This is a genomic window from Microbacterium hominis NBRC 15708 (assembly GCF_001592125.1).
GTDB lineage: Bacteria > Actinomycetota > Actinomycetes > Actinomycetales > Microbacteriaceae > Microbacterium > Microbacterium hominis.
The window spans coordinates 1-85355 of the sequence record NZ_BCWI01000015.1 but is presented as its reverse complement, the minus strand read 5'-3'; the positions used below and the strand labels follow the sequence as shown (position 1 = coordinate 85355).

General features: G+C 69.3%; 78 protein-coding genes, 2 tRNA genes and 1 pseudogene. 42 read left to right on the top strand and 39 right to left on the bottom strand.

Features of this window, described 5'->3' with window-relative positions; genetic code table 11:
* Positions 1-51 precede the first annotated feature (51 nt).
* Complete coding sequence (ilvD, locus tag MHO01S_RS12220) at positions 52-1950, bottom strand: dihydroxy-acid dehydratase (protein WP_060960840.1); 1899 nt, start codon at positions 1948-1950, stop codon at positions 52-54.
* A 76-nt stretch (positions 1951-2026) separates the two neighbouring features.
* Here ilvD and MHO01S_RS12215 point away from each other — a divergent pair, with 76 nt between their 5' ends.
* Entirely contained in the window at positions 2027-2881 is an 855-nt protein-coding gene (locus MHO01S_RS12215; RefSeq protein WP_060960839.1) for a helix-turn-helix transcriptional regulator, read from the top strand.
* A gap of 15 nt (positions 2882-2896) precedes the next feature.
* On the opposite strand, the gene MHO01S_RS12210 is transcribed toward MHO01S_RS12215, so the two are convergent.
* From MHO01S_RS12210 to dnaA, 14 genes are all read right to left on the bottom strand, one after another.
* Positions 2897-4195, bottom strand: coding sequence for an ABC transporter permease (locus tag MHO01S_RS12210; protein WP_082734278.1), 1299 nt, complete (start codon positions 4193-4195; stop codon positions 2897-2899).
* A 1-nt stretch (position 4196) separates the two neighbouring features.
* Complete coding sequence (locus MHO01S_RS12205; protein WP_060960838.1) at positions 4197-4889, bottom strand: ABC transporter ATP-binding protein; 693 nt, start codon at positions 4887-4889, stop codon at positions 4197-4199.
* Entirely contained in the window at positions 4886-6502 is a 1617-nt protein-coding gene (locus MHO01S_RS12200) for an efflux RND transporter periplasmic adaptor subunit (RefSeq protein WP_255266092.1), read from the bottom strand. Before MHO01S_RS12200 ends, MHO01S_RS12205 begins: the two co-directional genes overlap by 4 nt.
* Positions 6503-7483 (bottom strand): hypothetical protein, encoded by a 981-nt coding sequence (locus tag MHO01S_RS12195; protein WP_060960837.1) that lies wholly within the window; start codon positions 7481-7483, stop codon positions 6503-6505.
* Between the two features lie 142 nt (positions 7484-7625).
* Positions 7626-8054 carry a YdeI/OmpD-associated family protein gene (locus MHO01S_RS12190; RefSeq protein ID WP_061782371.1) on the bottom strand — a complete coding sequence of 143 codons (429 nt, stop codon included), beginning with the start codon at positions 8052-8054 and terminating at the stop codon, positions 7626-7628.
* A gap of 53 nt (positions 8055-8107) precedes the next feature.
* Positions 8108-8180: transfer RNA gene (locus MHO01S_RS12185), tRNA-Ala, on the bottom strand.
* A gap of 10 nt (positions 8181-8190) precedes the next feature.
* A tRNA-Ile gene (locus MHO01S_RS12180) sits at positions 8191-8267 on the bottom strand.
* A 69-nt stretch (positions 8268-8336) separates the two neighbouring features.
* Positions 8337-8738 carry a DUF3566 domain-containing protein gene (locus MHO01S_RS12175; RefSeq protein WP_060960835.1) on the bottom strand — a complete coding sequence of 134 codons (402 nt, stop codon included), beginning with the start codon at positions 8736-8738 and terminating at the stop codon, positions 8337-8339.
* The gene (gene gyrA / locus MHO01S_RS12170) at positions 8735-11311 is read right to left on the bottom strand and encodes a DNA gyrase subunit A (RefSeq protein ID WP_060960834.1); all 2577 of its coding nucleotides are present in this window, start codon (positions 11309-11311) and stop codon (positions 8735-8737) included. Before gyrA ends, MHO01S_RS12175 begins: the two co-directional genes overlap by 4 nt.
* Before the next feature lie 123 nt (positions 11312-11434).
* Positions 11435-13474, bottom strand: coding sequence for a DNA topoisomerase (ATP-hydrolyzing) subunit B (gene gyrB / locus MHO01S_RS12165; protein ID WP_060960833.1), 2040 nt, complete (start codon positions 13472-13474; stop codon positions 11435-11437).
* Between the two features lie 123 nt (positions 13475-13597).
* Positions 13598-14095, bottom strand: coding sequence for a DciA family protein (locus tag MHO01S_RS12160; RefSeq protein ID WP_060960832.1), 498 nt, complete (start codon positions 14093-14095; stop codon positions 13598-13600).
* The gene (gene recF / locus MHO01S_RS12155; protein ID WP_060960831.1) at positions 14088-15284 is read right to left on the bottom strand and encodes a DNA replication/repair protein RecF; all 1197 of its coding nucleotides are present in this window, start codon (positions 15282-15284) and stop codon (positions 14088-14090) included. Before recF ends, MHO01S_RS12160 begins: the two co-directional genes overlap by 8 nt.
* A gap of 49 nt (positions 15285-15333) precedes the next feature.
* Positions 15334-16476, bottom strand: coding sequence for a DNA polymerase III subunit beta (gene dnaN / locus MHO01S_RS12150; protein ID WP_060960830.1), 1143 nt, complete (start codon positions 16474-16476; stop codon positions 15334-15336).
* A gap of 472 nt (positions 16477-16948) precedes the next feature.
* Entirely contained in the window at positions 16949-18367 is a 1419-nt protein-coding gene (gene dnaA, locus MHO01S_RS12145; RefSeq protein WP_060960829.1) for a chromosomal replication initiator protein DnaA, read from the bottom strand.
* A 327-nt stretch (positions 18368-18694) separates the two neighbouring features.
* Here dnaA and rpmH point away from each other — a divergent pair, with 327 nt between their 5' ends.
* The 9 genes from rpmH to MHO01S_RS12100 all read left to right on the top strand — a co-directional run bounded on the left by rpmH (position 18695) and on the right by MHO01S_RS12100 (position 24798).
* Entirely contained in the window at positions 18695-18832 is a 138-nt protein-coding gene (rpmH, locus tag MHO01S_RS12140) for a 50S ribosomal protein L34 (protein ID WP_005054680.1), read from the top strand.
* 10 nt (positions 18833-18842) lie between these two features.
* Positions 18843-19181, top strand: coding sequence for a ribonuclease P protein component (gene rnpA, locus MHO01S_RS12135; protein WP_060960828.1), 339 nt, complete (start codon positions 18843-18845; stop codon positions 19179-19181).
* Complete coding sequence (gene yidD / locus MHO01S_RS12130) at positions 19178-19564, top strand: membrane protein insertion efficiency factor YidD (RefSeq protein ID WP_060960827.1); 387 nt, start codon at positions 19178-19180, stop codon at positions 19562-19564. Before rnpA ends, yidD begins: the two co-directional genes overlap by 4 nt.
* A 3-nt stretch (positions 19565-19567) precedes the next feature.
* Complete coding sequence (gene yidC / locus MHO01S_RS12125; protein WP_082734276.1) at positions 19568-20689, top strand: membrane protein insertase YidC; 1122 nt, start codon at positions 19568-19570, stop codon at positions 20687-20689.
* Between the two features lie 28 nt (positions 20690-20717).
* The gene (locus tag MHO01S_RS12120) at positions 20718-21224 is read left to right on the top strand and encodes a Jag family protein (protein WP_060960826.1); all 507 of its coding nucleotides are present in this window, start codon (positions 20718-20720) and stop codon (positions 21222-21224) included.
* Positions 21225-21228: 4 nt separating this feature from the next.
* Positions 21229-21882 carry a 16S rRNA (guanine(527)-N(7))-methyltransferase RsmG gene (gene rsmG, locus MHO01S_RS12115; RefSeq protein WP_060960825.1) on the top strand — a complete coding sequence of 218 codons (654 nt, stop codon included), beginning with the start codon at positions 21229-21231 and terminating at the stop codon, positions 21880-21882.
* Positions 21883-22486: 604 nt separating this feature from the next.
* Entirely contained in the window at positions 22487-23422 is a 936-nt protein-coding gene (locus tag MHO01S_RS12110; protein WP_061782372.1) for a ParA family protein, read from the top strand.
* Entirely contained in the window at positions 23422-24447 is a 1026-nt protein-coding gene (locus MHO01S_RS12105; protein ID WP_060960824.1) for a ParB/RepB/Spo0J family partition protein, read from the top strand. Before MHO01S_RS12110 ends, MHO01S_RS12105 begins: the two co-directional genes overlap by 1 nt.
* A gap of 9 nt (positions 24448-24456) precedes the next feature.
* Entirely contained in the window at positions 24457-24798 is a 342-nt protein-coding gene (locus MHO01S_RS12100; RefSeq protein WP_060960823.1) for a hypothetical protein, read from the top strand.
* Positions 24799-24870: 72 nt separating this feature from the next.
* Here MHO01S_RS12100 and trxA read toward each other — a convergent pair whose 3' ends face one another.
* The 4 genes from trxA to MHO01S_RS12080 all read right to left on the bottom strand — a co-directional run bounded on the left by trxA (position 24871) and on the right by MHO01S_RS12080 (position 30179).
* On the bottom strand, positions 24871-25194 hold the full coding sequence (trxA, locus tag MHO01S_RS12095; RefSeq protein ID WP_060960822.1) for a thioredoxin: 324 nt from the start codon (positions 25192-25194) through the stop codon (positions 24871-24873).
* Positions 25195-25284: 90 nt separating this feature from the next.
* Positions 25285-26265: a thioredoxin-disulfide reductase gene (gene trxB, locus MHO01S_RS12090; protein ID WP_060960821.1), complete on the bottom strand. Its 981-nt coding sequence runs from the start codon at positions 26263-26265 to the stop codon at positions 25285-25287.
* Positions 26266-26368: 103 nt separating this feature from the next.
* Positions 26369-27979, bottom strand: a complete 1611-nt coding sequence (murJ, locus tag MHO01S_RS12085; RefSeq protein ID WP_060960820.1) for a murein biosynthesis integral membrane protein MurJ — start codon at positions 27977-27979, stop codon at positions 26369-26371.
* On the bottom strand, positions 27972-30179 hold the full coding sequence (locus tag MHO01S_RS12080; protein ID WP_174524678.1) for a DUF6049 family protein: 2208 nt from the start codon (positions 30177-30179) through the stop codon (positions 27972-27974). The genes murJ and MHO01S_RS12080 overlap by 8 nt, the downstream gene beginning before the upstream one ends.
* Before the next feature lie 169 nt (positions 30180-30348).
* On the opposite strand from MHO01S_RS12080, the gene MHO01S_RS12075 reads away from it, so the two are divergent.
* The 4 genes from MHO01S_RS12075 (at position 30349) to malQ (ending at position 37183) form a co-directional block, all read left to right on the top strand.
* Positions 30349-31914, top strand: coding sequence for a DUF7059 domain-containing protein (locus tag MHO01S_RS12075; RefSeq protein ID WP_061782370.1), 1566 nt, complete (start codon positions 30349-30351; stop codon positions 31912-31914).
* A gap of 59 nt (positions 31915-31973) precedes the next feature.
* Positions 31974-33413 carry a CCA tRNA nucleotidyltransferase gene (locus tag MHO01S_RS12070; RefSeq protein WP_060960818.1) on the top strand — a complete coding sequence of 480 codons (1440 nt, stop codon included), beginning with the start codon at positions 31974-31976 and terminating at the stop codon, positions 33411-33413.
* Positions 33414-33563: 150 nt separating this feature from the next.
* Entirely contained in the window at positions 33564-34895 is a 1332-nt protein-coding gene (locus MHO01S_RS12065) for a GAF domain-containing protein (RefSeq protein WP_060960847.1), read from the top strand.
* A gap of 152 nt (positions 34896-35047) precedes the next feature.
* Complete coding sequence (malQ, locus tag MHO01S_RS12060; RefSeq protein ID WP_060960817.1) at positions 35048-37183, top strand: 4-alpha-glucanotransferase; 2136 nt, start codon at positions 35048-35050, stop codon at positions 37181-37183.
* On the opposite strand, the gene MHO01S_RS12055 is transcribed toward malQ, so the two are convergent.
* A complete protein-coding gene (locus MHO01S_RS12055; protein ID WP_082808083.1) occupies positions 37155-38093 on the bottom strand; it encodes a DMT family transporter in 939 nt (312 codons plus the stop codon). The genes malQ and MHO01S_RS12055 overlap by 29 nt on opposite strands.
* Before the next feature lie 55 nt (positions 38094-38148).
* Here MHO01S_RS12055 and MHO01S_RS12050 point away from each other — a divergent pair, with 55 nt between their 5' ends.
* From MHO01S_RS12050 to MHO01S_RS12040, 3 genes are all read left to right on the top strand, one after another.
* Positions 38149-38640 carry a MarR family winged helix-turn-helix transcriptional regulator gene (locus MHO01S_RS12050; protein WP_061782369.1) on the top strand — a complete coding sequence of 164 codons (492 nt, stop codon included), beginning with the start codon at positions 38149-38151 and terminating at the stop codon, positions 38638-38640.
* Positions 38641-38884: 244 nt separating this feature from the next.
* Positions 38885-40432, top strand: a complete 1548-nt coding sequence (exaC, locus tag MHO01S_RS12045) for an acetaldehyde dehydrogenase ExaC (protein WP_060960815.1) — start codon at positions 38885-38887, stop codon at positions 40430-40432.
* Between the two features lie 83 nt (positions 40433-40515).
* A complete protein-coding gene (locus MHO01S_RS12040; protein ID WP_060960814.1) occupies positions 40516-40899 on the top strand; it encodes a DUF779 domain-containing protein in 384 nt (127 codons plus the stop codon).
* A gap of 26 nt (positions 40900-40925) precedes the next feature.
* On the opposite strand, the pseudogene MHO01S_RS12035 reads toward MHO01S_RS12040, so the two are convergent.
* Positions 40926-41294 (bottom strand): annotated as a pseudogene (locus tag MHO01S_RS12035) (VOC family protein).
* A 58-nt stretch (positions 41295-41352) separates the two neighbouring features.
* On the opposite strand from MHO01S_RS12035, the gene MHO01S_RS12030 reads away from it, so the two are divergent.
* Entirely contained in the window at positions 41353-41796 is a 444-nt protein-coding gene (locus MHO01S_RS12030) for a MarR family winged helix-turn-helix transcriptional regulator (RefSeq protein WP_060960813.1), read from the top strand.
* On the opposite strand, the gene MHO01S_RS12025 is transcribed toward MHO01S_RS12030, so the two are convergent.
* The 4 genes from MHO01S_RS12025 to MHO01S_RS12010 are packed head-to-tail and all read right to left on the bottom strand — an operon-like array spanning position 41793 to position 45318.
* Positions 41793-42398: a response regulator transcription factor gene (locus tag MHO01S_RS12025; RefSeq protein ID WP_060960812.1), complete on the bottom strand. Its 606-nt coding sequence runs from the start codon at positions 42396-42398 to the stop codon at positions 41793-41795. The genes MHO01S_RS12030 and MHO01S_RS12025 overlap by 4 nt on opposite strands.
* The gene (locus MHO01S_RS12020; protein ID WP_255266091.1) at positions 42395-43558 is read right to left on the bottom strand and encodes a sensor histidine kinase; all 1164 of its coding nucleotides are present in this window, start codon (positions 43556-43558) and stop codon (positions 42395-42397) included. Before MHO01S_RS12020 ends, MHO01S_RS12025 begins: the two co-directional genes overlap by 4 nt.
* Positions 43559-43582: 24 nt before the next feature.
* Complete coding sequence (locus tag MHO01S_RS12015; RefSeq protein ID WP_060960810.1) at positions 43583-44416, bottom strand: ABC transporter permease; 834 nt, start codon at positions 44414-44416, stop codon at positions 43583-43585.
* Positions 44413-45318 carry an ABC transporter ATP-binding protein gene (locus tag MHO01S_RS12010; RefSeq protein WP_060960809.1) on the bottom strand — a complete coding sequence of 302 codons (906 nt, stop codon included), beginning with the start codon at positions 45316-45318 and terminating at the stop codon, positions 44413-44415. The genes MHO01S_RS12015 and MHO01S_RS12010 overlap by 4 nt, the downstream gene beginning before the upstream one ends.
* Before the next feature lie 146 nt (positions 45319-45464).
* On the opposite strand from MHO01S_RS12010, the gene MHO01S_RS12005 reads away from it, so the two are divergent.
* The 6 genes from MHO01S_RS12005 (at position 45465) to MHO01S_RS11980 (ending at position 52399) form a co-directional block, all read left to right on the top strand.
* Entirely contained in the window at positions 45465-46151 is a 687-nt protein-coding gene (locus tag MHO01S_RS12005; RefSeq protein ID WP_060960808.1) for a helix-turn-helix transcriptional regulator, read from the top strand.
* 151 nt (positions 46152-46302) lie between these two features.
* Positions 46303-47946 carry an ABC transporter substrate-binding protein gene (locus MHO01S_RS12000; protein ID WP_060960807.1) on the top strand — a complete coding sequence of 548 codons (1644 nt, stop codon included), beginning with the start codon at positions 46303-46305 and terminating at the stop codon, positions 47944-47946.
* A 119-nt stretch (positions 47947-48065) separates the two neighbouring features.
* A complete protein-coding gene (locus MHO01S_RS11995; protein ID WP_060960806.1) occupies positions 48066-49157 on the top strand; it encodes an ABC transporter permease in 1092 nt (363 codons plus the stop codon).
* Positions 49158-49171: 14 nt separating this feature from the next.
* Positions 49172-50164, top strand: a complete 993-nt coding sequence (locus MHO01S_RS11990; protein WP_060960805.1) for an ABC transporter permease — start codon at positions 49172-49174, stop codon at positions 50162-50164.
* Positions 50164-51825, top strand: coding sequence for a dipeptide ABC transporter ATP-binding protein (locus MHO01S_RS11985; protein WP_060960804.1), 1662 nt, complete (start codon positions 50164-50166; stop codon positions 51823-51825). The genes MHO01S_RS11990 and MHO01S_RS11985 overlap by 1 nt, the downstream gene beginning before the upstream one ends.
* A 175-nt stretch (positions 51826-52000) precedes the next feature.
* Complete coding sequence (locus MHO01S_RS11980; protein ID WP_061782367.1) at positions 52001-52399, top strand: VOC family protein; 399 nt, start codon at positions 52001-52003, stop codon at positions 52397-52399.
* A 52-nt stretch (positions 52400-52451) separates the two neighbouring features.
* Here the strand turns inward: MHO01S_RS11980 and MHO01S_RS11975 are convergent, their stop codons facing one another.
* The gene (locus MHO01S_RS11975) at positions 52452-53669 is read right to left on the bottom strand and encodes a hypothetical protein (protein ID WP_061782366.1); all 1218 of its coding nucleotides are present in this window, start codon (positions 53667-53669) and stop codon (positions 52452-52454) included.
* 25 nt (positions 53670-53694) lie between these two features.
* On the bottom strand, positions 53695-55260 hold the full coding sequence (locus MHO01S_RS11970) for an MFS transporter (RefSeq protein WP_060960801.1): 1566 nt from the start codon (positions 55258-55260) through the stop codon (positions 53695-53697).
* 196 nt (positions 55261-55456) lie between these two features.
* Here MHO01S_RS11970 and rpsF point away from each other — a divergent pair, with 196 nt between their 5' ends.
* The 4 genes from rpsF (at position 55457) to rplI (ending at position 57176) form a co-directional block, all read left to right on the top strand.
* Positions 55457-55795: a 30S ribosomal protein S6 gene (rpsF, locus tag MHO01S_RS11965; protein WP_060960846.1), complete on the top strand. Its 339-nt coding sequence runs from the start codon at positions 55457-55459 to the stop codon at positions 55793-55795.
* Between the two features lie 5 nt (positions 55796-55800).
* Positions 55801-56307 (top strand): single-stranded DNA-binding protein, encoded by a 507-nt coding sequence (locus tag MHO01S_RS11960; RefSeq protein WP_060960800.1) that lies wholly within the window; start codon positions 55801-55803, stop codon positions 56305-56307.
* 149 nt (positions 56308-56456) lie between these two features.
* The gene (gene rpsR / locus MHO01S_RS11955) at positions 56457-56711 is read left to right on the top strand and encodes a 30S ribosomal protein S18 (RefSeq protein ID WP_005054609.1); all 255 of its coding nucleotides are present in this window, start codon (positions 56457-56459) and stop codon (positions 56709-56711) included.
* 12 nt (positions 56712-56723) lie between these two features.
* A complete protein-coding gene (rplI, locus tag MHO01S_RS11950; protein ID WP_036288929.1) occupies positions 56724-57176 on the top strand; it encodes a 50S ribosomal protein L9 in 453 nt (150 codons plus the stop codon).
* A 211-nt stretch (positions 57177-57387) separates the two neighbouring features.
* Here the strand turns inward: rplI and MHO01S_RS11945 are convergent, their stop codons facing one another.
* Together MHO01S_RS11945 and MHO01S_RS11940 are read right to left on the bottom strand one after the other, a co-directional pair.
* Entirely contained in the window at positions 57388-58689 is a 1302-nt protein-coding gene (locus MHO01S_RS11945; protein WP_060960799.1) for a hypothetical protein, read from the bottom strand.
* Between the two features lie 83 nt (positions 58690-58772).
* Positions 58773-59726: a hypothetical protein gene (locus MHO01S_RS11940; RefSeq protein WP_060960845.1), complete on the bottom strand. Its 954-nt coding sequence runs from the start codon at positions 59724-59726 to the stop codon at positions 58773-58775.
* Between the two features lie 480 nt (positions 59727-60206).
* Here MHO01S_RS11940 and dnaB point away from each other — a divergent pair, with 480 nt between their 5' ends.
* Together dnaB and MHO01S_RS11930 are read left to right on the top strand one after the other, a co-directional pair.
* Positions 60207-61589, top strand: a complete 1383-nt coding sequence (gene dnaB, locus MHO01S_RS11935; RefSeq protein ID WP_060960798.1) for a replicative DNA helicase — start codon at positions 60207-60209, stop codon at positions 61587-61589.
* A gap of 93 nt (positions 61590-61682) precedes the next feature.
* Complete coding sequence (locus tag MHO01S_RS11930) at positions 61683-65267, top strand: YobI family P-loop NTPase (protein ID WP_060960797.1); 3585 nt, start codon at positions 61683-61685, stop codon at positions 65265-65267.
* A gap of 1 nt (position 65268) precedes the next feature.
* On the opposite strand, the gene MHO01S_RS11925 is transcribed toward MHO01S_RS11930, so the two are convergent.
* Positions 65269-65586, bottom strand: a complete 318-nt coding sequence (locus tag MHO01S_RS11925; protein WP_061782365.1) for an Rrf2 family transcriptional regulator — start codon at positions 65584-65586, stop codon at positions 65269-65271.
* Positions 65587-65799: 213 nt separating this feature from the next.
* Here MHO01S_RS11925 and MHO01S_RS11920 point away from each other — a divergent pair, with 213 nt between their 5' ends.
* The 6 genes from MHO01S_RS11920 to MHO01S_RS16495 all read left to right on the top strand — a co-directional run bounded on the left by MHO01S_RS11920 (position 65800) and on the right by MHO01S_RS16495 (position 73032).
* Complete coding sequence (locus MHO01S_RS11920; protein WP_218016053.1) at positions 65800-66609, top strand: TnsA-like heteromeric transposase endonuclease subunit; 810 nt, start codon at positions 65800-65802, stop codon at positions 66607-66609.
* 310 nt (positions 66610-66919) lie between these two features.
* Positions 66920-68794, top strand: coding sequence for a TnsB C-terminal domain-containing protein (locus tag MHO01S_RS11915; RefSeq protein ID WP_167626533.1), 1875 nt, complete (start codon positions 66920-66922; stop codon positions 68792-68794).
* A complete protein-coding gene (locus MHO01S_RS11910) occupies positions 68791-69969 on the top strand; it encodes an AAA family ATPase (protein ID WP_060960794.1) in 1179 nt (392 codons plus the stop codon). The genes MHO01S_RS11915 and MHO01S_RS11910 overlap by 4 nt, the downstream gene beginning before the upstream one ends.
* On the top strand, positions 69969-72389 hold the full coding sequence (locus tag MHO01S_RS11905; RefSeq protein ID WP_060960793.1) for a TniQ family protein: 2421 nt from the start codon (positions 69969-69971) through the stop codon (positions 72387-72389). The genes MHO01S_RS11910 and MHO01S_RS11905 overlap by 1 nt, the downstream gene beginning before the upstream one ends.
* A complete protein-coding gene (locus MHO01S_RS11900) occupies positions 72386-72580 on the top strand; it encodes a hypothetical protein (protein WP_060960792.1) in 195 nt (64 codons plus the stop codon). Before MHO01S_RS11905 ends, MHO01S_RS11900 begins: the two co-directional genes overlap by 4 nt.
* Positions 72577-73032 carry a hypothetical protein gene (locus MHO01S_RS16495; protein ID WP_157553786.1) on the top strand — a complete coding sequence of 152 codons (456 nt, stop codon included), beginning with the start codon at positions 72577-72579 and terminating at the stop codon, positions 73030-73032. The genes MHO01S_RS11900 and MHO01S_RS16495 overlap by 4 nt, the downstream gene beginning before the upstream one ends.
* Here the strand turns inward: MHO01S_RS16495 and MHO01S_RS11895 are convergent.
* The 3 genes from MHO01S_RS11895 to MHO01S_RS16355 all read right to left on the bottom strand — a co-directional run bounded on the left by MHO01S_RS11895 (position 72977) and on the right by MHO01S_RS16355 (position 74689).
* Positions 72977-73654, bottom strand: coding sequence for a hypothetical protein (locus MHO01S_RS11895; RefSeq protein ID WP_157553785.1), 678 nt, complete (start codon positions 73652-73654; stop codon positions 72977-72979). The two genes, MHO01S_RS16495 and MHO01S_RS11895, sit on opposite strands and share 56 nt — an antisense overlap.
* Before the next feature lie 141 nt (positions 73655-73795).
* Positions 73796-74179 carry a hypothetical protein gene (locus tag MHO01S_RS11890; protein ID WP_060960790.1) on the bottom strand — a complete coding sequence of 128 codons (384 nt, stop codon included), beginning with the start codon at positions 74177-74179 and terminating at the stop codon, positions 73796-73798.
* Between the two features lie 105 nt (positions 74180-74284).
* On the bottom strand, positions 74285-74689 hold the full coding sequence (locus MHO01S_RS16355; RefSeq protein ID WP_051498749.1) for a response regulator transcription factor: 405 nt from the start codon (positions 74687-74689) through the stop codon (positions 74285-74287).
* Between the two features lie 65 nt (positions 74690-74754).
* Between MHO01S_RS16355 and MHO01S_RS16695 the strand changes: the two genes are divergently transcribed.
* The 3 genes from MHO01S_RS16695 (at position 74755) to MHO01S_RS11870 (ending at position 77329) form a co-directional block, all read left to right on the top strand.
* A complete protein-coding gene (locus MHO01S_RS16695; RefSeq protein WP_051498748.1) occupies positions 74755-75042 on the top strand; it encodes a tyrosine-type recombinase/integrase in 288 nt (95 codons plus the stop codon).
* Positions 75032-75367 carry a helix-turn-helix domain-containing protein gene (locus MHO01S_RS11875; RefSeq protein WP_060960789.1) on the top strand — a complete coding sequence of 112 codons (336 nt, stop codon included), beginning with the start codon at positions 75032-75034 and terminating at the stop codon, positions 75365-75367. The genes MHO01S_RS16695 and MHO01S_RS11875 overlap by 11 nt, the downstream gene beginning before the upstream one ends.
* Positions 75368-75757: 390 nt before the next feature.
* Positions 75758-77329, top strand: coding sequence for a hypothetical protein (locus MHO01S_RS11870; protein WP_234057897.1), 1572 nt, complete (start codon positions 75758-75760; stop codon positions 77327-77329).
* A 74-nt stretch (positions 77330-77403) separates the two neighbouring features.
* On the opposite strand, the gene MHO01S_RS11865 is transcribed toward MHO01S_RS11870, so the two are convergent.
* On the bottom strand, positions 77404-77793 hold the full coding sequence (locus MHO01S_RS11865) for a heavy metal-responsive transcriptional regulator (RefSeq protein ID WP_017828519.1): 390 nt from the start codon (positions 77791-77793) through the stop codon (positions 77404-77406).
* A 115-nt stretch (positions 77794-77908) separates the two neighbouring features.
* On the opposite strand from MHO01S_RS11865, the gene merA reads away from it, so the two are divergent.
* Genes merA through MHO01S_RS17055 form a run of 3 tightly spaced genes read left to right on the top strand, consistent with a single transcriptional unit; the run spans position 77909 to position 80089 of the window.
* Positions 77909-79333, top strand: coding sequence for a mercury(II) reductase (gene merA, locus MHO01S_RS11860; RefSeq protein ID WP_036286088.1), 1425 nt, complete (start codon positions 77909-77911; stop codon positions 79331-79333).
* On the top strand, positions 79243-79740 hold the full coding sequence (gene merB / locus MHO01S_RS11855; protein ID WP_025104814.1) for an organomercurial lyase: 498 nt from the start codon (positions 79243-79245) through the stop codon (positions 79738-79740). Before merA ends, merB begins: the two co-directional genes overlap by 91 nt.
* Positions 79741-79768: 28 nt before the next feature.
* Positions 79769-80089: a MerC domain-containing protein gene (locus MHO01S_RS17055; protein WP_081603833.1), complete on the top strand. Its 321-nt coding sequence runs from the start codon at positions 79769-79771 to the stop codon at positions 80087-80089.
* Positions 80090-80243: 154 nt separating this feature from the next.
* Here the strand turns inward: MHO01S_RS17055 and MHO01S_RS11850 are convergent, their stop codons facing one another.
* From MHO01S_RS11850 to MHO01S_RS11830, 5 genes are all read right to left on the bottom strand, one after another.
* Entirely contained in the window at positions 80244-82157 is a 1914-nt protein-coding gene (locus tag MHO01S_RS11850) for a heavy metal translocating P-type ATPase (protein ID WP_174524677.1), read from the bottom strand.
* Positions 82154-82513, bottom strand: coding sequence for a Cd(II)/Pb(II)-sensing metalloregulatory transcriptional regulator CmtR (cmtR, locus tag MHO01S_RS11845; RefSeq protein WP_060960787.1), 360 nt, complete (start codon positions 82511-82513; stop codon positions 82154-82156). The genes MHO01S_RS11850 and cmtR overlap by 4 nt, the downstream gene beginning before the upstream one ends.
* Before the next feature lie 7 nt (positions 82514-82520).
* Complete coding sequence (locus MHO01S_RS11840) at positions 82521-83081, bottom strand: type II glyceraldehyde-3-phosphate dehydrogenase (protein ID WP_060960786.1); 561 nt, start codon at positions 83079-83081, stop codon at positions 82521-82523.
* 39 nt (positions 83082-83120) lie between these two features.
* A complete protein-coding gene (locus MHO01S_RS11835) occupies positions 83121-84776 on the bottom strand; it encodes an ABC1 kinase family protein (protein WP_036286080.1) in 1656 nt (551 codons plus the stop codon).
* On the bottom strand, positions 84776-85355 hold a 580-nt coding region (locus MHO01S_RS11830; RefSeq protein ID WP_218016052.1), incomplete at its 5' end, for an AAA family ATPase. The genes MHO01S_RS11835 and MHO01S_RS11830, both read right to left, overlap by 1 nt.

The following is an 85355-nucleotide window of genomic DNA, read 5'->3' as shown; positions in this document are numbered from 1 at the left end:
CGGGCGCGGCTATGACGCCGGGAGGCGTCTTTTCCCCGTCGTGCACGCGGGTCAGACGGCCGCGGTCCGCAACTCCCGGTCGCGCAGGGCGCGCTCGACCGCCTCGACGTCGCGCACGGCGCCCCGGTCGGCCGACGTCGCCATCGCGGCGTAGGCGCGCAAGGCGAGCGACACGGGACGGTTGCGGTCGCGGGGCGCGTAGCCGCCGTCCGCCAACAGCCGGGCGCGCCGACGCTCGAGCTCGTCGTCGTCCACGCGCAGGCTCATGCCGCGCGAGGGGATGTCGATGTCGATGATGTCGCCGTCCTCGACGAGCGCGATGATCCCGCCGCTGGCCGCCTCGGGGGAGACGTGTCCGATCGACAGACCCGACGTGCCGCCGGAGAACCGACCGTCGGTGACGAGGGCGCAGACCTTGCCCAGACCGCGGCCCTTGAGGAACGAGGTCGGGTGCAGCATCTCCTGCATCCCCGGCCCGCCCTTCGGTCCTTCGTACCGGATGACGACGACATCGCCCGGCTGCACCTGCTTGCCGAGGATCTTGGCGACCGCCTCCTCCTGCGACTCGCACACGACCGCCGGTCCCGAGAAGACGAGGATCGACGGATCGACGCCCGCCGTCTTGACGACCGCCCCGTCGACGGCCAGGTTGCCGCGCAGCACCGCGAGCCCGCCGTCGGCCGAGTACGCGTGCGCGGCGGACCGGATGCAGCCGTTCTCCGCATCCTCATCCAGCGCCGCCCAGCGCTCGGACTGCGAGAACGCGCTCGAGGACCGCACGCCGCCGGGGGCCGCATGCCACAGGTCGCGGGCGGTGTCGGACGCGGTGCCTCCGCGCACGTCCCACTCCGCCAGCCACGAGGCGAGGGAGTCGGAGTGGATGGACGACACGTCCTCGTTGAGCAGACCCGCGCGGTGCAGCTCGCCGAGGATCGTGGGGATGCCGCCCGCGCGGTGCACGTCCTCCATGTAGTACATGCGGCCGTACGCCGGGTTGGGGGCGATCTTGGCGAGGCAGGGCACGCGGCGGGAGATGGCGTCGATCTCGTCGAGCCCGAACTCGATGCCGGCCTCGTGTGCCGCGGCCAGCAGATGCAGGATCGTGTTGGTCGATCCGCCCATGGCGATGTCGAGCGCCATGGCGTTGGCGAAAGCGGCGGGACTCGCGACCGCCCGGGGGAGCACCGAGGCGTCGTCCTCGTCGTAGAAGGCGCGGGTGATCTGCACGGCGACCTCGCCGGCTTTCTCGTACAGGGCGCGGCGGGCCGTGTGCGTCGCGAGCACCGATCCGTTGCCGGGGAGGGCCAGGCCGAGGGCCTCGACGAGGCAGTTCATCGAGTTCGCGGTGAACATCCCCGAACACGAACCGCAGGTCGGGCAGGCGTTCTCCTCGATGCGCTGGATGTCGGCATCCGACACGGTGTCGTTGGCCGCCTCGGAGATCGCGTCGACGAGGTCGAGGGTGCGGACGGTCCCGTCGACAAGGGTGGCGCGGCCCGACTCCATCGGCCCGCCCGAGACGAAGACCGTCGGGATGTTCAGGCGCAGCGCCGCCATGAGCATGCCGGGGGTGATCTTGTCGCAGTTGGAGATGCACACGAGCGCGTCGGCCTGATGGGCGTTGACCATGTACTCGACCGAGTCGGCGATGAGGTCGCGCGAGGGCAGCGAGTACAGCATGCCGCCGTGGCCCATCGCGATGCCGTCGTCGACGGCGATCGTGTTGAACTCGCGCGGGATGCCGCCGGCGGCGGAGATCGCCTCGGACACGATGCGACCGACCGGCTGCAGGTGGGTGTGGCCGGGGACGAACTCGGTGAAGCTGTTCGCGACCGCGATCATCGGCTTGCCGAAGTCGGCCGCGTTGACACCGGCGGCGCGGAAGAGGGCACGGGCGCCGGCGGCGTTGCGGCCGTGGGTGACGGTGCGGGAGCGCAGAGGGGTGGGCATGGTTCCACCCTGGGGGCCGTCAGCGGTCGGCGGAAGTGGCTGCTGATACTAGTAGTGGGAGCACTAGGTTTGTGGAGTGACCGATGAGCACCCCCATGACGTCCGTGACGACGGCCGTCAGCAACGGCGGGAGCTCGGATCGTTCCTGCGCCGGCAGCGCGAGCGCCTCGACCGCTCGGCGTACGGTCTCCCGCCCGCCGGACGCGGACGCACGACGGGCCTGCGCCGCGAGGAGGTGTCGTACCTCTCCGGCGTGAGCGTGACCTGGTACACGTGGCTCGAGCAGGGCCGCGACATCCATCCCTCGCGCCAGGTGCTCGACGCCGTGGCGACGGCACTGCGCCTCACCGATACGGAGCACGACTACGTCCTCAGCCTCGTGGGACTCGCTCCGAGGCCCGCGGTGCGCGCGGGAGCGGTGGACGTCGCCCCCGCGCACGTCCAGCGCTTCCTCGATGCGCTCGACGAGCACCCCGCCTACGCGCTCGCGCCCGACTGGGGCATCGCGGGGTGGAACCGCGCCTACGAGCGGCTCTATCCGGGGGTCGCGACGACGACGGCCGAGGATCGCAACCTGCTCTGGCTGGTCTTCACCGATCCGTCGGTGCGCTCGCTCCTGGACGACTGGGATGACACGAGCCGCCGTTTCCTCGCCGAGTTCCGCGCCGAAGCGGGCCCTCGACTCGGCGACCCGCGGTATCGCGACCTGGTGGCCCGCCTGTCCGCCGCGAGTGATGACTTCCGTGCGCGCTGGAACGAGCACGGCGTGAGCGGGTTCCGCTCCCGCGAGCGCGTGTTCCGGCATCCGGCGCTCGGACGCCTCGTGTTCGAGCACCACCAGCTGCGCCCCTCCGACGAGACCGATCTGCAGCTCGTCGTCTACGTGGCGGATGCCGAGACGCGAACGCGCTTCCACGGCTCGGCATCCTGAGCGGACGCCTCTCGGTCAGCTGCGCAGGGCCACCACCGGCTCGATCCGCGCCGCGCGGCGCGCCGGGATCCATCCCGCGACGAGTCCGACCACTCCGCCGAGGACGGCGCCGGCGGCGGCGAGCAGCGGGTCGAGGACGGGGACCCAGCCCGCGACGAGCGAGACCGCGAGCACACCGAGCACCGCGAGCGCGGCCCCCATGATGCCGCCGAGCAGCCCGATGACGACCGACTCCACGACGAACTGCCCGGCGATCTGCCGCGAGGTCGCCCCCAGCGCGCGGCGCAGGCCGATCTCCGGTGTGCGCTCCATCACGGAGAGCATCGTCACGTTGGCGATGCCGAGGCCGCCCGCGAGGAGCACGATGACCCCGAGCGCCACGAAGACGATGTTCACATCCGATTGCACGCCGCGGCTGAGGTCGCTTCCGGCGCGGGGCGCGGCGACCTCGACGGCATCCGGATCGGCGGGGTTGAGGGTGAGCGGCGCCTGGTCCTTCACCTGCGGCCCGGCGCCGACGACGATCCGCGCCTGCACGCTGCCCGGTCCGCCGAGGCCGAAGTCGGCACGGGCCGCGCCGGTCGGGACGATCACGGCGTCGAGCAGGTCGGCGCGACGTTCGAACCCGTCCACGATGCCGATGACGGCGTACGCGATCCCCCCGATGAAGATCGACGGCTGACTGTCGATGCGGTTGATCGAGAGGCGTTCCGCCACGCGGGCGCCCACCACGGCGACGCGGTCGCCGCGCCGATCGTGACCGAGGTCGAACATGCGCCCCGCCTGGACGGTGCCGCCGATCGTGTCGAGCAGCTCCGCGGATGCCGCCACGATCGGCGGGGCCGCGGGCAGAGCGATCGAGGGGTCGTTGACCGGCACCGCGGTGACGGTCGCGCCGTCGGGAAGCGCCACGTCGGACAGGAGCACGGCGGACTCGACGCCCGCGAGGCGCTCGACGCGCTCAACGGCATCCCACGGGAGTCGCGCGGTGGCGACCTGTCCGCCGCCCCGCGTGCTCGCCGTCGACGGGGTGATCTCGATACCCGTCGCCGCGGCGGCGTCGAACTGTCGCGCGATCTGTCCCGCGGCCGTCTGCGCGAAGCCGAGTGTCGCGACGAGGGCGCCGACGCCGAGGACCGTGCCCGCGAGGGTCATCACGAGTCGCGCCGGTCGTGCGCCGATGTCCACCGTAGCCTCGGCGACGAGGTCGGCCGCGGAGAACCGATCCGCGCGGGCGACGGGCGGGACGAGCCCGTCGACGCCCGCTTCCTCGGCGGGACGACGGCGGTCGCGGCGACGCGGGATCCATCGCACGTCAGGCCACCTCTTCCAGTCGTCCGTCGGAGATGCGCACGCGCCGCCGCGCCCGTGCGGCCACCGTGCTGTCGTGCGTGATGACCACCAGCGTCTGACCCTCGCCGTGCAGCTCGTCGAACAGCTCGAGCACCTCGTCGGAGGTGCTCCGGTCCAGGTTGCCGGTGGGCTCGTCGGCGAGCAGAAGGCTCGGCCGGCCCACCACCGCACGGGCGACGGCCACCCGCTGCCGTTCGCCGCCCGACAGGAGCGTGGGCAGGAAGTCGACGCGGTGACCGAGACCGACGCGGTCGAGCGCCGCGCGCGCCCGTGACTCGCGCTCGCCCCGCGGCACACCGCTGTAGAGCATGGGGACCAGGACGTTCTCGAGGACGGTCCGACGGGGCATGAGGTGGAACGCCTGGAAGACGAAGCCGATGCGCCGGGCTCGCACCGCCGCACGCCGATCCTCGTCGAGGGCGCCGGTGAGAACGCCGTCGAAGCGGTACTCGCCGACACTCGGGCGGTCGAGCAGGCCGAGGATGCTCAACATGGTCGACTTGCCCGACCCGCTCGGCCCCACGATCGACACGTAGTCCCCGGTGTCGACGCGCAGATTGATCCCCTTGAGGGCCTGCACCTCCGGCGGTCCGGGAAACGACCGGGTCACGTCGCGCAGTTCGACCAGGGGTGCGACGGCATCCGCCGCACTCACTTCCCGACCACCACGAGGTCGCCCTCCGTGAGCTCGCCGCCGGACGGCGTCACCTCGACGACACCCTCCGCCGACAGTCCCGTCTGCACGGTGACGAGCCGCGTCTGCGCGCGAGGGTCGCGAGGATCACCGACGACGACCTCGACGCGGGCCTCCCCGCCGGTGCCCGCCGACAGTGCCGCGAGGGGGACGGAGAGCACCTTGCCGTCGGTCGCACCGACCGGGATCGACACGCGGACGTTGCTGCCCTGGATCTGCTGGATCTGCTCGGTCGAGAGGGGGTCGGGGGTGAGCGTCAGCGACCAGCGGCCGTTCGCGTCTTTACCGCTTGCGGGGGTGATCGCGGCGATCGTCGCCGTGTGCGCCGCGCCGTCCGGCAGCGCGAAGCTCGCTTTCCCGCCGACCGTCAGAAGCCGCGCGTCGGCCGAGGCCACCGAGCCGGTGAGCTGCACGGTGGCGCCCGAGACGGTCATCGCCTTCCCCTGCAGCACGCTCCCGCGCTTGGCCGTCACCTCATCCACACGTCGCGGAAGACTGCTGAGATACAGCACCTCCGAGGAGGGCAGTGCGGTGAGTGCGGCTTCACGGGCCCGCGCCAGGTCGGCCTCGGCCTGGGCGACCTGCTCGCGCGCGGCATCCCTCGCGGCGCGCTGCGCCGAGGTGTCGGGAGCGGCGGACAGCTGCTCGCGCCGCAACTGGGCCAGCGCGAGGTCGTCCTGGAGATTGGCGATACGCGAGGGTGCCTCACCCGCGGCCTGGGCGTCGGCGACCGCGCGCTGCGCGGCGGCGACCTCGTTGTCCGCCTGACGGATCTCGACCGCCGAGGCGCCGGAGGCGGCCTTCCCGAGATCGGCGGATGCCGCGCCCAACGACTGCCGCGCCGACTGCAGCCCTTGCTCCGCCGCCCGGACGGTCGCGGCCGCGGAGGCATCCCCGCCCGGGGCGGGATAGCCGGCGGCCGTGTACAGCGCGTCGACGCCGGCCGCGGTGGTCTCGTCGAAGCGGTCGGATGCCGGATCGCCGCCGTCGATGCCGACCGCGCGCAGCGCGTTCTTCAACTGCACGACGTCGGGGCCGGAGACGCCGAAGCGGAGCGTGCGGTACGCGGGCAGCTCGCCCGGCAGGACGATCACCGGCCTGCCGGCCACTTCGAGCGCGATCGACAGGGGGTTCAGCTCCGCGCCCGTGGCGGGCACCTGGCCGGTCACGACGGCGGGACCCTCGACGCTCGCGGTGTCGATCGTCACCTCCGTGGCGTCGGCGTAGCCGACGTCGGCCCGGACGGTGACATCGTTGCTCAACTCACCGAACTCGACGGGCACGGTGACGAGCCCCGCCGCGGGCGCGGCGGCGTTGGCCCCACCCGCCGGCGCGACGACGAAAGTCCCCACGAGGAGTCCGGCGACGAGGGCCCCGGTCGCGACGAGCGCGGTGATCCACAGCGCTCGATTGGCCCGCAGCATCCCTCGCCAGCCGGAGCGGCGCCCGGCATCCGGCGCATCGGATGCCGGCGCATCACCGGCGGGCACGACATCGTCGGTAGGTGCGAGATCGCCGAGCAGGTCGACCTCGGAGGAGCGGTCGGGGTCGCCGGCGGCGCGGTCGCTCGTCATCTATCGTCCCGCCTGCTCGGCGGCCGCCTTGAGCGCCTCGAGCTCGGCCTCGTGGTCGGCGATGAACTGTCGCTCCAGCTCGAACTGCACCTTCTGCTGCTCCGCGGTGTATCCGGTCTTCGTCCGGCAGTCGAGGTCGGCGAGGGCGACGGCGACCTCCTCCTCGGCGAGCGTGGCGAGTTCGGGGTCATTGTCCTGCGCACCCGAGGAGCCGCTCATCTTCTCGTAGTACGACGACAGCTTGTTCGAGATCGACATCTGCGCGTCGGTCTGCGCCGAGAAGCCCGTGTGTCCGGCGTCGCTCATGCAGGACGACCACTTCTGGTTGATCTCCGCGAAAGCCGTGTTGGTGGCCATGTCCGTGTAGAACGTGTTGATCGCTTCGTTCAGCGAGGCGAACTGCTCGTCCTGCATCGGATCGCTGTTGGTCTCGTGCTGCGCCGCGCCCTGGCATCCCGCCGTCTTCCAGTCGTACTCGTACGACCCGTCCTCGCCGAGCTGGTCCTCGGTGGGCTGCGGTCCGTAGAGCGCCTCCCAGTACGCGGTCTGCTCCGTCTGGGAGAGGCTGTCGAGGTAGCCCTGGTTCGGGTCGGTGTACGGGGTCTCCTGCGCGGGCTGGTCGGACATCGGGTTCTTCACCATGCCGTAGCCGTACTGCGAGACCCAGTCCCGGTCGTCGGGCTTCCACATGTCCGCGTCACCGGCCGAGAACGAGACGTTCTGGGTGTTCGGCGTGTACTCGAAGCCCTGGTCCTTCATGCACTGGGCGACGAGCTCCTCGGACTTCTTCTGCGATTCGGCGTATCGCTGCTCCTGCTCCGAGGCCGACAGGTTGGTGCCGTAGACGGCGCCGAGGTACTCCATCAGCGGCGAGTCGGCCTTCCCACCATTGCCGTCGGAGGCGGCCGTGCAGCCGGATGCCGAGATCGCGAGGGCGACCGCGGCCAGCGTGGTGGTGGCGATACGGGTGAGGGTCTTCATTGCGGGGGTCCCATCGTGTCGTCGGAGCGAAACGGCTCCGATGAACACGCTATGAGAGGCCCATGGACCCTCGCGTCCCCCTAGAGGATGATCCGCTCCGCGGCCCGGGCGTGTCTCGCCGCCGCGTGGCGGATGTCGGTGCTCAGGCGAGCTTCGCGACGATCGCCGCGATGCGACGCGCCCGCGTCTCCTCCGCCTTCGCCGACAGCACGTTCGTGACGTGGGCCTTCCGCGCGCTCGGCGCGAGCGCGTCGAATGCGGCGCGAACTCCGGCATCCGCCAGCGCGCCGGCCAGGTCGTCGGGGAGCTCGACGGTGCGCGGTGCCGTGTCGAGCTCGAGGACGACCTCGATGGCGTCACCGCCGGCCAGGCCCGTCGCCGCCCGTTTGTCGGACGAGAAGGGGATCAGATGCCGCCCGCCCATCACCGCGAGGGTGCTCGGGTAGGTGAAGCCGTTGACGGTCACGGAAACGGCGGCACGACTGCCCCCACCCAGTCCGTCGACGATCTCGGGCGGCACCACGATCCCGGTGTTGTTGCCCTGCTGGAACAGCGTCGTCTCAAAGCGCATGCAGTGAGTATCCCAGTGCACGACCAGCGGCGGAAGACGGGGCGAGATGTCTGTGGAGCCTAGGAGATTCGAACTCCTGACATCCTGCTTGCAAAGCAGGCGCTCTACCAACTGAGCTAAGGCCCCGGACGGGAAGTGGTGGGGCTACCAGGACTTGAACCTGGGACCTCTTCATTATCAGTGAAGCGCTCTAACCGCCTGAGCTATAGCCCCGTCCGGAGGCGGCGTCTCCGCCGTCAACCTCCAAGACTTTACCCGACGAGCGGGCAAACCAAAAATCGGTCAGTTGGAGGTGAACCCGACGAGCAGGCCGCCGGTCACCTTGACCATCAGGTTGTAGATGCCCGCGATGACGGCGCCCAGCACGGTGAGCACGATGAGGTTCAGGATCGCGACGACCGCGGAGAACGCCATCACCTGCGGGAGGTTGATGACGTCGCTCAGCTTGAAGTTGTCGTCGAACGCCGTGAACAGCTCGTCGAGCTTGCCGATCAGACCCGTGGTGCTCAGCACCATGTACACGAGGAAGCTCGCCACCACCGTGACGATCGCCAGGGCGACCGCCGCGAGGAACGACAGCTTCACGGCGGACCAGAAGTCGACGTAAACGAGGCGCAGGCGCACCTGCTTGGCGCTGGTCTTGCTCGATGACTTCTTGGCGAGCTTGTCGGCTACCGTGCTCATGCGTCAGTGTCACTTCCTTCGGGGCGTGAAGCGGGGGGTTCTTCGGCGTCTGCCGTCTCGGCCGAGTCATGCTCCTGACGGAGAGCTCGCTCCGAATTACGGGCGATCGCGAGGATGCGGTCGTCGTCATCGGGACGGGCGAAAACCACTCCCATGGTGTCGCGACCCTTCGCAGGCACCTCGGCCACGGCAGAGCGTACCACCTTGCCGCTGGCAAGAACCACCAAGACCTCGTCGTCCTCACCCACGATCAGACCGCCCGCGAGAACGCCCCGATCCTCGTTCAGTTTGGCCACCTTGATGCCCAATCCGCCGCGACCCTGGAGCCGGTACTGGTCGACCGCGGTGCGTTTGGCGTAGCCGCCTTCGGTCACGACGAACACGTACGCGTCGTCCTTCGCGACGGATGCCGACAGCAGCATGTCGTCCTCGCGGAAGGACATTCCCTTCACGCCTTCGGTCGAGCGCCCCATCGGCCGCAGCGACTCGTCGGTGGCCGTGAAGCGCAACGACATGCCCTGGCGGGAGATGAGGAGGATGTCGTCGGTGTCGTCGACCAGCAGTGCGCTGACGACCTCGTCGCCGTCCTCCTCGTCCTGACCGCGCAGGCGGATCGCGATGATGCCGCCCTGACGGTTGGTGTCGTACTCGCTGAGGAAGGTCTTCTTCACCTTGCCGTCGCGGGTCGCGAGCACGAGGTACTGCGCGACCTTGTAGTCGCGGATGTCGAGGATCTGCGCGATCTCCTCGCCCGGCTGCAGCGCGAGCAGGTTCGCGACGTGCTGACCCTTCGCATCGCGGCCGGCCTCGGGCACCTCGTACGCCTTGGACCGGTAGACGCGGCCCTTCGTCGTGAAGAAGAGGAGCCAGTGGTGCGTCGTCGTCACGAAGAAGTGCTCGACGACGTCGTCGGCGCGCAGCTGGGCACCCTTGACGCCCTTGCCGCCGCGGTGCTGCGAGCGGTAGTTGTCGCTGCGCGTGCGCTTGATGTAGCCGTCGCGCGTGACGGTGATGACCATCTCCTCCTCGGGGATCAGGTCCTCCATCGACATGTCGCCGTCGAAGCCGTGCAGGATCGTCGTGCGCCGCTCGTCGCCGAACTTGTCGACGATGCCCGTGAGCTCTTCGGCGATGATCGTGCGCTGACGGCCCGGCGTGACGAGGATGTCGTTCAGGTCGGCGATCTGCGCCTCGAGCTCGGTCGCCTCGTCGATGATCTTCTGGCGCTCGAGGGCCGCCAGGCGGCGCAGCTGCATCGCGAGGATCGCATCGGCCTGCACGTCGTCGATCGCGAGCAGCGACTTCAGACCCTCGCGCGCCTCGTCGACCGTGGGCGAGCGGCGGATGAGCGCGATGACCTCGTCGAGCGCATCCAGCGCCTTCAGGTACGCGCGCAAGATGTGCATGCGCTCTTCGGCCTTGCGGAGGCGGAAGCGCGTGCGCCGGACGATGACCTCGACCTGATGGTCGATCCAGTAGGAGATGAAGCCGTCGAGGGCGAGCGTGCGCGGCACGCCGTCGACGATCGCCAGCATGTTGGCGCCGAAGTTCTCCTGCAGCTGCGTGTGCTTGTACAGGTTGTTGAGGACCACCTTCGCGACGGCATCCCGCTTCAGCACGATCACGAGCCGCTGGCCCGTGCGGTCGCTGGTCTCGTCGCGGATGTCGGCGATGCCGGTGATACGCCCGTCGCGGGCGAGGTCGCGGATCTTCAGCGCGACGTTGTCGGGGTTCACCTGGTAGGGCAGTTCGGTGATGACCAGGCAGGTGCGCCCCTGGATCTCCTCGACGTTGACCACGGCGCGCATCGTGATCGACCCGCGGCCCGTGCGCTGAGCCTCGCGAATGCCCTTCGTGCCCAGGATCTGGGCGCCCGTCGGGAAGTCGGGACCGTGGATGCGGCCCATGAGAGCTTCGAGCAGCTCCTCGCGGGTGGCATCCGGGTTCTCCAGCGCCCACAGCGCTCCGTCGGCGACCTCCCGCAGGTTGTGGGGCGGGATGTTGGTGGCCATGCCGACCGCGATGCCGACCGAGCCGTTGACGAGGAGGTTGGGGAAGCGCGAGGGCAGGACGACGGGCTCCTGGGTCTTCCCGTCGTAGTTGTCCTCGAAATCGACGGTGTCCTCGTCGATGTCGCGGACCATCTCCATCGCGAGCGCGGCCATCTTGGTCTCGGTGTACCGCGGGGCGGCGGCGCCCTGGTTGCCGGGAGAGCCGAAGTTGCCCTGTCCGTCGGCGAGCGGGTAGCGCAGCGACCACGGCTGCACGAGGCGCACGAGTGCGTCGTAGATCGCGCTGTCACCGTGCGGGTGGTACTGGCCCATGACCTCGCCGACGACGCGGGCGCACTTGTTGAAGCTCTTGTCGGGACGGTACCCGCCGTCGTACATCCCGTAGATGACGCGGCGGTGCACCGGCTTCAGACCGTCTTCGACGCGCGGCAGCGCGCGGCCGACGATGACGCTCATGGCGTAGTCGAGGTAGCTGCGCTGCATCTCGACCTGGAGATCGACCTGGTCGATGTTGCCGTGGTTGTGCCCGGCGTTCGGGTCGGGGCGTTCTTCGTCAGTCATGTCTTCTCGTTCTCACAAGGGTCGGGGTGCGTGTGTCGCGTTTCGAGTCGTCGCTGCGCTCCTCGCTCGACGATCGGATCGAACCCGACCGGTCGTTGAGCGAGCGCAGCGAGTCGAAACGCATCAGATGTCGAGGAAGCGGACGTCCTTGGCGTTGCGCTGGATGAAGCTCCGGCGCGACTCGACGTCCTCGCCCATCAGCACCGAGAAGATCTCGTCCGCCGCGGCCGCGTCGTCGATCGTGACCTGGCGGAGGGTGCGGGTGTTGTGGTCCATGGTCGTCTCCCACAGCTCCTTCGGGTTCATCTCGCCCAGACCCTTGTAGCGCTGGATGCCGGAGTCCTTCGGCATCCGCTTGCCGTTGGCCAGACCGTCGGCCAGCAGCGCATCGCGCTCCCGGTCGCTGAACACGTACTCGTGCTCGGCGTTGGACCACTTCAGCCGGAACAGCGGCGGCATGGCGAGATAGACGAAGCCGGCCTCGATGAGTCCGCGCATGTAGCGGAACAGCAGCGTCAGCAGCAGCGTCGTGATGTGCTGGCCGTCGACGTCGGCATCGGCCATGAGCACGATCTTGTGATAGCGCGCCTTCGCGACGTCGAAGTCCTCGCCGATCCCGCAGCCGAACGCCGAGATGATCGCCTGGATCTCGTTGTTGCCGAGCGCGCGGTCGAGCCGCGCCTTCTCGACGTTGAGCACCTTGCCGCGCAGCGACAGGATGGCCTGGGTCTCGGGGTCGCGGCCGCGCACGGCCGAGCCGCCGGCCGAGTCGCCCTCGACGAGGAAGATCTCGCTGATCGAGGGGTCTTTGCTCGTGCAGTCCTTGAGCTTGTCGGGCATGGATGCCGACTCGAACACGCTCTTGCGCCGCGCCGTCTCCCGCGCCTTGCGGGCCGCGAGGCGCGCGGTCGCGGCGTCGATCGCCTTCATGATGACCCGCTTGGCCTGCGCGGGGTTGCGGTCGAGCCAGTCGGTGAGCTGGTCGCCCACGACCTTCTGCACGAACGCCTTGGCCTCGGTGTTGCCGAGCTTCGTCTTGGTCTGACCCTCGAACTGCGGCTCGGACAGCTTGACGGAGATGACCGCGGTCAGACCCTCTCGGATGTCCTCACCGGTGAGGTTGTCGTCCTTCTCCTTGAGCAGGCCCTTCTCGCGCGCGTACTTGTTGATGTACGTCGTCATCGCGGCGCGGAAGCCCTCTTCGTGGGTTCCGCCCTCGTGGGTGTTGATCGTGTTGGCGAAGGTGAAGACGTTCTCCGTGTAGCTCGTCGTCCACTGCATGGCCAGCTCGAGGGAGATGTGGCGCTCGGTGTCTTCCGACTCGACCTCGATGATCTCGTCGTTGACCACCTCGGCCTTGCGGATCTTGTTGAGGTACTCGACGTAATCGACCAGTCCGCGCTCGTAGTGGAAATCGTCGAACGGCTGCTTCTCGACGGCCTGCCCGTCTTCGCCGTCGACGACGTAGGCCGAGGAGGCGCGCAGGTCGCTGAGCGTGATCCGCAGACCCTTGTTCAGGAACGCCGTCTGCTGGAAACGGGTGCGCAGCGTGTCGTAGTCGAAGTCGGTGGTCTCGAAGATCGAGGCGTCGGGCCAGAACGTGATGGTCGTGCCGGTCTCCTCCGTCGCCTCGTCCTCGCTCAGCGGAGCCTGCGGCACGCCGCCGTCGCGGAACGACTGGCGCCAGACGTGCCCCTGCCGGCGCACCTCGACGTCGAGGCGGGTGGACAGCGCGTTCACCACCGACGAGCCGACGCCGTGCAGACCGCCGGAGACCGCGTACCCGCCGCCGCCGAACTTGCCGCCGGCGTGGAGCACGGTCAGCACGACCTCGACGGTCGACTTCCCCTCGGTCTTGTGCATGTCGACCGGGATGCCGCGACCGTTGTCGACGACACGGATCGCCCCGTCCTCGAGGATCGTCACCGTGATCGTGTCGCAGTAGCCGGCGAGGGCTTCGTCGACGGAGTTGTCGACGATCTCGTACACGAGGTGGTGCAGGCCGCGCTCACCCGTCGAGCCGATGTACATGCCGGGGCGCTTGCGCACCGCCTCGAGGCCCTCGAGCACCTGGATGGCGTCGGCCCCGTACTCGTTCTCGACCTTCTGGGACTGCTTCGGCGGAAGTTCCTGGGGAACGCTGTCGGGGGTGTCGGACGTCATAGGTTTCGAGCGCTCCTGAATGGTCGATCAAAGACGTCTCATTCTACCCCCAGTCACCCCTCGAAAGCCCGCAGAAAGCCCCTGTGGCGCCCTGAAATCGTTCCGGATGCCGTCGGACCCTCCTCAGCCGTAGGTATCGCGAGGACCCCGCCCTGGAACGGCTCTGGGGCCCCATTTCCACGAGGGGACGTCCGGCCCGACGAATCGGACGTTCTGCACACCGGCATCCGGGAACCGTCTCATCAGCTGAGTGACGATCTCGGCCCGCATCAGCTGGAGGTTCTTCGCCCACGCGGTGGAGTCGCACTGCACGGTGAGCAGCCCGTCGGACAGCGCCACCGGATGGGCGTGACGCGCCGTCTCCTCGCCGGTGACGTCCGTCCACTGCAGCACGAGATCCTCCCGCGCCAGCTGGGTGTCCCACCCTGACTGACGTGTCAGATCCGCCAGCACGTCGGCCACGCCCTTGGGATCGCGCCCGGGCGCGAACGGCTGCTTGTCGTCGTCCTCGGCCGCACGTCTCTTGCGCCGTCGCGCGGTCCGCGGCGAGGGCTCGAGACCGCGCAGCCGCAGATACGTGCCGATCGTCTCCGGCACCATCCCCGGCACCTCGTCACTCATCGACGCCTCCCGTCGCGGCGGGTTCGATGATCGTCCCCGCGACGACCCGCACGGTGCGCGCGCGCAGCGCGCTCGGCACATCTTCCTCCACCGCCGCGGTCACCACCACCTGCTCGTATCCCTCGACCAGGCCCGCCAACCGGGCGCGGCGATCCGTGTCGAGCTCGGCGAACACGTCATCGAGGATGAGGACCGGATCGCCCAGCTGCGACTGGGCGCGCAGCAGCTGCGCAGACGCCAGACGCAGGGCGAGGGCCACCGACCACGATTCGCCGTGCGATGCGTAGCCCTTCACCGGCAGGCCCCGCACGCGCAGCAGGAGGTCGTCGCGGTGGGGTCCGACGAGAGTGAGCCCGCGGTCGAGCTCGGAGGAGCGGCGCGCGGCGAGCGCATCGCGGAAGTTCTCGCGGACCTCCTCCGCGCTGAGTCCGGTCACCGCTGTGCGGTCGCCCGCCTGGTCGGCCTCGTCGTCGTCGACGTCGGGGTCCGCGCCCCCGATCGACAGCATCCACTCCAGCTCCGGCCGGTGATCCTCGCCGGCGATCGCGCGGTACGCCTCGGCGACCGGGCCGGCGAGGTCGTCGGCGAGCACCGAGCGGGCGCGGATGACGTCGGTGCCCAGCTGCACCAGCTTGTCGTCCCAGACGTCGAGCGTCGTCAGTGCATCCGCGCGGATGCCGCGGGCGCGCGCGGACTTCAACAGCGCGTTGCGCTGCTTGAGCACGCGGTCGTAGTCCGCCAGGACACCCGCCATCCGCGGAGCGCGCTGGATGAGGAGCTGATCGGCGAAGCGGCGACGCGCGGAGGGGTCGGAGCGGACGATCTGGAGATCCTCCGGCGCGAAGAGGACGACCTGTGCGTAGCGCGGGAGCTCGGCGGTGCGGACGGCCGAGCCGTTGACCCGGGCCTTGTTGCTGCCCGACCGGTTGAGCTGGGCCTCGAGCAGGACACGACGGTCACCGTAGGCGAGACGCATGCGGACGATCGCGGCATCCGCCCCGTCGCGCACCATCGGCGCATCCTGCGAGACCCGGTGGGAACCGAGTGTGGCGAAGTAGCCGATGGCCTCGGCGAGATTCGTCTTGCCTTGACCGTTGCGACCGACGAACACGTTGGCTCCCGCCGCCAGAGTCACATCGGCGGCCGCATAGTTGCGGAAGTCGACGAGGCTCAGCTGTTCCACGATCACCGATCCAGCCTATGCGGCAGCGCCGACGCCGGTCGGAACGCGAGGATCGTCAGCGCAGCAGGAGATTCGGCTGCAGCAGGTACTTGAAGCTCTCCGGGGTGCCCGAGGTCTGCGGCGTGATGAGCACCGGGCTGAGCTTGTTCGCGTTGTCGCTCGAGGTGAACGTGATGCGCGCGAACTCGCTCTTGACGGCGCCGAGCGCTTCGAGCAGGTACTGCGGGTTCAACCCGAGCGTGACCTCCTCGCCCGCGAGGGTCGCATCGACGGACTCGGTCGCCCGCGCCTGCTCGGTGCCGGACGCATCCATCGACACGCCGTCCTCGGTGAAGGTGAAGCGCAGCGGAGCGGAACGGTCGAGCACGAGGGCGACGCGTCGCACCGCCTCGGCGAGCTCGGCCGTGTTCACGACGGCGTAGTGGTCGGTCTGCTCGGGGAACAGCCGGCGAACGGGCGGGAAGTTGCCCTTGATGAGCAGCGACGTCACGGTCTTGTTGCCGGCGGTGAACGCGATGATCTCCCGGTCTCCCGAGCCGGAGAACGCGACCTGGATGTCACCCGAGTGGGCGAAGGTCTTGCCGACCTCGGTGAGCGTGCGCGCGGGGACGAGCGCGGTCGTCGACTCGTCGCCGGCGACACCGCCGCCGTCCCAGGCGACGTCGCGCAGGGCGACGCGGTAGCGGTCGGTCGCGACGAGGCTCAGCTGCGTGCCGGCGACCTCGAGCTGCACACCCGTGAGCACCGGGGTGACGTCGTCGCGGGACGCGGCGAAGGCGACCTGGGCGATCGCGGTGGCGAAATCCTCCGCGGGGACCAGACCCGACTCGCCCGAGACCTCGGGGATCGCGGGATATTCCTGCACCGGCATCGACGCGAGGGTGAAGCGCGCGGAGCCGCAGCTGAGGACGATGCCGTCGTCCTCACCGACCTCGATCTGGATCGGTGCGTTCGGCAGACGGCTGGCGATCTCCGACAGGAGTCGGCCGTGGACGAGGATCGTACCGGGCTCGTCGACGGTCGCTTCGATGGTCGTCCGCGCCGAGGCCTCGTAGTCGAACGCCGCCAGCGACAGCCCCTCGTCGGATGCTTCGATCAGCACACCCGCCAGGATCGGCTGCGGGTTCCGCTGCGGCAGGAGCTTGACGACGAATGACACGGCCTCGCTGAACACATCGCGATTCACGTGGAACTTCACTGGCGCTCCCTTGACGTCGAGTAGGGCCCTCCCATGCTAGTGCCCCGACCGGAACGGATTGTCCCGGCATCCCGTCGACCGGCTTCGACGCCTCGCACCGCAGAGGTGATCGAATCGGATTCTCTAAGGAAGGTCTCTGTCATGGTGTTAACGGCTGTGGAAACTGTGGACAACTCCGCCGATCCCAATCGCGACAGGGAAACCACACGCGTGTAAGTTGTGGGCGCGATGCGGAGAGCCGGTGCGGACGCCATCGTGCACCCCGGTCGAGACATTCTTGTCATCCACAGCTTCGGGCCATCGACTCACAAGAGTCCACGGGGAAGTGGAGTTATCCACAGCCTGTCCACACTGTGCAGAACGCGTATATTGGCGGCGCCCGTGCGCCGATGTCAAGCACTCCGCACGCAGAAGACCCCCGGTTTCGTGGCCGGGGGTCTTGCGGGGCGCGGGATGCCGCGGGCGAGAGCCGTCAGCGTCCGACGCGGCCGAGCTGCGTGGTGATCTCGGAGACCTGGTTGTAGATCGAGCGGCGCTCCTTCATGAGCTCGCTGATCTTCTTGTACGCGTACATGACCGTGGTGTGATCGCGATTGCCGAACAGCTGGCCGATCTTCGGCAGGGAGAGACTCGTGCGCTCGCGGCACAGGTACATCGCGATCTGACGGGCCGTGGCGATCGACTGTGACCGGCTGGATCCGTAGAGGTCGTCGACCGACAGGCGGAAGTACTGCGCCGTCGCCGTGATGATGTCGGTCGGCGAGATGACGTTGGCGTCGTCGGTGTCGACGATGTCGCGCAGCACCGTCTGGGCGAGGGAGATGTCGAGATTCGAGCGGTTCAGGCTCGCGAAGGCCGACACCCGGATCAGCGCGCCCTCGAGCTCGCGGATGTTGCTCGACACCTTGGTGGCGATGTACTCGAGTACCTCGTCGGGGACGAGCAGCCGCTCGGACTGTGCCTTCTTGCGGAGGATCGCGATGCGGGTCTCGAGGTCGGGGGCTTGGACGTCGGTGATGAGGCCCCACTCGAACCGGCTCCGCATGCGATCCTCGAACCCGGTCAGGTGACGCGGGGGGACGTCGCTGGTGATCACGACCTGCTTGTCGTGGTCGTGCAGCGTGTTGAAGGTGTGGAAGAAGGCCTCCTGCGTCTCGGCCTTGCCCTGGAGGAACTGGATGTCGTCGATGAGAAGGATGTCGACGTCGCGGTAGCGCGCCTGGAAGGCGGATCCGCGGTTGTTGGCGATCGAGTTGATGAAGTCGTTCGTGAACTCCTCGCTCGAGACGTACCGGACGCGGATGCCCGCATACAGACTGAGCGCGTAGTCGCCGATCGCGTGCAGGAGGTGGGTCTTGCCCAGACCCGAGTCGCCGTAGATGAACAGCGGGTTGTACGCCTTCGCCGGCGCCTCGGCCACGGCGACGGCTGCCGCGTGGGCGAAGCGGTTGGACTGGCCGATGACGAAGTTGTCGAAGCTGTACTTGGGGTTCAGTCGCGTGTCGTTGCGCGACGGCGCGGCCGCGGTTTCCACGTAGTCGTCCGCCGCAGGCCGCGCGATCGGCACGGGAGCGGATGCCGACTGCACCGGGACGGGCACGGTGAGGTGGGCGTCGGCGAGCTCCGGGTTCACCACGACCCGGAACGAAGATGCGGCCGGCTCGGCGTCGACCCGCGCGAGCGCCTCCATGATCGGTGCGCGCAGCCGCTTGTTCAGCTGTGCGGCCGTCAGGTCGTTCGGCACGTCGAGGTACAGGGTGCCGCTCATCACGCCCTGCGCGACGGCGAGACTGATGAATCCCTGCAGCTGGGGGGTCACCCGTTCGTCGCCCGACAGCTCCTGCAGCACTGCGGTCCAGACGGGGACATCCGGAATATCGTGCTGTGACATGTCCCCTCCGGGGGTGCGATCGGTGCGGCACAGGCGATCGTGAACGACGATCGAGCCTGTGGATAACTACCGCAGTCACGGTAGTCAGCGACCCTGTGAAGAGCAAAATCCACTGTAGATCCGCCCCGCGTGTCTTCACCAGACGCTATCCACAGTCCGTGGATAATGTGCCGTCCGGCTCGGCCGGTTTGAGTTCTCGTCGCTCTCGACGTAGCCTTAGTCGGTTGACTTATGCCCTGGGGTGCCCTCGGACGCCCCCGGACAGTCCCTGTACCCCGTGTCCCCGGTCTAGAGCGTTCGGGTGACCGCCGATCCGGAGTGATCCTCATGAGCAAGCGTACGTTCCAGCCCAACAACCGTCGTCGCGCCAAGAAGCACGGCTTCCGCGCCCGCATGCGCACGCGTGCCGGCCGTTCGATCCTGTCGGCGCGCCGCGCCAAGGGTCGCACCGAGCTGTCCGCCTGATCCGACGAAAGTGCTGGCGCGCGGGAACCGCATCACCCGCGGGGCGGAGTACAAGACCGTCGTCCGCAGGGGCGTCCGCTGTGCCGCGCCGCACACGGTGACCTACGTCATCGCGTCCGCCGAAGACCGCCCCGCGCGGTTCGGCTTCATCGTCAGCAAGCAGGTCGGCGGCGCCGTCACGCGCAACACCGTGCGACGTCGGCTGAAGGCCGTCTGCGCCGAAGCCCTTCCCGGCGTCGGCCGTGGAGCGGATGTCGTCATCCGGGCACTTCCGTCCGCGGCATCCGCCGACTTCGCACAGCTGCGCGCGGAGATCACGCGCTGCCTCGCCCGACGGGCCTCGGCGTGAGCACCTCGACACTTCCCTCCTACGCGCTCGGCTCCGGCCGGCTCGCGCCGACGTCGGCGCTGCGTGCGGTGCCGCTGGTTCCCCGCAACGCCGGGCTCGTCCTCCTGCACGCGTACCGTGCGACGATCTCTCATCTCTACGGCGACGTCTGCAAGTACTACCCGTCGTGCTCGGCGTACTCCGTCGGCGCTGTGCAGCAGCACGGTCTCCTCAAGGGATCGGCGCTCACCGCAGCTCGCCTCGCGCGATGCCACCCCTGGGCCCGTGGTGGAATCGATGACGTGCCCCCGCACGCGCACTTCCGACACGAGCTGACCCGTCATGGGTTCGTCGTGCCATCCACAGACGACGGGTCCCCGGACTCCTCGCCGAGAAAGGACTGATCCGTGCTGGATCTTCTGTATGCCGCCGCCGCTGCGACGCCGACCCCGGTCGTGCCGACGCCGACGACGCCCGCGCCGTCGAGCAGCCTCGACTTCTTCAGCACCATCATGTGGCCGTTCAAGTGGATCGTCGAGGCGATCCTCGTGTTCTGGCACTGGATCTTCACCTCGGTAGGCCTGCCGGCCGATGCCGGACTCACCTGGGTCCTGTCGATCATGGGGCTCGTCATCGTGGTGCGAAGTGCCCTGATCCCCCTCTTCGTGCGGCAGATCAAGAGCCAGCGGAAGATGATGGAAATCGCTCCTGAACTGCGGAAAGTTCAGGAGAAGTACCGCGGGAAGAAGGATCAGCTCTCCCGTGAGGCCATGAGTCGCGAGACCATGGCGCTGTACAAGAAGCACGGCACCACACCGGTCTCCAGCTGTCTGCCCCTCCTTGTGCAGATGCCCATCCTGCTGGGCATGTTCTACACGCTGAGCGACGTGAAGAAGCACGCGGAGTGGGGTGTGGGCGGCGTCGGTCTGCTCAGCAAAGACCTGACGTGGCAGTTCTACGAGGCGAAGCTGTTCGGCGTCGCTCCCCTGCACACGAGTCTCATCGAGGCGTTCAACCAGAAGCCCGACGGCTGGGAGGCCACCGTCGCGATCCTCGTGGTCCTGGTCATCCTGATGATCGCGTCGCAGTTCATCACCCAGCTGCAGATCATCTCGAAGAACCTCTCCCCCGAGGCCAAGACCGGCCAGGCCTACCAGATGCAGCGCATCATGCTGTACATCCTGCCGCTGGCCTTCATCTTCTCCGGTGTGTTCTTCCCGCTGGGTGTGGTCCTCTACTGGTTCACGTCCAACATCTGGACGATGGTGCAGCAGTTCCTCGTCATCCGTAACCTGCCCACACCCGGTTCCGAGGCGGCGAAGGCACGTGAGGAGAGGCTGGCGCGCAAGGGCAAGGCGATCGACGCGAACGGCAAGATCGTTCCCCTCGAGAAGTACCAGGCTGAGCAGCAGCGTCTGTACGAAGAGGCGCAGAAGGCGAAGGCGCAGGCTCCCAAGCGTCAGCAGCCGGTGAGCAAGCAGCGCGCCAAGAAGCAGTCGAAGAACACCAAGCCCAACACCGACTCGTGACCGTGTCGACGTCTCTCGAGGAACAGTCATGAGCACCACTTCCGACCACGACGCGGCCGAGCGCCCCGCGGCCACGATCGAGCAGCTCGAGCAGGAGGGCGACATCGCCGCCGACTACCTCGAGGTGCTGCTGGACATCGCGGACATCGACGGCGACCTCGCCCTCGACGTCCGCAGCGGCCGAGCGTACGTCTCGGTGGAGAACGATGACCCGGCATCACTTCGTCTGCTCGCCGAGCCCGACACCGTTCAGGCTCTGCAGGAGCTGACGCGCATCGCGGTGCAGACGAAGACCGGACGCTTCTCCCGCCTCATCCTCGACGTGGGCGGTTCGCGCGATGCGCGGCAGCGCCAGCTGGAGAAGCTGGTGGATCGTGCGATCGCACGCCTGGACGAAGGGGCGACGCAGGCCTCGCTCCCCTCGATGACCAGCTACGAGCGCAAGCTCGTCCATGACATCGTCGCGGACCGGGGTCTCGTCTCCGAGTCCTACGGTGAGGGCGCCGACCGTCACACCGTCATCCGCCGCTCCTGATCCGATGGACGATGTTTCACGTGAAACACCGGTGATCGAAGAAGAGCCGGCCGTCGCGGCATCCCTCTTCGGTGACCGCATCGAGCTCGCGCGTCGCTTCACTGCCGCGCTGGGGGCGCACGGCGAGGAACGCGGACTGATCGGCCCGCTCGAGCCGCCCCGTCTCTGGAACCGTCACATCCTCAACTCCGCGATCGCCGCTCCCCTCTTTACTGCGGGAGCCCGTGTCGGCGACGTCGGCTCGGGCGCGGGTCTTCCCGGGCTCGTGCTCGCGATCGCCCGCCCCGACGTCGAGTGGGTGCTCATCGAGCCGATGGAGCGTCGCGTCGCCTGGTTGCAGGAGCAGAAGGACGAGCTCGGGCTCGACAACGTCGCAGTCGTGCGCGCTCGTGGTGAGGAGTGGAAAGAGGGTGCGGTGCTGGATGCCGTGACCGCGCGCGCCGTGAGCGCCCTGCGCACCCTCATCCCCCTGACTGTTCCCCTGTTGCGCGCCGGAGGAGAGCTGATCCTCCTCAAGGGCGTCAACGCCGAGAACGAGATCGCCGCGGCGGAGAAGGCCATCCGCAAGTACAAGCTGAGCGATGTGCGCGTCGAGGTCGTCGGTGAGGGCATCATCTCAGAGCCGACCCGCGTTCTCCGCGCCACCCGCTCCGCCTGACCGCGCCGCCGCCAGATGTTTCACGTGAAACGCACGTGAGGGCGTTTCGACTCGGCACTGCGCGCCTCGCTCAAAGAACCGGACGGAGTAGCGCAACCACCCCGGCCGTTGAGCGAGCGAAGCGAGTCGAAACGTGGCGAGGACGCAGGCACGTGTTTCACGTGAAACGCGACGTGGGGCGTTTCGACTCGGCGCTTCGCGCCTCGCTCAACGACCGGGAGTGGCCCAGCGCGAGCCCCGGCCGTTGAGCGAGCGAAACGCGGGAAGGACGCAGGCACATGTTTCACGTGAAACGGGACGTGGGGGCGTTTCGACTCGGCGCTGCGCGCCTCGCTCAACGACCGGGAGTTGGGCAGCGTGACGACCGGTCGTTGAGCGAGCGGAGCGAGTCGAAACGTGGCGAGGACGCTGGTAGGTGTTTCACGTGAAACGGGGCGTTTCGACTCGGCGCTGTGCGCCTCGCTCAACGACCGGGAGTGAACCAACACGCACACCCGCCCCGCAAGGGGTTTCACGTGAAACACCAGTAACGGTGGGTCTCGATGACCGGGCTGTGGGACGCCTCGACTACAGTAGAGGAGTCCCGAAAAGACAGGAGTTGATGGTGCCGGAACCGGAGAACGCGACCGCACCCGCACCCTTCTCCATCGACGACAGCCCCATCGCGCGGGAGCTCGCGGATCTCACGTCCCGCCGCCGAGCGCTGGACGCCGTCACGGTCGACTTCCACGGCGAGACACGCATCCTCACCGTGTCGAACCAGAAGGGCGGGGTCGGCAAGACCACGACCACCGTCAACATCGCCGCGGCCCTCGCTTCTCTCGGTGCTCGCGTCCTGGTGATCGATCTCGACCCGCAAAGCAACGCATCCACGGCCTTGGGGGTGCCGCACTCGGCCGACATCCCCAGCGTCTACGACGTGCTGATCGACGAGTTCCCCCTCGCCGAGATCATTCAGACGAGCCCGGAGTCGCCGAACCTCCTGTGCGCTCCCAGCACCATCCACCTCGCCGGCGCCGAGATCGAGCTGGTGTCGCAGGTGGCCCGCGAGCATCGCCTTCGGACGGCCATCGAGGACTATCTGGCACAGGCCGACGAGCGCCTCGACTTCATCCTCATCGACTGTCCGCCCTCGCTGGGACTGCTCACCATCAACGCGTTCGCGGCTGCCGGGGAGCTCCTGATCCCGATCCAGTGCGAGTATTACGCCCTGGAAGGCCTCAGTCAGCTGCTGGGGAGCGTCCGGATGATCCAGAAGCACCTCAACCCGCGGCTGCACCTCTCGACGATCCTGCTCACGATGTACGACGGACGCACTCGGTTGGCGCAGCAGGTGGCCGACGAGGTTCGCCAGCACTTCGCTCGCGAGGTGCTCCACACGGTCATCCCGCGATCGGTCCGCGTGTCCGAGGCGCCGAGCTTCGGCCAGACCGTCATCGCGTACGACGGCCAGTCGGCCGGGGCCGTCTCCTACCGGGAGGCAGCGGTCGAACTCGTCCAACGCGGACAGCGCACCACCACGAACGAGGAGAACTCCTGATGGCCAAACGCACCGGTCTGGGCCGCGGAATCGGCGCCCTCATCCCCACCGCCGACAGCGCGGAGGCGCGGCCCGTCGACGTCTTCTTCCCTGGTGCGCCCCTCGCGACCGTGCCGACGCCGGATGCCGCCGATGCAACGGATACCGGGGGACAGGCGGATGCTGCGGCATCCACGCCCGATGACACCCCCGGCGACCTCGTCGCGGTGCCCGGTGCGCGCCTGATCTCCCTCGATCCGAACGACATCGTCCCCAACCCCCGCCAGCCGCGGACCAACTTCGACGCCGACGACCTGGCCGAGCTCGTGCACAGCGTTCGGGAGTTCGGGGTGCTGCAGCCGGTGGTCGTGCGCCTGAACGAGGACGGCGCCTACGAGCTCATCATGGGTGAGCGCCGCACCCGTGCCTCGCGCGAGGCGGGTCTCACCTCCATTCCGGCGATCGTCCGCGACACGGCGGACGAGGATCTCCTGCGTGACGCGCTTCTCGAGAACCTCCACCGGTCGCAGCTGAACCCACTCGAGGAGGCGTCGGCGTATCTGCAGCTTCTCGAGGACTTCGGCATCACTCAGGAGCAGCTCGCGTCGCGCATCGGCCGGTCGCGGCCCCAGATCAGCAACACGATCCGCCTGCTCAAGCTCCCGATGCCGGTGCAGCAGCGCGTCGCGGCCGGTGTCATCAGTGCCGGGCACGCACGCGCGATCCTCTCGCTGGACGACTCCGATGCGATGCAGCGGCTCGCCGACAAGATCGTCAACGAAGACCTCTCGGTGCGCGCCGCGGAGGCTGCGGCGAAGGGAGCGGCGGAGCTGGGCGCACGGCGTCCGGCACCCAAGGCAGGCGCCCGTCGGGCCCACCTCGATGACGTCGCCGAGCGACTCGGTGACCGCCTCAACACCAAGGTGAAGATCACTTTGAGTGCGAGAAAAGGCCAGATCAACATTGATTTCGCCACGATCCAGGATCTCAACCGCATCCTGGGGGAACTGGGGGAGACCGAGTACGGCGTCGGAGCCGGCGCGTAGGCTGGCAGGGTGACCGATCGTCCTCACCTTCCCCGGCGCGCCAGTCTGGAGCTGCTGCGCGCGGAGGCATCCGACGAACTGTCGGTGCTGATCGAGGAGCGCATCCGCGACGGTGAAGATCCCTGGGACTTCATGGAGGATTTGCCCTCCGTCGACGAGCTGGTGGTCCTCACGCTGCGCGCGGAGAACATCGCGTCGGACGGCGGCAACAAGCCCACGGCGGCGAGGAACTATCGCGTGCTTCGCCAGATCGCGTTCGACTACCCGCCGCTCACGCGTGCCGTGTGGCGTCTGCTGGGAAGCGAACCGCACCGGCGCTGGGACGCCTCGGTGCGAGCCGAGGCATCCTGATCAACGCCGGTGCGGTGAGTCTGCCGTGCATCTGCGGTGTGCCGCACGTGGCGGCGTCACGCGCGAGGGTCGTCAGCCGAGGTAGGCGGCGAGGTCCTGCTCGAGCGCGAACTTCGGCTTGGCGCCGATGATCGTCTTCTCGACCGCGCCCTTGTTGAACACCTTCATCGCGGGGATCGAGGTGATCTGATACTCCATCGCGAGGTTGGGGTTCTCATCGACGTTGAGCTTGAGCACCGTGATCTTGTCGCCGTTCTCCGACTGGATCTCGTCGAGGATGGGTCCGACCATGCGGCACGGACCACACCACGCGGCCCAGAAGTCGACCAGCACGGGTCCTTCGGCGTCGATGACGTCCTGCTGCCAGGTGCTCTCGCTCGTGGCCTTGGCGGTCATGTCTGTCTCCTTCGTTGCGAGCCGCCATCGTGCGGCTCTGGGGTATCAAACGCGACGGATGCCGGAGATGTTCCCCGACCCGTGCGGGGCTCAGGCGACGGGCTCGAGCCCGTCGATCTCGGCGGCATCCACCTCGGGCGCACCGGCGTCGCCGCGCGCGGCGAGGTAGTGCTCCACGTCGAGGGCGGCCGTCGTACCGCTGCCGGCCGCCGTCACCGCCTGGCGGTAGATGGGGTCGACGACGTCACCGGCCGCGAAGACGCCGGGAACCGACGTGCGCGACGAGCGGCCGTCGACCCACACGGTGCCGTGCTCGGTGAGCTTCAGCGAGTCGTGCACGAGGTGCGTACGCGGGTCGTTGCCGATCGCGACGAAAACCCCGGTCACAGGCAGTTCTCGCGTCGAACCGTCGACGGTGTCGCGCAGCAGCAGACCCGTCACGGCGTCACCGCCGAGCACGTCGACGACCTCGCTGTTCCACACGAACTCGATCTTCTCGTTCGCGAAGGCGCGCTCCTGCATGATCTTCGAGGCGCGCAGCTGGTCGCGGCGGTGGATGATGTACACCTTCGACGCGAACTTGGTGAGGAACGTGGCCTCCTCCATCGCGGAGTCGCCGCCACCGACGACGGCGATGGCCTGCTCGCGGAAGAAGAACCCGTCGCACGTCGCGCAGTAGGAGACGCCGTGTCCGGACAGGCGCGACTCGCCCTCGATGCCCATCTTGCGCGGTGCCGAGCCGGTGGCGAAGACAATGCTCTCGGCCTCGTGCTCCGTGCCGCTGCCGAGGACGACCTTCTTCACGTCGCCGGTCAGCTCGAGCTTCACGACGTCGTCGTAGACGACCTCGGTGCCGAACTTCTCGGCCTGCTCCTGCATCTTCGCCATGAGGTCGGGTCCCATGATGCCCTCGGGGAAACCGGGGAAGTTCTCCACCTCGGTGGTGTTCATCAGCTCGCCGCCCGCCTCCACCGAGCTCGCGATGAGCAGCGGCGAGAGGTTCGCCCGCGCCGCGTAGATGGCGGCGGTGAATCCGGCCGGACCGGAACCGATGATGATGACCTGTCGCACGTGCTCTTCCCTTTCCGCACGAGCCCCTGACGGGCTCCAGTGCGTGCAACCAATGCTAACCGCGGGGCATTCCGAGCAGACGGTGCACCGCGCGGTGCGCTCGTCAGCGCCCGATGAGGCGCCGCAGCATCCGCCCGCCGATGGCGAGCTCGGGAGCCCGCAGCAACGCGAGGGCGGCGACGTACACCAGCAGGGCGACGCCGCCCACGAGTGCTCCGGCCACCGCACCGAGGAGACGGTCCGACGCGGGCCATCCGTCCGCGCCGCCGAGGAGCAGGAAGAACAGCCATCCGGCGGCGAAGGCGGGGACGGCGGCGACCGTGAACCGCCCGAGCGACCGCCAGGTGGCGCGCAGCGGCGCCGTGTCGGTGTGGCGACGCAGCAGACGCAGGGCGACGGGCAGCTGGACGTAGGTGGAGAGCGACTGGGTGAGGGCGACGGCGGCGGCGAGGAACCCGAGCGGCAGCAGGCCCATGCCGACGGCGGCTACGGCGATGACGGCGCCGAGGGCGGCCAGCGACGCCTGGACGAGGGAGAAGACGAACGGCGTCCGCGTGTCCTGGAAGGCGAAGAACGCCCGGCGGATGATCACCAGCACGCCGAAGGGGACGAGGGCGATCAGGTACCCGCAGAGCACCCAGGCCATCGCGACCGCGCCGTCGGTGCTGGTGGTGAACACCCGCGAGACGGCGACGGATGCCGCGGCGATGGCCGCCGTGAAACCGAAACCGAACAGCGCGATCGCGCGGATCGACTCGTCGAGGTTCGGCGCGACCCGGTCGAGGCGGCCCGCGGTGATCTCCTCGGCGAGGCGTGTGAAGTACGTCGTCGAGATCGACATGGCGACGATCGAGTGGGGAAGCATGAAGATCAGCCACGCGTACACCATCACGGTGACGCTCGCCTCGCCGGAGGCCTGGGTGACGACCAGCGACTGCACGATACCGGCGAGCTGACCGACCACGACGGCGAGGAACGTCCACCAGGCCAGGGTGCCGACGTGACGCAGGCCGATGCCACGCCAGCCGAAGTCGGGACGGATGTGCAGGCGGGTGCGCTTCCAGAAGAAGAGCAGCACGACCGTCTGCATCGCGATGCCGAGGGTGGCGGTGCCGCCGAGGAGGGCGATCATCCCGGCATCCCAGTCGCCGATCGCGGTGAACGGGCCGCCGAAGACGACCAGGAACACCCCGAATCCCGCGATCGAGACGATGTTGTTGACCGTCGGTGCCCAGCTGTACGGGCCGAAGACCTTGCGCGCGTTGAGCACCTCGCCCAGCAGGGCGAACAGGCCGTAGAACAGCAGCTGGGGCAGCAGCCAGTAGGCGAAGGCGGTGGCCAGGGCCTTCTGCTCCGGCCCCCAGCTGGCCGCGTAGAGCCAGATCAGCACCGGCGCGAGCGCCATCATCAGCGCTGTCGCGGCGACGAGGACGACCGCGCCGAGCGTGAGGAGCTTCGACACGTACCGCGAACCGCCGTCGGTGTGCGCGGCCGCCTTGACGATCTGTGGCACGAGGATGCCGGTGATCACGCCGGCGGCGAGCAGCTCGTACACGTTGGTGGGCAGCATGGCCGCGACGCTGAAGGCGTCGGCGGCCTTGCTGCCGAACGAACCGATGACGGCGACGAGGACGACCGAGCGCACCAGGCCGGTGACCCGCGAGAAGAGCGTGCCGGCTCCGATGATGGCGCTCGCGCGACCGAGACTAGCCATCGACATCCTCTTTCTGCGGGGCTTCCTTCTGCGGCGCTTCGCCGTGCTCGTCCTCGGCGGGTGAGGCCGTGCCGCGCCGACGCAGCTTGCGTACGGTGCGGATCAGACCCAGCACGAGCATCGCTCCGATCAGCACCACCATGAGCACGATGCCCACCGACTCCCACTCGGCTCGCACGGTCACGGCGACGCGGACCTCCGATCCGATCGGCACGCCCGCGGTGCTGCGCAGCTGCAGGTCGAGGGTGGACTCGCCGCTGCCGACGCGTGCCTGCACGGGCACCTGCACTCGCGTGCTCTGCGCGGAGCCGGCCGAGACCTCCGCGGTCTTCTGGACGATCAGGCGCGGGTCGTTGGGGTTCACCGACAGGGTGAGGGTGACCGGCCAGGGCAGATCGTTGCGCACCGAGAAGGTGAGCGGCGCCGACGAGGCGAGCAGGGTGATGTCACTGGGCGGAACGATGGCGACGGCCCCCATCGTCTTCGCCGTCGCGTCGCGGTGATCGCTCACCGCCGTGGCGAACTGATCGGGCACCGCGAGCCAGACGTTGGCGAGCAGCTGCAGGATCTTGGCGCGTTCAGGGGCCGTCAGGAGAGCGGGGTCGCTGAGCACGGTCGCGAACGCGGAAAGGGCGGTCTCGTCGTCGAGCAGGCCGTGGAGGGCGTCGACGCGTGCGGAGTCGGGTGCGGTGCCACCGGTGACCGTGACGGCCGTCGCGGGCGCAGCGGCCACCGCCGACAGATCGATCGCGGTGCGACCGGCGAGCGAGGTCGCCGCGGTGATCGCCGCCCGCAGGCCGGTGGACGAGCGGCCGCTGGCCCGGTCGATCACGACCAGCAGCGGCGCCGAGGCGGACGCGCCCTGAACGGCGAGGCTCGCATAGGCGGATGCCGCGGCGAGCCCCGCGGCCTGGTGGACGCCGTCCGAGGCGAGTGACGCCGTCCGCAGCGCCGCCGAGACGTCCGCGTCGTAGGAGAGGATCGCGGCCCCCTCGGCATCCGCTCGCGCCCCCACCGCGCCCGTGAGGGTGTTCGATGACACGAGGGTGAGCGGCGTCTCGCTCTCGTCGGTGCCGCTGGAGGTGCCGGTGGAGGTGCCGGTCGCGAGGGCGGACACGAGGCCCGCTGTCGCCGACCCGGTCGCGGGCCAGAACACCCCGGTGCGCGTCGCGCCGATGTCGAGGAGCTCGGAGAGGCTCGGCAGCGTGCGACCGGCCGCCGGCGAGGGTGTCGACGATGCACTCGGCGATTCCGAGGATGCCGGGAGCGGCGTGCCGGTCGTCGCGAAGTTCCGTGCCGACATGTACGGGTCGAGACTCGAGACGGAGAGCGGCTCGCCCTGCCCCGCGGCGAACTGGGTGGCGAGATCGGCATCGCCGAACTGGAGCGCGAAACGCGAGTTCGGCAGCGCGAGCAGGTCGGACAGCCACTGCTGAGCCGATGCGGGCGCCGCCGTACCCAGCACACGGATCGCCGCGACGATCGCGGGATCCACGGCGAGGATCGCGGTGGTGCCGGTCACCGCGTCGAGCTGGATGCGGAGTCCGCCGTCGGCGGCGGTCAGCGTGGCGAGGTCGTCCGACGTGAGCAGCCCCGTGGTGGTGGGGGGCGCCGTCAGCGGCACGACGACGGCGACGCCTCCGCCGGAGGAGGCGTCATCCGGGACGACGATCGCCGTGTGTGCGACGAGATCGCCCTGGGCGGCGGGGAACGCCGCGCTCACGGGGTAGACGCCGGGGGCGAGGTCGCCGCCGGTGGCGGCCAGGTCGATCGCGGTCGTCGAGGTCGCCGTCCCGCGCGCGGCGACGGCTGTCACGGCCGCCGTCGCGACCTCGGTGTCGGCGCGCGCGTCGGAGTCCAGCCACGCCGTCACCTCGGCGGCGGTGGTCAAGGGCGACCGGGTGAGCGCCACGCTGACCGTGCCCCCGGCAGCAGGCGCATCGCCGGTGTTGGTCACCGAGAAGGTGACGGAGAACACCGACGCGCCGATGACCCCGTTGCCCGACGGCGACACCGCGACGGTGAGCCTCCCGCTCTCGGCGGGCGCCTCGGTCGCGGCGACCGCGGCGCCGGCGACGGGCGCGGCCACGACGAGGGCCATCGCGACGGCGACGGCGCTCCGCCAGCGCGCGCGGCGACGGCGCCTCGTCCCGACTCCGTCGGGAGTCCGGCGCGCGGGACGGGAAAGAGGAAAGGTCATGTCGGGAATCGGCTCCTGTGCGATCCCTGACCGCACGATCAGGTCAGATTCTAGGGTCCCCGCCCTGTGCGCGACCCGTGACGGGCCGCGGGCGCCGGTATCCGCGCGCGGCGGCATCCGTCGGTCCCGCACCGCCGGCACGGCCCCGCGTGCGTGAGGATGGGATGCTGTGGACCATCCCCTGAACCTTGATCCCGCCCTCGTCGCCGACCTTCGCCGCGATCTGGCGGCCGCCGGCTACACCGCAGACGCCGTGCGGACCGGGTGGGGCCCTCTCGCCGACGACGCCGTCGGGCACGGCCTGCACGGACCCGCGCTCGCCGCCCTGGGAACACGGGACGACGCATCGGCGACGTTGGCGCGGCTGCTGTTCCTCGGTGTCCGCACGCCGCGGGACGCCGTCGACCGCGCGCTGCCCCACCTCGGCGCCGGCGGACTCGCGACGCTCGGTCTGGCCCGCATCGACGATGCCGAGGTGACACCGCTCGCGCTCGTGCGACCGCAGGGCTTCGCCGACGCGGACGGCGCCGGGCACTGGTGGATCGCGAGCGATCTCGACGAGGCGGCGCTGGGCGGACCACTGCCGACCGGCCACGTGCTGGGTGTCGGCGGCGCCTCTCTCACCCTCGCCGGCCTGCAGCTCGCGACGCCCGTGCGACGGGTGCTCGACGTCGGCACGGGCTGCGGCATCCAGGCGCTGCGGGCGCACCGCGCCCTGGCGGCGTCCGCGGATGCCGATGCCGACGCCGATGCGATCATCGTCGCGACGGACGTGTCGCCGCGCGCACTGGCGTTCACGACGCTCAACGCGCTCCTGAACGGCGTCGGGGGGATCGAGACCCGACACGGCAGCCTCTTCGACCCCGTCGCGGGCGAACGGTTCGACCGCGTCGTGTCGAACCCGCCGTTCGTCATCACCCCGCGCGTCGCCGGCGTTCCCGAGTACGAGTACCGCGATGCGGGGTTCGCGGGGGACGACCTCGTCGCGGCGTTCGTCCGAGGGGTGGGCGAGGTGCTCGCTCCGCAGGGGACGGCGCAGCTGCTGGGCAACTGGGAGTATCGCGACGGCGGCGACGGCCTCGAGCGCGTCCGCGCCTGGGTGGCCGCCTCGCCCGTGCCCCTCGAGGCCTGGGTGATCGAGCGGGAGCGACTCGACCCCCTCGCGTACGCGGAACTGTGGGTCCGCGACGGCGGCACCGCCCCCGGCACCCCCGGCTACGCGGCCCTCGTCGATGCGTGGCTGGACGACTTCGCGGCACGCGGCGTGGACGCGATCGGGTTCGGCTACATCCTGCTGCGACGACCGGCATCCGGGGTCGCCGCGCTGGCGCGCTACGAACGCATCACCCACGCCCTGCCGGAGACCTCGGGAGGACTCGGCCGGCACCTGTCCGCCGCGCTGCAGGCCTTCGACGCACTGGAACTGCTCGACGACGACGCCCTGGCCCGCGCGCACACCGTGGTGGCCGGCGACGTCACCGAGGCCCGTCATCATCTGCCGGGCGCCGAGGCCCCGAGCGTGATCGAGCTGCGCCAGGGCGGCGGGCTCGCCCGCACCGTCGAGGTCGACCCGGCCCTGGCCGCCCTCGTCGGCGCCTCCGACGGCGAGCTCACCGTCGGACAGCTCTCCGAAGCGATCGCCGAGCTGCTCGAGGTGGATGCCGGCGCCCTCCGCGCCGACCTGCTGCCGCGCGTGCGCGAGCTCGTCTTCACCGGGATGCTGCGGCTGGCGTGAGGGGTCGCACGACGGTCGCGGGCGGGGGCTACGGAAGGCGCGCCGGTAGTCTGGAGACCATGCTCAACATGGCCGAAGGCCTCGACCGGCTGGGGTCGCTCGCGACTTCTCCGATCATGGCCTCCCTCGGCGCGGCGTTCGCCCAGGCGGGGTTCGAACTGGCGATCGTCGGCGGTCCGGTGCGCGACGCGCTGCTCGGCCGCCCCACCCACGACCTCGATCTCACGACGAACGCGCGCCCCGACGACATCCTCCGCATCGTGAAGCCGCTGGCGACCGCGACGTGGGACATCGGGCGCGCGTTCGGCACCATCGGTGCGAAGATCACCGGCCCGAGCGGGACGTCCGAGCAGGTCGAGATCACGACGTACCGCGCCGACAGCTACGACGGGGTCACGCGCAAGCCCACGGTCGCCTTCGGAGACCGCCTGGAGGACGACCTCGCCCGCCGCGACTTCACCGTGGGCGCCATGGCGCTGCGCCTGCCCGTGCCGGCGCTCGTCGACCCGACCGGGGGTGTCGAGGACCTGCTCGCGGGCGTGCTGCGCACGCCGGGCGACCCCGACGTCAGCTTCGGCGACGACCCGCTGCGCATGCTGCGGGCCGCGCGCTTCGCCAGCCAGCTCGAGTTCGACGTCGCCCCGGCGACGCTGGACGCGATGGAGCGCCTGCGGGCGACGATCGAGATCGTCAGCCCCGAGCGGGTGCAGGCCGAGCTGGTCAAGCTGCTCGCGACGGACGACCCGGTGCGCGGCATCCGGATCCTCGTCGAGACCGGGCTCATGGGCGAGATCCTGCCCGAGGTGCCGGCGCTGCGGCTCGAGGTCGACGAGCACCACCACCACAAGGACGTCTACGAGCACTCGCTCACGGTGCTGCGCCAGGCCATCGAGCTGGAGCACGCCCGGCATCCGGGGGCGACGCCCGACACGACGCTGCGCCTGGCCGCACTGCTGCACGACATCGGCAAGCCCGCGACGCGCAAGCTCGAGCCGGGCGGCGGCGTGAGCTTCCACCACCACGACGTCAAGGGTGCGCGTCTGGCCCGCAAGCGCCTGCAGGCGCTGCGCTTCGACGGCGACACCATCGCCGCGGTCACGCAGCTCATCGAGCAGCACCTGCGCTTCTTCGGCTACGCCGAGGGCGCGTGGACCGACTCCGCGGTGCGGCGCTACGTGCGGGATGCCGGTGATCAGCTCGAGCGGCTCCACATCCTCACCCGTGCCGACGTCACCACCCGCAACGCGAAGAAGGCGACGCGCCTGCGACGCGCGTACGACGACATCGAGTGGCGCATCGACGAGCTCGCCTCGCAGGAGGAGCTCGCCGCCATCCGCCCCGAGCTCGACGGCAACCGGATCCAGGAGATCCTCGGCATCCCACCCGGACGCGAGGTCGGGGAGGCGTACCGCTTCCTGCTGGAGGTGCGCCTGGACGAGGGTCCGATCGGCGCGGATGCCGCCGAGCAGCGCCTGCGCGCCTGGTGGTCCGCCCGCTGACCCGCCCCGCGCCCGCGCCGCGGTCGCCGAGCCGCCACTCCTCGGCCGAGCCGCTATCCGGCGGACCGGCCGAATCTTGGCGGCTCGGCCGAATCTTGGCGGTTCGCGACTTAGACTGACGACACCTCCTCATTGGTGAACGGAGTCGCCGTGCCCTCGCCGTGGTCATCGCGCCGCGAGGTCTCGCCCGAGACGTCGCGTCTGCTCATCGAGCGCGCGCACGAGGAGCTCGTGGGCGGCAACGTCGGCGATCCGCGGCTGGGTCAGATCCGCCCGCTCGTGCAGGATTCCTGGCGCCGGTCGCTGGCGCACCTGGTGGGGGCCGAAGGGCTGCCCCCGCTCGATCTGGGTGACGACGAGCTCGAGGCCTACCGGCGGGCGCACCCGCTCGCCGCCGCCATGGACATGATCCGCTCCCTGCTGCTGCCCGGCGGCGAGGACAGCGACTCGGGCGTCGTCGTCGCCGTGGGCGACGCGGTGGGACGACTCCTGTGGGTCGAGGGAGACCGGCGTGTGCGGTCGCTCACCGGCGACATGGGTTTCGTGGCCGGCGCGAACTGGTCGGAGGAGGCGGTCGGCACCTCCGCACCCGGCACGGCGCTCGCGCTCGGGCGATCGGTGCAGATCCACGGAGCCGAGCACTACAACCGGCTCGTCCAGCCGTGGTCCTGCACGGCCGCGCCCGTCTACGACCCCGAGACGCGCCGCGTGCTCGGGGTGATCGACGTCACCGGCGACAGCGATGCCGCCACGCCGCAGGCGCAGCTCCTCGTCGACGCGACCGCCCGCGCGGTGGAAGCCGAACTCCTCGTCGGGCGGCTGAGAGCGCGGGCTCAGGCGCCCGCACCGAGCCGCATCCGCCGCGCGGCACCGGCTCCGCGGGCGGCGACGACGATGCTCCGCGTCCTCGGGCGGGACAAGGCGCTCCTCGATGTCGCCGGCCCCGACAGTGCGACGGTGACCGAGCTGTCGGCACGGCATGCCGAGATCCTCCTCATGCTCGCGGTGCACCGCGAGGGGTTGTCGGCCGAGCGCCTCGGGCAGCTCGTCTACGGCGAGGATGCCGCGGAGGGGACGCTGAGGCCCGAACTCGTCCGGCTGCGCAAGGTGCTGGAGCGGGTTGCGCCGCAGCTGGTCCCGGCATCCCGGCCCTACCGCCTCACCGCGGAGTTGCACACCGATGCGCATCAGGTCGTCGCGCTGCTCGGCCGGGGCGCCCACCGGGTGGCGCTCGCCGCCTACCGCGGGCGGGTGCTTCCCGACTCGGTCGCGCCCGGGGTCGAGGAGTTCCGCGACTCGGTGCGCCTGGCGCTGCGCGACGCCCTGATGACGGAGGCGTCTGTGGATGTGCTGCTCGCGTACGCCGACACCGACGACGGCGCCGAGGACGTGGAGGTCCTGCGTCTGGCCCTCGAGATGCTGCCGGCCCGCTCTCCCCGCCGCGCCGGGCTCGTCGCGCGGATCGAGAAGCTCGAGGCGTGAGCCCCGCCCCGCCGTGCACAACTCCGCCGGAGCTGCTGTTTCCGCGGTCCTCACACCCACAACGGCCCACGGAGGCGGAGCTGTGCATGCTCCCCCGGCGAGGATGCCAGGATGGGCGCAGACGCCGTCACCGGCGCCGAGGGAGGATCGACATGACCGACGACGCGCCCACCCCCGACCTCGTGCGGCTCGCCGCCGTGCACGGCATCGCGACCGAGTACTGGTCGTTCTTCGGCGACCGGGTGCAGGTCCCGGCATCCACCCTCCGCGCGGTGCTCGCGGCCATGCGCGTCGACGCTTCGTCGGATGCCGCGGTCACGGCATCCCTCATCGCCGAGGAGGAGCGGGTGTGGCGCGAGCTGCTGCCCGCCTCGTTCGTGACGCGCGCCGGGGTCGGCGTGCTGTGGCTGCACGTCTTCGACGGGCACGACGTGACCGTGACGGTGGCTCTCGAGGACGGGGCGGTGCGCGTGCTCACGATCCCCGAGCAGCGGCCGGCCGCGCGTCTGGTGGACGGCATCCTGCGGTGGCGGGTCGAGATTCCGGTGCCCGACGACCTGCCGCTGGGGTGGCACACCGTGCGCGCGGAGCAGCGCCCGTTCGGCGGCGCCGGCGCCGACCGCACGGCATCCGCCCCGTTCGTGATCACACCCGATCGCCTCGGCGACCCGCCCGCCCGTCCCGGGCGTACGCGCGGCTGGGGCCTCATGGCGCAGCTGTACTCCGTCCGCTCACGGGCATCGTGGGGCCTCGGCGACTTCGCCGACCTCGCCGATCTCGCGGCGATCGCGGGCGAGCGCGGCGCCGACTTCCTGCTGATCAACCCCGTGCACGCGGCCGAGGTGACCAGTCCGATCGAACCGTCGCCGTACCGCCCCGCGACCCGCCGCTTCCTGGCCCCGCTGTACGTGCGCCCCGAGGACATCCGGGAGGTCGCCTACCTGACGCCCACCGAGCGCGCCGTCGTCGAGGCCGCCCGCGGTCCCGTCGCGGCGATGGACGACGACCCAGACCGCATCGATCGCGACGCGGTCTGGGCCGCCAAACGACTCGGCCTCGACGCGATCTTCGCGGTGCCGCTGACGCCGTCGCGCCGCGCCGAGCTCGATGCGTTCGCCGCGCGCGAGGGGCAGCCGCTGCAGGACTTCGCCCTGTGGTGCGCGCTCGAGGAGCACTACCTCGGTCGCGAGCGGCCCGTCGAGGTCGACGACATCCGCTCCCCGCTGGTCGCCGAGCTGCGCACGCGCCTGGCCGACCGCGTCGCGTTCCACGTGTGGCTGCAGTGGATCGCCGATCAGCAGGTGGCCCATGCGCAGGCCGCGGCGACGGCGGCGGGCATGGCGATCGGTGTCATGCATGACCTCGCGGTCGGCGTGCACCCCCAGGGGTCGGATGCGTGGTCGCTGCGGGAGATGTACGCCACCGGCATGGCGGTCGGCGCGCCGCCGGACATGTACAACCAGCAGGGCCAGACCTGGAACCAGCCGCCGTGGCTGCCGCGCGCGCTCGCCGAGGCCGGGTACGCCCCGCTGCGCGACATGATCCGCACGCTGCTGCGCCACGCCGGCGCCCTGCGCATCGACCACGTGATCGGGCTGTTCCGCCTGTGGTGGATCCCCGAAGGGCTGAGTCCCGCCGCCGGCACGTACGTCCGCTACGACCACGAGGCGATGATCGGCGTGCTGCTGCTCGAGGCCCACCGCGCCGGAGCGGTGCTCATCGGCGAGGATCTCGGCAACGTCGAGCCGTGGGTGCGCGAGTACCTGGCGGCGCGCGGCGTGCTGGGCACCTCGGTGCTGTGGTTCGAGCGCGAGGGCGACGGCTTCCGTCCGCCGGAGCAGTACCGCCGCTCGCTGCTGGCCACCGTGAACACGCACGACCTGCCCCCGACCGCGGGGTATCTGGCCGACGAGCACGTCGCCCTCCGCGCGCGGCTCGGTCTGCTGACGCGTCCGGTCGAGGAGGAGCTGGCCGACGCGGATGCCGAGCGGGCGACCATGCTGGCGCTGCTGCGCGACCGCGGGCTGCTGGGCGCCGACCCGTCGGAGGCGGAGGTGATCGAGGCCCTGAACGCGCTGATCACGGCATCCCCATCGCAGCTGCTCGGGGTGGCGCTGGTGGATGCCGTCGGCGAGCGCCGGGCGCAGAACCAGCCCGGGACCGACCGCGAGTATCCCAACTGGCAGATCCCGCTCGCGGGACCGGACGGTCGCGCCGTGCTGCTGGACGACCTGCGCGAGCACGGCCGTTTCGTCGCTCTCACCCGGGCGGTGGATTCCCGGCTCTGAGCTCCGCGGCGGCGGGTGAGGCGGGGCCGGGTGAGGCGGGTCCGGTGGGTTCCGCGGGCTCGATCGCCGCCGTGCGTGGTCGCGTCAGCGTGCCGGCGAGCACGCCCACCACGACGAGCGCGAGGCCGACCATCTGCGCGGGTCCGAACGGTTCGTGCGCGAGCCACACGCCGAGCAGCACGCCGGTGACGGGGTTGAGCAGTCCGATCACCCCGACGACCGCACCGGGAAGGCGGGCGAGGCCCGTGAACCACGCCGCGTAGGCGATCGCCGTGGCCACGAGGATGACGTACGCGAACCCGAGCAGCGCCGGTCCGTCCAGGGCGGGCGGTGCGCCCTCGACCGCGATCGCGAGAGGCGCGACGACGAGGGAGCCGGCGATGAGCTGCCACGCCGTCATCGTCAGCGGCGGGATGTCGGCACCCCAGCGGCGCGTGAGGACGAATCCCAGCGACGAGGAGAGCATGGCCAGCACGGATGCCGCGATGCCCCAGCCGTCGGCCTCGCCGCCGCCCGGCTGCAGCATGACGACGACGCCGAGGATGCCGAGCACCGCTCCGGCGGCGGCGCGCAGGGCGGGGCGCTGGCCGAGGACGATCCAGCTCAGCACGATCAGCGCGGCGGCCGACGTCGACATGATCGTGGCCGCGAGGCTCGTCGCCAGGCGCTGCGCGGCGACGTAGACGAGGACGTTCAGCCCGCCGACCGTGAGCGCGCCGAGCACGACCGACCGCCACCACCACGCCCCGCGCGGCAGTCGCCGGGTGACCAGGAGCACCAGCACCCCGGCCGGCAGGCACCGGATCACGGCGCCCCACAGCGCCGCGTCGGGCGGCAGCAGATGACGCGTCACGAAGTAGGTGCTCCCCCAGGCGACGGGGGCGATCGCCGTCACGAGAACCCATCGCATCCTTTTATCTTCCACGGAAGAGAATATAGCTTCCGCGGAAGGTAAAGTCGACGGCGTGCAGGATCACGTCGACCTCGTCCAGGAGCAGTGGCGCCGCGAACGCCCCGATCTCGATCCGTCGCCGCAGGGTGTGATCGGCCGCCTCCATCGTCTGGCCGCGGCGCTGACGGCGGAGCTGACCGCCGTCTACGCGCAGTTCGGACTGAGCGAGGCGGAGTTCGACCTCCTGGCATCCCTTCGCCGCGCCGGTGCGCCGTACGAGCTGCCGGCGGGCGAACTGGCCGACCACACGATGGTCACCACCGGCGGGCTCACCAAGCGCGTCGACCGCCTGATCGACCGCGGCCTCGTCGTCCGCACGGATGCCGACGACGACCGCCGTCGGCGCCTCGTGCGCCTCACCCCCGAGGGCGTCGATCTCATCGACCGCGCGTTCACGGCGCACCTCGCCAACGAGCACCGCCTGGTCGCGCTCCTGCCCGCGGGCGACGCCGACGCCCTGCGCGACGCCTCCCGCCGCTGGCTCGCCGCCCTCGCCCACGACTGACCCCCGGCATCCGCCCCGCCCGCCGCCGCCCGCCCGCCCCGCCGCCGCGAGAAACCACTCGCACAGCGAGAAGCACCCCGCGCAGCGGTTTCTCGATGCGCAAGGTGTGTCTCGCGACGGATGCCGCGGCGCAGCTCGCGACGGAGGCCGCGGCGCAACGCGATGCAACGTTGCGGTGCGTAGCGTCAGCGCATCCGAACGCGGCGAGGGATGCCGCGGACCATGCACTGTCGAAGGAGACATCATGACCATCGTCGAAGAGGGCGTCTCGAGCGTCTACGCCGCTCCGGGCCAGCGCGGCGCGATCGCCGAGTACCGTCCGCGGTACGGGCACTACATCGGCGGCGAGTTCGTCGAGCCCATCAAGGGCCAGTACTTCGAGAACATCACGCCGGTTACCGGCAAGCCGTTCACCGAGGTCGGGCGCGGCACCGCGGAGGACATCGACCGCGCCGTCGACGTTGCGTGGAAGGCGTTCGAGTCGTGGAAGAAGACGACGCCCGCCGACCGCGCGAACATCCTCAACAAGATCGCCGACCGCATCGAGGCGAACCTCGAGAAGATCGCCGTCGCCGAGACGTGGGAGAACGGCAAGCCGGTGCGCGAGACGCTGGCCGCCGACATCCCGCTGGCGATAGACCACTTCCGCTACTTCGCCGGCGTCCTGCGCGCCCAGGAGGGCACGCTCAGCCAGATCGACGAGGACACCGTCGCGTACCACTTCCACGAGCCGCTGGGTGTGGTGGGCCAGATCATCCCGTGGAACTTCCCGCTGCTGATGGCCACGTGGAAGCTCGCCCCCGCGCTCGCCGCCGGCAACTGCGTCGTCCTCAAGCCGGCCGAGCAGACCCCGGCATCCATCCTGTTCCTGTTCGACATCATCGGCGACCTGCTGCCGGCGGGCGTCGTGAACATCGTCAACGGTTTCGGCATCGAGGCCGGCGCACCGCTCGCGCAGCACAAGCGCATCCGCAAGGTCGCGTTCACGGGCGAGACCACCACGGGCCGTCTCATCATGCAGTACGCGTCGCAGAACCTCATCCCGGTCACCCTGGAGCTCGGCGGCAAGAGCGCGAACATCTTCTTCGAAGACGTCGCGCGGCAGAAGGACGCCTACTACGACAAGGCGCTGGAGGGCTTCACGTTCTTCGCGCTCAACCAGGGCGAGGTGTGCACGTGCCCGTCGCGCGCGCTCATCCAGCGCTCGATCTACGACCAGTTCCTCGGCGACGGCCTGGAGCGCGTCGGCAAGATCATCCAGGGAAACCCGCTGGATCCGGCCACCATGATCGGCGCGCAGGCCTCCAACGACCAGCTCGAGAAGATCCTCAGCTACATCGAGATCGGCAAGGCGGAGGGCGCGAAGCTCCTCGCCGGCGGCGAGCGGGTGGACCTCGGCGGCGAGCTCAGCGGAGGCTACTACGTGGCGCCGACGGTGTTCGAGGGCCAGAACAGCATGCGCATCTTCCAGGAGGAGATCTTCGGCCCCGTCGTCTCGGTGACCAGCTTCGACGGGTTCGACGACGCCATCCACACCGCCAACGACACCCTCTACGGCCTCGGCGCGGGGGTGTGGAGCCGCTCGGCCGACACGATGTACCGCGCGGGGCGCAGCATCGAGGCGGGTCGCGTCTGGACGAACACCTACCACCAGTACCCGGCGCACGCCGCGTTCGGCGGGTACAAGCAGTCGGGCATCGGTCGCGAGAACCACCTCAAGATGCTCGATCACTACCAGCAGACCAAGAACCTGCTGGTGTCGTACGCCGAAGGAGCGATGGGCTTCTTCTGAGCCGCGTCGCCGAAGACGATCCGGCGCACGGGACGCACGCGCGTCTCGGGCGCCGGATCATCTCCGGAGGGAAAGGTCGAGCGATGACCACCACTGTCAGTCGCGTCGCGGTCACGGATGCTGCGGCGGCACTGCTGCGCCGGCTGACGGCGCAGCACGGGAAGCTCATGTTCCACCAGTCCGGCGGATGCTGCGACGGCAGCGCACCGATGTGCTACCCCGTCGGCATGTTCCTGACGGGGCCGTCGGACATCAGGCTCGGCGACCTCGACGTGGGACTGGACGATCCGATCGAGGTGTTCATGTCCGAGGCGCAGTTCGCGTACTGGAAGTACACGCACCTCACGATCGACGTCGTCCCGGGCCGCGGGGCCGGCTTCAGCGTCGAGGGTCCGACGGGGATGCGCTTCCTCATCCGCTCGCGGATGCTGGACGACGCCGAGCTCGACCACTTCGGACTGCGCTGACGGCGGCATCCCCGCGGCCTCGCCGGTCAGGCGCGGTCGTGCAGCGTGATGCGGTAACCGTCCGGGTCGACGAACGTGAAGGTGCGGCCGAACGGGCCGTCGATCGGCGCCGCGACGATCTCGTGGCCGGCGGCGACCAGGGCGTCGTGGATCTGCTGCACCTCGGTCGCGTGCAGCTAGAGGGCGATGCCCGCCCCCGGCGGGGTGGCGGCATCCCGGACGGCGTCATCGACGATGTCGCGCACGGCGAACGCGATCGGCGTCGTCGTGAACACGACGGCGTGGGGCGGTCCGGCCGGTGAGCGCACGAGGCCGAGGAAGCTCTCGTAGAACGCCTGGGATGCGGCGAGGTCGCGAACCTGCAGGGAAATGAAGTCGGGGCCGGTGGCGGGCATGGGATCGTCCTCTCGTGTGTCAGTTATCTGACATGCAACTGTATGTCAGGATACTGACATGAGTCAACGCCTTCCCGCCATCGATCTGCCGACCTCCGTCGGCTATCGCCTCAAAGAGGCAGCCAGCGCCCTCCGGGCCGCGATGGAGGACGTACTGCGACCGCTCGGGATGAACGTCACCCACTACGCGTGCCTCGAGCTGCTGGCACAGCGCCCCGGCCTGTCGAACTCTGATCTGGCCCGCGGCACCTTCGTCACCCGCCAGACCATGAACGTGCTGCTGCAGAAGCTCGAGCGCGACGGTGAGATCTCGCGGCCCGACACCCCCGTCAGCGGCAAGGTGCTCCCCGCCACGATCACCGATCGCGGCCGCACCGCGCTGGCCGCCGCCAGCACCGCCGTGCGCTCGGTGGAGGATCGCATGCTGGACGGTCTCGACGCGGACGACCGCGATGAGGCGCTGCGCCTGCTCGCCGCGATGATCCGTTCGCTGCGCGGCTAGAGCCAGCCGTTCTCGTCGGCGATCCGCACGGCATCGGCGCGATTGCGGGCCCCCGTCTTGCCGATCGCGCTGGAGAGGTGATTGCGGACGGTGCCCTCGCTCAAGTGCAGCATCTGCGCGATGTCGGCGATCGAGCCGCCGGTACGCGCGACGGAGAGCACGTCGGTCTCTCGGCCCGTGAGCGGCGACTCCCCCTGCGCGAGCGAGTCGGCGGCGAGGGCCGGGTCGACCACCCGCAGCCCCTGCGACACGCGGCGCACGGCGTCGGCGAGCTGTGCGGCCGGTGTGTCCTTGACCACGAAGCCGGCCGCTCCCGCCCGCATCGCGCGCGTCAGGTACCCCGGTCGCCCGAAGGTGGTCACGATGAGCGCCCGGCACGCGGGTCGTGCGCTGCGCAGCGCGGATGCCGCCGCGATCCCGTCCATCCCGGGCATCTCGATGTCCAGCAGCGCGACGTCGGCGGCCGAGCGCACCGCGGCATCCACCACCTCGTCGCCGCGACCCACCTCGGCGACCACCTCGATGTCGGGCTCGAGTCCGAGCAGGGCGGAGAGCGCGCCGCGCACGAGCGCCTGGTCATCGGCGATGAGCAGCCGGATCACAGCGTCACCCGCAGGAGGAACCCGCCGAGGTCGCTGCGTCCGAGCGTGAGGCGTCCGCCGGCGGCCTCCACCCGTTCGCGCAGGCCGATCAGCCCGGTGCCGGCGGCGGTCGCTGCGGATGCCGGGCCCACCCCGTCGTCCTCGATGCTGACGCTGCGCGCGCTCAGGCGCACGCGGCACCGCGACGCCTGCGCATGGCGGATCACGTTGGTCACACCTTCGCGCACGATCCAGCCGGCCAGTTCGCGGCGCTCGGCGGGGACGTTCTCGGTGGCGGTGGGCAGCTCGGCCGCGATGCCCGCGGCATCCAGCGCCGCCCGCGCAGCGGCGAGCTCGCCCGCGACGCTGACCCCGCGGTAGCCGGCGACGGTGGTGCGCACATCGGCGAGAGCCCCGCGGGCGAGGGCCTCGACTTCGCCGATCTCCCCCCGTGCCCGTGCCGGATCGACGTCGATCAGGCGTCCGGCGAGCTCGGATTTCACCGTGATGACCGTGAGCGAGTGGCCGAGGATGTCGTGCAGGTCGCGCGCGACGCGGCTGCGTTCGCGTTCCAAGGCCATCTCCGCCATCTGGTCGCGGGTCGCGCGGAGGGCGTTCATGGCCGCGATGTTGCGTCCGAACGCGGCCATCATCGCGGAGACCGAGACGATGATCGCGGGCAGGAACAGCACGCCCTCGGTCCAGCCGTCGGAGATCACCCCGACGATCAGGGATGCCGCTCCGAGCGCGAGCAGCAGCAGCCAGGTCGTGCGCAGCCGGACCACGGCCATGCCGATCGCGACGCCCACGTAGCTCCAGACGCCGCGGACGTCCCAGCCGATCCAGGGGAACAGGCTGAAGGAGAGCACGAACAGCCAGGCCGCCGGAAGCAGCCGAAGGCGCAGGGGCAGAAGGCGCGAGACGGGGACGGCGATCAGGAAGGATGCCGCGAAGCACACCAGCAGGGCGATCACGACGGCGCTCGACACCGCCGTGTCGGCCGCCGCGACGGCCTCGGTGGCCACGATGAACAACCAGATGAGCGAGATCGACGCGCCGACGTACCAGCCGCGGGCGGCGCGGGCGGTCAGGACCTCACGGGGCGTCGGTGCGGCCGACGAGGCGGAGACCGGGGGAACGTCCCACCCGGTCCCGTCGAGATCGTCTCGCGTCGCGCTCACGGACTTCACTGTAGGGCGCGCCTCTCACACGCGCTTCGTGTCGCGCCGGAACGCCCAGGTCGTCCCCGCGACGAACACGACCAGCCACACCAAGGCGTTGATGAGCCACATGGCGTCGAAGCTCTCCCCGGTCAGAGGCGAGCGGGCGAGCTCTCCGATGCCGTACACCGGTGTGAACTTCGCGATCGTCTGCATGAAGTCGGGCATGCTGCTCAGCGGGTAGAACAGGCCTCCGAGGAACGACAGGAAGACGACGATGAGGCTCGTCACCTGGGCGGCGTTCTCGCTCGGCATGAGGTAGCCGACGAAGAGGCCGAGCGTCGTGAACACGGCGCTCGCGAGCACCCAGCCCACCAGGCCCGTGCCGATCCACTGCCCGGCGCTGAGCTGGATGCCGCTGATCGCGCCGGCCGCGTAGGTCGCGACCACGGCGAGCAGGCCCAGCACCATGCCCGCGATCATCTTGATGATGATGTTGACGAGCGGGTTCAGCGGGGTGAGGCGCAGCTGGCGGCTCCACCCCTGCGTGCGCTCGAGCGCGACGGCGGCGCCCGTCTGGGTGGCCGACATCATGGCGCCGTACATCGCCATCGACACCATGATGTAGGCCGCGACGGAGACACCGCCGTCGGCGACGGGCGTCGCCGTCAGCTGTTCGTCGCGCAGCCGCAGGCCGATGATGACGTACATCACGACGGGGAACGCGATCGTGAAGAAGAGCGTCCGGCGATTGCGCAGGCGGCGCTTCAGCTCGATGCCCAGATAGGTCAGGTTGAAGCCGCCGAGCGGCGGCACCCGCCGGGCGAGGGTGACGCGATCGGTCGACAGCGCGGTCGGCGCGGTGGATGCGGTGCTCATGCGGGGGCTCCTTCGGAGGTGAGCGCGAGGAAGACGCTCTCGAGGTTCTGGGACGTGATCTCGATGTCGCGGGCCGCGGTCTCGGTGAGGAGGTGACGGGCGACGGCATCCGAGTCCTTCGTGTGGATGCTGATGCGGTCGCCGGCGAACTCGACGTCGTCGACGGCGGGATGGGCGGCGAGGCGCGCCGGGTCGGCGCCCGGCAGGGTGGCACGCACGATGCGTCCCGACACGAGGTTCTTGATCTCGGCGGTGGAGCCGTCGGCCACGATGCGGCCGCGGCTCATGAGCACGATGCGGTCGGCGTACTCGTCGGCCTCGTCGAGGTAGTGGGTCGCGAACAGCACCGTGCGGCCGCGGGCGGCGTCGGAGCGGATCGCGCTCCAGAACGCGCGACGCCCCTCGACATCCATGCCGGTGGTCGGCTCGTCGAGGATCAGCAGTCCGGGGTCGCTGAGCAGCGCCATGGCGAAGCGTAGCCGCTGCTGCTGGCCGCCCGAGCACAGGCCGACCCGTCGACTCCCGAGCTCACTGATGCCCGCACGCTGCATGACCTCCTCGATCGGACGCGTGTCGGCGAACAGGCTCGCCGTGAGAGCGAGCGTCTCGCGCACCGTGATGTCTTTCAGCAGGCCGCCGGTCTGCAGCACCGCCGACACCAGTCCGTGCGAGATCGCCGCCCGCGGGCTCTCACCGAACACCCGCACCGCGCCGCCGTCGGGGTCGGAGAGCCCCAGCAGCATGTCGATCGTCGTCGTCTTTCCCGCGCCGTTCGGGCCCAGGAAGGCGACGATCTCACCCGGGCGCACCCGCAGATCGACGCTCTCCACCGCTCGGACGCTGCCGAAGCTCTTGCGCAGGCCCGCGGCATCCACCGCGAGCACTCCCTCGTTCTGATCCATGTCTCCGACTCTGCCGCGGCCCGGTGCGACGTGCCGCACACGGGCGTCACGACCGCGCCATGACATTCGTCACGGCAGGAATCTCGCCGAACCGCGTCACAGATCGGTGGTTTCGGACTCTCACTTACGGGAGGAGAGGAGTCGGGATGGTCCAGCCGGGAGGGGGAGCGCTGCGGCGCGCCGCCATCGTCGATGCGTCGAGCGCGCGCCGCGGGCGTGCTCGCGAGCTGCTGACGCGGCGTCTCGGCATGAGCGTCGTGGACGAGTCGGCGTCGCTGCACGACCTCGCGATGCGGCTGCGGGGCACCGATCGGGCGGCACGGGCTCAGATGATCCTGCTCGTCTCGGCGTCGCTGGCCGACGGACCGGAACTCGAAGCGCTCGCCGCCTGTCGCGCCGCCGGGCTGCGCGTGGTCGCCCTGGTGCCGGGCGCGGGCGATCGCACGATGTGCGTGCTGAGGGATGCCGGGGTGGACGGCATCGTGTCCTCCCTCGAATCTGAGCGGGTCGTGCTCGCCGTCATCGACGCCGTGCGCCGCCGCGCACGCGCCTGGTCCCCCCGCGCACGCGCGGTTCTCGCGGCGCTGCCCGTGCGGCCCGCGCTGAGTCCCCAGGAGGAGCGGCTCGTCGTGCTCTACGGCGCCGGCCACACGATCGGCGAGGTCGCCGAACGCATCGGCGTGCGGGAGGACACCGCCCGCAAGTACCTCAATCGCGTCAAGGCGAAGTACGCGGCGGTGGGTCGCCCGGTGCACACGAAGGTCGAGATCGCGCGGGTCGCGCGCGCCGACGGGCTGCTCACCGGGACGGACGGCGACCGCGGCGCCTCGTGACGGAACGGCGATCCAAGATCGCTGGTCCCGGGTTTCATTCTCGTTACAAAAAACGCGATGACGGGGTGAATTCCGGATGCCGGGGTCAAGATAGCGGTCTGGACTCCGCCTCCCCGGCGGGGTCGACCGACACACAGCAGAGGTAGTTCATATGGCACTGCACTTCACTTCCCCGGGGACTGGTCGAGGCCGCATCGGCCTGGCCGCCGGGGCACTCGCCGTCTCCGCGCTCCTGCTCGCCGGCTGCGCCGGCGGCTCGACCGGTGGCTCGACCGACGGCGCCGCCGGAGGCCCCGTCATCGTCGGCACCACCGACAAGGTGACCACCCTCGACCCGGCCGGCTCGTACGACAACGGCTCGCTCGCCGTGCAGACGCAGGTCTTCCCGTATCTCGTGAACACGGACTACAACTCGACCGAGGTCGTGCCCGACCTCGCGGAGTCGGCCGAGTTCACCGCCCCCAACGAGTACACCGTCACGCTGCCGGCCGGTCTGAAGTGGGCCAACGGCCACGACCTCACCTCCTCGGACGTGAAGTTCTCCTTCGACCGCAACCTGAAGATCGCCGACCCGAACGGGGCGTCGAGCCTGCTCTACAACCTCGACAGCGTCGAGACCCCCGACGCCACGACGGTGGTCTTCAAGCTCAAGACCGACAACGACCAGGTCTTCCCCTTCATCCTCACCTCGTTCCCCGGCGCGATCGTCGACGAGGAGGTGTTCTCGGCCGACGCGATCACGCCCGACCAGGACATCGTCTCGGCCGACGCCTTCGGCGGGCCCTACTCGATCACGAAGTGGGACTTCAACAAGACCGTCGAGTTCACCCCGAACGCCAACTACAAGGGACTGCTGCCCGCCGCGACCAACTCGGGCGTCATCCTGAGCTACTTCGCCGAGTCGTCGAACCTGAAGCTCGCCGTGCAGCAGGGTGACGTCGACGTGGCCTACCGCAGCCTGTCGGCCACCGACGTGTCCGACCTGTCGGGCAACGACAAGGTCAAGGTCGTCGAGGGCCCCGGCGGCGAGATCCGCTACATCGTGTTCAACTTCAACACGCAGCCGTTCGGCGCCACGACCGCCGAGGCCGACCCGGCCAAGGCGCTCGCCGTCCGCCAGGCGGTGGCCGACCTCATCGACCGCGAGACCATCTCGGAGCAGGTCTACAAGGGCACGTACACCCCGCTGTACTCCTACGTCCCGGCCGGCTTCGCGGGTGCGACGGATGCGCTGAAGGGCCTGTACGGCGACGGCAACGGTGGTCCGGACGCCGACAAGGCGAAGGCGACGCTCGCCGCGGCCGGCATCACGACGCCCGTCACCCTGAGCCTGCAGTACAGCCCGGACCACTACGGCCCCTCCTCGGGTGACGAGTACGCGCTGGTCAAGCAGCAGCTCGAGAAGGACGGTCTCTTCACGGTCAACCTGCAGTCGACCGAGTGGGTGCAGTACTCCAAGGACCGCACCGCCGACGTCTACCCCGCCTACCAGCTGGGCTGGTTCCCGGACTACTCCGACGCCGACAACTACCTGACGCCGTTCTTCCTCGAGAAGAACTTCCTGGGCAACCACTACGTCAACCAGGAGGTCAACGACCTGATCCTCAAGCAGGCCGTGGAGCCGGATGCCGCCACGCGCACGTCCGACATCGAGAAGATCCAGGAGCTCGTCGCGAAGGATCTGTCCACCGTCCCGCTGCTGCAGGGCGCCCAGGTCGCGGTCACCGGTGCGGACGTGAAGGGAGTGACGCTCGACGCGTCGTTCAAGCTCCGGTTCGCGCCGATCACGAAGTAACCGCCGCGGGCGTTTCGACTCGTCGCTGCGCTCCTCGCTCGACGACCGGGGGATCACACCCCCGGTCGTTGAGCGAGCGCAGCGAGTCGAAACGCCCATCATCCGTAGAGTAGGCATCCATGACCAGCAACGTCGCGGCATCCTCCATCGCCGAGCCGCCACCCGCGCTCGAGGTGACGAAGAGTCATTCGGGGTCGACGCTGGGCCGGTACATCCTCATCCGGTTCCTGCTGATCTTCCCGACCGTGCTCATCCTGGTGACGCTGGTCTTCTTCCTCATCCGCCTGACGGGCGACCCGATCACGGCGGCGCTGGGCGGACGGCTGCCGGCCGACCAGCTGGCCGAGCGCATCCACGAGGCGGGCTACGACCGCCCGATCTTCGTGCAGTACGTCGAGTACCTCGGGCGCATCCTCACCTTCGACTTCGGCACGACCATCACCGACAACCAGCCGGTCGTGCAGGTCATCGTCACGTACGGCACCGCGACCCTCGAGCTCGTGCTGTACTCGCTCGTGGTGGCCTTCCTCGTCGGCATCCCGCTGGGCCTCGTCGCCGCGGCGCTGCGCGACCGCTGGCCCGACGCGCTGCTGCGCGTGAGCGCCATCCTCTTCTATGCCACGCCGGTGTTCTTCGCGGGCCTCGTCGCCAAGCTGATCTTCGGTGTCTGGCTGGGCTGGCTGCCCGTCTCGGGCCGGGCGAGCGTGCGCACCGAGCTGGCCATCGGCCGCAACGGTGGGACCGGCATCTACCTCATCGACGCGATCGCGACCGGGAACCCCGCCTACATCCAGGACGTGCTGCTGCACGCGGTGCTGCCCGCGCTCACCCTGGGCCTGCTGACGGCGGGCATCTTCCTGCGCCTGGTGCGCACGAATGTCATCGGCACGTTCAACATGCCGTACATCGACGCCGCCCGCTCCCGCGGCGTCCGCGAGGGCCGTCTGGTCCGCACGCACGCGTACAAGCCGGCTCTGATCCCGATCATCACGGTGATCGGTCTGCAGATCGCCCTCATGCTCGGCGGTGCGGTGCTCACCGAGACGACCTTCGAGTGGAAGGGGCTGGGCTTCCAGCTGGCCGCATACCTGGCATCCCGCGACTTCGTCGCCGTGCAGGGCATCGTCGCCATGATCGCGATCATCGTCGCGCTGACGAACTTCGCCGTCGACATCATCGCCGCGTTCATCGACCCGCGGGTCCGGTACTGAAGAGGGATGCGGACATGACCAAGCCCCGCCTCATCGACCGGATGCCGGTCGTCCATCAACTCCGCCAGAGCGTGGGCCTCCAGCGCGGCATGCTCGTCGCCGGTCTCGTGCTCACCGGCATCTTCGTGCTCTGCGCGATCCTCGCCCCCCTCATCGCGCCCTACGGGTTCGCGCAGCTGAGCGGCCCCGACGGCAACTTCGGGGCGCAGCAGCCGCCCAGCGCGGAGCATCTGCTCGGCACCACCGTCGGCGGCTACGACGTGCTCTCCCGCGTGATCTGGGGTGCCCAGACGGCGCTCTACGTCGTCATCGTGGCGATCGTGCTCTCGGTGTTCATCGGCATCCTGCTGGGCCTCGTCTCCGGCTACCTCGGCGGCTGGGTCGATCGCACCCTCGTCGTCGTGGCGGATGCGATCTACGCCTTCCCGACCCTGCTGCTCGCGATCGTGGTCGCGATCGCCATCAGCGGTGGGCAGTCGGGGCTGTGGCCCGGCATCCTCGCCGCCGCGGCATCCATCACCGTCGTCTTCATCCCGCAGTACTTCCGCGTCGTGCGCGCCGAGGTCGTGCGCATCAAGGCGGAGGCGTTCGTCGAGTCGGCCAAGGTGATCGGCGCCTCCACGCCGCGCATCATGTTCCGCCACGTGCTGCGCAACGCCACCCGGACGCTGCCGCTCATCGTGACGCTCAACGCGTCGGAGGCGATCTCGACCCTCGCCGCCCTCGGCTTCCTCGGTTTCGGCATCGAGCCGACGGCCGCCGCCGAGTGGGGCTACGACCTCAACAAGTCGATCAGCGACGTGGCCGCCGGCATCTGGTGGACCGCGATCCCGCCGGGCGTCGCGATCGTGCTGACGGTGCTGGGCATCACCCTCATCGGCGAGAGCCTGAACGACCTGGCCGACCCGCGCCTGCGGGCCCGCCGCCGCGCGAAGGCGCAGACGCCGGCCGACGCCGTCGCCGCCACGCAGCCGGCCTCGCGCGAGTTCATGGGAGAGGTGGAGTGATGGCCACGGCATCCTCCGACGCGTCCGCCGTCGACATCCGCGGGCTCGACGTCACGTTCGCGACCGACGGCGGCGACGTCCACGCCGTCCGCGGCGTGAGTCTCGACGTGCGGCCCGGCGAGGTGCTCGCGATCGTCGGCGAGTCGGGCAGCGGCAAGACCGTCACGGCGCGCACGATCCTGGGACTCCTGCCCGAGACGGCGCTGACCCAGGGCGCGGTCGTGCTCGACGGCACCGACGTGGTGGGGCTCGATCGCGAGTCGCTGCGGCGCCTGCGCGGGACCACGGCCGCGATGATCTTCCAGGAGCCGTCGACGGCGCTCAATCCGGTGTTCACCGTCGGCTGGCAGCTCGCGGAGGGCCTGCGGGCGCACGGGAAGTACACGAAGAAGCAGGCCCGTGCCCGCGCCATCGAGATGCTGGGCCGCGTCGGCATCCCCGACCCCGAACGACGCGTCGACGACTATCCCCACCAGTTCTCGGGCGGTCAGAAGCAGCGCATCGTCATCGCGACGGCGCTCGCGCTCGACCCGACCGTGATCATCGCCGACGAACCCACGACCGCGCTCGACGTGACCGTGCAGGCGGAGATCCTCGATCTGCTGCGTCGGCTCCGCGACGAGGACGGCACGGCGATCGTGCTCATCACCCACAACATGGGCGTCGTCGCCGATCTCGCCGATCGCGTCGCGGTCATGCTCAACGGCGAGGTCGTCGAGACCGCCCCGGTCGCCGAGCTGTTCGCCGCGCCCCGCGACGCGTACACCCGGCGCCTGCTGGCGGCCGTGCCGCGACTGGAGATCGTCGATCGTCAGCCGCCGGCGGGTGCCGCGGAGGCGGTGCCGGTGGTCGCGGCCGAGGATCTCGTCATCGAGTACGCCGGACGCCTGCGCCGCGCCGGCTTCCGCGCGGTCGACCGGGTGAGCTTCACGATCGCGCCCGGCGAGGTCGTGGGACTGGTGGGCGAGAGCGGATCGGGCAAGACCACCATCGGCCGGGCGATCGCAGGGCTCACGCCCGTGACCGGGGGGTCGCTGCGGGTGCTCGATGTGGAGATGAACGGCGTGAAGGAGCGCACGTTCCGTCGCCACCGTAAGGACCTCGGCTTCGTCTTCCAAGACCCGGCGACGAGCTTCAACCCGCTGCTGACGATCGCGCAGAACGTCGCCGAGCCGCTCATCGTGCACGGCGGTGCGCGGGATGCGGCCGATGCGCGCGACCGCGTCGACGAGCTGCTGGAGGCCGTGCAGCTTCCCAAGGCGTTCGGCGACCGCTTCCCGCACGAGCTGTCGGGTGGCCAGCGCCAGCGGGCGTCGCTCGCGCGCGGTCTCGCCCTCGACCCGAAGCTGCTCATCGCCGATGAGCCGACCAGTGCGCTCGACGTGTCGGTGCAGGCGCGTGTGCTCGAGCTGTTCGGCGAGCTGCAGGAGCGCTTCGGGTTCGCGACCCTGTTCATCACCCACGACCTCGCCGTCGTCGACATGCTCGCGCACCGCGTCGTCGTGCTCCACAAGGGCACCATCGCCGAGACCGGCCCGACCGCGCAGGTGCTCGGCGACCCGCAGGACGACTACACGCGCAAGCTGATCGCGTCGCTGCCGGTGCCCGACCCCGTCGAGCAGGCCGCGCGCCGGGAGGCGTGGCGCGCCGCCCGCGGTTGAAGCCGCGGCATCCGCGTGCCTGCGGCCTGCGGCTCTGGGGCCCGCGCGCGGCGTGCGTAACTCCAGCTGGATGGCACCGGCGGGGACGTGCGGCTCGGGCGCGCGCGGTTCAGGCGGAGTTGTGCACGCGGGGCGCGCGAGGGCGAGTGTCTCCGGCCTGCCATAGCCTGACGGCATGACAGTGAAACTCGGCTTCATCGGCATCGTCGTGCGCGACATGGCGGCATCCCTCGCGTTCTACCGCGCGCTCGGCGTTTCGATCGCCGACGGCCAAGACGATGCGCCGCACGTGGACGCGGTGCTGGACGGCGGCGTCGCCCTCGCCTGGGACACGGTCGAGACGATCCGCAGCTTCGACCCCGGCTACGAGCCGGCGTCGGGGGGTCACCGCATCGCGCTCGCGTTCGTGCAGGACAGCCCCGCCGAGGTGGATGCCGTCTACGCCGCTCTCGTGGCGGCGGGGCACGACGGTCACGTCGCGCCGTTCGACGCCTTCTGGGGGCAGCGCTACGCGACCGTGCTCGACCCCGACGGCAACGCCGTCGACCTGTTCGCGCCTTTGCCGGCCGCCTGAACTCGTTGTCGCGCGACCAGCGCCGCCCACCGTTTCACGTGCAACGCGGGTGTCAGTTCGACAGGTTGTCGATGAGTGAGGCGAACACGCCGAGCGGGCCGAACAGCATCAGCAGCAGCACGGTGCCGATGATGATGATGGCGGCCCACGGAACGCGTCGGCGGAGGCGCCGGCCCGCCGGCGCGACGCCGGGCGGTGGCCGCAGGGATGCCGTGGGCGCCGCGAACGGCAGCGCCGCCGACGCGGGCTCCGCCGACGCGGCATCCCCTGTCGTGGCGTCCCCTGCCGCGGGATGCGTCGTCACCGCCGTTGCGGGCGGAGCGAGCCGGTCGTCGCGCCAGCGCTCCCACTGGGAGAGCTTGTCGAGCAGTGCCGCCACGACGGAGAACAGCCAGGCCCAGGTCGCCGGATCGAGGGTGGAAGCCTCGCGCTGCGTGTAGAGGAACAGCCAGTCGTCGACGATCTCCACGTCGAGGGCGGCCGCGTGATCGACGAAGCGGGCCATGATGTCGGGCGTGAAGAGGTACAGGGCGTCGGCCTCGTAGCCGGACGGGCAGTAGAGGGTGAAGTAGCGGTCGAAGTCGCCCTCGAGACTGAGCCGCTGCGCCCCGTCGAAGGCGGCCGGCAGGGTGGAGCCGAACAGTCCGTTGTTGCCCAGGGCGTCCAGCACGATGTTCGGCAGGGGCGTCGCGAGCTTCACCGCGACGTAGCCCCACCGATGGGTGGATTCGTTCTTGCCCGAGCCGGTGCGGTAGACGTAGTTGCCGAACTCCACGAAGCGCGGGCTCTCGCCGCGGACCACGTCGGTGGCTTCGCGGCCGTGTCCGAGGCCGAACACCATCCCCGGAAGCGGCGGCGCGGGCACCGACGGGTACCAGGTCATGGCGTTGGCGCGCGCGAAGCGATCGAGGCGCCACCAGCGCTCCCCCGTCCGGGCGCCGAACGCCCGCACGATGCCGACAGCGAGGACCGCGACGACGGCCACGAGCATGACCACCGGCGCGAAGGCCAGCACCGTGAAGCCGTCTCCGGAGACGGCCGCGGATGCGGCGCTCATCGCTCCGGCGAGCACGCCCAGGATCGTCGACCCGAAGACGATCGCGAAGACCACGCCGACGATCACGGCCATGACGACGCGCGCGCCCGTCGCGGCGGCCGGTGCCCGCCCGCCGGCGCGCAGCTCGCGGACGTAGGCGCGCACCGCCGCGCGATCGGCGGGCTCGATGAGCGGTCGCGCGTCGAAGGGCGAGGATGCCGCAGGCGTGCTCATGTCGTCACGCTACCGGGCCGAGCTTTCAGGGCGCCGTCCGTGCGTCCTCGTCACGATAACGGGCGCGCAACTCTTTTTCGACGGATGCCGTCGGCAGCCCGACCGCGACCACGAGCAGCCCCAGCACCAGTGCGATGGCCCCCACGAGATACGCCGCCCAGGCGCCGTCGACGAAGCTGAGGCGCGCGGCCTCGAGGATCTGCGTCGCGTATGCCGGGTTCTCCGCTGCGACGTGGGCGGCGGAGGCGAACGAGGCCTGCAGTGCGCGCGTCACGTCGTCGGAGAGGGCCGCGGCATCCGGTGAGGCGGCGATCAGCCCCGCGAACACGTGCGCGAATCCGCCGGCGAGCACGGCACCGAGCAGCGCCTGCAGCACCGCCCCGCCGAGATCGCTCTGCAGGTCGCTCGTCGCCGAGGCCATGCCCGCTTTGCGCACCGGCGTGCTGCTGGTGAGCGAGCGGGATGCCGCGGTCATCACGAATGAGGCTCCTCCCCCGACGAGGGCGAACGCGGCGGCGACCACCACCGGCGTGGTGTCCTCGTTCCACGCGAGCATCGTGCCGAAGGCGCCGATGAGCACGACATAGCCGACGATCATCGCGATCCGGGTGCCGCGCTCGACCAGGACGGCGGCGAACGGCGCGCAGGCGAGCAGGGCGATCGCGGCCGGGATGAGGGCGACGCCGGCCTGCAGGGCGTCGTAGCCGAGGATGTTCTGCAGGTACTGCTGACCGACGAACATGGCGCCGACGAGCGACCCGAACGCGAGTGTTCCCGCGACCGCCGGCACCCAGAAGAGGCGTCGCCGGGCGACCCGAAGGTCGTACAGGGGCGCCGCGACGCGCAGCTGGCGCGCGACGAAGGCCGCGATCAGCGCCGCCGCCGCGACCAGGAGCGTCAGGCCGGCTGCCGCATCTCCCGGCGCGAACACGATGCCGAGACCCAGGACCAGTGCGGCGACGGCGAGCACCGACAGGACCCCGCCGAGGTGGTCGACCGGTTCGTCCGACTCGGCGACACCGCGCGGGATCGCGCGCGCGGCGATCAGCAGAGCGGCGACGGCGACGGGGACGGGCAGCAGCAGGGCGATACGCCACCCGAAGGCGACGACGAGGGCCCCCGACAGCACCGATCCCCCGACCGTCGCGACCGCGCCCGTCGCGGTCCACAGCGCGATCGCGCGGACGCGGGCGGGCCCCTCGCCCCACAGTGCGGTGATCAGGGCGAGCGTCGTCGGGAACGCGAATCCGGCGGCGATCCCCGTGAGCACGCGCGCCGCCATGAGGAACCCGATCGAGGGGGCGAGGCTCGCGGCCGTGCCGGCGACGAGCAGTCCCACGAGTCCGATGCAGAGCACCCGGACCCGGCCGTGGCGATCGCCGATGGCGCCGGCGTACAGCACGGTCATGGCCAGGCCGAGGCCCGTGCCGAGGGCGACGAGGTTGAGGGTGGTCTGCGAGGCGTCGAAGGTCGCGGCGATGTCGGGGAGGGCGACGGTCGCGCCGCCGGTGGTGAGGTTGCAGACCGCGGCGGCCAGCAGCAGTGCCGTCAGCACGGCGCCGGAACGCGCCGGAACGTGCGTGCTCGGCATCCGCCGTCCTTCCGTCGTCCCGTCGTCGTCCCTGAGCGTAGCGCTCGTCGGGTAGACTGTTGTGGTTGCCCGTCTGCGTTCCGTTCCGGAATCCGCGCGGGCACGTGCATCAACCCTCCTGATGCCGGGAAATGCCCGGCATCCGTTCTAGTCCGAAGGAGGTGGGTTAGTGACGCACTCACACCAGTACGAGCTCATGGTCATCCTCGACCCCGAGATCGACGAGCGTCAGGTCGCCCCCAAGCTCGACGGGTTCCTCAAGGTCATCACCGGCGACGGTGGCACCATCGAGAACGTCGACATCTGGGGCAAGCGTCGCCTGGCGTACGAGATCCAGAAGAAGAACGAGGGCATCTACGCCGTCGTCAACTTCACCGCCACGAGCGAGGCCACGCAGGAGCTCGACCGTCAGCTCAAGCTGAACGAGCAGATCATGCGTACCAAGGTCCTGCGTGCCGAGGAGGCGATCGCCCAGGTCGCCGCCGAGAAGGAGCGCGCCGAGGCCAAGGCCGCCCGCAAGGCAGCGAAGGCGTAACGACGATGGCCGGCGAGACCGTCATCACCGTCGTGGGAAACCTCACGGCAGACCCCGAGCTGCGGTACACGCAGAACGGCCTGCCCGTCGCGAACTTCACGATCGCGTCGACTCCTCGCAACTTCGACCGTCAGGCCAACGAGTGGAAGGACGGCGAAGCGCTGTTCCTCCGCGCGTCGGTGTGGCGCGAGTTCGCCGAGCACGTCGCCGGTTCGCTGACGAAGGGTTCCCGTGTCATCGCGACCGGTCGGTTGAAGCAGCGCTCCTACCAGGACCGCGAGGGCAACAACCGGACCGCGATCGAGCTGGAGGTCGACGAGATCGGCCCCTCGCTGCGGTATGCCACGGCTCAGGTCACGCGTGCCGCATCCGGCGGAGGCAACTACGGAGGCGGCCAGCAGTCGCGTCCGCAGCAGCAGGTGCAGCAGGAGGAGCCGTGGGCGACCCCGGGTTCTGCCGCACCCGACGCCTGGAGCGCACCCGGCGCCTACGGCGACGACACTCCGTTTTGAGTCGGCTCGGGTCACTGTCGCGAAGCGACACTGACGCGAGATCGACTCACGGTTGAGCGAGGCCCGCAGGGCCGAGTCGAAACCCGGGATCCGTCGCAAGATTCTCGAATTCTGGATGCCTCGGCATCCGCACACACCTAAGGAAAACAATGGCTGGAAAGGCTACCGGCGATCGCCGTAAGCCGCGGAAGGGCGCGAAGAACGCCGCTCCCGCGAAGGCGATCCGCGTCGGCGTCATCGACTACAAGGACGTCGCAACGCTTCGCAAGTTCATCTCGGAGCGCGGCAAGATCCGCGCCCGTCGTATCACCGGTGTCTCGGTGCAGGAGCAGCGTCTGATCGCCAAGGCGATCAAGAACGCGCGCGAAATGGCGCTCCTGCCTTACGCCGGCGCTGGCCGCTAAGGAGCACCCATCATGGCAAAGCTGATTCTCACGAACGAGGTTGCCGGGCTCGGAAGCGCCGGCGACGTCATCGAGGTCAAGAACGGGTACGCCCGCAACTACCTCATCCCTCAGGGCTTCGCTGTGGCGTGGACCCGCGGTGGCGAGAAGCAGGTGGCGTCCATCCGCGCCGCCCGTGACGCCCGTGCGATCCACGACCACGAAGAGGCCGTCGCGCTCAAGGACACCCTCGAGTCGAACAAGGTCAAGCTGTCGGTCAAGGCCGGCAAGGAAGGCCGCCTCTTCGGGTCGGTCAAGACCGCCGACGTGGCCGACGCCGTCAAGGCTGCCGGTCTCGGCGAGCTCGACAAGCGCAAGATCCACATCACCGCGCCCATCAAGGCCGTCGGTGAGCACGAGGCGACCGTGCGTCTGCGCGACGACCTCACCGCTGTGATCACCCTTCAGGTGGTCGCCGCCAAGTAAGTCCCGCCGGATTCCCGGTCGTTGAGCGAGGCGCGCGAGCGCCGCGATGCAGCGTCGAGAACCGGTCGTTGAGCGAGGCGCGCGAGCGCCGCGTCGAAACGCCGCACGGATGCCGTGACCTCCCCCAAGGTGAGGTCACGGCATCCGTCGTTTCCGCCGGACGGTGGAGGAGCCGGTGCCAGGCACGGTCGCCGGCTCCTCCCGCCGGGGGTCATTCGGTGCGTGCACGGCGGCGTGCGGTGAGCATCACCCCCAGAGCGAGCGCGGCCAGCCCCACCAGCAGCGGCAGCAGGGTGAGGACGCCGCCGGTCTGAGCGAGCGTCTTCACGGCGCCGCTCGCGGCCAGCACGCCCGTGGCAGCGGTGCCGCCCGTGGTCGACGTGCCGGGTGTGGTCGGCGTGGTCGGCGTCGTGGGCGTCGTGGGCGTCGTGGGCGTGGTGGGCGTGGTCGGGCCGGTGGTCGGCGCCATGGTGGTGGCGTCACCGACCACGGCGATCGCGTTGCCGCCGAGCGTGATCGGCGCCGTGATCGGCAGGCCCAGCTGCGTGCCGCCGAGGATGCCGTCGGTGCCGCTCGTGGTGGAGCCGTCGGTGGTCCCGCCGGTTCCCGCCGGTGCGGTGGTGGTGGCATCCGTGCTGGCGGCGTCGCCGAGCACGGAGATGGCGTTGCCGCCGGCGGTCACCGGTGCGGTGATCGGTGCGAGCACCTGGGTGCCGCCGAGGATGCCGTCGGTGCCGCTGGTGGTCGCACCTCCGGTCGCGCCGCCCGTGCTTCCGGCCGGGGCGGTGGTGGTGGCATCCGCGCTGTCGGCGTCGCCGAGCACGGAGATGGCGTTGCCGCCGGCGGTCACCGGTGCGGTGATCGGGGCGAGCACCTGGGTGCCGCCGAGGATGCCGTCCGTGCCGTCGGTGGTCGCGCCGTCGCTCGTTCCGGCGGGGGCGCCGGCCGGGGCGGTGGTGGCCGCACCCGTGCTGTCGGCGTCGCCGAGCACCGAGATGGCGTTGCCACCCACGGTCACCGGCACCGCGACGTCCACGACGCCCTGGGTGCCGCCCACGACGCTGTCCGAGCCGCTGGTGGTGGCAGCGGGTGCCTCGGCCGGTGCGGAGGCCGGCGCGGCGGGTTCCGCGGCCGGGGAGGTCGCGGCATCCGTGCTGTCGGCGTCGCCGAGCACCGAGACGGCGTTGCCGCCGAGTGTCACCGGCACGACGACATCGATGACGGCCTGTGTGCCGGAGCCGACGCCGTCGGAGCCGCCCGTGGAGGCGTCTCCGCCGCCGATCGACACCGACGGTGCCGAGGTCTGCGCCTCGGTGCTCGTGGCGTCGCCCAGCACCGAGATGCCGTTGCCGGCGACCGTGACGGGCACCGCCACGGAGATGAGCCCCTGGGTTCCCGACAGCAGACCGTCGTCGCCCGTGGTCGCGGCCGCCTGTGCGACCGTCGCGCCGAAGAGCGTGATGCCTCCGGCCAGGAGCGTGCCCCACAGGGCGCGCTTGATGGTGGTGTTCATGATGTCTCTCTCCTGAAAGTGTTGACGGGGGTGCGCGCGAGAGCGCGCGGGATCGTGCCGCTCAGAAGGCGGCCGAACTCCCGTCAGTCAGGGGAGACGTCGGTGTCGAACACCGGCGCGGGCAGGGCGTACTCGTCGCCCGGTGCGCGTCGCAGCATCCAGGCACGGTGCGCTGCGAACAGACCGAAGGCGAGCACGGCGCTCGCGCCGAAGGAGAATCCAGCCGCGCTGGAGAAGAACGAGGTCGCCTCGAGGGCGGACCCGGGCGGGGCCCATCCCCCCGTCGGCGATGCGGGCAGCACGGATGCCGGGGTCAGCACGGCGGCACCGGGAACGAACGAGGTCACCGCCGTCTCGAGCGAGACGAGCACGGTGTTCAGCGTGGCTCCGAGCCCGGCCGTCGCCTGATCCCAGGCCGCCGTGAGCACCGCGAGCGCGGCCTCGGTGGAGGCCGGCGAGCCCGCGGACGGGTCGGTGGGGGATGCCGCGCCCCCGGCAGGGGGGACCGCGCTCGTGAGGGGGGTCACGAGGCTTCCGACGACGGGGAGCGATGTCACCGCGTCGGTCACGGGGGCCGCGGCATCCACGAGGGGCGCGACCGCGCCGGTCACGGGTGCGAGGACAGGTGCGAGGGGGCTCACGATCTCGCCGACCGTCGAGCCGATCGGGGCGACGACCTCGCCGACGGGCGTGAGGGGCTCGAGCGCCGGAGCCACGGAGGTGACGATATCGCCGACCGGAGGTGCCACGGTCTCGACCACGGGAGCGACGGTCTCGGCGACGGGAGAGAGGATCTCTGCGACCGGGTCGAGCACGGGGGTCGTGACCGTCGACAGCGTGCTGGAGACGCCGCCGACGAGGGAGCCGAGAGGATTGTCGGTGTCATCGGCGGCATGGGCCGACGGACCGGAGAACAGGGTGAGGGCGAACCAGGCGAACGCGGCGCCGACACCGACGGCGCCCAGCATCGCCCATCGCCGTGTCGACTCTGTGGTCGAACGTCCGCGGCGCAGCGGGGGGACTGCGATCGTCACCATGTTCACCTCCCACGACGATGTGTCGGGATGCCGGCGCGAGCCGACGCCCATGGAGTGCCTGGATACGTGAAGATACGCCGATATATCACTTGTGTCTAGACCCCTCGGACGCGCGGCGTCTTCGCGCGGGACACGCCCGACCGACGCGCGCGAGCCGACCCCTCGACTTGACAACGACGCATTCATCCCCATGGTTGTCCCCAACCCTCACGCACAGGCCGAACCTTCAACCGGCACTTCAACCACATTGTGAATCCACAGGGTGTGAATCAGTGAATACCAGGTCAGGTTGCATTTTCCGCGAAGAATCTTTGGATGCCACGGCGTGTTTCCACAGGCACTGTGCACAGGGTGTCCGGCGTTTCACGCAGATCATCCACAGAGTTATCCACAGGCCTGTTTGCGACTGTCGGACCCCGTCCCTAACGTGGCGTGTGGTCTCGCGGCGGGACCGGTCATCGAGCGTGTGAAGGGGACTGCATGTCGATCGCGGACATCTCCGAGGATCGTTTCGGTGGACCCCTCGAGAGCCGCGGACCCGAGCGTACGCCGCCGCACGACCTCCTCGCCGAGCAGAGCACCCTCGGCGGGATGCTGCTGTCGAGCGACGCCGTCGCCGACGTGATCGAGGCGCTGCGCGGCACCGACTTCTACGTGCCGAAGCACGAGCTGATCTTCGAGGCGATCCTCTCGCTCTACTCGCACGGCGAGCCCACCGATGTGGTCGCCGTCACCGACGAACTCATCAAGACGGGTGACCTGCAGCGCTCCGGCGGCGCAGACTACCTGCACTCGCTGACCTCGATCGTGCCGACCGCGGCCAACGCCGCGTACTACGCGTCGATCGTGCGCGAGCGCGCGCTGCTGCGACGGCTCGTCGAGGCCGGCACGCGCATCGTGCAGATGGGCTACAACGGCCAGGGCGATGCGCTCGACCTGGTCAACAACGCGCAGGCGGAGATCTACTCGGTCACCGGTGCCGAGCAGGCCGAGGACTACGTCCCGCTCGAGGTCGCCGTCAACGCGGCCGTCGAGGAGATCGAGGCCGCGCGCGGGCGCGACGGTCAGATGACCGGCATCCCCACCGGATTCGCCGGGCTGGACCAGCTGACCAACGGTCTGCATCCGGGTCAGATGATCATCATCGCGGCGCGTCCGGCCATGGGTAAGTCGACGCTGGCGCTGGACTTCGCCCGCGCGGCGGCGATCAAGGCGCAGCAGCCGACGATCGTCTTCTCGCTCGAAATGGGTCGCAGTGAGATCGCCATGCGTCTGATGAGCGCCGAGGGTGCGATTCCGCTGCAGAGCATGCGCAAGGGCACGCTCGACTCCCGCGACTGGACGACGATCGCAGCCACCCGCGGTCGCATCAACGACGCGCCGCTGTACATCGACGACAGCCCCAACATGACGCTGGTCGAGATCCGCGCGAAGTGCCGCAAGCTCAAGCAGCGCGTGGGTCTGAAGATGGTGGTCATCGACTACCTACAGCTGATGACGTCGGGCAAGCGCGTCGAGAGCCGTCAGCAGGAGGTCTCGGAGTTCTCGCGTGCGCTGAAGCTCCTCGCCAAGGAGCTTCAGGTGCCGGTGATCGCGCTGTCGCAGCTGAACCGTGGTCCCGAGCAGCGCGCCGACAAGAAGCCCGCCCTGAGCGACCTGCGTGAGTCGGGCTCGATCGAGCAGGATGCCGACATGGTCGTGCTGCTGCACCGCGAGGCCGCCTACGAGAAGGACAGCCCCCGCGCCGGCGAGGCCGACCTGATCGTCGCCAAGCACCGTAACGGCCCCACCGACACGATCACCGTCGCCTTCCAGGGCCACTTCTCGCGCTTCACGGACATGGCCCCGGGGGACTTCGGGTAGATGTAGGTTCCACGCCGAAATGACATATTCCACGGGTAGTTGGCAGGCACTTGGCATCCCTGCCATTTGCTGTAGACGATTAGGGGGTTCGGTGTGACTGATGTCAGCGAGACGGTGACCAGTCCACTGCAGCTCGAGTCGCTCGTTCCACGGTTCGTGAGCGACCAGCACGGCACTTATCGCGACGAGCTCGTCGACCTGCTCACCGACGACGGACGACGCGCGCGGGTGTGGAATATCGCATTGACCGGCGGCTACGGCAGTGGGAAGAGTAGCGTGCTCGCGGGCGTGCGGGACCAGCTCGGCAAGCGCGTGGTTGAGATATCACTCTCGTCGCTCAGCGACGTCGGAGTTGAGAGCGGTGACAACCTCAACAACTACATCCAGAAGGAGATCGTCAAGCAGCTGCTCTATCGTGAGCGCCCCAGCCGCGTCCCGGGATCGAGGTTCAAGAGGATCAGCAGGCTGCCAGTGGGGCGGACGCTGCTTGCATCCGCGCTGGTCGCTGTCCTCGTCGTGCTCACCTTGTGGATGACGGGTTGGGGAGCACCGTTCCAACTCGCCCCCGCTAACGAGGGCATGCGAGTCCCATTACTGCTTTCTGCAGCGTTGATCGCCGGCGTGATCGCGTACGTGATCATGGCGCTCCTGCACAACCGGATCCGAATTGACAAACTGGGAACCTCAGCGACGTCGGTGAGTCTGACCGCGGAGTCCGACGGTGGCAGCTACTTCGATGAGTATCTCGACGAGATCGTCTACTTCTTTGAAAAGACTCGTCGGGACATCGTGATCATCGAGGACCTGGACCGGTTCGAGGACCCGACGATCTACGCCTCTCTGCGTGAGCTGAACACCGTGCTCAACACGTCGCGACAACTTCGAAAGCGCCCGGTCCACTTCGTTTACGCTGTCCGGGACAGCATCTTCGAAGACATAGAGGTGCCACGCGACCCGCCGGATGGCCCGGACGCAGCACCGGGCGTGTGGCAGGCCGACCGGGGACTGTCGGATGCAGCGACGCAGCGAACCAAGTTCTTCGAGCTCGTAGTCCCGATCGTGCCGTTCATCACCCACCGCTCGTCGGCCGACCTCCTGTTCGATCTGGCCGCCGAGGTTGACTCGACGATCTCCTTCGAGGCGGTCCGCGTGGTGGCGAAGCACGTGACGGACATGCGGCTTCTGCGCAACATCCTGAACGAGTTCCGGGTCTTCCACGCTCGTGTGCTGGCGGGCGGAAAGCTCGGCGGGCTCACCTCAAGCGGGCTCTTCGCGCTCGTTGCCTACAAGAACACCCACATGAAGCAGTTCGAGCTGATCCGGGTCGGATCAAGTGAACTGGACGTGTTGTACCGACGCTCGCGAGAGGTCATCGCGAGCGGGATGGATGCTGCGTCGGCGACGCTCGCCACGCTGCGTGAGCAGAGTGCGCACACAGCAGCGACCGATGTGCGCGCGGAGCAACTCGGCTCCGCGCTCCAGGATCTGGTTGAACGCTGGCTTCCACGGGTCAACAGGCGTGGGCACACCGCGACCTATCGAATCGGTGGAGCCGATTGGGCACCCGCCACGCTGAGCACTGCGGGATTCTGGGCCGCGGCAATCGATTCGGGCCACGCCTTGCAAGTCGTCGTGAATGGAGAGGTCCTCTTCGAGCTCACTGCTGACAATCTCGCCGCGGATCTGGGCGTGGCTGTCCCGGCGCGTTGGAGTGACCAGGTCGTAGCCGATACGGCGGCGGCGTCGGAAGATGCGCGAGCCGAGCTGCAGTGGTACCGCACCGCCGACTTCCAACAACTGCTGGCGCGTCAAACGGATGACCCTTCCTCCGAGCTCATCCGCGGCGCCGTTGACCCTCTGCTGCATGACCTCCTGGCCGAGGGACTAATCGACAGGAACTTCGCGCTATACGCGTCCGAGTTCTACGGGGTGATTGCCTCTGCAGCCGCGATGACCTACGTGATCCAACACCTGCAAGCAGATACCCCGGATCATGACTACCCACTCGACGAGAAGGACGTCGACGCGGTGCTCGAACTCGGCGGCCCGCGCGCGTTCGAATCGATCGGGCTGTTCAACATCGCGATCTACGACCAGCTGCTAGCGCGGGAAGACGGCCGATTGGTCAAGAACATCGCCGCTCTCGCCGTTGCTGACCCCGCCGCCGTCGGCTTCATCCGCAGCTATTTGCAGCGTGGACGGCTCCCAGCGACGCTCATCGGTCGCGTCGCAGCGCAGTGGGACGGGGTCTTCGAGTTCATCGATACTGAAGGACCCGCCGTCGCGGCGGGTCAGCTCGATCTCGTCGTCGCCGCCTTCGAGTCCTTGAATCCAAAGTTGGAGTACGCGGTACCCGACGACGTCAAGCGACTTCTCGCTGAGAACCCAGGGCGCCTCACGGAACTGAGTGCTGACGTTACGCCCCAGCGAGCGACTGCGGCGCTTACCCAACTCGGCATAAGTCTCGCAGATATCCGAGCGCTCTCACCGGCCGCGCAGCGGTCGGTCGTGGTCGCGCGCCGTTACGAGGTCAATGCACCGAACCTCGAGGTGGCAGTCGGCGGGGGCGACATCGCGCTCGATGCGATCATGCAACTCGACGATTCAACGTTCGACCACGTTCTCGGGCACTTCGAGGCGTACCTGTCAAGCATCGACGCATCCCACCGCCCGAGTATCACCGACGTTGACATGGCAGTGGATGTGATGGAGGCCGCGGAGCTTTCAAGGGCCGGCGCGGCAACCGAGATCGCGCGGCGAATGCCCGCGGAGATGCTCATCCGAGACATCAATGCAGTACCGGCGACGCTGCTTCCCGTTCTTGCTGAATCACACCGATTCCCACTCACCTTCGCGAACGTCACGAACTACATCGCCGTACGCTCCCTGGACGCTCCTCTGATCGGGTACCTCGCTGCTTCGCCCACTCTCGCCGTCCCGCCAGAGACCGACGTGACTGCGCGCATCACTCTCGCCGCGAGCCTCGTCGCTGAGGATGAGCTCGATGTCGCCGCTCGTGTCACGCTCGCCGGACAGCTCGTAGAGACGGTCCCTGCATCCCGATCGATGGGGGATGAGCCGGATCTTGTCACGGCACTCATGAACGCAGGATTGCTCGACGACAGCGCTAGCACCTTCCAAGCTCTCGCCACCGCGCATGCACAGGAAGCATTTGTCGTGGAGTCTCAGACGGCGCCAGACTGGATCGTCTCGTCGAACGCGTCGGCGGCATCGGTGGCGTCGCTCCTTCGCAATCCCGATGTCTCACGCTCGGTCAAGACTCTGCTTGCTGATGCGATTCCTCGAAACGCCGCTTGGGGATCAACCGACGTGTTTGAGGCGATCGGTGCCTGGGCGGAGGCAACCCGCGAGCCCCTTCCCGCCGAAACGTTTCAGATGATGCAGATGTCGGGGGCTTCGACCAGCGCGAAGGTCGCTGCGCTCAGCGCATCCGTGGCGACTGTGCCCGGTCTCGTACCGCAATACGTGGCCCAACTCGGCGGTGCGTACGCCGAGGTTCTTCAGCCCGCAAACACTTATGTCGATCTTCCGCTCGTCCCAGATCCGACACCGTTCCTGGAGTTGCTCAAGGACTCGGACACCGCCGTCTCATCCTTCAATGAGGTCGACGGCGTCATGCGTGTATACCGACACCGCCCGAGACCCAACGGTGATTAACCTACGATGCGGAGCGCTCGGTAGCGCGATCCTCTTCGACGTACTGGCTCGCCGCGTTCCACCAGGGATTCTCGCGGACCCGGTACAGGATGGTCCGCTCTCCAGGCACGCGCTCGACGAACTCGATGAAGTTCGCGCGGCGGAGCTTCTGGATCAGTGGGTGCACGATGCCAGGCGAGAGTCCCGTCGCGTCGGTGATCGTCTTCGATGAGAACTTCTCGCCGCGCAGCCCGGCGATCTCGACCATGACGCTGTACATGTAGCTGTTGCCGAAGACGAGCCGGGATTCCTCCGGCGCGATGGGCTCCAACATGGTCATGTCCTTGAGTGTCGCACACGCAGCCGACCTGGGCTTCAGGCCGGCCTGTGGGCGTTGATTTCGTGGTCCCTATATTTGTATCCCTGACGGTGACTTGTTATCTATCTGACGTCCACTACAGTGAATGTCACATTCACTGGTATTCGTGACTCGCATATACCGAATTAGCTTGCGAAAGCAAGAGCGCGAACCTGAATCGTATTTTGCGAATCTATGGCGGAAGCGTGCATTCCCCCTGACCGATTCGACCCTCACGCTGGCTTCATGACGGCGCGCGAACAACTCGAGACGCGGGGCGGAGCGTTCCCGGCGGATGTCGAGCTGATGGTTCGCAAAGCGGGTGGCGAGGTGGACGTTGTTCCGCTGCAGTCAGCTCGATTGAGCATGTTCGACGCCGCCGTCCCGTGGCGTGATTTCCGCTGGTACCGCGGGCAGCGGCACTTCTCGGGCAGCTACTGGTCGGCGACCATGCAAGCGCATATCGGATACGAGTCGCGGCTCGAGTACGCGAACCTGCTGCTGGCAGACTTCGACCCTCGCGTCGACAGGATTCTCTCTCAGCCGTTCCTCCTCGAGGGGGAGGACAGGGGCACACGCCGTCGCCACATCCCCGACTATCTGATCGTCCACGCGGACCACACCGCCTGCGTGGTGGATGTGAAGCCCGCCGCGAAGCTCACCATCCCGAAGGTGCGTGACTCGCTGAGCTGGTCGCGGCGCGTGATCGAACCCCACGGGTGGGAGTACCGCGTCCAATCCGACCCCGATGAGGTGCTGCTGCGCAACGTCCAGTTCCTTGCCGGCTACCGCCGGTCCTTCCAGTTCGCCGACGGCGACGTCACCGCCGCGCTCCGAGAGCTGAGATCGCCCATGGCGTTCGGCGAGGCAGTGCGCGCGATCGCGCCCGTCACCGGAGGGCTTCTCGCAGCACGCGCGCTCGTCCTGCACCTGCTGTGGACGCGACGGCTGAGCACCGACCTGACCCGACTTCTGAGCGCCACGAGCATCGTGACGCGGGCCTGAGACAACACCACCTCAACACCTGAAGGAGATAGCGATGAGCAGCACGTGGACCCTGAAACCAGGAGTGGACATCGTCTACGACGGCGACACCTGCACCGTTGCGGAGATCTGCGATGGCGCGGTCATCGTCCGTACCCGAACTGGGCAGGTTCGACGCCTGCGGATGATCGACCTCCTACGGCCACGCACTGAGGGAGGTACGACACACATCCCCGGAAACAGTCGCAATGAAGACGCGGGTCCACTGGGCGTCATCTGGGCCGATGCCAGCGACGCGGCCCGCGCGGTGTCCGCCGAGCGCGCTGATCATGTGCGAGAGGTCCTCACCGGCTACCGGTCGGGGACGGCCGAGATCGCGCGTGAGGGCGAACCGAAGCTCGCGTACCATCCGGAGCGCCGCGTCGAAGAGCGGATCGCGGCGAAGGCGCTCGAGCTCGGTAAGGGCCGCCGGACCGTCGCGAGGTGGGTGGCGAGGTACAAGGATGCCGGCGAGATCGGACTGATCGATCACCGCAAGGCGCAGCCGGGCAATCTGCTCGTCAACTTCGACGACCGCTGGGTCACGGCGGCACGCGAGGTCATCGATGAGCAGACGCCGGAGTCGAAGGTCGCGAAGAGCATCATCATCGCGAGAGTCAACGCCCGAGCCGACCGCACACACGGGCCAGGTATCGTCTCCGCCCCTTCTCGAAGCGCCGCGTATAAGGTCCTCGACGAGCTCTCCCGTGGCCGCGCGACCTTCTCCGGGAGCACCAAACGCAAGCGCTCCAACGCGAACCGCCCGCCCGCCCCCTATGGTCGCCTGCACGCCACCGCGCCCGGCCAATACGTCCTCCTCGACACGACACCGCTGAACGTCTTCGCCGTCGCCCCGGTGACCGGCAAGTGGGTCGCTGCGGACCTCACGGTCGCGATCGACCTCTACTCCCGCTGCATCCTCGGCATGCGGCTGACGCCCGGCTCAACGAAGTCCATCGACGTGTCCGGCGTGCTCATGGAAGCGTGCCAACCCTTCGACACTCCCGCGGACTGGGGCACGAGCGCACGCTGGCCCTTCCACGGCGTCGCCGGTTCCGTGCTCGTCGACCCGACGCGTATCCGCGTGCCGCGGTTCGTTCGTGCGGGGGTCCTGCCCGATACGATCATCGTCGACCACGGCGCACCATACCTCTCGGAGCACGTGACCAGCGCTTGCGCACGCCTGGGCATATCCATCCAGCCAGCTCGCGTCTACCAGCCCACCGACAAGAGCCCCGTCGAGAGGTTCTTCCGCACCCTCGACACGTTCCTCCAGGAACTCCCCGGCTATAAGGGCGCCGACGTCGGCGGCCGTGGCGACGACGTCGAAGCCGACGCTGTCTACACGGTCCCGCAGCTGGAGCAGATCATCCGCGAATGGGTCGCGACTGTCTACCACCTCCGATCCCACGACTCTCTCGAGGATCCTCGCCTCCCCGGTGTCAAGCTCAGCCCTGCCGAGAGATACGACCAGGGGCTCGCCGTTGCCGGGCAGCTGCGGATGCCGATCGACAGGAGCGTTCTCCTCGAGCTGCTGCCGGTGGTGAAACGGCAGTTCAACCATTACGGGGTCGAGATCCACAAGCTGCGCTACACCGGCGACTCGGTCGCGAAGTACCGCAACCGTGCCCGGTCGCTCCACCGCGACAAGGGCACGGAATGGCCCTTCGTGGTCAACCCCGACGACCTGACGCAGATCTACTTCCACGACCCCGAGGACGGCACCTGGCACACCCTCGAGTGGGAGCACAAGGGAGCGCTCGACACACCGTTCAGCCTCGACGCGCTGGAGTACGCGAAGAGGATCGCGATTCGCCAGGGCCGCCCCTCGCAGGTCGACGACGTCGCCGCGCAGCTGCTCGAGGACTGGGGCGCGGGACGCGCACTGACCCCGTCCGAGCGGCGGATGAGTTCCCGCATGGCGGCGCAGCTCAACGAAAAGGATCCCGCGGCCGACGGGGTGTGGTCGCTACGCACCGTGCAGCGGATGCTCGAGGCCGAACTGAACCCCAGCACAGATCTCGGCAGGGAGCTCACCGGCGAGGTCCGCGACCCACGCAAACGCGTCGACATCCCCGAAACGGGCGATGACGACGACGAGGACGACATCGACGAACCCACGATCCGATCCGACTACCACTTCGATCCGATGGAGATGATCCAATGACCACCACAGCCTCAGGCGAGCACGACGCGCCTCGCCGGCAGCGGAGCCTGTCCACCTACGAGGGGTGGAAGGACTTCGCCGAGCGTCCCCCGCGCGAGAAGCCCGCGCTGCTAACGCCGGAGCAGCTTGCGGCGTTCGGCCCGGACGAGTTCGCGCAGTACAACGCGGAGCGTCGGACGTGGCACGCGAACATCCTGCTGCGCACCCGGCAGGTGCACGGTGTGCACCTGCAACTAGGCGACATCCTGGACAGCAACCTGCAGGACTCCGACCGGGTCAAATCCGCCGCTGCCCTCGACGCCCCACCGGCCCTCGGGAAGTCGACGGTCGTGAACACGTTCGGGCGCGACTTCCACCGGCAGCGGATCGCGGAGGTGGGCGAGTACCTCGACGAGGATCGCGACATCCTCCACCTCCCGGTCTGCCACATCACCGTCCCAGGGCGCCTCACGATCAAGGGCCTGCACATGATGATCCTCGGGTTCTACGCGCACCCCGCAACCGCCGGCATCCTGCACCGTTCGATGGCCGGCCGGGACCTGGCACGGGCGGCCGCGGACTGCATCGAACGGCACGACACCCGGCTGGTGATCATCGACGATCTGCACTTCATCCAGATGCGCACCCGTGACGGTGTCGAGGTCGCGAACCAGCTGAAGTGGCTGTCCAACGAGTACAACGCCACCTTCCTATTCGCCGGAGTCGCGCTCCGCGAACGCGGCCTCGTCGGCGAGGGAGCGACCGGGAAGGAAGCGGCGATGGCGCAGACATTCCGCCGCTGGACAGTGCTCAGCCTCGACCCGTACAGCCTGCGCACCAAGCAAACCCGCCAGGAGTGGGACAGCCTGCTCTGGCACATCGACCAGGCCCTCGTGCTCGCCGACGCGCACGAGGGGATGCTCGTCGACATGTCGCGGTATCTGTTCGCCCGGACCACTGGCAACATCGGATCGCTCATGGACCTCATCCGCCGCGGCGCGTCCCGCGCCATCCGCACCGGCGTCGAGCGAATCGACCGGCAGCTCCTCGACGACATCCGCATCGACGAGGGAGCCGAATCGGAGCGCCCCGAGCTGCAGGCCAAACACGACCAAGAAGATCGCGCACGCCGTGAGCGGCGCCGGCGCCGCCTGAAGAGCGACGATTCCCAAGCGAATGGTGAGGAGGCGGCCTGATGAGCGCGGCGGCCGGTACCCTACGCGTCCTCCCATTCCGGGTCCGCCCCTTACCGGACGAGCCGTTCGACTCCTGGCTGGAAGCCTCCGCGGCCGCGAACCGCGCGACAGTCGCCGAGATGGCGTGCGCGCTCGGCCTGGTGGAGCAGGAGGGCGGCAGGGCGGTGTCGGCGACGTCGTGGATGGCAGCGCAGTGGGCGACCGAGCTCACCAATGAGCAGGCGTCGCGGCTGGAGCGGTCGACGGGGATCCCGGCGGCGCAGTTCCAGGAGATGACGCGGATGCGGTTCGCGCGGCACGCGATCCGCTACACCCGCCAGGGGAGGATCAGCTTCCGCTGCCCCGTCGGCGGAATGGCGGGACGGTACTGCCCCGAATGCCTCGCAGACTCCGGTGGGAGGTGGCGGATGTCGTGGCAGTTCCCGTTCACCTTCGCGTGCGTCCGGCACCGCCGCATCCTCGCCGACAACTGCCCGGTGTGCCACAAGCCACCGCGTCGCACCGGCCACCCGCTCGCCGGTATCCCGCACCCCGGGCACTGCCACAACCCCGTCGCCGGTGCCGGGACAGGGCCGATCGCCAGCCGCTGCCGCGGCGACCTCACCGCGCACCCCGACCGCATCGCCGCACCCGACGCCGTGCTCCACGCGCAACGCCGCATGATGCAGATCCTCTCCAGCGGTCAGGGCCGGTTCGGGATCTACGCGGACGCCCCGCAACCCGCGATCACCGTCCTCGAAGACATCCGCCTCCTCACCCGCGCCGCAGGAGCTACGCTCTGCGATGGCGGCGACCTCGACATGCCGGAGCTGGAAACGGACCTCCTCGCGGCGGTGCCTCGAGACAAGCATGAGTGGACGTGGGCGGGACCGCCCACAGCGGCCGGCGGCGCGGTCGGCACGACGATCGCGATCGCCGCGCTCGAAGACTCCGACCGCGCGGTTCGGCTGCTGAATGGGCGGCTCGCGGTGAGTACGTCGTACACCGGTCAAACGCCGCAGCTGCAGCGACTGATCGCCGCGTCCCTCGGCCGCACCCGACGACCGACGCTGTTCCTGCAAGCTGCGCCAGCCTCGGACGTGAAACCGGAGGACCGGGCGCGGAAGGTTCCCGCGCAACTCTGGGATGAGTGGACGAGCGCGCTCACCCCACGTCGCATCAACAGCGACGTCGCCGCGTCCGCGCTGGCCGCAGCCGTCGTGTTCACCGGCACACGGCTGACCCACTCCGCGGCCCTCGGCCTCCTGGACTCGACCGCACCCATCCGTCAGGTCACTCATGTGATGCGCGAGTTCGGGAGGCCAGGCGCGGAGACGCCTGCCCTTGCGGCGATCCTCAACCTCGCCACCTACCTCGACGCGCACGAGACACCGATCGACTACGCACGCCGCCGCAGACTTGACTGCACCGATCTCCTTCCCGAAAAGGAATGGCAGCGGCTCTGCGCCCGACTGAACGTCCAACCCGGCGCCGGCGCCAGGCACCACCGAGCGCGCGCCCACCTATACCGGACCATCACAGGCAACTCGATGCGACGCGCACCGGAAGGATGGGATGCGGGCGGACTGTCGCCGCGGACGGTGACGACCTTCACGATGGCGCTGCCGGACTCTGTGCGCCGTGAGCTGGACGACGTCGGCCGCGCCTTCCTGCTCCGCCAAGGGATCGACGAGCCGCTCAACTGGGCGCCCCCGCTGTCGACGCACATCGAACCCGCCGCAGCCCGCAGCAACACCGTCGGTGAGTGGGCGACGGCCAGACCCGTCCGTGGCGCACTCGACACACCATCTCGCAGCCGCGAACTCATCGCCCAATACGGTGAGGGCGCGACCACCTATGAGCTCGCACGGCGGACGGGAGTATCGCGGCAGACGGTGTCGCGTGTGCTCGCCGACGGTAACAGCAGTCCCCGCCGCGGACGGCCAATCACGTTCGTCATCGACGAGGACTGGCTGTGCGAGCGGTACGAGAAGGAAGGGATGACGCTGCGACGGATCGCGGCGCTCGTCGGCTGCAGCGCTCCCACAATCGCGCACCGCATCCAAGCGGCAGGCATCGCGATGCGACCCGGCCCACACGACCGCACCCCTCACCCACTGGCCGGCCAGTCACGGCTCCTCCAGCGCGCCCTCGTCGGCCGGCACCCCATCGAACGGGCGCGCCGATTCCTCATTGCCACACAGCACGACAACGTGCGCGCCGCCGCTGCGACCATCCGAACGACCCAGAGCGCACTGAGCGCCCAGCTCGCCAGCCTCGGCGCCGACGTCGGTGGAGATCTGTTCGTCCCCGCGGCACGCAACAGGCCGATGCGCCTCACCTCACTCGGCGGACGGCTCGCTCGCGAGCTCCGCCGTGCCCTCGCCACCCACCCTCATGCCCAGACCACATCACCGACCGAAGAGGAGAAAGCATCATGACCGGAAAGAAGCGGACCTCCAGTCGTCTGCAACGGGCAGCGCGGGAGCGCATGAAGGTGACCGGCGAGAAGTACATCGCTGCGCTGATGGCCGTGATGGAGGACACCAGGTCACAGATTGAGTTCAGCTCCCCGCCGACGCCGCCCGCTGGTTCACCGGGCACGTTCGTCGACCGCGAGAGGCGGCCATGAGCTCCGACGCTCCCGAGGACGGCGATCCGGTCCTCCATCACGACACGATGCAGTGGAACAGTTCCGGGTGGACCGACAAGCCGTGGTCGGCACCCCACCTGTCGCCGCTCTTCATGGAACTCACGTCGGCGAAGACCGCGCCGAGCTGGGCGCGCCGTGCGGTGAAGGTCATCCATCGCTACACCCGTGAGCACAGCGAACCGCCGACGTTCCGTGAGCTGTTCACCGAACTCGCCACCCAAGACCCCGAATACGCCGACCATGAGGAGGCGTGGTTGTCACGGGCAGTCCGGAGCCTCGTGATGGTGCATTGGCGGAGGCAGGGATGGGTGCGCTACCGGACCGAGACCCGGACTCTCCGATCCGGCCCGAACGCGAACCGCGACCTGTTCCCGGCTACTCGTGCTGCTCGTCGTGAGGGAGCGCGTGGAGAAGCTCGTCGAGAACGATGACGAGGTCGTTGTATCCCTGCATGTAGAACAGCGCGTCTGATCCCGGGGTCTCGCCGCCGACGACATCGGCGAGCACCGCGCGCGCTTCCCGGGTTGCGGCCTGCAGTCGCGTCTCGATCCCCGGCAGTCTGCGGATCCATTCGTCGATGACGGTGAAGCGGATGGGCTTGAAGTCGTGCGCGTCGACTCCGACGTGGAACTCGTGACCGTGGGGGCCATGATCGCGGGCATGCGTGTGACCGTGCAGCAGCGGAAGACCCTCGTCGTCGCGTGGGCGGTGGGTCGTGTGCCGGCCGGCGCCGTGTGAGTCGCCGCTGTAGGGGTAGTGGGATGCCAGGATCTGGTACCCGCGGCGGGTGCCCTCGATCACCTCGGGGAGGATGCTCCACCCGGCCGCCTCGTACAGCGGCGTGAACCGTTCGATGGCGCGTTTGGACTGTGTCGCCGGCGAAACCCGATCGTGGTTGCCGGGCACGAGGAACCGTCGCCCATTCAGGTTGGCGGTGAGCCCGACGGATTCCTCGATCGGCGCGAGGGCGAGATCACCGAGATGGAGCACGGTGTCGTCCGGCCCTACTACCTCGTTCCACCGCCGGACCAGCTCCGCGTTCATCTCTTCCACGGTCGCGAACGGTCGATCAGCGAGTTCGCTGATTCGTGTGTGACTGAAATGCGTGTCCGATGTGACGAAATCGACCTGGTCGAAGTCGAACCACGGATACTCGCTCACATCCGTTCTCCCCGCGCGCAGGTTTGACTGCTTCTAGAGCTCATCGCGCTCACGCACCACTCGCCCGACCTCGCGGTCGTCGATTGCTTCGACCAGCTCCTCGAGTACTCGGTCGATGTCACCGCCGTTCGCGGCGGCGACTCTCGCCACTTCCCTTGCCGCGTCAGCGAGCGTGTAGAGACGCTCCCAGGGGTGGTCTCCGTGACGGGCGATCGCGACGGTCTCACGAGTGTAGGAGCGGTCGTCCCCGGCGACGAGCCAGCGTTCCTCGCCCTCAGCGGTGATGAAGAAATCGACCACACACTCACCGCACGGCATCTTGTAGACGCCCGGTTCGGTGGGCGCCGCCTCGGTCGCACGCGTGATCATCTCGCGGATGACGCCTTCCCAATCGACCGCCGGTTCATCGTCGCCCATGGTGACCTCCCGAAGTAGAACAGAGAAGTGTCTCACTTCGGCACCGCGGCGTCTAGGGCTCAGCCCCGTCGCGTTCGCGCATCAGTTCGCTTGACCACCGATGGTCTACCCGAGCTGGTGGGCAAGAATCACAGCCTGCACGCGGTCGCGGACGCCGAGCTTGGCGAAGATTCGGTTGATATGCGTCTTCACCGTTGCGGGTGAGAGATGCAGTGCCTGGCTGATCTCGCCGTTGGAGAGGCCGAGCGCGATCGCGTTGAAAACGTCGCGTTCTCGGGGGGACAGAACCGAGAGGCCCTGTCCGCCCGGGACGGGCTGGTCGCGGCCGGTGTAGGCGTCGATGAGCTGCCGTGTGATGCGGGGCGTCACGATGGCATCGCCTCGAGCGACGACGCGTACGGCGTCCACGAGTTCTTGGTGTGTCGCAGTTTTGACGAGGAACGCACTCGCCCCCGCGCGGAGTGCCCCGAAGGCGTACTCGTCCAAGTCGAACGTCGTGAGTACGATCACGCGGCTCCGCAGCCCGCCGTCGACAATTGCGCGGGTGGCGTGGATACCGTCTTGACGCGCTGTGGGTGACGGAACGCCGCACCCGACTGTCGGCCGGCTATCTCGACCGGCGGTTCGCGGAGCTGCGGGACGAGGCCGGCTTGTCAAAGGCCCTGACTCTGCACAGCCTCCGGCATTCGTACGTGACGCACCTGCTCGAGTTCGGCTACGCCGACCGATTCGTCCAGGAGCAGGTCGGGCACATGCATGCTTCGACGACCTCGATCTACGCCTCCGTCAGCTCGGACTTCAAGAACCGGGTACTCGCGGACGCATTGAAGGCCCTCATCGAAGGAGAAGCAGATGACCGTTGAGCTCGAGACCGCATGGAGCCTCCGCAGCGTGATGGCCTCGCGCGGGATCTTCCAGACCTCCAAGCTGAAGCCGTTGCTCGAGGAGCGGGGCGTCGACCTGTCCCGGGAACAGGTGTACCGACTGGTGACGCAAGCACCGCAGCGGGTTCGCATCGACGTGCTCGCCGCGCTGTGCGACGCGTTGGAGTGCTCGCTCGACGACCTCGTGCAGGTCACCCGCCGGGAGGCTGCGGCCCCGGTCGCGGTGGGTGAAGAGGCGACGCGGGGTGCGATCGGCGATCTGCGGCCCGTGCGGGCCACGATCCGTCGCCCGCGCTCGAAGTAGGCCGCGGTGGCGAAGCCTCCGCAGGAGCCCAGGGTTGCTGAGGTCGCCGGGCTCGTCCACGCGATCGCGCCGGAGATCCCGGTGGAGCGCCTTGTTGAGATCGTGGCTGAAGTCGCACCCGTGCCGCTCACCCAACGGCGTCTCGAACTCGCACTCCTCAAACAACCTGGAGTCCTCGAAGGGCGACACCGGAACGTACCGGTGACGGTGCAGGATCTGGCCCACGCTCTCGTGAACGAGGGTGCCGGGCGGGTCGTCTTGCCTACATGCGATTCCTGTGGACGTGCCGTTCGGATGCCTCACAAGACGCAGACCGGCGGTCGCCACTGCTCGCGCTGTGAACGGAATGCCCGATCGGTCGCGTGTGCCAGATGCGGACGAGTTCAGCCCGTGCAGCGCACCGTCGATGGGCAACGGTTCTGCCGGGACTGCTGGCGAGCCGATCCGCGGTCGTTCGGCGACTGCTCGCGATGCGGGCAGAACGCCACGATTATCGTCCGTCGCCCCGCGCTCGTCTGTCTCGCGTGCTACACCGCGCCGGTCAAGATGTGCGAGCTCTGCGGGGAGCCGGGCCGCGTAGCGACGCACCTGGACGGCCGACGGGTCTGCGCCCGCTGCTACTACGCGATGCGACGCCCCCAGCCGTGCCCGGAGTGCGGGCGGAAGGTGTTCCTCACTGGCTTCATGAATGGGCACAAGGTCTGCGCCGAGTGCGCAGGAGCTCCCGTGACGATGGCATGCCCGGGATGCGGGACGATCGAAGAGGTGCGCAAGCACCGGCTATGCGTAGAGTGCCGGCGACCTATCGCCATCCAGCAACTGCTTGCTGACGACAGCGGAGAGATCCGCCCCGAGCTGCACCCGCTCGCGGAGTATCTGGTGACGCACCACGGCAGTGCGATCTCCCTCGAGCGGTGGCTGTACAAGAGCCGCTGTGCGGTCGTCCTCCGTGAGCTCGCCGATGGCACGCTGCCCCTCACCGCGGACGCGATCATGACCAGAGCGCACGCCGGCCAGTCCGTGGCATTCCTGCTCTCGCTCCTCATCCGCTCAGGCGTGCTGCCCGATTTCGACATCCAAGCGGCGAGGTTCGAGCACTGGTTCCAACGGTGGCTTCCGACCGTCCCCCATCCCGAGGACCGGCTCCTCCTACGGCGGTACTGCACCTGGGAGCTGCTGCCGTCGGGCAGATCACTCAGGGGCAGACCAGCTACGGCCGTCCGATCCGGCTCCACCTATCAGAAGGTGCGTGCGGCGCTGAAGCGGTGCGCGGCCCTCCTGCAGCAGATCCGCGCGAGCGGCGAAACGCTGACGACATACCCGCAGCGATCTCTCGACGGCTTCCTCACCGGTTCGCCCTCACAACGGGATGCCCTCGCGCCGTTCACCCGGTGGCTGCGACGGCACCGCCTGAGCCGCCTCCGGGTCGAGTTCCGCAGCCATCGCCTCGAAGGGCGCGACTACGCCGCCGACCATCGGTGGACGATGGCACGCGCGTTCATCACGCGAGACGACATGGATCCCGTGACGCGAGTCAGCGGATTGCTCGTCCTGTTCTACGGGCTCCACCTGACCCGCATCGCAGCGATCACCCGCGCACAAGTCGATACGACCGCGCGCCCCATGACGCTGACGGTCGGAACTGAACCGATCGAGCTGCCCGAAGTCCTCGCCGAAGCAATGGTCCAGCTGCTCGACGGCAACCGCTCCGACACTTGGCTCTTCCCGGGCAGGAACCCGGGCCGACCGATCACCCCCGGGCCGCTCAGCCGTCGACTCCGTCAAGAAGGACTCCTCGCCGGCAGCGCTCGTGTCACCGCGCTGATGGACCTCACCCGACAACTGCATCCTCGAATCGTGTCCGACCTGCTCGGCATCACGGCGTCATCAGCTGCCGCCTGGGCACGCCTCTCCGGGGGCGAATGGTCCGACTATCCCGCGCTGCGCTCAACCTCGACCTGAGCACCAATGGCCTCCCGCTACGCTTGCGCCTCCAGTGGGACTGCCTGAATTATCGGACAGACCCCCGGGCTTGGCTACAGATAGCGGCAGACCTGATCCGAGCTGCACGTGTCGGGCTCGACGTGCTCGGCCTGGTCGCGGAGCCCGGCGAGGGTGTCGCGCAGGTCGTGGAGCTGCCTGAGCTGCTGGTCGATATCGGTGAGGCGTGCGTCGAGGAGGTCGCGGACGTGGCTGCAGGGCGCTTGGCCGTGGTCGCGGATGTGGAGGATCTGCTGGATCTGGGCGAGGGTGAGTCCAGCGGCTTGGCCGCGGTGGATGAAGTCGATTCGGGCGATGGTCTCGGCGGTGTAGTTGCGGTAGCCGCTGGGCGTGCGCCCGGCCGGCGGCAGGAGCCCCTGGTCCTCGTAGAACCGCAACGTCTTCGCCGTGGTGCCGGCCGCGTCGGCGAGCTCTCCGATCCGCATTCCCCGCCCCCCCTTTTCGCTGGTCGCAAATTTCGTGCTTGACCTTCCCCTGTGGTGGAAGGTTCATGATGAGTGTATCAGCGGGATGTTCCAAGATGTCCAGGGAGGAATAAGGATGCCATCGAGGTTTGATCTGGCCGTGATTGGGTCGGGTGGCGCGGCATTCGCCGCGGCGATCCGCGCCACCACACTGGGAAAGTCGGTGGTGATGATCGAGCGCGGCACGTTGGGCGGCACGTGCGTGAACACGGGGTGCGTTCCGTCCAAGGCGCTGCTCGCGGCCGCCGAGGCCCGCCACGTGGCCGCGGATGCGGGCTCCCGGTTCCCGGGGATCGCCGCCACCGCTGGCCCGGTAGACATGCACGGGCTGGTGGGTGGCAAGCAGGACCTGGTCGAGGCGATGCGGAGTGAGAAGTACATCGACGTGGCAGAAGCCTACGGCTGGCCGGTCCGCCAGGGCGAGGCGGCGTTCGCCGGCACGCCGGATGCGTCGGTCCTCGAGGTCACCGCCGCGGACGGCACCGTCGAAACCATCGAGGCCGCCCACTACCTCATCGCCACAGGCTCCCGCCCGTGGGCTCCTGCCATCGAGGGGCTGGACGGCGTCGACTTTCTCACCTCGACGTCGGCGATGGAGCTGTCCGAGGTGCCTGACTCGCTGCTGGTGCTCGGCGGGGGCTATGTGGCGCTGGAGATGGCACAGTTGTTCGCCCGGCTCGGCTCGAAGGTGACTCTGCTGGTGAGGTCCCGGCTGGCGTCGAAGGAGGAGCCGGAAGTCTCCAAGGCGTTGCAGGAAATCTTCGCCGACGAGGGCATCCGAGTGGTCCGCCGCGCCATCCCCACCCGCGTCACCCGCGACCCGGGCACCGGCCAGATCGTCGCCGCGGCCGAGGTCTCGGGCGGCGTGCAGGAGTTCCGTGCCGACGAGATCCTCGTCGCGCTCGGCCGCGCCCCGGTCACCGACGGGCTCAACCTCGAGACCGTGCAAGTGAAGACCGGCGCGGCCGGAGAGGTCGTGGTCACCGACCAGTTGCAGTCCTCCAACCCTCGCGTCTGGGCGGCTGGGGATGTCACCGGGCACCCCGAGTTCGTCTACGTCGCAGCCCGGCACGGCACGTTGGTCGCCGAGAACGCCTTCACTGACGCCAGCACGTCGGTCGACTACACGCGGATGCCGCGGGTCACATTCACGAGCCCTGCCGTCGGCGCGGTCGGGATGACCGAGAAGGAGGTCATCGCGGCCGGGATCCGCTGCGACTGCCGTGTCCTGCCACTGGAGTACGTGCCCCGCGCGCTGGTGAACCGGGACACCCGCGGGTTCATCAAGATGGTCGCCAACGCGGACACCGGCGAGATCCTCGGCCTGACCGCGGTCGCCAAGGACGCCGGCGAACTCGCCGCCGCAGGTGTCCACATCCTCGGCAAGACCATCACCGAGGTCGCCGACGCGTGGGCCCCGTACCTGACCACGGCCGAAGGCATCCGGATCGTAGCCAAGGCCTTCACCACCGATGTGTCGATGCTGTCCTGCTGCGCCTGACCGCGCGCCAGACAGCGGATCCACCCCATCAGAAACTGGAGCCTCGCCCGCTCCTCGATCGGCCCGCCCGGGTCGAATCGATCTCCCCGGCCAGCGGCGACACGATCCGCGTCACCGTCGACTCGACCGCCGGTGTCACTAGCGTGGAACCGGCGACCGCGGTGGTGTCCTTGGTCAGCCCCGAGGCCATGCACTCGATTCGCTCCTCGTTCTGCAACCAGGTCCACTACTTCGCTTCCCGCGAGGACGCCGCCGGATGGCTCACGGAACACCCGATGGCCCAAATCCTCACGGTCGCCGATGCCTTCGAGGTTGGCAGCACCCTGATCACCGAGATGCTCGAGCGCCCCCGGACCGGTGCCGACGAACTGTCTGGAAGCTGCTGCGGTCCCGAGACCTGCTGCTGAGACGGCACCACGAGAGGACAGAACACCAATGCCTCCCAACCAGGACGACCAGCGAGGCGGCCGTGGCCTGCTCCTCGGAGCCGTCGCCGCACTGCTCGTGGTCGGCTGCTGCGCCCTCCTTCCACTTCTCGTCGTCGGAGGCACGATCACAGGGATCGGCACCCTCCTCCGCAACCCGTGGGTGATCACGGGCGGTGCCGCACTCCTGATCCTCGCGGTGGTTGCAAGCATCGTGATGACAGCGCGTGCCAGGCGACACCGCCGCGAAAACGACCCCGACTGCTGCCCGCCCCTTCGCCCGACCATAACGAAGACAGACCCGAGGCGAAGGGAAACCGGAACCAAATGATCATGGCCATTAGACCCCGGCATACGGCCCGCCCGATAGGCCCCTAGCCAGCAGGCAAGTCGCCGATCAACGCGCGCGAACTCTGATGTGAAATCTAAAGGTCATCCGCATGGTCCCGGATCAAGCCGTCACGCGGCGGCGACGTCCTGCGCGGTCACGTGCTTGCCTTCCGCGTCGACGCGGCGCGCAGGCCGTTGAGGATCACGATCACCTCGGCGATCTCGTGCACCAGCACCACCGCCGCAAGCCCCAGGACGCCAAAGAGGGCGAGCGGGAGCAGGGCGGTGATGATCAGCAGCGACAGGATGATGTTCTGGTTGATGATGTGCCGCCCCCGACGGGCATGGGCGAACGCGCGCGGGAGAAGCCGCAGATCGTGACCGGTGAAGGCCACGTCGGCCGACTCGATCGCGGCGTCGGAGCCCGTCGCGCCCATCGCGATCCCGATGTCCGCGGCGGCCAGCGCAGGGGCGTCGTTGATGCCGTCGCCGATCATCGCGACCGGCCCCTTCGCACCGAGCTCTGCGATCGCGGCGGCCTTGTCTTCGGGGCGCAGCTCGGCGCGGACGTCATCGATCCCTGCATGCGCAGCGAGGGCGCGGGCGGTGCGGGCGTTGTCGCCGGTGAGCATGGTCACCCCGATGCCCTGGGTCGCGAGGGTGCGGACCACTTCAGGGACCTCGGGGCGCAGCTCGTCGCGGACGCCGATCGCGGCGACCGGGACGCCGCCGCGGTGGACGATCACGACTGTCATGCCCTGCTCCTCCAGCCCCGCGACCCGGTCGCCGAGGGTCCCGGCGTCGAGCCAGCGCGGGCTGCCGACGGTGATCCGCGCGCCGGCGAGCTCGCCCTCGATGCCGTGCCCGGCCTGCTCGGTCACGCCCTCCGCCGCAGGGGCATCCGGCGCTGCGGCGGTGATCGCGGCGGCGAGGGGGTGGGTGCTGTGCTGCTCCAGAGCGGCCGCCCACGCCAGCGCCTCCGCCTCGCTCACACCGTCCACGGTGAGGACGGCGGTGACGGCGGGCTCGTTGCGGGTGAGGGTGCCGGTCTTGTCGACGGCGACGTGGCGGATCACGCCGAACCGCTCGAACGCGGCACCGGACTTGATGATCACGCCGAACTTGCTCGCCGAGCCGATCGCCGCGACCACGGTCAGCGGCACGGAGATCGCCAGTGCGCAGGGCGATGCCGCGACCAGCACGACCAGGGCGCGGGTGATCCACAGCTCCGGGTCGCCGAGCAGCGAGCCGATGATCGCGACCAGGGCGGCGAGGATCAGCACGCCCGGGACGAGAGGGCGGGCGATGCGGTCGGCGAGGCGGGCGCGGTCGCCCTTCTCCGCCTGAGCCTTCTCCACGAGGTCGACGATCGTGGTCAGTGAGTTGTCGGTGCCTGCCGCGGTCGTTTCGACCTCCAGTGCCCCGGCGGTGTTGATTGCGCCGGCGGAGACGGCATCGCCGGGTTCGACCTCGACCGGGATCGACTCCCCGGTGATCGCGGACGTGTCCAGGCTGGAACGTCCCGTGCGGACGACGCCGTCGGTCGCGATCCGCTCACCCGGCCGCACCAACATCAGCTGCCCGACAGCCAGATCCTTCGCGGCGACCTCGACCGAGACGCCGTCGCGGCGGATGGTGGCGGTCTCCGGGACGAGCTTGAGCAGTGCCCGCAGCCCGCCGCGGGCACGGTCCATCGCCTTGTCCTCCAGCGCCTCGGCGATCGAGTACAGGAATGCCAGCGCTGCGGCCTCCTCGACGTAGCCGAGGATCACCGCGCCGACCGCGCTGATGGTCATCAGCAGCCCGATGCCGAGCTTGCCCTTGAAGAGGTTCCGGATCGCGCCCGGCGTGAACGTCGACGCGCCCAGCAGCAGGCCGATCCAGAACAGCACCAGCGCAGGGATCTCCATCCCGGACCACTCCAGCGCCAGACCGGTGAGGAACGCCACACCGGAGAAGACCGGGACCATGATCCCGCGGTCCCGCCACCAGGGGCGCTCCGCCTCCTCGGCCTCTTCGCCGACTGCGGTCTCAGGCTCGTCGTGCTCGCAGCCGCACGCCGCGCTCACGCGCCCGCTCCCGTCCCGCAGCAGCCCGGCACCGTGCACGAAGCGTCCATGCAGGGCGCGTGCTCGTCCACCGCGAGCGTCACGTCCACCAGCGCGGTCAGCGCCGCCGCGAGGTGCGGGTCCGCGATCTCGTAGCGCGTCTGCCGCCCTTCCGGCTCGGCGACCACGATGCCGCAGTCGCGCAGGCAGGTCAGGTGGTTCGAGACGTTCGAGCGGGTCAGCTCCAGCTCACGCGAGAGCACCGCCGGGTAGCTGGGGCCGTCGAGCAGGGTCATCAGTATCCGGGAGCGCGTCGGGTCCGCCATGGCCCGGCCGAGCCGGTTCATGACGTCGAGACGTGGAGCAATGGTCAGCATGCACTGATCATACAGTGTTGACTGAACTAATCCCAGGATGAATAGTGCACCCTGCGACATTCGGCCCTACCAGTAACCCCGCGGGCGCGCAGCAGCAGCCCGGCGTTTTCGAGCGCGCCGAGGACCGGACGATGCTGGTGGTGTTGCAGGACACCACCCGGGTCAGGTCCCGGCCGAGCGCGGTGGCGTAGTTGGCCTGGGCGACGAAGGAGTGCCCGGTGGTCGAGTGCGCTTCCCCGCCCTGCACGATCACCTTTACTCCCGCCGCCTGGTAGCGGGGCAGGTTTCCGGCGGCGACGTGCTTGGGGGTCGTATCGACGATCACGTCGCTCTGCGCGAGGAGATCGTCGAGGGTTCCCTCGGGGCGGATGCCGGTGTCCACCATGCCGCTGTGCGCGTCGGGGGTGGCGGCGAATACGGGCAGCCGCGGGACGGCGGATTGTATTCGCCAGTCGGTGACGATGTCCGCGACGCCCACCAGGTGCATGTCGGGTTGGGCGTGGACGGCGTCGGCGACCCTCTTGCCGATCACTCCGTACCCGTTGACGCCGACTCTGATCCTGTCCATCTTCGTCTCCTTTCGTGGTGTTCTTGAGCCGTGCGCGGGTCAGGGGCGGGGTCGGCGGCGCCGCAGCGTCCACAGCAGATAGCTGCCGAGGGCGCCGATCGTGCCGGTCCCGGCGCCGATCAGGACGCCTTCCCGGGAGCGCCATTTCGTGTTCCCGCCGACGAGGGTGCCGATCCCGCTGATCAGCGCGGCGGCGATCATTCCCGCGACGACACGGTTGCCGACGCGTTCGGCGCGCCCGACGAGAGGTTCCAGCTCCGTCGCGCGCAGGTGCACCTCGAACCCGCCGTCTTCGAGGAGATGCCGGAGCCGGCTCAGGGTGGCGGGCAGCTCGGTGAGCAGTGCCCCGGTGTCGGCTCCCGCGCGCGCCCATCGCCGGGCCAGAGCCGGCAGGGACAGCTGGGCGCGGGTGAGCTGCTCAGCGTAGGGCTGCAGGGCGTCGAGCATCTGGAAGTCCGGATCCAGCCGCGCCGCGGTCCCTTCGGCCATCATCAGCACTTTGAACAGCAGCGCCGTCTCCTGCGGAAGGTGCAGCTGGTGCTGCTGCAGGATGCCGAGCAGCTGCTGGAGCATGATTGCGAGGCTGATCTCCGACAGCGAACGGCCCCGGTAGCGGGCCGTGAACGCGGTGATCGCCTGCCGCAGCCCTGCCCGGTCGACGACGTCGGCGGTCCGGGAGAGTTCTATCAGGGCGGTGGTGAGGGTGTCCGGGTCGTCGCGGGTGAAGGCGAGCACGATGCCGGCGAGGCCGTCCGTGGTCTGTTCGGTGAGCTCCCCGACCATCCCGAAGTCGATCAGCGCGAGCGCGCCGTCGGGCTGCACGAACATGTTCCCGGGATGGGGGTCGGCATGGAAGAACCGGTTGTCGAACACCATCGTGAGCACGATGTCGGCACCCAGCCGCGCGAGTGCGACCCGGTCGATGCCGGCGGCGTCCAGGCCCTCCAGGTCGTCGATCCGCACCCCGCTCATCCGCTCCAGGGTCAGCACGCGCGAGGTCGTGGTCTCCCCGTGCACGCGGGGAATCCGCACCCGCGCCGCGTGGGCGAACTCCTGCGCGAACCGTTCGGCGTTGCGGGCCTCCTGCAGGTAGTCCAGCTCGGCACGCAGCGTGCGGGAGAACTCCTCCACCAGCCCGGGCAGGTCGTACTGCCGGATGGCATCCCAGCGCCGGTCGGCGCGGTCGGCGAGGTTGCGGAGAATGTCCAGGTCTTCATGCACCTGCGCGACCACGCCGGGCCGGCGCACCTTCACGACGACCTCGGTGCCGTCGTGAAGAGTTGCCGCGTACGCCTGCCCGATGGACGCCGCCGCCAGCGGCACCGGGTCGAACTGGGCGAACACGTGCTCTGGGTCGGCGCCGAGCTCTTCACGGAGCACGTCCCGAATGCCCTCCCACGGTGCCGCGGCGACGTCGTCCTGCAGTTTGGCGAACTCGGCGACCCATGCCGCGGGGAGCAGATCGTGCCGGGTGGAGAGGATCTGGCCCAGTTTCACGAACGTCGGCCCGAGCTCCTCCAACGCGACCCGCACATGCTCGGGGTTCGTGTAGGGGTCCTCCTGCCGGGCGTGTCCGAGGGCGCCGCGGTGGAACGGCACCAAGCCGCCCAGGCCCAGCACGCCGGCCAGGACGCCGAGTCCGTGCCGGCGCAGCACGGCCCCGATCTGCCGGTACCGGCTACTCCCCGCGCCCATCAGCTCACGCCCCTCTCGGCTGGAGTGCCGGCCGATGCTCGTTCGAGGATGAAGTCGACGCGCGCGTCGGGGGCGAGTGCGGGGACGGTGACGACGGGAAAGCCCAGCTCCTGGTACACCAGCCCGAGCAGGTCGTGGATGCGCCGCTGCGCGGCGGGGTCCTCGGTGCGCGCGTAGTCGGACGCCAGCGGGAGCAGGTCAAGCAGGAACACCGTCGCGTACCGGGCGCCGGCCAGCGCGCCCAGCAGGGCGGTGCCGGGGGCGAGGCCGAGGAAGCGGTAGTAGGCGAGCGAGTCCGGCAGAGCACGGTCCAGGAACACGGTCTGTTGCGGGTCGAGGGAGCGTTCCTGCTCGATCTGCATGTCGACGACGGCGCGCTGGAACTCGCTCTGCCGTGCCCGCACCTCCGCGGTGCTGCGCCCGGTGATCCGTTGCAGGTCGATGTAGTGGCGGGCGTGCTCGATTGTGGTCGTGTACCCGCGGCCCCGCAGCAGGTTGACCGTGGTGGTCTTGCCCGAGCTGGGACCGCCCGTCACGACGTGCCAACGGGTGGTCTGTGCGGGCCGCGGCTCCTGGATG

Excerpts from the sequence above, each read along its gene's own strand:
- MHO01S_RS12030 (WP_060960813.1), top strand. The coding sequence starts at position 41,353 with ATGAGTCAACGCCTTCCCGCCATCGATCTGCCGACCTCCGTCGGCTAT.
- MHO01S_RS12070 (WP_060960818.1), top strand. The coding sequence starts at position 31,974 with ATGCTCAACATGGCCGAAGGCCTCGACCGGCTGGGGTCGCTCGCGACT.
- dnaB (WP_060960798.1), top strand. The coding sequence starts at position 60,207 with ATGTCGATCGCGGACATCTCCGAGGATCGTTTCGGTGGACCCCTCGAG.
- MHO01S_RS12160 (WP_060960832.1), bottom strand. The coding sequence starts at position 14,095 with ATGAGTGACGAGGTGCCGGGGATGGTGCCGGAGACGATCGGCACGTAT.
- MHO01S_RS11925 (WP_061782365.1), bottom strand. The coding sequence starts at position 65,586 with ATGACCATGTTGGAGCCCATCGCGCCGGAGGAATCCCGGCTCGTCTTC.
- MHO01S_RS16495 (WP_157553786.1), top strand. The coding sequence starts at position 72,577 with ATGAGCTCCGACGCTCCCGAGGACGGCGATCCGGTCCTCCATCACGAC.
- MHO01S_RS11945 (WP_060960799.1), bottom strand. The coding sequence starts at position 58,689 with ATGAACACCACCATCAAGCGCGCCCTGTGGGGCACGCTCCTGGCCGGA.
- ilvD (WP_060960840.1), bottom strand. The coding sequence starts at position 1,950 with ATGCCCACCCCTCTGCGCTCCCGCACCGTCACCCACGGCCGCAACGCC.
- MHO01S_RS11975 (WP_061782366.1), bottom strand. The coding sequence starts at position 53,669 with ATGAGCACGCCTGCGGCATCCTCGCCCTTCGACGCGCGACCGCTCATC.
- MHO01S_RS11865 (WP_017828519.1), bottom strand. The coding sequence starts at position 77,793 with ATGCGGATCGGAGAGCTCGCCGACGCGGCCGGCACCACGGCGAAGACG.
- MHO01S_RS12120 (WP_060960826.1), top strand. The coding sequence starts at position 20,718 with ATGAGCACCACTTCCGACCACGACGCGGCCGAGCGCCCCGCGGCCACG.
- gyrB (WP_060960833.1), bottom strand. The coding sequence starts at position 13,474 with ATGACGTCCGACACCCCCGACAGCGTTCCCCAGGAACTTCCGCCGAAG.
- murJ (WP_060960820.1), bottom strand. The coding sequence starts at position 27,979 with ATGGCTAGTCTCGGTCGCGCGAGCGCCATCATCGGAGCCGGCACGCTC.
- rplI (WP_036288929.1), top strand. The coding sequence starts at position 56,724 with ATGGCAAAGCTGATTCTCACGAACGAGGTTGCCGGGCTCGGAAGCGCC.
- MHO01S_RS11905 (WP_060960793.1), top strand. The coding sequence starts at position 69,969 with ATGAGCGCGGCGGCCGGTACCCTACGCGTCCTCCCATTCCGGGTCCGC.
- MHO01S_RS11995 (WP_060960806.1), top strand. The coding sequence starts at position 48,066 with ATGACCAGCAACGTCGCGGCATCCTCCATCGCCGAGCCGCCACCCGCG.
- MHO01S_RS11890 (WP_060960790.1), bottom strand. The coding sequence starts at position 74,179 with ATGGGCGACGATGAACCGGCGGTCGATTGGGAAGGCGTCATCCGCGAG.
- MHO01S_RS11840 (WP_060960786.1), bottom strand. The coding sequence starts at position 83,081 with ATGGACAGGATCAGAGTCGGCGTCAACGGGTACGGAGTGATCGGCAAG.
- MHO01S_RS11910 (WP_060960794.1), top strand. The coding sequence starts at position 68,791 with ATGACCACCACAGCCTCAGGCGAGCACGACGCGCCTCGCCGGCAGCGG.
- MHO01S_RS12105 (WP_060960824.1), top strand. The coding sequence starts at position 23,422 with ATGGCCAAACGCACCGGTCTGGGCCGCGGAATCGGCGCCCTCATCCCC.
- MHO01S_RS11990 (WP_060960805.1), top strand. The coding sequence starts at position 49,172 with ATGACCAAGCCCCGCCTCATCGACCGGATGCCGGTCGTCCATCAACTC.
- exaC (WP_060960815.1), top strand. The coding sequence starts at position 38,885 with ATGACCATCGTCGAAGAGGGCGTCTCGAGCGTCTACGCCGCTCCGGGC.
- MHO01S_RS11835 (WP_036286080.1), bottom strand. The coding sequence starts at position 84,776 with ATGGGCGCGGGGAGTAGCCGGTACCGGCAGATCGGGGCCGTGCTGCGC.
- MHO01S_RS17055 (WP_081603833.1), top strand. The coding sequence starts at position 79,769 with ATGCCTCCCAACCAGGACGACCAGCGAGGCGGCCGTGGCCTGCTCCTC.
- MHO01S_RS12200 (WP_255266092.1), bottom strand. The coding sequence starts at position 6,502 with ATGACGAGCGACCGCGCCGCCGGCGACCCCGACCGCTCCTCCGAGGTC.
- MHO01S_RS11940 (WP_060960845.1), bottom strand. The coding sequence starts at position 59,726 with ATGGTGACGATCGCAGTCCCCCCGCTGCGCCGCGGACGTTCGACCACA.
- MHO01S_RS12055 (WP_082808083.1), bottom strand. The coding sequence starts at position 38,093 with ATGCGATGGGTTCTCGTGACGGCGATCGCCCCCGTCGCCTGGGGGAGC.
- MHO01S_RS12040 (WP_060960814.1), top strand. The coding sequence starts at position 40,516 with ATGACCACCACTGTCAGTCGCGTCGCGGTCACGGATGCTGCGGCGGCA.
- rpsF (WP_060960846.1), top strand. The coding sequence starts at position 55,457 with ATGGTCATCCTCGACCCCGAGATCGACGAGCGTCAGGTCGCCCCCAAG.
- cmtR (WP_060960787.1), bottom strand. The coding sequence starts at position 82,513 with ATGCTGACCATTGCTCCACGTCTCGACGTCATGAACCGGCTCGGCCGG.
- MHO01S_RS12010 (WP_060960809.1), bottom strand. The coding sequence starts at position 45,318 with ATGGATCAGAACGAGGGAGTGCTCGCGGTGGATGCCGCGGGCCTGCGC.
- dnaA (WP_060960829.1), bottom strand. The coding sequence starts at position 18,367 with ATGTCACAGCACGATATTCCGGATGTCCCCGTCTGGACCGCAGTGCTG.
- MHO01S_RS12175 (WP_060960835.1), bottom strand. The coding sequence starts at position 8,738 with ATGAGCACGGTAGCCGACAAGCTCGCCAAGAAGTCATCGAGCAAGACC.
- rpsR (WP_005054609.1), top strand. The coding sequence starts at position 56,457 with ATGGCTGGAAAGGCTACCGGCGATCGCCGTAAGCCGCGGAAGGGCGCG.
- trxA (WP_060960822.1), bottom strand. The coding sequence starts at position 25,194 with ATGACCGCCAAGGCCACGAGCGAGAGCACCTGGCAGCAGGACGTCATC.
- MHO01S_RS12190 (WP_061782371.1), bottom strand. The coding sequence starts at position 8,054 with ATGCGCTTTGAGACGACGCTGTTCCAGCAGGGCAACAACACCGGGATC.
- rpmH (WP_005054680.1), top strand. The coding sequence starts at position 18,695 with ATGAGCAAGCGTACGTTCCAGCCCAACAACCGTCGTCGCGCCAAGAAG.
- MHO01S_RS11970 (WP_060960801.1), bottom strand. The coding sequence starts at position 55,260 with ATGCCGAGCACGCACGTTCCGGCGCGTTCCGGCGCCGTGCTGACGGCA.
- MHO01S_RS11960 (WP_060960800.1), top strand. The coding sequence starts at position 55,801 with ATGGCCGGCGAGACCGTCATCACCGTCGTGGGAAACCTCACGGCAGAC.
- MHO01S_RS12195 (WP_060960837.1), bottom strand. The coding sequence starts at position 7,483 with ATGAAGACCCTCACCCGTATCGCCACCACCACGCTGGCCGCGGTCGCC.
- merA (WP_036286088.1), top strand. The coding sequence starts at position 77,909 with ATGCCATCGAGGTTTGATCTGGCCGTGATTGGGTCGGGTGGCGCGGCA.
- MHO01S_RS11985 (WP_060960804.1), top strand. The coding sequence starts at position 50,164 with ATGGCCACGGCATCCTCCGACGCGTCCGCCGTCGACATCCGCGGGCTC.
- MHO01S_RS12005 (WP_060960808.1), top strand. The coding sequence starts at position 45,465 with ATGGTCCAGCCGGGAGGGGGAGCGCTGCGGCGCGCCGCCATCGTCGAT.
- MHO01S_RS11900 (WP_060960792.1), top strand. The coding sequence starts at position 72,386 with ATGACCGGAAAGAAGCGGACCTCCAGTCGTCTGCAACGGGCAGCGCGG.
- MHO01S_RS12080 (WP_174524678.1), bottom strand. The coding sequence starts at position 30,179 with ATGACCTTTCCTCTTTCCCGTCCCGCGCGCCGGACTCCCGACGGAGTC.
- MHO01S_RS11875 (WP_060960789.1), top strand. The coding sequence starts at position 75,032 with ATGACCGTTGAGCTCGAGACCGCATGGAGCCTCCGCAGCGTGATGGCC.
- MHO01S_RS12015 (WP_060960810.1), bottom strand. The coding sequence starts at position 44,416 with ATGAGCACCGCATCCACCGCGCCGACCGCGCTGTCGACCGATCGCGTC.
- MHO01S_RS12000 (WP_060960807.1), top strand. The coding sequence starts at position 46,303 with ATGGCACTGCACTTCACTTCCCCGGGGACTGGTCGAGGCCGCATCGGC.
- rsmG (WP_060960825.1), top strand. The coding sequence starts at position 21,229 with ATGGACGATGTTTCACGTGAAACACCGGTGATCGAAGAAGAGCCGGCC.
- gyrA (WP_060960834.1), bottom strand. The coding sequence starts at position 11,311 with ATGACTGACGAAGAACGCCCCGACCCGAACGCCGGGCACAACCACGGC.
- malQ (WP_060960817.1), top strand. The coding sequence starts at position 35,048 with ATGACCGACGACGCGCCCACCCCCGACCTCGTGCGGCTCGCCGCCGTG.
- MHO01S_RS11980 (WP_061782367.1), top strand. The coding sequence starts at position 52,001 with ATGACAGTGAAACTCGGCTTCATCGGCATCGTCGTGCGCGACATGGCG.
- MHO01S_RS11920 (WP_218016053.1), top strand. The coding sequence starts at position 65,800 with ATGGCGGAAGCGTGCATTCCCCCTGACCGATTCGACCCTCACGCTGGC.